General features: G+C 58.8%; 114 protein-coding genes, 1 tRNA gene and 1 pseudogene (2 of these 116 cut by a window edge). 37 read left to right on the top strand and 79 right to left on the bottom strand.

Features of this window, described 5'->3' with window-relative positions; genetic code table 11:
* Window positions 1-16, bottom strand: partial view of an FAD-dependent monooxygenase gene (locus HW450_RS03070; RefSeq protein WP_182387313.1) — the beginning only. Its footprint begins 1,121 nt before the window's first position; the window shows 16 of its 1,137 coding nt (coding positions 1-16); it begins with the start codon at window positions 14-16; the stop codon falls past the left edge of the window.
* Between the two features lie 145 nt (window positions 17-161).
* On the opposite strand from HW450_RS03070, the gene HW450_RS03075 reads away from it, so the two are divergent.
* The gene (locus tag HW450_RS03075; RefSeq protein WP_182386125.1) at window positions 162-1,472 is read left to right on the top strand and encodes an ISL3 family transposase; all 1,311 of its coding nucleotides are present in this window, start codon (window positions 162-164) and stop codon (window positions 1,470-1,472) included.
* On the opposite strand, the gene HW450_RS03080 is transcribed toward HW450_RS03075, so the two are convergent.
* The 15 genes from HW450_RS03080 to HW450_RS03150 form a co-directional block, all read right to left on the bottom strand.
* Window positions 1,459-1,983, bottom strand: coding sequence for an FAD-dependent monooxygenase (locus tag HW450_RS03080; protein WP_182386551.1), 525 nt, complete (start codon window positions 1,981-1,983; stop codon window positions 1,459-1,461). The two genes, HW450_RS03075 and HW450_RS03080, sit on opposite strands and share 14 nt — an antisense overlap.
* Window positions 1,984-1,992: 9 nt before the next feature.
* Window positions 1,993-3,387 carry an MFS transporter gene (locus HW450_RS03085; protein WP_182386552.1) on the bottom strand — a complete coding sequence of 465 codons (1,395 nt, stop codon included), beginning with the start codon at window positions 3,385-3,387 and terminating at the stop codon, window positions 1,993-1,995.
* A 190-nt stretch (window positions 3,388-3,577) separates the two neighbouring features.
* Complete coding sequence (locus HW450_RS03090) at window positions 3,578-4,426, bottom strand: alpha/beta fold hydrolase (protein WP_182386553.1); 849 nt, start codon at window positions 4,424-4,426, stop codon at window positions 3,578-3,580.
* Between the two features lie 99 nt (window positions 4,427-4,525).
* Window positions 4,526-5,224 (bottom strand): putative quinol monooxygenase, encoded by a 699-nt coding sequence (locus tag HW450_RS03095; protein WP_182386554.1) that lies wholly within the window; start codon window positions 5,222-5,224, stop codon window positions 4,526-4,528.
* Window positions 5,221-6,261, bottom strand: coding sequence for a VOC family protein (locus HW450_RS03100; protein ID WP_182386555.1), 1,041 nt, complete (start codon window positions 6,259-6,261; stop codon window positions 5,221-5,223). Before HW450_RS03100 ends, HW450_RS03095 begins: the two co-directional genes overlap by 4 nt.
* Before the next feature lie 16 nt (window positions 6,262-6,277).
* A complete protein-coding gene (locus HW450_RS03105) occupies window positions 6,278-6,811 on the bottom strand; it encodes an aromatic-ring-hydroxylating dioxygenase subunit beta (protein WP_182386556.1) in 534 nt (177 codons plus the stop codon).
* Between the two features lie 14 nt (window positions 6,812-6,825).
* Entirely contained in the window at window positions 6,826-8,175 is a 1,350-nt protein-coding gene (locus HW450_RS03110; RefSeq protein WP_182386557.1) for an aromatic ring-hydroxylating oxygenase subunit alpha, read from the bottom strand.
* 785 nt (window positions 8,176-8,960) lie between these two features.
* Complete coding sequence (locus HW450_RS03115; protein ID WP_182386558.1) at window positions 8,961-9,377, bottom strand: PaaI family thioesterase; 417 nt, start codon at window positions 9,375-9,377, stop codon at window positions 8,961-8,963.
* Window positions 9,374-9,694 (bottom strand): hypothetical protein, encoded by a 321-nt coding sequence (locus HW450_RS03120; protein WP_182386559.1) that lies wholly within the window; start codon window positions 9,692-9,694, stop codon window positions 9,374-9,376. Before HW450_RS03120 ends, HW450_RS03115 begins: the two co-directional genes overlap by 4 nt.
* On the bottom strand, window positions 9,694-11,286 hold the full coding sequence (locus HW450_RS03125) for an acyl-CoA synthetase (protein WP_182386560.1): 1,593 nt from the start codon (window positions 11,284-11,286) through the stop codon (window positions 9,694-9,696). The genes HW450_RS03120 and HW450_RS03125 overlap by 1 nt, the downstream gene beginning before the upstream one ends.
* Window positions 11,283-12,107: an SDR family NAD(P)-dependent oxidoreductase gene (locus HW450_RS03130; protein WP_182386561.1), complete on the bottom strand. Its 825-nt coding sequence runs from the start codon at window positions 12,105-12,107 to the stop codon at window positions 11,283-11,285. The genes HW450_RS03125 and HW450_RS03130 overlap by 4 nt, the downstream gene beginning before the upstream one ends.
* Before the next feature lie 12 nt (window positions 12,108-12,119).
* The gene (locus HW450_RS03135) at window positions 12,120-12,680 is read right to left on the bottom strand and encodes an aromatic-ring-hydroxylating dioxygenase subunit beta (RefSeq protein WP_182386562.1); all 561 of its coding nucleotides are present in this window, start codon (window positions 12,678-12,680) and stop codon (window positions 12,120-12,122) included.
* 37 nt (window positions 12,681-12,717) lie between these two features.
* Window positions 12,718-13,926 (bottom strand): NAD(P)/FAD-dependent oxidoreductase, encoded by a 1,209-nt coding sequence (locus HW450_RS03140; RefSeq protein WP_182386563.1) that lies wholly within the window; start codon window positions 13,924-13,926, stop codon window positions 12,718-12,720.
* Window positions 13,919-14,269, bottom strand: coding sequence for a non-heme iron oxygenase ferredoxin subunit (locus HW450_RS03145; RefSeq protein ID WP_182386564.1), 351 nt, complete (start codon window positions 14,267-14,269; stop codon window positions 13,919-13,921). Before HW450_RS03145 ends, HW450_RS03140 begins: the two co-directional genes overlap by 8 nt.
* A 26-nt stretch (window positions 14,270-14,295) precedes the next feature.
* Complete coding sequence (locus HW450_RS03150; protein ID WP_182386565.1) at window positions 14,296-15,630, bottom strand: aromatic ring-hydroxylating dioxygenase subunit alpha; 1,335 nt, start codon at window positions 15,628-15,630, stop codon at window positions 14,296-14,298.
* A 324-nt stretch (window positions 15,631-15,954) separates the two neighbouring features.
* On the opposite strand from HW450_RS03150, the gene HW450_RS03155 reads away from it, so the two are divergent.
* The gene (locus HW450_RS03155; protein WP_182386566.1) at window positions 15,955-16,749 is read left to right on the top strand and encodes an IclR family transcriptional regulator; all 795 of its coding nucleotides are present in this window, start codon (window positions 15,955-15,957) and stop codon (window positions 16,747-16,749) included.
* A 29-nt stretch (window positions 16,750-16,778) separates the two neighbouring features.
* On the opposite strand, the gene dmpG is transcribed toward HW450_RS03155, so the two are convergent.
* The 4 genes from dmpG to HW450_RS03175 are packed head-to-tail and all read right to left on the bottom strand — an operon-like array spanning window position 16,779 to window position 20,460.
* Window positions 16,779-17,783: a 4-hydroxy-2-oxovalerate aldolase gene (dmpG, locus tag HW450_RS03160; protein ID WP_182386567.1), complete on the bottom strand. Its 1,005-nt coding sequence runs from the start codon at window positions 17,781-17,783 to the stop codon at window positions 16,779-16,781.
* A gap of 1 nt (window position 17,784) precedes the next feature.
* Window positions 17,785-18,708, bottom strand: coding sequence for an acetaldehyde dehydrogenase (acetylating) (locus HW450_RS03165; protein WP_182386568.1), 924 nt, complete (start codon window positions 18,706-18,708; stop codon window positions 17,785-17,787).
* A 23-nt stretch (window positions 18,709-18,731) separates the two neighbouring features.
* Window positions 18,732-19,508 carry a 2-keto-4-pentenoate hydratase gene (locus HW450_RS03170; protein WP_182386569.1) on the bottom strand — a complete coding sequence of 259 codons (777 nt, stop codon included), beginning with the start codon at window positions 19,506-19,508 and terminating at the stop codon, window positions 18,732-18,734.
* A 16-nt stretch (window positions 19,509-19,524) separates the two neighbouring features.
* On the bottom strand, window positions 19,525-20,460 hold the full coding sequence (locus tag HW450_RS03175; protein WP_182386570.1) for a 3-carboxyethylcatechol 2,3-dioxygenase: 936 nt from the start codon (window positions 20,458-20,460) through the stop codon (window positions 19,525-19,527).
* 153 nt (window positions 20,461-20,613) lie between these two features.
* On the opposite strand from HW450_RS03175, the gene pth reads away from it, so the two are divergent.
* Window positions 20,614-21,189: an aminoacyl-tRNA hydrolase gene (gene pth, locus HW450_RS03180; protein ID WP_182386571.1), complete on the top strand. Its 576-nt coding sequence runs from the start codon at window positions 20,614-20,616 to the stop codon at window positions 21,187-21,189.
* 347 nt (window positions 21,190-21,536) lie between these two features.
* Here the strand turns inward: pth and HW450_RS03185 are convergent, their stop codons facing one another.
* Complete coding sequence (locus HW450_RS03185; RefSeq protein WP_182386572.1) at window positions 21,537-22,988, bottom strand: glyceraldehyde-3-phosphate dehydrogenase; 1,452 nt, start codon at window positions 22,986-22,988, stop codon at window positions 21,537-21,539.
* A gap of 45 nt (window positions 22,989-23,033) precedes the next feature.
* Window positions 23,034-24,050 (bottom strand): nitronate monooxygenase, encoded by a 1,017-nt coding sequence (locus HW450_RS03190; protein WP_182386573.1) that lies wholly within the window; start codon window positions 24,048-24,050, stop codon window positions 23,034-23,036.
* Window positions 24,051-24,070: 20 nt separating this feature from the next.
* Here HW450_RS03190 and HW450_RS03195 point away from each other — a divergent pair, with 20 nt between their 5' ends.
* Together HW450_RS03195 and HW450_RS03200 are read left to right on the top strand one after the other, a co-directional pair.
* Window positions 24,071-25,705: a peptide chain release factor 3 gene (locus HW450_RS03195; RefSeq protein WP_182386574.1), complete on the top strand. Its 1,635-nt coding sequence runs from the start codon at window positions 24,071-24,073 to the stop codon at window positions 25,703-25,705.
* A 175-nt stretch (window positions 25,706-25,880) separates the two neighbouring features.
* Entirely contained in the window at window positions 25,881-26,348 is a 468-nt protein-coding gene (locus HW450_RS03200; RefSeq protein ID WP_182386575.1) for a hypothetical protein, read from the top strand.
* A 77-nt stretch (window positions 26,349-26,425) separates the two neighbouring features.
* Here the strand turns inward: HW450_RS03200 and HW450_RS03205 are convergent, their stop codons facing one another.
* Genes HW450_RS03205 through HW450_RS03215 form a run of 3 tightly spaced genes read right to left on the bottom strand, consistent with a single transcriptional unit; the run spans window position 26,426 to window position 28,470 of the window.
* Window positions 26,426-27,076 carry a hypothetical protein gene (locus HW450_RS03205; protein ID WP_182386576.1) on the bottom strand — a complete coding sequence of 217 codons (651 nt, stop codon included), beginning with the start codon at window positions 27,074-27,076 and terminating at the stop codon, window positions 26,426-26,428.
* 15 nt (window positions 27,077-27,091) lie between these two features.
* On the bottom strand, window positions 27,092-28,132 hold the full coding sequence (locus HW450_RS03210; protein ID WP_182386577.1) for a DUF1648 domain-containing protein: 1,041 nt from the start codon (window positions 28,130-28,132) through the stop codon (window positions 27,092-27,094).
* Window positions 28,129-28,470, bottom strand: a complete 342-nt coding sequence (locus HW450_RS03215; RefSeq protein WP_182386578.1) for a GntR family transcriptional regulator — start codon at window positions 28,468-28,470, stop codon at window positions 28,129-28,131. Before HW450_RS03215 ends, HW450_RS03210 begins: the two co-directional genes overlap by 4 nt.
* A gap of 85 nt (window positions 28,471-28,555) precedes the next feature.
* On the opposite strand from HW450_RS03215, the gene HW450_RS03220 reads away from it, so the two are divergent.
* Window positions 28,556-29,155: a TetR/AcrR family transcriptional regulator gene (locus HW450_RS03220; protein ID WP_182386579.1), complete on the top strand. Its 600-nt coding sequence runs from the start codon at window positions 28,556-28,558 to the stop codon at window positions 29,153-29,155.
* Window positions 29,152-30,234 carry a DUF6882 domain-containing protein gene (locus HW450_RS03225; protein WP_182386580.1) on the top strand — a complete coding sequence of 361 codons (1,083 nt, stop codon included), beginning with the start codon at window positions 29,152-29,154 and terminating at the stop codon, window positions 30,232-30,234. Before HW450_RS03220 ends, HW450_RS03225 begins: the two co-directional genes overlap by 4 nt.
* A gap of 22 nt (window positions 30,235-30,256) precedes the next feature.
* Here the strand turns inward: HW450_RS03225 and HW450_RS03230 are convergent, their stop codons facing one another.
* The 4 genes from HW450_RS03230 to HW450_RS03245 all read right to left on the bottom strand — a co-directional run bounded on the left by HW450_RS03230 (window position 30,257) and on the right by HW450_RS03245 (window position 34,492).
* Window positions 30,257-31,291: an enoyl-CoA hydratase/isomerase family protein gene (locus tag HW450_RS03230; protein WP_182386581.1), complete on the bottom strand. Its 1,035-nt coding sequence runs from the start codon at window positions 31,289-31,291 to the stop codon at window positions 30,257-30,259.
* Between the two features lie 267 nt (window positions 31,292-31,558).
* Window positions 31,559-32,407: a polyphosphate kinase 2 gene (gene ppk2 / locus HW450_RS03235; RefSeq protein WP_182386582.1), complete on the bottom strand. Its 849-nt coding sequence runs from the start codon at window positions 32,405-32,407 to the stop codon at window positions 31,559-31,561.
* Between the two features lie 38 nt (window positions 32,408-32,445).
* The gene (locus tag HW450_RS03240; protein ID WP_182386583.1) at window positions 32,446-32,772 is read right to left on the bottom strand and encodes a putative quinol monooxygenase; all 327 of its coding nucleotides are present in this window, start codon (window positions 32,770-32,772) and stop codon (window positions 32,446-32,448) included.
* Between the two features lie 10 nt (window positions 32,773-32,782).
* Window positions 32,783-34,492, bottom strand: a complete 1,710-nt coding sequence (locus tag HW450_RS03245) for an alpha/beta hydrolase (RefSeq protein ID WP_182386584.1) — start codon at window positions 34,490-34,492, stop codon at window positions 32,783-32,785.
* A 144-nt stretch (window positions 34,493-34,636) separates the two neighbouring features.
* On the opposite strand from HW450_RS03245, the gene HW450_RS03250 reads away from it, so the two are divergent.
* A complete protein-coding gene (locus tag HW450_RS03250) occupies window positions 34,637-35,155 on the top strand; it encodes an Ltp family lipoprotein (RefSeq protein ID WP_182386585.1) in 519 nt (172 codons plus the stop codon).
* Between the two features lie 4 nt (window positions 35,156-35,159).
* On the opposite strand, the gene HW450_RS03255 is transcribed toward HW450_RS03250, so the two are convergent.
* From HW450_RS03255 to rsmI, 8 genes and pseudogenes are all read right to left on the bottom strand, one after another.
* Entirely contained in the window at window positions 35,160-36,953 is a 1,794-nt protein-coding gene (locus HW450_RS03255) for an ABC-F family ATP-binding cassette domain-containing protein (RefSeq protein WP_182386586.1), read from the bottom strand.
* Between the two features lie 14 nt (window positions 36,954-36,967).
* Window positions 36,968-37,867, bottom strand: coding sequence for a 4-(cytidine 5'-diphospho)-2-C-methyl-D-erythritol kinase (locus tag HW450_RS03260; protein WP_182386587.1), 900 nt, complete (start codon window positions 37,865-37,867; stop codon window positions 36,968-36,970).
* A complete protein-coding gene (gene rsmA, locus HW450_RS03265) occupies window positions 37,864-38,751 on the bottom strand; it encodes a 16S rRNA (adenine(1518)-N(6)/adenine(1519)-N(6))-dimethyltransferase RsmA (protein ID WP_182386588.1) in 888 nt (295 codons plus the stop codon). The genes HW450_RS03260 and rsmA overlap by 4 nt, the downstream gene beginning before the upstream one ends.
* Before the next feature lie 23 nt (window positions 38,752-38,774).
* Window positions 38,775-39,917: a resuscitation-promoting factor gene (locus HW450_RS03270; RefSeq protein ID WP_232843363.1), complete on the bottom strand. Its 1,143-nt coding sequence runs from the start codon at window positions 39,915-39,917 to the stop codon at window positions 38,775-38,777.
* A 219-nt stretch (window positions 39,918-40,136) separates the two neighbouring features.
* Entirely contained in the window at window positions 40,137-40,976 is an 840-nt protein-coding gene (locus HW450_RS03275) for a TatD family hydrolase (RefSeq protein ID WP_182386589.1), read from the bottom strand.
* A gap of 198 nt (window positions 40,977-41,174) precedes the next feature.
* A pseudogene (gene metG, locus HW450_RS03280) lies at window positions 41,175-43,028 on the bottom strand (methionine--tRNA ligase); the annotation flags it as partial.
* A gap of 33 nt (window positions 43,029-43,061) precedes the next feature.
* Window positions 43,062-44,837, bottom strand: coding sequence for a BCCT family transporter (locus tag HW450_RS03285; RefSeq protein WP_182386591.1), 1,776 nt, complete (start codon window positions 44,835-44,837; stop codon window positions 43,062-43,064).
* A 173-nt stretch (window positions 44,838-45,010) separates the two neighbouring features.
* Window positions 45,011-45,865, bottom strand: a complete 855-nt coding sequence (rsmI, locus tag HW450_RS03290) for a 16S rRNA (cytidine(1402)-2'-O)-methyltransferase (RefSeq protein ID WP_182386592.1) — start codon at window positions 45,863-45,865, stop codon at window positions 45,011-45,013.
* 58 nt (window positions 45,866-45,923) lie between these two features.
* On the opposite strand from rsmI, the gene HW450_RS03295 reads away from it, so the two are divergent.
* Window positions 45,924-47,483 carry a dolichyl-phosphate-mannose--protein mannosyltransferase gene (locus HW450_RS03295; RefSeq protein WP_407926294.1) on the top strand — a complete coding sequence of 520 codons (1,560 nt, stop codon included), beginning with the start codon at window positions 45,924-45,926 and terminating at the stop codon, window positions 47,481-47,483.
* 6 nt (window positions 47,484-47,489) lie between these two features.
* Here the strand turns inward: HW450_RS03295 and HW450_RS03300 are convergent, their stop codons facing one another.
* From HW450_RS03300 to HW450_RS03325, 6 genes are all read right to left on the bottom strand, one after another.
* Entirely contained in the window at window positions 47,490-48,203 is a 714-nt protein-coding gene (locus HW450_RS03300) for a zf-HC2 domain-containing protein (protein WP_182386594.1), read from the bottom strand.
* A complete protein-coding gene (locus HW450_RS03305; protein ID WP_182386595.1) occupies window positions 48,203-48,604 on the bottom strand; it encodes a DoxX family protein in 402 nt (133 codons plus the stop codon). The genes HW450_RS03300 and HW450_RS03305 overlap by 1 nt, the downstream gene beginning before the upstream one ends.
* A gap of 33 nt (window positions 48,605-48,637) precedes the next feature.
* Window positions 48,638-49,699, bottom strand: coding sequence for a divisome protein SepX/GlpR (sepX, locus tag HW450_RS03310; protein ID WP_182386596.1), 1,062 nt, complete (start codon window positions 49,697-49,699; stop codon window positions 48,638-48,640).
* 115 nt (window positions 49,700-49,814) lie between these two features.
* The gene (locus tag HW450_RS03315) at window positions 49,815-50,507 is read right to left on the bottom strand and encodes a GNAT family N-acetyltransferase (RefSeq protein WP_182386597.1); all 693 of its coding nucleotides are present in this window, start codon (window positions 50,505-50,507) and stop codon (window positions 49,815-49,817) included.
* Window positions 50,507-51,787 (bottom strand): molybdotransferase-like divisome protein Glp, encoded by a 1,281-nt coding sequence (gene glp, locus HW450_RS03320; RefSeq protein ID WP_182386598.1) that lies wholly within the window; start codon window positions 51,785-51,787, stop codon window positions 50,507-50,509. The genes HW450_RS03315 and glp overlap by 1 nt, the downstream gene beginning before the upstream one ends.
* A gap of 29 nt (window positions 51,788-51,816) precedes the next feature.
* A complete protein-coding gene (locus HW450_RS03325; protein WP_182386599.1) occupies window positions 51,817-52,722 on the bottom strand; it encodes a UTP--glucose-1-phosphate uridylyltransferase in 906 nt (301 codons plus the stop codon).
* Window positions 52,723-52,796: 74 nt separating this feature from the next.
* Between HW450_RS03325 and HW450_RS03330 the strand changes: the two genes are divergently transcribed.
* From HW450_RS03330 to mscL, 3 genes are all read left to right on the top strand, one after another.
* Window positions 52,797-53,381: a 5-formyltetrahydrofolate cyclo-ligase gene (locus tag HW450_RS03330; RefSeq protein WP_182386600.1), complete on the top strand. Its 585-nt coding sequence runs from the start codon at window positions 52,797-52,799 to the stop codon at window positions 53,379-53,381.
* Window positions 53,382-53,405: 24 nt separating this feature from the next.
* A complete protein-coding gene (locus tag HW450_RS03335) occupies window positions 53,406-54,035 on the top strand; it encodes an SAF domain-containing protein (protein ID WP_182386601.1) in 630 nt (209 codons plus the stop codon).
* A gap of 143 nt (window positions 54,036-54,178) precedes the next feature.
* Window positions 54,179-54,583 carry a large conductance mechanosensitive channel protein MscL gene (mscL, locus tag HW450_RS03340; protein ID WP_182386602.1) on the top strand — a complete coding sequence of 135 codons (405 nt, stop codon included), beginning with the start codon at window positions 54,179-54,181 and terminating at the stop codon, window positions 54,581-54,583.
* Between the two features lie 113 nt (window positions 54,584-54,696).
* On the opposite strand, the gene HW450_RS03345 is transcribed toward mscL, so the two are convergent.
* The 7 genes from HW450_RS03345 to HW450_RS03375 form a co-directional block, all read right to left on the bottom strand.
* Window positions 54,697-54,840, bottom strand: coding sequence for a hypothetical protein (locus HW450_RS03345; protein ID WP_182386603.1), 144 nt, complete (start codon window positions 54,838-54,840; stop codon window positions 54,697-54,699).
* A 94-nt stretch (window positions 54,841-54,934) separates the two neighbouring features.
* The gene (locus HW450_RS03350; RefSeq protein ID WP_182387317.1) at window positions 54,935-55,513 is read right to left on the bottom strand and encodes a MogA/MoaB family molybdenum cofactor biosynthesis protein; all 579 of its coding nucleotides are present in this window, start codon (window positions 55,511-55,513) and stop codon (window positions 54,935-54,937) included.
* 145 nt (window positions 55,514-55,658) lie between these two features.
* The gene (locus tag HW450_RS03355; RefSeq protein ID WP_182386604.1) at window positions 55,659-56,915 is read right to left on the bottom strand and encodes a S1C family serine protease; all 1,257 of its coding nucleotides are present in this window, start codon (window positions 56,913-56,915) and stop codon (window positions 55,659-55,661) included.
* Between the two features lie 180 nt (window positions 56,916-57,095).
* The gene (locus HW450_RS03360) at window positions 57,096-58,544 is read right to left on the bottom strand and encodes a sensor histidine kinase (protein WP_232843312.1); all 1,449 of its coding nucleotides are present in this window, start codon (window positions 58,542-58,544) and stop codon (window positions 57,096-57,098) included.
* Window positions 58,545-58,563: 19 nt separating this feature from the next.
* Window positions 58,564-59,259 carry a response regulator transcription factor gene (locus tag HW450_RS03365; protein WP_182386605.1) on the bottom strand — a complete coding sequence of 232 codons (696 nt, stop codon included), beginning with the start codon at window positions 59,257-59,259 and terminating at the stop codon, window positions 58,564-58,566.
* A gap of 186 nt (window positions 59,260-59,445) precedes the next feature.
* Window positions 59,446-59,619, bottom strand: a complete 174-nt coding sequence (rpmF, locus tag HW450_RS03370; RefSeq protein ID WP_156192858.1) for a 50S ribosomal protein L32 — start codon at window positions 59,617-59,619, stop codon at window positions 59,446-59,448.
* Between the two features lie 18 nt (window positions 59,620-59,637).
* Entirely contained in the window at window positions 59,638-59,904 is a 267-nt protein-coding gene (locus HW450_RS03375) for a type B 50S ribosomal protein L31 (protein ID WP_182386606.1), read from the bottom strand.
* Window positions 59,905-60,324: 420 nt separating this feature from the next.
* Here HW450_RS03375 and rpmB point away from each other — a divergent pair, with 420 nt between their 5' ends.
* The 7 genes from rpmB (at window position 60,325) to HW450_RS03410 (ending at window position 64,805) form a co-directional block, all read left to right on the top strand.
* Window positions 60,325-60,561 (top strand): 50S ribosomal protein L28, encoded by a 237-nt coding sequence (gene rpmB, locus HW450_RS03380; RefSeq protein ID WP_182386607.1) that lies wholly within the window; start codon window positions 60,325-60,327, stop codon window positions 60,559-60,561.
* A 3-nt stretch (window positions 60,562-60,564) separates the two neighbouring features.
* Window positions 60,565-60,729, top strand: coding sequence for a 50S ribosomal protein L33 (gene rpmG / locus HW450_RS03385; RefSeq protein ID WP_156192867.1), 165 nt, complete (start codon window positions 60,565-60,567; stop codon window positions 60,727-60,729).
* Window positions 60,730-60,732: 3 nt separating this feature from the next.
* Window positions 60,733-61,038, top strand: a complete 306-nt coding sequence (rpsN, locus tag HW450_RS03390) for a 30S ribosomal protein S14 (protein ID WP_182386608.1) — start codon at window positions 60,733-60,735, stop codon at window positions 61,036-61,038.
* An 18-nt stretch (window positions 61,039-61,056) separates the two neighbouring features.
* Complete coding sequence (gene rpsR / locus HW450_RS03395; protein WP_047239834.1) at window positions 61,057-61,305, top strand: 30S ribosomal protein S18; 249 nt, start codon at window positions 61,057-61,059, stop codon at window positions 61,303-61,305.
* A gap of 489 nt (window positions 61,306-61,794) precedes the next feature.
* Window positions 61,795-62,565: an electron transfer flavoprotein subunit beta/FixA family protein gene (locus tag HW450_RS03400; protein ID WP_182386609.1), complete on the top strand. Its 771-nt coding sequence runs from the start codon at window positions 61,795-61,797 to the stop codon at window positions 62,563-62,565.
* A 9-nt stretch (window positions 62,566-62,574) separates the two neighbouring features.
* Window positions 62,575-63,495, top strand: coding sequence for an electron transfer flavoprotein subunit alpha/FixB family protein (locus HW450_RS03405; RefSeq protein ID WP_182386610.1), 921 nt, complete (start codon window positions 62,575-62,577; stop codon window positions 63,493-63,495).
* Window positions 63,496-63,518: 23 nt separating this feature from the next.
* Window positions 63,519-64,805, top strand: a complete 1,287-nt coding sequence (locus HW450_RS03410; RefSeq protein WP_232843313.1) for a cytochrome b/b6 domain-containing protein — start codon at window positions 63,519-63,521, stop codon at window positions 64,803-64,805.
* 13 nt (window positions 64,806-64,818) lie between these two features.
* Here the strand turns inward: HW450_RS03410 and HW450_RS03415 are convergent, their stop codons facing one another.
* Entirely contained in the window at window positions 64,819-65,361 is a 543-nt protein-coding gene (locus tag HW450_RS03415; RefSeq protein ID WP_182386612.1) for a helix-turn-helix domain-containing protein, read from the bottom strand.
* A gap of 72 nt (window positions 65,362-65,433) precedes the next feature.
* Between HW450_RS03415 and HW450_RS03420 the strand changes: the two genes are divergently transcribed.
* On the top strand, window positions 65,434-65,946 hold the full coding sequence (locus tag HW450_RS03420; RefSeq protein ID WP_182386613.1) for a YbaK/EbsC family protein: 513 nt from the start codon (window positions 65,434-65,436) through the stop codon (window positions 65,944-65,946).
* 6 nt (window positions 65,947-65,952) lie between these two features.
* Here the strand turns inward: HW450_RS03420 and HW450_RS03425 are convergent, their stop codons facing one another.
* From HW450_RS03425 to HW450_RS03490, 14 genes are all read right to left on the bottom strand, one after another.
* Window positions 65,953-66,732, bottom strand: coding sequence for a thioesterase family protein (locus tag HW450_RS03425; protein WP_182386614.1), 780 nt, complete (start codon window positions 66,730-66,732; stop codon window positions 65,953-65,955).
* Window positions 66,733-66,742: 10 nt separating this feature from the next.
* On the bottom strand, window positions 66,743-67,486 hold the full coding sequence (locus HW450_RS03430; RefSeq protein ID WP_182386615.1) for a 3-hydroxybutyrate dehydrogenase: 744 nt from the start codon (window positions 67,484-67,486) through the stop codon (window positions 66,743-66,745).
* Between the two features lie 19 nt (window positions 67,487-67,505).
* Window positions 67,506-68,906 carry a GntP family permease gene (locus HW450_RS13030; RefSeq protein WP_182386616.1) on the bottom strand — a complete coding sequence of 467 codons (1,401 nt, stop codon included), beginning with the start codon at window positions 68,904-68,906 and terminating at the stop codon, window positions 67,506-67,508.
* A 23-nt stretch (window positions 68,907-68,929) separates the two neighbouring features.
* Complete coding sequence (locus HW450_RS03440) at window positions 68,930-69,697, bottom strand: enoyl-CoA hydratase-related protein (RefSeq protein WP_182386617.1); 768 nt, start codon at window positions 69,695-69,697, stop codon at window positions 68,930-68,932.
* Window positions 69,698-69,786: 89 nt separating this feature from the next.
* Complete coding sequence (locus HW450_RS03445; RefSeq protein ID WP_182386618.1) at window positions 69,787-70,440, bottom strand: CoA transferase subunit B; 654 nt, start codon at window positions 70,438-70,440, stop codon at window positions 69,787-69,789.
* Window positions 70,440-71,135, bottom strand: coding sequence for a CoA transferase subunit A (locus HW450_RS03450; RefSeq protein ID WP_182386619.1), 696 nt, complete (start codon window positions 71,133-71,135; stop codon window positions 70,440-70,442). The genes HW450_RS03445 and HW450_RS03450 overlap by 1 nt, the downstream gene beginning before the upstream one ends.
* Window positions 71,135-72,829, bottom strand: a complete 1,695-nt coding sequence (locus HW450_RS03455; RefSeq protein WP_182386620.1) for an AMP-binding protein — start codon at window positions 72,827-72,829, stop codon at window positions 71,135-71,137. The genes HW450_RS03450 and HW450_RS03455 overlap by 1 nt, the downstream gene beginning before the upstream one ends.
* Before the next feature lie 5 nt (window positions 72,830-72,834).
* A complete protein-coding gene (locus tag HW450_RS03460) occupies window positions 72,835-73,665 on the bottom strand; it encodes an HpcH/HpaI aldolase/citrate lyase family protein (protein ID WP_182386621.1) in 831 nt (276 codons plus the stop codon).
* The gene (locus HW450_RS03465; protein ID WP_182386622.1) at window positions 73,662-74,144 is read right to left on the bottom strand and encodes a MaoC family dehydratase; all 483 of its coding nucleotides are present in this window, start codon (window positions 74,142-74,144) and stop codon (window positions 73,662-73,664) included. Before HW450_RS03465 ends, HW450_RS03460 begins: the two co-directional genes overlap by 4 nt.
* 2 nt (window positions 74,145-74,146) lie before the next feature.
* Window positions 74,147-75,304 (bottom strand): acyl-CoA dehydrogenase family protein, encoded by a 1,158-nt coding sequence (locus HW450_RS03470; protein WP_182386623.1) that lies wholly within the window; start codon window positions 75,302-75,304, stop codon window positions 74,147-74,149.
* 4 nt (window positions 75,305-75,308) lie between these two features.
* Window positions 75,309-77,330: an acetyl/propionyl/methylcrotonyl-CoA carboxylase subunit alpha gene (locus HW450_RS03475; RefSeq protein ID WP_182386624.1), complete on the bottom strand. Its 2,022-nt coding sequence runs from the start codon at window positions 77,328-77,330 to the stop codon at window positions 75,309-75,311.
* A gap of 11 nt (window positions 77,331-77,341) precedes the next feature.
* Complete coding sequence (locus HW450_RS03480) at window positions 77,342-78,916, bottom strand: carboxyl transferase domain-containing protein (protein ID WP_182386625.1); 1,575 nt, start codon at window positions 78,914-78,916, stop codon at window positions 77,342-77,344.
* Window positions 78,917-79,146: 230 nt separating this feature from the next.
* The gene (locus tag HW450_RS03485; protein WP_232843314.1) at window positions 79,147-79,737 is read right to left on the bottom strand and encodes a TetR/AcrR family transcriptional regulator; all 591 of its coding nucleotides are present in this window, start codon (window positions 79,735-79,737) and stop codon (window positions 79,147-79,149) included.
* Complete coding sequence (locus tag HW450_RS03490) at window positions 79,724-80,563, bottom strand: HpcH/HpaI aldolase/citrate lyase family protein (protein ID WP_182386627.1); 840 nt, start codon at window positions 80,561-80,563, stop codon at window positions 79,724-79,726. The genes HW450_RS03485 and HW450_RS03490 overlap by 14 nt, the downstream gene beginning before the upstream one ends.
* Before the next feature lie 162 nt (window positions 80,564-80,725).
* Here HW450_RS03490 and HW450_RS03495 point away from each other — a divergent pair, with 162 nt between their 5' ends.
* From HW450_RS03495 to HW450_RS13215, 3 genes are read left to right on the top strand one after another with little or no spacing between them, the layout of a single operon-like run.
* Window positions 80,726-80,911, top strand: a complete 186-nt coding sequence (locus tag HW450_RS03495) for a hypothetical protein (protein WP_182386628.1) — start codon at window positions 80,726-80,728, stop codon at window positions 80,909-80,911.
* Window positions 80,912-82,540: an FAD-dependent oxidoreductase gene (locus HW450_RS03500; protein WP_182386629.1), complete on the top strand. Its 1,629-nt coding sequence runs from the start codon at window positions 80,912-80,914 to the stop codon at window positions 82,538-82,540. It abuts the gene before it with no gap.
* Window positions 82,541-82,572: 32 nt separating this feature from the next.
* Window positions 82,573-82,995: an RDD family protein gene (locus tag HW450_RS13215; protein ID WP_182386630.1), complete on the top strand. Its 423-nt coding sequence runs from the start codon at window positions 82,573-82,575 to the stop codon at window positions 82,993-82,995.
* A 157-nt stretch (window positions 82,996-83,152) separates the two neighbouring features.
* Here HW450_RS13215 and purH read toward each other — a convergent pair whose 3' ends face one another.
* Genes purH through HW450_RS03520 form a run of 3 tightly spaced genes read right to left on the bottom strand, consistent with a single transcriptional unit; the run spans window position 83,153 to window position 86,762 of the window.
* A complete protein-coding gene (purH, locus tag HW450_RS03510; RefSeq protein WP_182386631.1) occupies window positions 83,153-84,685 on the bottom strand; it encodes a bifunctional phosphoribosylaminoimidazolecarboxamide formyltransferase/IMP cyclohydrolase in 1,533 nt (510 codons plus the stop codon).
* Window positions 84,686-84,733: 48 nt separating this feature from the next.
* Entirely contained in the window at window positions 84,734-85,303 is a 570-nt protein-coding gene (gene purN / locus HW450_RS03515; RefSeq protein WP_182386632.1) for a phosphoribosylglycinamide formyltransferase, read from the bottom strand.
* Window positions 85,293-86,762 (bottom strand): cell division protein PerM, encoded by a 1,470-nt coding sequence (locus HW450_RS03520; RefSeq protein ID WP_182386633.1) that lies wholly within the window; start codon window positions 86,760-86,762, stop codon window positions 85,293-85,295. Before HW450_RS03520 ends, purN begins: the two co-directional genes overlap by 11 nt.
* A gap of 292 nt (window positions 86,763-87,054) precedes the next feature.
* Here HW450_RS03520 and HW450_RS03525 point away from each other — a divergent pair, with 292 nt between their 5' ends.
* A complete protein-coding gene (locus HW450_RS03525; protein ID WP_182386634.1) occupies window positions 87,055-87,777 on the top strand; it encodes a M23 family metallopeptidase in 723 nt (240 codons plus the stop codon).
* Window positions 87,778-87,855: 78 nt separating this feature from the next.
* On the opposite strand, the gene HW450_RS03530 is transcribed toward HW450_RS03525, so the two are convergent.
* A complete protein-coding gene (locus HW450_RS03530) occupies window positions 87,856-90,246 on the bottom strand; it encodes a UvrD-helicase domain-containing protein (protein WP_182386635.1) in 2,391 nt (796 codons plus the stop codon).
* Window positions 90,247-90,298: 52 nt separating this feature from the next.
* On the opposite strand from HW450_RS03530, the gene HW450_RS03535 reads away from it, so the two are divergent.
* The 3 genes from HW450_RS03535 to HW450_RS03545 all read left to right on the top strand — a co-directional run bounded on the left by HW450_RS03535 (window position 90,299) and on the right by HW450_RS03545 (window position 93,248).
* Entirely contained in the window at window positions 90,299-90,595 is a 297-nt protein-coding gene (locus HW450_RS03535; RefSeq protein WP_182386636.1) for a chorismate mutase, read from the top strand.
* Between the two features lie 73 nt (window positions 90,596-90,668).
* A complete protein-coding gene (gene pgi, locus HW450_RS03540; RefSeq protein ID WP_182386637.1) occupies window positions 90,669-92,303 on the top strand; it encodes a glucose-6-phosphate isomerase in 1,635 nt (544 codons plus the stop codon).
* A 345-nt stretch (window positions 92,304-92,648) separates the two neighbouring features.
* Entirely contained in the window at window positions 92,649-93,248 is a 600-nt protein-coding gene (locus HW450_RS03545) for a DedA family protein (RefSeq protein ID WP_182386638.1), read from the top strand.
* A gap of 44 nt (window positions 93,249-93,292) precedes the next feature.
* On the opposite strand, the gene HW450_RS03550 is transcribed toward HW450_RS03545, so the two are convergent.
* Window positions 93,293-93,706 carry a YccF domain-containing protein gene (locus HW450_RS03550; RefSeq protein ID WP_182386639.1) on the bottom strand — a complete coding sequence of 138 codons (414 nt, stop codon included), beginning with the start codon at window positions 93,704-93,706 and terminating at the stop codon, window positions 93,293-93,295.
* Between the two features lie 38 nt (window positions 93,707-93,744).
* Here HW450_RS03550 and HW450_RS03555 point away from each other — a divergent pair, with 38 nt between their 5' ends.
* Window positions 93,745-94,281 carry a DUF1707 SHOCT-like domain-containing protein gene (locus tag HW450_RS03555; protein WP_182386640.1) on the top strand — a complete coding sequence of 179 codons (537 nt, stop codon included), beginning with the start codon at window positions 93,745-93,747 and terminating at the stop codon, window positions 94,279-94,281.
* On the opposite strand, the gene HW450_RS03560 is transcribed toward HW450_RS03555, so the two are convergent.
* A complete protein-coding gene (locus HW450_RS03560; RefSeq protein WP_182386641.1) occupies window positions 94,270-95,076 on the bottom strand; it encodes an Fpg/Nei family DNA glycosylase in 807 nt (268 codons plus the stop codon). The two genes, HW450_RS03555 and HW450_RS03560, sit on opposite strands and share 12 nt — an antisense overlap.
* Window positions 95,076-99,821 (bottom strand): ATP-dependent helicase, encoded by a 4,746-nt coding sequence (locus HW450_RS03565; RefSeq protein ID WP_182386642.1) that lies wholly within the window; start codon window positions 99,819-99,821, stop codon window positions 95,076-95,078. The genes HW450_RS03560 and HW450_RS03565 overlap by 1 nt, the downstream gene beginning before the upstream one ends.
* Before the next feature lie 34 nt (window positions 99,822-99,855).
* Here HW450_RS03565 and HW450_RS03570 point away from each other — a divergent pair, with 34 nt between their 5' ends.
* A complete protein-coding gene (locus HW450_RS03570) occupies window positions 99,856-100,614 on the top strand; it encodes a 3'(2'),5'-bisphosphate nucleotidase CysQ (protein WP_182386643.1) in 759 nt (252 codons plus the stop codon).
* Between the two features lie 38 nt (window positions 100,615-100,652).
* Here the strand turns inward: HW450_RS03570 and HW450_RS03575 are convergent, their stop codons facing one another.
* Window positions 100,653-102,056: a DUF222 domain-containing protein gene (locus HW450_RS03575; protein WP_182386644.1), complete on the bottom strand. Its 1,404-nt coding sequence runs from the start codon at window positions 102,054-102,056 to the stop codon at window positions 100,653-100,655.
* A gap of 160 nt (window positions 102,057-102,216) precedes the next feature.
* Here HW450_RS03575 and HW450_RS03580 point away from each other — a divergent pair, with 160 nt between their 5' ends.
* Genes HW450_RS03580 through HW450_RS03590 form a run of 3 tightly spaced genes read left to right on the top strand, consistent with a single transcriptional unit; the run spans window position 102,217 to window position 103,768 of the window.
* Window positions 102,217-103,014 (top strand): thymidylate synthase, encoded by a 798-nt coding sequence (locus tag HW450_RS03580; protein WP_182386645.1) that lies wholly within the window; start codon window positions 102,217-102,219, stop codon window positions 103,012-103,014.
* 56 nt (window positions 103,015-103,070) lie between these two features.
* On the top strand, window positions 103,071-103,517 hold the full coding sequence (locus tag HW450_RS03585) for a dihydrofolate reductase (RefSeq protein ID WP_232843366.1): 447 nt from the start codon (window positions 103,071-103,073) through the stop codon (window positions 103,515-103,517).
* Window positions 103,518-103,519: 2 nt separating this feature from the next.
* On the top strand, window positions 103,520-103,768 hold the full coding sequence (locus HW450_RS03590; protein WP_182386647.1) for a glutaredoxin domain-containing protein: 249 nt from the start codon (window positions 103,520-103,522) through the stop codon (window positions 103,766-103,768).
* Here the strand turns inward: HW450_RS03590 and cobF are convergent.
* Together cobF and HW450_RS03600 are read right to left on the bottom strand one after the other, a co-directional pair.
* Window positions 103,758-104,474: a precorrin-6A synthase (deacetylating) gene (gene cobF, locus HW450_RS03595; RefSeq protein ID WP_182386648.1), complete on the bottom strand. Its 717-nt coding sequence runs from the start codon at window positions 104,472-104,474 to the stop codon at window positions 103,758-103,760. The genes HW450_RS03590 and cobF overlap by 11 nt on opposite strands.
* 64 nt (window positions 104,475-104,538) lie before the next feature.
* Window positions 104,539-104,814, bottom strand: a complete 276-nt coding sequence (locus HW450_RS03600) for a hypothetical protein (RefSeq protein ID WP_182386649.1) — start codon at window positions 104,812-104,814, stop codon at window positions 104,539-104,541.
* A 169-nt stretch (window positions 104,815-104,983) separates the two neighbouring features.
* Between HW450_RS03600 and HW450_RS03605 the strand changes: the two genes are divergently transcribed.
* A tRNA-Arg gene (locus tag HW450_RS03605) sits at window positions 104,984-105,056 on the top strand.
* Between the two features lie 852 nt (window positions 105,057-105,908).
* Here the strand turns inward: HW450_RS03605 and HW450_RS13035 are convergent.
* A complete protein-coding gene (locus HW450_RS13035) occupies window positions 105,909-106,247 on the bottom strand; it encodes a hypothetical protein (protein WP_232843315.1) in 339 nt (112 codons plus the stop codon).
* On the bottom strand, window positions 106,244-106,918 hold the full coding sequence (locus tag HW450_RS13040) for a hypothetical protein (protein ID WP_232843316.1): 675 nt from the start codon (window positions 106,916-106,918) through the stop codon (window positions 106,244-106,246). Before HW450_RS13040 ends, HW450_RS13035 begins: the two co-directional genes overlap by 4 nt.
* Before the next feature lie 315 nt (window positions 106,919-107,233).
* On the opposite strand from HW450_RS13040, the gene HW450_RS03615 reads away from it, so the two are divergent.
* The gene (locus HW450_RS03615; protein WP_220463903.1) at window positions 107,234-107,587 is read left to right on the top strand and encodes a helix-turn-helix domain-containing protein; all 354 of its coding nucleotides are present in this window, start codon (window positions 107,234-107,236) and stop codon (window positions 107,585-107,587) included.
* Between the two features lie 400 nt (window positions 107,588-107,987).
* Here the strand turns inward: HW450_RS03615 and HW450_RS03620 are convergent, their stop codons facing one another.
* Window positions 107,988-108,170, bottom strand: coding sequence for a hypothetical protein (locus HW450_RS03620; protein ID WP_182386651.1), 183 nt, complete (start codon window positions 108,168-108,170; stop codon window positions 107,988-107,990).
* A 298-nt stretch (window positions 108,171-108,468) separates the two neighbouring features.
* On the opposite strand from HW450_RS03620, the gene HW450_RS03625 reads away from it, so the two are divergent.
* The 3 genes from HW450_RS03625 to HW450_RS03635 all read left to right on the top strand — a co-directional run bounded on the left by HW450_RS03625 (window position 108,469) and on the right by HW450_RS03635 (window position 110,906).
* The gene (locus HW450_RS03625; RefSeq protein WP_182386652.1) at window positions 108,469-108,822 is read left to right on the top strand and encodes a helix-turn-helix domain-containing protein; all 354 of its coding nucleotides are present in this window, start codon (window positions 108,469-108,471) and stop codon (window positions 108,820-108,822) included.
* A gap of 72 nt (window positions 108,823-108,894) precedes the next feature.
* On the top strand, window positions 108,895-109,803 hold the full coding sequence (locus HW450_RS03630; RefSeq protein WP_182386653.1) for a site-specific integrase: 909 nt from the start codon (window positions 108,895-108,897) through the stop codon (window positions 109,801-109,803).
* A gap of 236 nt (window positions 109,804-110,039) precedes the next feature.
* Window positions 110,040-110,906: a DUF4352 domain-containing protein gene (locus HW450_RS03635; RefSeq protein WP_182386654.1), complete on the top strand. Its 867-nt coding sequence runs from the start codon at window positions 110,040-110,042 to the stop codon at window positions 110,904-110,906.
* A 19-nt stretch (window positions 110,907-110,925) separates the two neighbouring features.
* On the opposite strand, the gene HW450_RS03640 is transcribed toward HW450_RS03635, so the two are convergent.
* A protein-coding gene (locus HW450_RS03640; protein WP_182386655.1) for a class I SAM-dependent methyltransferase crosses the window boundary here: on the bottom strand, window positions 110,926-112,270 show its 3' portion. It continues 167 nt past the right edge of the window; only the last 1,345 of its 1,512 coding nucleotides appear in the window; the start codon falls outside the window, past its right edge — the gene reads right to left on this strand; it ends in the stop codon at window positions 110,926-110,928.

Raw genomic sequence — 112,270 nt, forward strand, 5'->3', positions numbered from 1 at the left:
CAAACTGCGCCCCGATCCATTTGCGAGTAAAAGGGCTCTTCCGGTTTCAGAGTGCGTAGCTGACCATGGGGTGGGGTTCGGGGTGGCACAACATATAGGGGTCCTGGCCGGTACAAGATGAGAGTTGCGAAGTTTCCATCCAACCGAACCAGGACCCTACTGTGCAGCCTACTACTGGCAACCTCGTCGCCGACACCATCTGCCGCACCGCAGAAATCGGCCTCACGATCACCGGAGCCGCCGACGCCGGAAACATCACCATCATCGACGCCACCCCGGTGGCCGTGAACCACACCTGCCCGGACTGCGGGCACCCCGGGAAGCTGAGGGATCACACCCTGCGCCGGCTCGTTGATCTTCCCGTCGTCGGGTTCCCCACCCGCCTGGACGTCCGCGTCCCCCGCTTTCTGTGCACAGAGCCCTTCTGCTCTAGGAAGATCTTCCAGGCATCCCTGGCCTGCGCGGATGACGGATCCAAGCTCACCCACCGAGTCACCCGCTGGATCCTCCAGCGCCTCGCCATTGACCGGATGAGTGTGTCTGCCACCGCCAAAGTACTCGGTATCGGCTGGGACCTGGTCAACCAGGTCGCACTCGATGCCTGCCGCCAGCTCGTCTACGACGACCCGCACCACCTCGACGGCGTGCGCATCCTCGGAGTCGATGAGCACGTCTGGAAACACACCCGAGGTCAGCCCTCGAACCTGGTGACCATCCTCGTGGACCTCACCCCACTGGTCGACGGCCGCGGGCCCGCCCGACTACTGGACATGCGACCGGGGCGGTCCGCGGACGTGCTGCGCGGGTGGCTGCAGGAACGCGACCCCGGCTTCCGTCGCCAAGTGCAGGTGGTGACCATGGACGGCTTCACCGGTTATGCCACCGCAGTCGAAGAGCAACTACCACAGGCAAATAAAGTCATGGACCCTTTCCATGTGGTGCATCTGGCGGCTGACAAACTCACCGGGTGCCGGCAACGACTCCAACGAGAGACCACCGGACGCCGCGGACGCAAAGATGATCCGCTGTATAAGTACCGTCGCACCCTGTTGACCAGGACGAACTACCTCACCGAGCGGCAGAAACAACGCCTGGACATGCTGTGGGCCACCGACGATGACTACGTGGCACTCGAGGTCACCTGGATGTTCTACCAGGACCTGATCACAGCATACGGGCACCCGCAGAAATCAGAAGGCAAGAAGTTGATGGAACGGATCATCACCACCCTGCGCAAAGGCTTGCCGAAAGGTCTGGAGGAGCTGGCTCAACTCGGGAGAACCCTGTGGCGTCGGCGGGAAGATGTGCTCGCCTACTTCGATATCGGGGCGTCCAACGGGCCGGTCGAGGCCATCAACGGCAGGCTCGAGCACCTACGGGGGATCGCCCTGGGATTCCGAAACCTCAACCACTACATCTTGCGGTGCCTGATCCACTCCGGACAACTACAGGACAAGATCAACGCACTCTAAAACCGGAAGAGCCAGTAAAAGACCGACCACCTTCGCAGCCCACAACAAACCGACCAACCAAGTCTTCTTTCGTACCATCTGCACGCTGACTCGTGACGACTACGCTATCTTCCTCTTCCCGGATCCCCACCAGTTCTGTCCCGAAAGTCAGACTCACGCTGTCAAAGCGGTCCAAGTTTTTCATCAACTGCTCGTCGATAAGCGGCTGCAAAAAGCCCAGCTTGCGTGGCCACCCGAGTGGGGTACCTTTCGGGTCGTTAGCCATAATGACATCGCCATGTCCGTTGACCAGTCTCATCTTGTGGTTCGGGACCACAAAGGGTTCAATGCTATCTACAACGTCGATGCTTTGGAATGTACGCATCGATTCATCATCGAGGCCGACGCCCCGTGGATAGTCAATGAGAGTATCTCGCTGTTCAATCACTCGGGTAGCTACGCCGAATTTCCCCAGCAAGTTGGCAAGCACCAACCCCGTCGGACCGGCTCCGATGATGATGACGTCGTACATGGTTAGCCCCTAGGCCTTAAACACGGAGGTCTCTTCGAAGCGCTCCGCATGAGTTTCAGTATGTGCGGTTTCCTTGGAGAAGTAGATGGCCAAGGAGCTGATGACGAAGAGGACAGAACCATAAATCACGATTGGAGTGAGTCCGGATTCTGCAGAGACCAGGCGATTTGCCACCAGCGGTGCCGTACCTGCACCGAGGATAGAACCGAGCTGGAAGGTCATTCCGGAGCCGGTGTAGCGGTGAGCTGCATCAAACTTCTCAGATAGGAATGCACCGATCGGGCCGTACTGTGCTGGCTGAACTACGCACACCATCAAGATCATTCCGATCCAAATGAGCAGTGGCTTGCCGGTTTCAATCAGACTCGTGACACCCCACAGCCCTGCGATCGAGACCATGCCACCAGCGATCATCACTCGACGACGTCCATACACGTCCGACAACGCCGCGATCGCCGGCATCACAAAAATCGCGATGATGGAGCCGATGGTGACCATCATTAGGCCATCTGCGCGGTCAATCGGATTCTCCGTCCCCGCAGTTGACTTTACGATGTAAGGAACCATAAAGGTGCCCTGGAGTCCCTGCATGAACAGACCAGCCATCGCAGCCAACGAACCCAAGACAATCTCGGTAGGAGAATCCTTGAGCATCTTCATCAGCGGGACACCAGTTTGCACATTGCCTTGTTTGCGTGCCTGCTCGAACTCAGGGGACTCACTGACCTGGGAGCGCAGGTACAGGCCGAACACTACAATTCCCGCGGAGAGTAGGAACGGAACACGCCAGCCCCAGTCAGTAACAAAGTACGAGCTAGGATCTGCAAAGCTATCTCCAGAAATGTTTGAGAATAACGCCAACGTGAGCGTGGACAGCACCGCACCGGCAGGGCCACCAGCGATAGCGAAGGACGCACCTAATCCCTTGCTTTCCCGCTTGGAATGTTCCATCGCCATAAGCGTTGCGCCTGCCCACTCACCGCCAACAGCAACGCCTTGAACCGTGCGTAGCACCACCAGAATGATCGGTGCTGCGACACCAATGTGGTTTGCTGAGGGCAGGAGGCCGATACAGACCGAAACGATGCCCATGGTCAGCAGAGTGACAATTAGGACGTTCTTACGCCCATATTTATCGCCAAAGTGACCGAATGCCATGGAACCGATTGGTCGGGAGATGTACCCAATGAGGAGAATGATGAAGGATAGCGTGGTTCCCATTGCTGGGCTGAGGTTGCCGAAGAACAACGAGGGAAAGACCAGTCCGGCGGCTGCTGCGTACAGCAAGAAGTCGTAGTATTCCACGGCGCTGCCGAGAAAGCTCGAAAGTTGAGCTTTCCGACGCAACGTCGGATCCTTGCTTTCCGCAACCGGTTCCTGGCTATGAGTCAAAGTATTAGTCATCGGGACCTTACTCTCTATGCGATGTGACTTAACATACAGCGGTTCCTAAAGAGTAAGACAGAACACATCTTTAATTGCAGTGGTGTTCCGTTCCCCGAAACACACCACCATTGACCTGCGAAAACATTGGGATTCCTGGCCAATAAAAATGGGGCCACGCCCGCTGGCGCAGCCCCATATTCTTGTGCGATTACATGTGGCGTTCGAGCCACTTCCCTACCACTTCATTGAATTCTTCTGCTCGCTCCACCTGAGACCAGTGGCCACATTGCGAGAAAATGTGTGCATCAGCGTGTGGCACAACGTTGAGGATGTCCCAGGTACGAGACACTGGGATCACGCGATCCTGTACGCCGTGGATAAGCAAGACGGGGATGTCGAGCTTGGCCAAGACGTCGAAGTCGAGAGGCAGTTCGTTGCGGTCGCGGTCACGAGCAGCGACCACTTCCTTGAGCCGATCCGACGCGGTGTCATTGAGCGCGGATTCGTAGCGCAGCTGCACCAACTCGTCGGAAATCAGGTCATGATCGACAACGAACAGCTCCAGGGTATCCCGGATGCCTTCCGGGGTGAGGTTCGGGTTTGAGTGCCCCTTCAGTGCCCCGGTGAGCTTTGCGCCACCGGTACCCATGGAGACGATGCCCAGCAGGCGATCCGGGTAGTCAATAGCAAATTGGAAGGCCAGCCAGCCGCCGAGGGAGTTGCCAACGATCCAGGTCTTTTCGATGCCCAGCGCGTCCAAAACGCGCACTGCGTGGCGAACCCACTCTTTAATACCGTACTTGGTCCCTTCTGCGACAACGGTCTGGCCGTAGCCGACGGAGTCAATCGCAATGCAGCGACCATAGTTTGCTAGTTCAGGGAGGTTGAGCCACCAGTTGGCAGCAGCGGTGACGCCAGTACCAGAGCCGTGGAGGAACAGGATAGGTGCACCCTCGCCCAGCTCGTGGTAGTGCGTGATTTCACCTTCAGCGGTTTCCAGCCATTTGTCTTCCAAATCGAAGAAGTCATCGGTGCGGTAATCAGGGATCTGAGCCATTTTTCTTCCTCACTTCACTGTCACTTAGCAGATCGTTGTTGCCATTGTTCCCCCTTCAAAGAAACAACGGGGGAATGCGTTCCACCTGACGGAACACTGTCAGCGTGCTCCCCAGCGCACAGTCTCCGCATAACGCTCGGGTTCACGTGGCAGGAACATTCCGTAGTGAAGTTCAAAGGCTTGCTGACGGTAAAACTCTCGTGACGGTTCTCCCCGAAGCATCGGCGCAGGTTGACGACCGGAATCACCACGTAGCTCGACGCTGCGCATCCTTCCCTGCCAATGGAGATCGTAGATCCGCTGATCGGACCATAACTCGAGCAGCATGAGGTGGTCAGGAAGCTCGATATTCTCGTACCAGGCGTAGTGGATGCAACCGGGTTCACGTCGCGTTTCTGCGATTTCTCGCGCCGTCAGCTCCCGCATCAGCTCATTGGGCTGGTAAGCACCTTGAATGACGATGGATACCGGCCCGGCGGCGGGCCACATGATGGGCCCAGGTTCGGTCGTCGCATCGGTGGGCGTCCAGCACCCGTCGGCGAGCTGATATGAAGACTGACGGTAGATCTCCACGTCTCCATCTGTGAAGATTTGGGATAGCGCTGGGAATTGCCCGCTTCGCTCCAGAAGCGCAGCCATGCCTTTCTCGTCGTCACACAGCATGGCCAGCGCGTATGCTTCTTCACCTGCTGCGAGGCTCCGGTAAACCTCACACTGCGCTACCGCTTCGCGAGCAGCAGTGATTTCAGTCAGGAGGGCGTCGTCAAGCTGTGCAAACCTGGCGGTGAGGCGTATCACGCCTGCTCCTCAAAGTCGATGACCCAGTCTGGGGCTTGATATTCCGGCTCGGCTGGGCGACGACGCACCACGCCTTCCACCAAGTACCCACCGAGGGCGTCGAACAGGTCGAAATATCCAAATTCCGCTGCTTCGCCACGCAGTGTCGAGCCCATGCACAGTGGGTGTCCCGCGGCAGTCATGTCATCCACCACTCGCTGCCATTGCGCATCATCCTTGGTCATCCAGCTGAAAATGTGGTGGATTCCGGGGCCACGGATATCAAAGAATTCGCGGTTGTAGTGGCTTGGACCGTGATTGCACTGGATGATCTCGAAGCCAAAGTCGCCGGCAAAGCCCTGAGCCGTGAAGTAGCCGTGGTCGACCTTCTCGCCACGGTATTGTGGCGCGTCCAACCTGCCGAAACCGGTTTCCCACGTCTTCATCTCAAAGCGCTGGATTCCGAAAATCGCCCGGTAGTCATCTAGGGTCGCCAATACATCGTGTACGAGGACTCCGAAGTGGTACATGCCCTGCGTCGGCAGCGGCGATGGCGCCCCCTGATCGCTGATCGGCTGCTGCACCTTGGTCACCATTTCCACATAGAAGCCACCGAGGCGCTCTCGGGTGTCGTAGAAGGAGCGCTGCTCGCCGCCGACGGTGGAGCGGTAGGCACAAGGCACGCTTAACGACGCAAAATGCTCCTCAATCCCATCGCCTTCCGCAGCGACCTGAATGAAGCAAATGCCTTCCCGCTTGGTGCGCAGGTGCTCCATGAAGGGGGATTCGCCAGACACTGGCTGGATGAGTTCAAAGGTGAGGGCCCGTGCCGGTTCACCACCTGGCCCTTCCTCCCCTTCCCGAGGAACCGTGGACCCGACGGCACTGCGCCACGTTCCTGGCGTAGTGATATTGCGACGTCCGTTTGTTTCCCCGTCAGTGGGCGCGTTGTCTGCGAACTCCCACTTGGTGATGCCGTAGATTCGCTCGTACTCTTTCACTGTGGCGTCCAGGTCGTACACCACGACGCCAATGCGATTGAGATGTGTGGTCTTCATACGTTACTCCTGTTCGTTAGTAGAAAAGGCTGAGATTCTTCACCAGGATCGTCGCCATGTCGAAGCGGATTTCGCGCTCCAGCACCTGGAACCCGAATGGGGCGTCCGGGTTGGCGACGATGATATCGCGACGCTCGCCGGCGATGGTGTCCTGGCTGCGCTCGCCTCGGGAGCGGTAGATCAGAAAATTGGAGCGGACATTGTAATTGCCGTCCTCGCGGGCATCGATGCGCACGTTGGAAATCATGTGCCGTGAGCGTGACGGCGGTTCCTCTGCCCATGCCATGTGGGTTTGCAGCCGGAATACCCGCTGCTTCAAAAATGCCAGGTTTTCCTCGAAGTACACGGACGTGCCCTTCGGGTAGAACTCTTCTTTGCGCTCACGGGCGACGCGATTCTCACGCACTGGGGCCCAATAGTAGATGTCAGGGTGCATGCACGTGAGCCAGTCATCCCAGCGCATGTTGTCGACGAGCTCGGCTTCGTCGTAAAGGAAGCGTGTGATTGCGCGTTCGGTCTCCGCGTCAACTCGCAGCGTTGTGGTGTCCATGCCCTCAGTTCTCCTTACTTTTCCGTGTTCTCCGACATGACCGCGCTGAAATCAGCGGTCTCCACCTCCGGGCGTCCGCCTCTCATCTCTTTTAGCTCCTCCCAGGAATGTCCCTCCATCAGGTCTCGGTAGAAGCCATACATATTGAGGGCTGCGTTGTCGGAATAGACGTGTGCAGTGGACCCTCCCGGGTAGCCGTCGTCGTCCTGAACTACTGGCACGCCACGCATGTTGTAGGTGAAACCCGTTTGACGGGACTTCGCACCGCGGAGAATGCGCTGCATCTCCTCCCAGTTTTCAGCATCGTCCTGTTCAAACATGCCGCCCGGAGAGAAGGTACGCATCACGTCGACACGGATTGCTTCCTTAACTTCCTCCGGAGCATCCTTAGGCACGAACGCCCACGACCAGATCTCCATCTCGTGTGGCCCGCGTGGGTGTGTCACGCGGAAGGTGTAGTTGCCCAGCAACATGAAGTTCGGGAACACGTTCATGTGGCCACGCACCTCACGGAACTCGCCGAGGCGTTGCTCAATGGAGTCGCGCACCGTGTTTTCCCATTCAATCAGCGCAGGGGCCGTGTTAGGGATTTCCTTGCCTCGGGCGCCGAAGAATGCGCCACCGTGACCATACGGGCTGAAGAATTGACGTCCCGTCGGGATCTTTTCGCGTCCCTTCTTACGGTCGAAGGTATCGGACCCGGACGACAGCGCTTCCACTGCGGACACGTGGCTAATCTCAGAGTGCTGCATGTCAGAGGTTGGCTGTTCAACATTGAATTTCCAGTTTGCGGGAAGAACCCACTTGTGAACAGCGATGGCTTCCATGCCACCCTCGTAGCGGTCCACATAACCATCTAGGTAGTATTTGGCGTTTCCGAGGTATTCCTCCAGAGGCGGGATGGTCTCGTCCCAGGAGCCGAAAATGAATCCCTTGTAATTTTCAATCCGAGGAACCTGAATGGCGCTGAGCTTGGATTTATCGATCCCCTGCGGGTACGCGGTCTCCTCATGCGGGATGTTGATCAGTTTGCCTTCTAGGTCGTAGGCCCAACCGTGGAAGGAACACATGAAGCCCTTCGCCACTCCTCGGTCAGCTCGACAAATGCGCATGCCCCGGTGGCGACACTGGTTGAGGAACGCTTTGACCTCACCGGACTTCTGGCGAACCACGATCACTGGGTCTTCGCCAATGTAGGTCTGAATGTAGCTTCCTCGCTTGGGCAACATGGTTTCGTGGGCTAAGAAGACCCAGGTACGTTGCCACACTTGATCGAGTTCTTGGGCGTAGATGTCATCGTCAACGAAAATGCGTCCGGAGACGTAGCCGCCTACTGGATCAATCAATTCTGAAATCTTACTCACATTACCCTCCTAATGCGGTTATGCCGATCGTTGAAAGTAAATGTAGCCCCGCTCACAGCAAAGTTGGGAGCGGTGTTCCACAGACTGGAACACAATGGGGTGAATGTGATTGCTGCACCCAAAAAGGGCTAAGGGACAAAATGTGTGTCTGAATTCCACAGTAAAGCCAGGTCAGGGCATCTAAACAGGTGCTGTATATTGTTTCAGGCCTGATAAACCCACAAATCTTGTTCCATACCGCCAGTGATACCGCACCTGCACTAACAGGTGCGGTCACCTAACTCCGGTAACCAAAAACCGACCCCGATGCCCCGTCTGCCTGGGACAAAAGCAAAAACAACGGCACCACCAGGTGACGCTTCGGCCACCAAAACCAAAGCTGATCACACACACGCAGCAACCTTCCGGGCCTTCCATGCTTATGTTGTCAGCTCAACCGCAATGACCGACACTGCAGGCTCGTGAGGTATCTCCCGAAGGAGTCTGAACCGCAGGTTCGCACCCTTGTGCTGCTTAACTCCGCAAAACCCGGGAAGCGTTCCCCGGGTCTCGGTGATCTTTTAGGCTTCACACCTGCTATTTCACTGATTTCGGCCCGAGCCCCGGGGAACGCTTCCCGGGCTTTAGTAAGAAACTTCAGGGGCCGTGATCAACGCCCCCAGAAGTGAAGTAACAACCGACAACACGCCGACCGGACACACATTTTGCTCCCTTAACCAACCAAAAACAACAAAACCGCCGCCTCCCCAGGACACTGGAGATAGGCGACGGTGAACCTTACGGAATTACTTCTTAGGCGCCGGAACCGTATAGGTGGTGACCACCTTAGCTAGAATCGACTCGTCAACGGAAGAAATCACGCTGGTATCGGTGACGATCACGCTACGCCCTGCACGCACAATCGTGGACACTGCGATCGCGTCGCCTTCCTTCTTGTTCGAGACGACGTTCACCGAGCTGGCAACAGCTAACGGGAATACCCCGGGTTCCACCTGCTGCATCGCCAGCCACGTGCCGGAAATATCAGCAAGCCCAAACAACGCTGGAGCGGAGAACATTCCCGCTGGTTGGGATACCTCCTTTGACAACGGCATCCCGACCCGGACTTCCTCCTTAGACCCGGAGATCGGGTACAGCCCGAGCGTAATAGCTACGTCATCGACGCGGGAGTAGAAATCGTCCCACTGCTCTTTGAAATTCACTTGAGCTCCATTTCATCCATGTTCTTAGGCTGATTAACTACCCAATCCGGCTCTGCCACCATGAGTGATACATCATTGCCGTCGCGAAGCTGCACGTCCAAGACATAGCGCATACCGGCCTTTTCACACTGTGCGATGGCGCTGAGGTCCCCCTCAGGAACCGCAACAACCACGCGGCGGCAAGCCTTATTGGTGGTGAAAATCTCGCGGATTTCTGCGGTCATTTCATCGATGGATCCAAAAACCAGTTCCACGTCATCTTTCCCGTACGGGTAGGTATGGCGCAGTGGTGAATCTTGAATGAGAATATGGTTCATTACTGCTCCTCTTGCTCACGCACGAATTGACGCACGGCAATTTTGTCGATTTTACCTGCGGAGTTACGTGGAATTTCCTCAACCACGTAGAGCTGCTTCGGCAGCTTGTAGCGAGCCAGGTGGCGCTCGCAGTGGTTACGCACATCCTCGAGGTTCACTTCAGCGTCACGGTCCGGCTGGATAACCGCAACCACGATTTCACCCCACTTGTCGTCACGGCGTCCCACGACGGCGTTACCGCGAACACCATCCAGCTCTGCAATGACGCGCTCCACCTCAGCTGGGTACACATTTTCGCCACCCGTAATGATGAGGTCCTTGAGTCGATCCACAATGTAGTAGTAGCCATCCTCATCGCGGTGGCCAAGGTCACCCGAGTGGAACCAGCCGGCGGTGTACGCCTTCTGGGTTACTTCTGGGTTGTTCCAGTAGCCTGTCGCTACGTTTGGCCCACGCACCCACAGTTCGCCGGTCCGGCCTGCTTCCTTCACTTCCTCACCGGTATCCGGATCCATGAGGCGAATCTCGGTGTACGGCATAGGGATGCCACAGGAGCCGATCTTCTTCTCTGTCATCTCTGGCGGCAAATAAGTAGCGAACGGAGCTGTCTCCGTCAGCCCCCATGCCTGCTGTACAGCAATCCCCTTCTCCAGGTAACGGCGAATGAGGATAGGCGGCACCGGCGCACCAGCACAGATAGTGGCGCGCATAGAGTCGAGCTTCGCGTCAGCAAAATTCGGATGCGCATAGAGTGCTTCAAGCTGAGCAGGAACCATGAATGTGGAACCCACCTGGTGGTTTTCAATATCGCTCAGTACCTGTGCCGGGTCGAAACCGCGGTGGATAAGAACCGTGTTTCCCCGAGACAGTGCCTTAATAGCGAAGGAGTTCAGTGCTCCCACGTGGAACAATGGGGCCGCCACCAGGGTGACGTCGCCAGGGCGGGAATCCACCATGGTGTCCACGTTGACGGAGTTCCACCACAGATTGCCGAAAGTGAGCTGTGCTCCCTTTGGCAGGCCGGTGGTGCCAGAAGTAAACAGCAGCAATGCCAGGTCAGTCATCACCATTGGGCGAGGTCGCACTGCCTGTTCTGGTGCTTCCGGCATGGTGGAGGTCTGATTCCAGTACAGTGGCACACGGCCGTCGGGTTCTGCTATGGGATCGTCGTCAACCACGATCACGTGGTGGCGCTCGATGCCGTAGATGTGCTTCGCCTGGTTCAGGTATGGCCCTTCCACCACCACGCTGTGCGGTGTTCCCTGCATCAATAGCTGCGAAACTTCTGGGGCGCTGAGGCGGAAGTTAAATGGCATGAAGGTGGCGCCCACTCGCCACGCCCCCAGCATGGCGAAAATGAAGGATTTCGAGTTCATGCCCAAGTAAGCGATGCGATCGCCCTGACGAACGCCAGACTCTTCAAAGTAGTGAGCCCATTTGCGCACGACCTTCTCAAGATCACCGTAGGTGAACTGCTCATCACCATAGATGATGGCCACACGGTCCGGCTGGTACGTAGCGTGGCGTACCAGCTGGGCGCATGGGTTGACGTCGATCGTTTCAGCACGATGCTCTACACCAGTGATAATCACAGGTCATCTCCTCCTGCTGCCTGGGCGAAGCCCCGGGCACTAATGCCACCATCGACGTTGATGATGGCGCCGGTGATGTTGCCGCCTTCTGCGTCGTCGGCAAGCATCAGATATGGTCCGGTGAAACTTGATGGATCTGTGGAAATGTCGTGCAGTGGGATGTACGGGTTTCTTCCCTCATCACGGCGACGTTCCAGAGTGTCCTTGAAGCTGCGGTTTTCCATTCCGATGGCGGCTGGGCCCCGCAGGTCCGTCTTCATACCACCAACGGCAACCCCGTTGACACGCACTTTTGGTGCGAGTTCATAGGCAAATTCCAACATGAGGCCACGGTCAGCGAACTTGCTGGCGGTGTAAATCGGGCCACCACCCGCGGCGTAGAACGCTGCGTTTGACAGTGTCATAATGATCGAGCCGCGTGTTTTCACCAGTTCGCGCCAGGTCGCCTCGACGGTAAGCAGGTATCCCTTGACGTTGATGGAGAAAATCTCGTCGAACATCTGGCCCAGCTCGTGGCCGTTATGACGCGTGACGGAACGGTTGTAGTCCCAGATACCGGCGTTCGGGATGACGGTATCTATTCCGCCAAACTTTTCCACCGTAGCCGCTACTGCTGCAGCGAGTGCATCTGAGTCACGGACATCCGCACCGACACCGAGGACGCGGTCAGCGTCGAAATCACTGATGGATTGCTGTGCGCGTGCTTCGTCGATGTCAACCGAGACTACATTCGCTCCGGCGTCGTAGAACCGACGTGCGAGTGCAGCCCCGAGGCCGGAACCGGCCCCGGTGATAAATACAGTTTTGTTCTGCAAGGACATCTGGTGACCGCCTTAGAAGAACGTGGAGATGTTCTTAGATGGCAGGACGTTGATGTCCAGCAGGATGCGTCGATCGAACACCTTGTAGCCTTCGTCGGTGACACGCAGCAGGTCAGTGCGGGTGCCAGCGAAGATATCGCGCTCGCGTTCCAAGCGGGTACGCCAGACGAGGAAGTTGGTACGCGCTTCAATCACCTCAGTGCCTTCGGCGTCAGTAGCGTGGTGCGCCTGCAGGTTGGTGATCAGGTGGCGGGTGCGGGACGGTGGGTCCTCAGCCCAAGCCATGCCGGAGTCGAAACGACGGATGCGCCACGCCAACGAGTCATAGGTCTCGTCATAGAACGCTGCTTCTTCAGGCCCAGCGATGCTGAGTGCCTGTTGACGGCGCAGCCGGTTGGTGCGGGTAGGAGCCCAGTAGTACAGGTCCTTATCAAACTTTTCCAGCCAGTCAACGTACCGGCCGTCGTCGAGCAGATCCGCTTCTTCAAAGTAGAAGCTTTGCAGGTCGTAGTACGTCTCAGCGCTGACCCGATCGCCTAGTGTGACGTCTTCACGTCGGAGAAAGTCAGTCATCTTCAATCATCCCTTATGTATGTCAGTGGTATGCGGCCTAACGAGCCAACTTCTTCAGATTCACCGCGGGATCAGCAAGCGCCTCGGGGTCCACCACAACCTTGCGATCAATCAGGCGTCGGGCTGCGCGTACCGCCATTCCCTTGTCGTACGCGGTGCAACCAACGATGGTGCTGTCCGGTGCAACGCGGAACACCACTTGTGGTTGTCCTTCTTCATCTGGACGAATCACGGTCTCGCCTTCGGCAGTCATTGAGCCGACGCCTTCCACGTGCACGCCATAGCGGTCTGTCCAGAACCAGGATGCGCCGTGCTCTGGTAGCTCTTGCCCGCAGATATCAGCGGCAGCGGTTTGCGCGTCGAAGATTGCGGACTCCCAGTGCTCGTGGCGTCGTTCCAGGGTGCCGTCGGCATTGCGCACGCGAGCGCAGTCACCTACCGCCCAGATCCCGTCAGCGGTGGTGCGCTGAGCATGATCGACCAGAACGCCACCGTCGCATTCCAGTTCTGCGGACTTGGCCAGGTTTTCTTCTGGGATGATGCCCACTGCAACCAGGACTACGTCTGCAGTCACGGTGTCTTTGCCATCGATGTCGATGACGAAGGTGGCGCCTTCTCGACGGATGCCCGTCGTAAAGCCGGCCACGGTCTCAACGCCGTGCGCTGCGTGCAGCGCATGCAGACGCTCGGCAATTTCCTTACCGACGGCTGGTACCAGCGCTACTGGAACAGGATCGATGAGGGTGACTTCAGCGCCCAACTCTCGGGCACTCGACGCAACTTCGGCACCAATCAGACCAGCGCCGATGATGGCCAAACGAGTGCCTTTGCCCAGGGCCTTCTTCAGACGCTGCGCATCTTCAGTGGTACGAAGCACGAATAGATCTGGGTCATCAAAGCCCGGAGCTGGCAGCGGCCGTGGTAGCCCACCGGTAGCCAGCACGAGTTTGTCAAAAGAGTGGGTCCCACCGCCGTCGAGAACGAGCTCGCGTTCCTCCGGCTTGATCCGATCCACCTTTGCCTTGACCAGGGTGACCTTGTTTTCCTCATACCAGCTACGCGGAGCGAGCAGAAGTTGTTCGGCGTTCTTGGAGCCCTGCAGGATTTCCTTTGACAGTGGCGGACGATCGTAGGGGTAACCGAGTGGATCGATGATGGTCACGGCACCTTCGAAGCCACGGTTGCGCAGTTCCGCAGCCACGGTGTACCCGCCGATACCGCCACCTACGATGGTGACATTACTCATCGGTGGCCTCCGCCGGAGTGCCTGGGTAGAGCCACACTTCATCGTCACGAATCTCAACCTTGTGGGTGTTGGTGTCCTCGGATGCTGGCATGCACAGGACCTTGCCGGTCTTCAGGCAGAAACGACCGGAGTGCATCGGGCACTCAACTTCGTTTCCTTCGATCCAGCCGTCTGCCAGTGACGCATCTGCGTGGGTGCAGATGTCATCGAGCGCGTAGTATTCGTCTTCATCGGTGCGGAAGACTGCGATGCCTACTGGGTGGCCAGACGTCTCTGGAGAAACAACGATTGCTTCCTCCTGCTCGATGTCGTCGACCTGGGCTACTTTGACGGGATTGCTCATGGGTATGCTCCTATGTTCGGTGTCGGTTACTGATCGGTGTTTTCATGCCATGCTGGCGTGGACATCAGCTCACGCCACCTGCGGTAGAGGCCACGACCTGCTGCATCGGAGTACAGCTCGGAGGTGGTTCCTGGGTAGTCTTCGCGCTGTTGCTCAGTACCCATACCCATCTGGTAGTTGAGCGCGGTGTTGCCGACCATGAACGCGTGTGCGTTGGCCTGGCATTCAGACCAGTTTTCTCCGTCGTCCTGCTCGAAGATGCCGGACGGGCCAAAAGTGCGGAGGTTGTAGAGGCGCTGAGCGCGACGTACTTCCTCGGGCATGGACTTATCCAGGACGGTCCAGGACCACACTTCCATCTTGTTCGGGCCCTTTGGGTGCCAGACGCGGATGGAACCATTCACCGGAAGGTAGGAGAAGTTAGGGAACACCGTGGCGTGACCGTTGGTCAGCGGTCCCATGACTTGCTCTGGAGACAGGCGCTCACGGAGGAAGTCGTAGTCGTAGTATTCGTGTACTGGTTGGGCGTCGAAGCGGTTCTTCGGGTGGACTGGGAAGCCAGCACCATTGCCGCGTTCGTCGGTGTATTGGCGTCCGGTACGCTGCGCGATTTCTTTCTTTGGTCCCTTGCCCGTTGGAGACATCACCATCAGCGCGGATGCATGGGACATGTTGACGTGGTACCAGTCGGTTGCGAACTGTTCAGCTGCGAGCTTCCAGTTGCCTTCCAAAACCCATTTGGTCACGCCCCCGACAACGGTGGTGCCTTCTGGATCACGGTCCATGAAGGCATCGATGTACCACTTCATCTCTCCGAGCGCGTCTTCCAGCGGTTCGGCGTCTTTGTCCCAGTTGGCAAAGATGAGGCCCTTGTAGCTTTCGACACGTGGTGCGGTCACCAGGCCCCAGTCCGCGAGATTGAAGTCGGACGAGTAGGACTCCTGCGCTGGTACGTTGACGAGGTTGCCATCGAGGTCGTAGGACCAACCGTGGTAGGTACAGGTGAAGTTTTTGGTGGATCCCATGTCTGCACGGCAGACGCGGGCGCCACGGTGACGGCAGTTGTTCAGCAGAACGCGGATTTCGCGCTTCTTGTTCATAGAAGCGATGACTGGGTCTTCGCCCATGTAGGTCTGGAAGAAGTCGCCTGGCTTCTTGAACTGATCCTCGTGCGCGATGAACAGCCAGCTGCGGGCGAAGATGCGACGCATTTCCTGGTTGTAGACCTTCTCGTCAGAGAAGATACGTCGATCGATTAGGCCACCTTCTGGGTTGACCATGCCGGTGACGTCAAGGTTCTCCTCCAAGCCTTCCGGCCTGGTGAGCCCTGCCCGAGGCATGGGGTTGTCAGGGGTGCACATAGTTCCTCCTTGATTACTACGGGGAATCCCATTTGAGATCCACCGACCATTCAGGACTTTTTGTAATCCGGTTCACAATTGGGTGATGGCATTACTTTGCTCCCGATGTGAGTCAAATTAAAACTGCCGTTCCGCCTAGCGGAACGATTGATATGAGCGCTTACCCCCGCTGGCGATAATGAAACACATCTCAGCTAGCCAGGTCCTCGGTTTTCCCAAGTGAATCAATGACTGCCACCCCCGGGGTTAGTCACAACGCTTGCGAACTTTTTGGGAATCGCCCACCGAGTACGATGTAAGAAAAAATGAAAAGAGGTTCCTCCCGTGGCTACTGCGCCAGACACCCGCAGCGCCGTCGATAAGGCGTTCAGTTTGCTGCGTTGCTTCAGCCCCAATGACGCGTCCGGCGTCGGCGTGAGTGAACTCGCTCGCCGTGCTGAGCTATCCAAATCCACTGCTCACCGGCTGCTCGCAATGCTCGTGGCCAATGGCGCGGTGGAACGAGCTGACGATGTGTACCGACTCGGCCCGCTCTGCTTCGAACTGACTCAGCAGTCGGTCAGCGAGTCCGCCGAAATGATCAGTGAAGTACTCACTCCTCACCTGGCTGCACTGTTTGAGCAGACTAGGCACACGGTTCAGTTGGGGTATTTGGAAGGCACTGAGGTGGTGTACGTGAACAAGCTGTTCTCGGCCCAGCGCGTATCCTCCCCTTCCCGCATCGGCGGGCGCGCCCCTGCGGTGTGCACGGGAATTGGTAAGGCCCTGCTCGCGTGGGACGAGACCCGACTCGAGTCCGCACTGCAACGTGGTCTTCCGAAATGGACGCCCTACACCATCACTGACCCTGAGGAACTGCGCCAGGAGCTGGAACAGGTTCGTCTCGAGGGCTTCGCATACGACAGGCAAGAAATCGCACTCGGCCTGTCCTGCATCGCCGCTCCAATTTTCGGCCGAAATAACCAGGCAGTAGCAGCGATGTCCATTTCGGGGCACGCCGCGCAGTTTAAACCCGACGTTTTTGCCAATGCTTTACGACGCACCTGTGCCGCCGCAAGCAAGTCCCTCCTGAATTTCCAGCGCCAACAGGAACGAAAAAAACCGCTAGCCAGCACGTAATCCACGCTGGCTAGCGGCCAAGCCAAGGCTTAGGCGTTCTTCAGGGCCACAGCAACATCAATAATCATGTCTTCCTGACCGCCCACGTAACCACGGCGGCCAACTTCCCGCAAGATATCAGCGGTAGGTACGCCGTAGCGCTCCGACGCCCGCTCGGCGTGGAGCAGGAAGGAGTTGTAGACGCCCATTTGACCTTGGACGATCGAACCGCGGTCCATCGCTGGCAGGCGAGGCACCATAGGCTTAAGAACGTCCTCCGCCGCGGACAGGATCTTCGGGATATCCACGCCGGTCTCAATCCCCAGGCGGTCAAAGGCAGTCGCGAGCACTTCCGTCGGAGAGTTACCTGCACCAGCGCCCAGGCCTGCGAGGGAACCGTCGATCTGCTGTGCACCGGCACGGACCGCAAGAACAGAGTTGGCAACACCGAAGGACAGGTTCTGGTGACCGTGATAACCAACCTGAGCTTCGTCGCCAATCTCGTCCAGGATAGCCTTCACGCGGTCGCTGGCCTCTTCCATGATGAGCGCACCAGCGGAGTCAACCACGTACACGCACTGGCAGCCAGCGTCCACCATGATCCTGGCCTGCTTAGCTAGGCCGGCAGGATCCAGGCGGTGAGACAACATGAGGAAACCACCGGTTTCCATGCCAAGGTCACGGGCAGCCTGGAAGTGCTTGATGGAGACATCTGCTTCCGTGCAGTGCGTCGCCACACGGACCATCCCAGCGCCACGCGCATGCGCTTCCTTCAGATCGGCCACAGTGCCGAGGCCCGGCAACAACAACACCGCAATCTTTGCCTGCTTCGCCTCATCCACGGCTGCGGACACCAAATCCAGCTCGTTGGTCTTGGAGAAACCGTAGTTGAAAGAAGAACCACCCAGGCCATCGCCGTGCGTGACTTCGATGAGTTGAATTCCGGCGTCGTCAAGCGCGCGTACGACGGCGCGCACCTGCTCCTCTGTGTACTGGTGACGCACTGCGTGGGAACCATCGCGGAGAGTGGTGTCATTGATACGAATCTTGGTCATGTTACTTTCCTTCCCCACGCAGCACATCAACCATGCGGTCGGCGGTCGCCACCGCAGCGGCGGTAATGATATCGAGGTTTCCGGCATAATCCGGCAGGTAATCGGCAGCTCCAGCGACCTCCAGCAAGACGGTCACCCGGCCCCACCCCTGCCAATCTTCGCGAGCCTCATCAAACTGCGGCTCGGCAGTAAGACGGTACCCAGGAACGTAAGCCTGCACCGTTTCCACCATGTGCTCGATGGATTGGCGAATCTGATCCCGCAGCTCACCCGGGGCCGCGGCCTCCGGAGGCAACGCACAGTACACGGTGTTGCGCATCATCATCGGCGGCTCAACCGGATTCAGGATCAAGATCGCCTTGGCCTTCTTCGCACCGCCGACCTGTTCCAACGCTGCCGCAGTGGTCTGCATGAACTCGTCAATATTGGCACGCGTACCAGGGCCGGCAGAACGAGACGAAATAGACGCCACGATCTCGGCGTACTCGACCGGAATGACGCGAGAGACTGCAGCAACAATCGGGGTGGTTGCCTGACCGCCACAAGTAATCATGTTGACGTTATCTACGTCCTGCAGCTCATCCAGGTTCACCGCTGGGCAGAAGTATGGGCCCACCGCTGCCGGGGTAAGGTCGATCGCCCGAATGCCCGCCTCACGGTAGAGGGGCGCATTAGCCTGATGAGCATACGCGGAGGTCGCTTCGAACACCAGGTCAGGCTTAACATCCTGTTCCAGCATCCATTCCACGCCGCCTGCCGACGCCTGGACACCCAAATCTTCGGCTCGCTTCAAACCATCCGACGTAGGATCTACACCGATCATGTAAATCGGCTCAACGTTCTTGGAATTCTTCTGCAGCTTCATCAGCAGGTCAGTACCAATGTTTCCTGGCCCGACGATAGCCGCTTTTAGCTTTTCTGCCATCTTCTCCCCTTATTCTTTTTTAATTAGCTAAACGAAACGCTCAGTTGGCCGTAGCGACCAAAATCGACATCAACGGTGGAGCCAGGAATCACCGGTGCTGCGGCACAGAAGCTTCCGGTGAGCACAATGTCGCCGGCCTTCAGTCCAACTCCTTGCTCCCCCAATGTCTGGGCGAGCCACACGAGAGGCTCAACCGGGTGTCCCATTACAGCGGAACCTTCGCCCGTGCCCGCAACCTCACCATCAATGGTCATGGTTGCTGGTACCGACGGCAGATCATCAAAAACAATCTCTTCAGCAACGTTGCCCAAGACGATCGCAGCGCAGGATGCGTTGTCAGCAACGGTATCCACAAGCTTGATGTCCCAATCGCGGACGCGAGAGTCAATGATTTCCACAGCCAGGAACGTCTCCCCGATCGCCTCACGCACCTCATCCATAGTGGCGGTGGCCGGCAGGTCACGGTTCAGGACGAAACCCAACTCAGGCTCGACCTTTGGAGAAATAAACTGAGAAGCGTCGATAACGTCACCGGACCGGAATACCTGCTTCTCGGTAAAGAAACCAAAATCTGGCGAATCGACCCCCAGCTGCTGTTGCATCGCGAGGGACGTCAACCCAATTTTGCGGCCAGCGATCTTCTCGCCTGCAGCAACCAGCATTTCCTCCTGAATCTGCTGAATACGGTATGCGCCGGACAGATCCAAACCAGGCAGAGTCTCTCGAGGTGGAGTGATTGGCTGCTTGGTCGTGTACGCCTCAGCGAGTTCCTTCGCAACTGCCTCGTAGTTTACGTTCATCAAAAAGCTTCTTCCTTTAACTAGCGGTCATAATGCCGAAACCAGCGATGTATTCCTTGATCGGCTCATAGAACTGGTAATCCACCGCATACTCAGGATGTGCAGCAGCCAACGCAGAGAACGCCGCCACCCAGGTGCGGACCTCGTGGGAGGAATGACCAGCAAGCTTGTCCATCTCATCAGCCTGGTACTGGTCAAAGAGTTCTGGCGTACCTGACGCGCAGACCTTCATAAACTCCTTGTCCCACTCCGGATTCAGATCCTGAATATCAGCCTGACCGGCAGCGAACGCCTTAGCCGTGTTGATCACGCGTTCTTGGCGCGCGTTGCGGGCTTCCGGAGTTGGGTTCCGGCCGTCGAGAAGCAATGCCCGCTGTTCCTCGTTCGCGGTCACCCACTGTGGCACCGGCGGGTCGTGGCTCAGTCCACCGGAAGCAATAAGAAGAATCTTCTCATCGCGGTCTTTCAGGAACTCACCGATCGCCTCTCCCATCAAGCGGACGCGCTGCATCGGCACAAACGGACGGGCCAATCCGTTGACATACACCGGGACGGTCTTGCGGGCAGCAATGTCACCAAAGACAATTTCCGCAGGTTGAACCGCACCGTGATCGACTTCCATCTTGCGAGAAATTGCAATATCAATTCCTTTATCGATCACAAACTGAGCCATCTCTTCAGCGAGCTCGGTAGGAACATCGAGCTCACCTTCCTGAGAATTGTAATCACCCACGCTGCGAGCTTTGTACCCAATGCAGTACGGCGGCATCAAATCATAGAAGAACCCGTTGTAATGATCCGGAGCGAACGTCACAATCAGATCAGGATCAAAATCACGCGCAAAATCCTTCGCGGATTTCAGCGCAGCGCGCAAACTCTGCTCAGCATCCTTCGGAAGCTCATTGATCCCAAGAAGCGGGCTGTGTGACATGGCCAGCAAAGCAATCGGCATGGTAAGTCAAGCTCCTTAAACTCTCGGTATTTGTGTATCGAAAGTCTAAAATGCCGCAAAACACAATCCACGTCCCTGTTCCACTGTTCGGAACAGACAGTCGGAGTAAACACCCTCAGCCCACCCCTCAACAGATGTGCCACAATAGAGAACATGTCTGAACCATTCCTCATCGTCGGCCTTGGCAACCCCGGAGCCAGGTACGAAACCACCCGGCACAATGTGGGATTCATGGCCATCGATGAGATCGCCGAAGATCACATGGGCTCATTCAACGTCCACAAAAAATCAAACGCGGACATCTTAGAAACCCGGATTGCCAACACCAAGGTGGTCCTCGCCAAGCCACGTACTTTTATGAACCTCTCCGGTGGCCCGATCCGAGCACTGTGCGACTTCTTTAAAATCCCACCCACCCATGTCATCGTCATCCACGACGAGCTAGACCTGGACTTCGGCACGGTGCGTCTCAAGCAAGGCGGTGGCGAAAACGGACACAACGGCCTGCGGTCCACTAGCCAAACACTTGGAACCAAGGATTACTACCGCATCCGCATCGGTATCGGCCGCCCGCCCGGACGACAAGATCCTGCTTCCTACGTGCTCAAACCATTCAGTGTGCAAGAGGCCGCTGATCTAGGAGCCATCTGCGCGGACGCGGCCGAGGGCGCCGAGTTGATCGTTACCCAGGGACTGGCCGCGGCACAGAATCGTATTCACAGCAAATAAGCGCAACATCGGGTAAAGGCACACACTTTTTTACTTAACCCCACAAAACCCGGGAAGCATTCCCCGGGTGTCGGTGATTTTTTAAGCTTCACACCTGCTATTTCACTGATTTCGGCCCAAGACCCGGGAAATGCTTCCCGGGTCTTAGCAAAAAGCTTCGGGGCCGTGGCCGTAGACCCAGGGGTGCAGTAACAACACAAAGCGCTCGGCCGGACACACTAACCCTAAAAGCCCGCCAGACGGAAGGGGATCCGTGTGGCGGGCTTAGTTACGTGCTGAATTTCCAGCTCCATCTGGCCAAAACTTACCCCTGTTTTGGTCAAACAGAACCAGAAATTCAACCGATATTAAACCTCAGTCAGCTCGAGGCGGTGTGGGCGAACCTTTGGTCGTGCGCCGGCGATTTCTTCGACGATACGGATGACCTGGTTGGAGTAGCCAAACTCGTTGTCGTACCAGACGTACAGCACGAGCTGCTTACCCTTGGCGATGGTGGCCAGGCCATCGACGATGCCGGCGTGGGTGGAGCCCACGAAGTCGGTGGAGACGACCTCTGGGGACTTGATGTAGTCGATCTGCTGACGCAGGACGGAGGTCAGGGATACCTGGCGGAGATAGTCGTTGACTTCGTCGACGGTGACATCGGACTTCATGTTCAGGTTGAGCACTGCCATGGAGACGTCTGGGGTCGGAACGCGGATGGCGTTACCGGTGAGCTTGCCTTCGAATTCTGGCAGAGCCTTGGATACGGCCTTGGCTGCACCGGTTTCGGTGAGGACCATGTTCAGGGTGGCTGCGCGACCACGGCGGGCGCCCTTGTGGAAGTTGTCGATCAGGTTCTGGTCATTGGTGAAGGAGTGGACAGTTTCCACGTGACCGAACTCGACGCCCCACTTGTCATTGACCACCTTAAGCACTGGGGTGATGGCGTTGGTGGTGCAGGATGCGGCAGACAGGACGCGATCCTCTGGAGTGATGTCCTTCTGGTTGATGCCGTACACGATGTTTTTAATGTCGCCCTTGCCTGGTGCGGTGAGCAGTACCTTGGCAACACCCTTGGACTTCAGGTGCTGCTCGAGGCCTTCGCGGTCGCGCCAGCGGCCGGTGTTGTCGACGACGATGGCGTCGTTGATGCCGTATTCGGTGTAGTCAACGGTGGCCGGGTCGGAGGAGTAAATAACCTGAATCGGTGCGCCGTTTGCCCAGATGATGTTCTTGTCGTGGTCGACGGTGATGGAGCCTTCAAAGGCGCCGTGGACAGAGTCGCGGCGCAGCAGGGAGGCGCGCTTGACCAGGTCTTGGTCGCCGTTCTTGCGGACGACGATCGCGCGGAGGCGTGGGCCGTTGTACATTGCCTGGCGGGCCAGCAAAATGCGGGCGAGCAGGCGACCGATGCGGCCGAAGCCGTAGAGCACAACGTCGGTTTGTGGGGTTTCGTCGGCATTACCGATGACGTCGGCAAGCTCACGCTCGAGGAATGCGCGCAGGTCACCACCTTCTGCTTCGAACTTGGTGGCCAGTGCGCCGAGGTCGATGGAAGCGGTGCCGAGGTTCATGTCCACGAGCTGCTCCAGGATTGGCAGGGTCTGGGACAGTGGCAGTTCCTGCTCGGTGATGCGGCGAGCGTAGCGGTGAGACTTGATGATGTCGATCTCGGTCGCGGTAACCAGCAGACGGCCGAAGATCGAGACGACAACGTTGTGCTCACGACGCAGCTTGCCGATCAGCGGGATCATCTTCTCGGCGAGCTCCACGCGCTCGTTCCAGTCAGCTTGAGAAATCGGGGTCTGCTCCGACATGTGGTCCTCCACGGGTGATGGTTTAGTTGACATACATATTCGAATTTACCGGGTTTTGCTTTGGTTGTCTGGCAACCCCTCAGTCAGGGCGGAAACGATTTCCGCTACGGATCCCATAAAAGCATGTTTTACCTGCGTACCTGCCCATGCAGCGACGTAATTTGTGTCCGAGGTAACGCTCCGAACGGGCTTCATTAAAGTGTTCACATGGGGGTAGATGGCGGGGGCATCGAGGTGGTCGCGCATGAATTGTGTTTCGATGCCACGCGCCCACCGGCCGGAGAATGCGCGCGTGAGGGCGGTTTTTCCGCCACGGGCGACCTGCTCGCGGTGGAGCTTTGCGGTGCCTGCTTCGTCAGCAAGCAGGAAGGCGGTGCCACACGCGGCAGCCACGGCGCCGGCGTCAAGTGCGGCCCGGACGGCGGTTGCGGTGGTCAGGCCGCCGGCAGCAAGCACGGGCTTATCGACGTCCACTGCCCCGAGCAACTCAAGCAGCGATCGCTGATCCGGTTCTTCAGCTACTGTGAGCGTCGAACGGTGTCCGCCGGCCTCAGGGCCTTGCAAAATCAGGGCATCGGCGCCTCGGGTTACCGCTTCCCTTGCGTCTTGCGGGTTTGTCACTGTCATCCATACTTCGATTCCGCGCTCGTGGAGCCGTTCTACTTCTGCCACGGTGAAGAGTCCAAAAGTGCAGCTGACCACGCTGGGGCGTAGTTCGCACACCACGTCCAGTTTCGCCGCAAACCCGTCGGTAGGGTCGGCTGCTGCGTAGTCCGGCACCTGTGCGTCATGCTCGGCAAACACCTGTGCAAGCGCGTCGGCGTAGCGGTCTACTGGGCTGAGGTCCGTCACTGGGGCCTGCGGATAAAACAGGTTTACCCCATAGCGATCGCAGGTCACAGCAGTCATCTTCTCTCGCAGCTTTTCCGGGGTGAGGTACCCGGCCGCGAGGAACCCGAATCCGCCTGCGGCGGCGATGGCGTCGACAAGCGCGGGCGTGGACGGTCCCCCAGCCATGGGAGCTGCAACGATGGGCACTGACAGTTGGGATAGGACAGTCATGCCAGCTATTCTTATACGTCATGAGCTCCATTGCCACCGAGGCGTCACGCCGCCGCACATTCGCCGTCATTGCCCACCCCGACGCTGGTAAGTCCACGCTGACGGAGGCGTTGGCGCTACACGCGCACGTCATTTCCGAGGCGGGCGCCGTGCACAGCAAGGCGGGCCGCAAGTCCACCGTTTCGGACTGGATGGACATGGAAAAAGAGCGTGGCATCTCCATCGGTTCCTCCGCGCTGCAGTTCGAATATGCGCCCGAGGGCCACGAGGGCGAACCATACATGATTAACCTGGTGGACACCCCGGGTCACGCGGACTTTTCCGAGGACACTTACCGCGTGCTCACCGCCGTCGACGCCGCAGTCATGCTTGTCGACGCCTCCAAAGGCCTGGAGCCCCAGACGCTGAAGCTGTTCAAGGTGTGTAAATCCCGTGGCCTGCCGATTGTGACCGTGATCAACAAGTGGGACCGCCCGGGCCGCTCCCCGCTCGAGCTCGTGGATGAGATCGTCAACGAGATCCAGCTGCAACCCACCCCGATGTACTGGCCCGTAGGTGAGGCCGGTGACTTCCGTGGCCTCGCGCGGATCACCGAAGACGGCGAAGTGGACGAGTACATTCACTTCCTGCGCACCGCAGGTGGTTCGACCATCGCGCCGGAAGAACACTACACCCCGGACGAGGCCGCCACGCGTGAGGGCGATGCCTGGGATACCTGCGTGGAAGAGGTCGAACTGATGACGATGGACGGCGCTGTCCATGACCAGGAACTCTTCGAATCCTGCACCACTTCCCCAACGATCTTTGCCTCCGCGATGCTGAACTTTGGCGTGCACCAGATCCTGGACACGCTGTGTGCCCTGGCTCCTTCTCCGCGGGGCCGAGAGTCCGATCCTGTCGCTATCGAAAAAGCGACCGGTACCTTTGATGCGGCCCGAGAGATCGACGACTCCTTCTCCGGCGTCGTATTCAAGGTGCAGGCCGGCATGGACAAGAACCACCGCGACTCCCTAGCCTTCATGCGCATCGTCTCCGGCGAATTCGACCGCGGCATGCAGGTCACCCACGCCCAGTCGGGTCGCTCTTTCTCCACCAAATACGCCCTCACCGTGTTCGGCCGCACCCGCTCCACCGTGGAGACCGCCTACCCTGGCGACATCGTCGGCCTGGTCAACGCCGGATCGCTTGCCCCTGGCGACACCATCTACGAGGGCAACAAAGTTCAATTCCCACCGATGCCACAGTTCGCGCCGGAGCACTTCCGCACCTTGCGCGCCAAGTCGCTGGGCAAGTACAAGCAGTTCCGTAAGGCTCTCGACCAGCTCGCCGCCGAAGGCGTGGTCCAGATCCTGCGCAACGACGCCCGTGGCGATGCCAACCCAGTCATGGCAGCCGTCGGCCCGATGCAGTTCGAAGTCATGCAGGCCCGCATGGAAAACGAATACAACGTCGAAACCGAAACCGACCCAATTCCGTACTCCGTCGCGCGTCGCACCGACGCCGAATCCGCCCCTGAGCTAGGCCGTCAGCGAGGCGTGGAAATCTTCACCCGCACCGACGGAGAGCTCATCGCCCTCTTCGGTGACAAATGGAAGCTCGCGTTCATCGAGAAGGAGCATCCGGAGCTCACCATGGAGCCATTGGTAGCTGATTAACCGCTGTCGAATTTCTGGTTCGGTTTGGCCACGACGGGGGTGTTTTCCTGCCAGATCGACCCAGAAATTCGACCTCCTAAGTTAAAGTATCTAGTTTTCACGAAGCTTCATTGATAGCATCACTGTATGCTTTTTTTCCTAACCTAAAGGGCTATTTTCGGCGGGGAGTGCCACAATGAAGCGTTCGACCTGGTTCGTTGGAGCGAGTGCAGCAATCGCACTAGTGGTGGTAGCAGGGTTTGTCGATGTCAGCCTGCGACAATCGCCTTTCGAAACCGCGATCTCGAGGTCCGATCACATCGTGCTGTCGGAGGTTTCCAAGAAGAAGATCGATAAGGCGTATGTCATCTGCCCATACGCTGAACAGGAATCCTTCACCAAGCTCGGCTTCCGCGAGAAGGACATCTACTCGATCCGCAACAACTCCCAGGCCTGGGAGACTCACTCCGGACTCGCGGTGAAGTACGAAGGCGGCGACACGGATGTTGTCTATTTTAATCCGACCGAAGTCGACGCGTGCCCAGGAAAACCAGCAGGTAACCCGCCGGAGGTCGATCCCAACGCGACCATCCGCGTCGATGAAGTAACCAAGAAATTCGCCAACCCAGACAGCGAAGCGACAGTGAAAGTGCTGCGCTATTAGGCAGGCCGAATTTCTGGCTCGATCTGACCAAAAATCACCTCCGCTGTGGCTAATCAGAACCACAAATTCGCCAGCAGCTAAAGATGCAGCAGACCCATAGCGACCAGGATCGCCGACACGAGATACCCGGCGATCGGGGTAAGCGTTTTGGTGTTGCTCCGCGCCCACTCAAATCCCCTGCCTGCAGGGCTGTTCGGGTAGGCACGAACGAAGCCCACGAGGATCGCGGTGATAAAGGGCAGGCTCAGCGCCAGGGTGGCGTAGAGAACCAACGCGGTGTAACGGAATCCGAGGCTGAAGCCACCTGCGCTGAGGTAGGCAAGACCTGCGAAGAAGGGGACTGAGGTGGCGGATTGGATGACGCCGAGGGTGAATCCCATCCCAGCGGTGCGCCAGGACGGCGTTTGCAGGGGCCGCATGATGCGATTCACCAGGGCGGTGTTATCGCCGCCGCGGAAGGTCATGACAGCCCCCAGCACGCCGACGGCAATCAGGATGGCACCAAACCACGGTGATTCCAGGGCGCCGCGGATTCCTTTGATCCGGTCGAAGACCACCAGGGTCGGCACTGACAGCAGGAACACGCCCAGCCAATCGCCACCGACGAGGAGCGCCGCGATGCGTCGATAAGGCGCGCGCGGGGGCAGTAGCACACCGATCGTCACGATCACGCCGATGAGTAGGACGTTGATCGAGTCCATCAGCGCGAAGCTGACCGCATGCCACATGAAGCCTCCTAGGTTTTACAAAAACACTAGCAGCAGCGGCGCGAAGCTCACGAGCAGCACGGTGACGAGGTAGATTGTGCCGAGCGGGTGCGCGAAGTTGAAGGACACGCCCACGCCATCGCGCTTATCGACGATCCGTGCCGGGTCATCCTTATTCACATAAAACATCCCGGCCTTGTAATAGCTGTCTGAGCGGAAGGACCTGCTGTATTCCCGGGGATAGCGGGCGCGGGCTTTATCCATGGCATGCATGATATAGGCGATGAGGCCGATGGTGCCACCGATACTCCCCACCAGCGTCAGCGTGACGGCAACCCCCATGAGCCCTGACCAGTCGGGAATCACCATCGCCAGCTGCGCCAGGCTCAGACCCGCAGCTAATGCAAACTCGAACCATCCCAACGCCGTGGCCGAAGCCGAAACCGCTGCCCCCGTTGCGGCCATGCCTCCGGGGCTGGTGTCAGTTCGGGCGTAGATCGGCACAACCAGAAACGGTGCCATGCATCCCAAGAGCAACAGCCACACCACCAGGTTAAGAATGCTCATGGCAAACACGGAGCCCACCGATTTGTCGGACCACGCATCGGGTTGCATGGATCCGTCAAAGTGCGTTGCGAAGGTCGCTGGGATGTCGGGCCAGCGCGTGGCGACATAGGCGACTGTGAGCAGGATGATCGCCAGGGCAAGCCAGTAGCCAAGGAGATTCACGGGCGGAACGGTGATGATGTTGTCGCCATCACCAGTGAGCGATCCGCTCAGGACTTCGCCTTCAATGCGATGTGGCTGGATGCGGCGTCGAGAAGCCAGCCAGCACCATCCTAAGACGGGGATCGCCACCAGCCCGATGGGCACGGCGAAAGCAGGAAGCGTCACAGTCAGCACAAAAACGAAAAGTGCAGCCAGGATGCAGCTGAAATTGAAGCGGCGAAACTCCGGAGCGCGGTCGAAGTCGAAGGGAACACGATATCCGAAGGCAGTTCCGTGGGGAGCAAGCCGGGTATAGAGCATCCCGGAACAACAAACGAGGGCGTTCGACAGAGCCAGCAGAATTGTCATCTCGCGTGCTCCTGTTCTAGTTGCGCAAGGCAGGACCGGATCTCTGCAGCGCTAAACCCCTGGTCGAGCAAAATCCCCAGCTGCTGCACAAGCAGGTCAATGCTGTTTACCGCGACGAAGGTGCCCTGGCGGCCACGCGTTACGACGATCCCCTGTTCCTGAAGCAGGTCGTAGGATTGTTTAACTGTCGCAGGGTTAATCCCAAAATCAGCAGCCACCGAGCGGACAGAGCCTAACTTCGAGCCACGTTTCAGGCGCCCCGCGGTGATCTCGCACACTATCGAATCGCGAAGCTGCAGGTAAAGGGGCGCAGGATTCTCAGTATTGAGTGAAACCATCCCACATCCTTTCTGTATCAGATTATATGATACAGAAGTTAGTGTTAGATTTCTTGGGGTAAGTAGTCAATCGAATGGACACCACGTGCTGACGCATCGCGAGAAAAAGAAAGCTGCCACCAAAACAGCCCTAGCCACCGCTGCCGCAGAGATCGCACTCTCAGAAGGCATCGCCGCAGCTACCGTTGCGAAAATCTGCCAAACGGCTCATGTTTCGGTCCGCACCTTTCACAATTACTTCTCTTCCCGGGACGAGGCCCTGCACTTCTTCAGCACCGAAGCGATCGATGAGTTCTGCCAGATCATTGTAACCACTTCCCCGGGCGCTGACCTCCTCGCCACTATTGAGCAGGTCACGCTGCAGGTACTCCACCAGGATGCGCAAAGGTCCCAGAGCTTGCGAGGAATCATCGCCCTCACCGGACCAAACTTCTCCCCCACTGGAATTGACCTCAACCGGCTGAGTGCGAGCGTCGTCAGCAGCTACCACAGGTTGCACCCGGAGCTAACCACAAACACAATCGAGTGGGTGGTCATTGTCACCGCCCAAGCACTGGCGGGTAGCCTCGTCCGCTTCTTCCATGGCAGTGCCAATGACACAATTGGGCGCACCCCGGAAGAGTGTGTGACCAACTGCATGAGGGTGCTCCGCCACGGTTTCCAGCTACCAGAAAGCAAATCATGAATTTTCACGCCCCCACCACCGTTTCCGAGGTCGCTGCCGACGGACTCGTACGGCAACGCTGGGTCGATTCCCTGATTCCGCAGCTCATCGGCCCAGTGGTCGCCACCGAGGTGTCCCATACCTCCGACCACGATGCTGAGGTGCGTTTCGGGCGTCAGCACGGCCCGGACCTCACATTCCCTGCTACCCGCGTCGCGAATGTGACTGAGGATGGGTGGCAGTGGGCGTCGTTAAGCATGCAGGAAGCCGCCGAGCGGTTCAACCTGCCTGAGCTGTGGGGCAGCGTCGGCGAAGAACACCCTGACTTTATCGGTGCTGCCCGCACGCTCCACGGCGGCATGCCGATCCTGCGCGCCACCATGCCAGGCGGCGACACCGCCATCCTCGCCGTATGGCTCACCCTGCCGCCCCACGGCCCAGAGACACCACTGCTCACCGCAGCTGGGCTGAGCGGCCGCCCCGTCGACGCCTACCTCGCCACCAACCCCACCGAAGCTATCCTGCGTGACGGCGCCCTCTACGACCTGCCCGGCAACATGCTTCTCGACGACATCCGCGCCGACGCCTGGCACCTCTCCGCCGAGCACCAGCTGCTTTACGACGCCCTTGTCCCCCACCCCGGCACGTACCTCGACCTAGCCACCGGGTGTGCTCATCTGACCACCACCCGCGGGCCGCTGTCCGCTAACGCAACCGTTGTCGCCACCGTCACCGACGACCAATGGACCTGGAGCTGGGCAGACCCCCACCTCGTCCGCACCCCACACGCTCATGCAGGGCAGCAACTCCTCGAGTTTGGGCAGCACCAGCTCCTCCCTGCCCTGTGCACCCCCACCCTCCCCGTGAAGTGCGCACAGCAGTGGAACCTGGACATCGTGGTCAAGCCCATCTTGCGCAGCTGGACCCACGCCTTCATCCCCATCACAGCCGACACCTACGCGGTGACGCTGCTGAGCCACCCCGAGCTGCAACTGCCACCGCTCACCCCAGAGGTGCGCGCTGCCGTCCTCGCACAAAACGTGCCCGCCCCGCTATCTGCGGAACGAGCACAACAGTTCTACGACGCCGCCAGGAGCTAGCTGCTGTAGCTAGCTCCCATGGCTAGCTCAGCACCGAACGGAACTGGATCGGATCCACATCGCTCGGTTTATCCGGAACGAACGTCGGATTCCGATCTTTATCCACGAGCACAGCACGCACACCTTCCACAAAGTTTGGCTGGCGGCGCAGCACGGAACCGATCGCATACTCATTGTGCAGGCCCTTTTCTACTGAGTCTGCTTCTTCGTTCGCGGTGTACAGCTCCACGGTAGCGACCATAGAGGCCGGGTTACCTGCACTCAGCAGATCCCATACCAGGTCCACGAACTCCTTATCCGCCTTACCCAAAGCTTCTTCAATGTCAGCCCACGTATCGTGGCCAAAGCACTCTTCGATCACCGCGAGATTGGCCTTGAGGAAGGACTCCTCTTCCAGATCAGCGGCATACTTTTCTAGTGCCTCGTCCAGCGACTCCGCGATCAGCATTTCAGTGAACTGCTGCATGTCCTCGTGCGGCACATAATGCGTCGCCAGACCCGTGTACAGCATGTCCGCGGCTGTAAGGCGGTAGCCGGTCACACCGGCAAACTTCGCGACCTCCGGCAGCGGACGCCCCTCCTGGCTCTCCACATGGGTGCTCATCCACGAAACTCCCACGTCAGGGACAAAGCCAATGGCCACTTCCGGCATCGCAGCGAACGCCTTCTCAGAAATCACGCGGTGGCTGCCGTGAGCACTCACTCCCAAACCACCGCCCATCACCACACCATCGATAATCGCGACATACGGCTTAGGAAAGTTCGCGATCATCGCGTTCATGGTGTACTCAGCCTGCAGGAACTGATCCCCGAATTCGTGATTGCCTTCCACCGCCTTTTCCCGCACCACTTTGATGTCGCCGCCCGCGCAGAACCCTTTCTCCGAGTTCGAAGTGATGATGACGCGATGCACCTCCGGGTCATCGCGCCACTCCTCCAGCTGCTCAGTGATAATGCGGACCATCTCTGGATCCAGCGCATTCAAGGCCTTCGGACGATTAAGGGTCAAGACGCCGGTTGAGGCGCGGGTTTCAGTCAAAACTTCAGGTGTAGTCATACCCACGAGTGTGCCAGATTTTCGTGGTTCGAGTATCGGAAATCAACGTGTTTATTGCTGCTTCAACTTGCTGGCTGCGAACCAGCGACTACCCGATAGGGATTTGTTGTGCGTGGCAAATCCCTTCCCCTTCCTGACGCAAAAACCGAGGAGAATAGCTGGCCAAGGCGTAGGGATTAGGATCCGGAAAACAAATGGCTATCAGCACTCGCAGGTATGAAAAAGCGCGGAAGGCGTACCCCTCCGCCTTCCGCGCTCTATCAGGACTTATTTGGACTTCTTCTTGTCCTTCTTAGCCACTTTCTTTACTTCCAGTTTTTCAGCGACATCGGGGACGTAGCGGAAATCGGAACGTGGCGGGCGCACGTAGTCATTGACGGACGCTGGGCGCTCTGGGATCTCCGGCATCGGGCGCTCGATCTTCTCGTAAGGGATGGTCGAGAGCAGGTGGCTGATGACGTTGATGCGGGAGCGCTTTTTGTCTTCGGATTCCACGGTGTACCACGGCGCGGACGGGATGTCGGTGTGAATGAACATCTCGTCCTTGGCGCGGGAGTATTCCTCCCACTTGGTGATGGACTGCAGGTCCATGGGGGAAAGCTTCCAGCGACGCAGCGGATCATTGCGGCGGGACTTGAAGCGCTTGACCTGCTCTTCATCGGAGACGGAGAACCAGTACTTGCGCAGTAGGATGCCGTCTTCCACCAGGAGACGCTCGAAGATCGGCGCTTGGTGGAGGAAGCGACGGTATTCCTGGGAGGTGCAGAATCCCATGACGCGTTCGACGCCACCGCGGTTGTACCAGGAGCGGTCGAAGATAACGATTTCGCCCTTGGTTGGCAGCTTTTCCACATAGCGCTGGAAGTACCACTGGCCCTGTTCACGGGAGTTCGGTGCCGGCAGCGCTTCGATGCGGCAGGTGCGCGGGTTCAGGTACTGGGTGATGCGCTTGATAGCGGACCCCTTACCTGCGGCGTCGCGGCCTTCCATGATGATGACCACGCGGGCGCCGGTCTCGACGACCCATTGCTGCATATCGACGAGTTCAGCCTGGAGCCGCTTGAGCTCGGCTTCGTAGGCTTCTTTGGATAGCTTTGGTAGTTTGTTCTTTCCCATATCTATCAGCCTACTTCCCCAGTTGCTTTAACCCTTAATTATCCTTCTACTTTGAATTCCGCCATCTCGTCCCATTCAGTCTTGCCTGGGATGAGGGTGTTGATGATGGTTGGGGTTTCCACCAGCAGCTTCGGCATATCGACGCACGCCTGCTTGAAGTGCTCAGAAGAAACGTGCGCCTCGGCGGCATCATCCTTGAAGCCTTCGACGAGGATGAACACGTCTGGCTCGTCAGTGGATTTGTACCACTCGAAGAACAGGCAGCCGTCCTCAGCGCGGGTTGCGTTGGTGAAGGCGGCGACTTCCTCACGGAACGTGTCGACGAACTCGGGGCGGACTTTGTATTTGACGTTGATGAGAATCATGGGAACCAGCCTAGTAAACTACCAACGCCTCGCGCAGGGGCTCCAGGTCACCCTCATATCCCGTGATAGCAGCGAGCCCATCGAGCACTTCCGAACCGTAGTTGTGGCCGTAGTAGGTGGGCACGCTCACCGAGTTCGCCATGTCCAAGGTCACCTGCCAGAACGTCACCACTGGCTGCCAGCTCATGCTAGGGTGCCGGCCAATCCCCGGCGATTCCCGCAACCAGTCGGGCTGCTCAAACAGCAGATTTGGCGACCACCAGACGATCGGATCCGTGGCGTGCTGGATATAGAGGATACGCGGGCGATTCCAGGGGGCGGCGTCGTGAAGCATGCGCCCAATCTGCTGCGAGTTTTCCGCAAACCGCACCGTGGTACCGCCGCCATACTCCGGCGCGACTTCGCGGGTGCCGGGGTCGCGGCGCAGGCTTATCGACGCCCACAGCTCATTCGAGTTCGGCGGCCCTACCCACAACACGCCATCGAGCTGGCGGGTGATATCGCGCACCCCGTCGAAAGCTCCCTCCCCTTGGGTGGTTCCCAGCGATTCACCGAAGAGGTACAGCTCGGGGCGCTGCTCTGCTGGCAGGCTATCGCGCCAAGCAACAATCGCAGAGACCAGCGCCTTGCCGGATTCATGGACTTGAGTTTTGGAGGAAATGAACTGCACCGGGGATGGCAGGTTTGAATATTGCATGGCCACTACAGCGGTATCTCCGCCATACAGCAGCTCGAAGGATTGCGCGGCCGTCGGATTTACCCAGCCGGTACCCGTGGTCCCCGCGATCAAAACGGCTTTCCGTTCGTGCGCGTGGGTCCGGCGCAGGTCAGCAAGCAGCCGGGTTGTCTGCTCCGAGGGATCCTCAGCTCCGCGCAACCCCGCATACATCCGAATTGGTTCCTTGGCAGGCTGACCGGTCACCCGCTCAATGTCGGCCTTGCTGGGCCCCATCGTGACAAAGCGAGAGCCCTGCGCGCCCAGGTCATCCCACCTATTGAAGGAATATTCGGAGCCGGACTTCAACGGGTCACTTGGGCGTTGTGCATCAGGGTCAGGAGAAGCATTCGTCACCGCAGCTCCCGACTCAAACACCCGAATGACGGTCCCGGGAATCACCGAGTCCACCAGCCACAGCCCGAGACTCAGGGCAACGAAACCGGCAATGATGGAATGGGCAGCTGCGGTCCAGTGGTCCGGGGCGATACGGGCTACAAAGCGCCCCAACTGCAACAACGCGTGGACAATGAGCAAGACGAGCGCCCACAGTCCTAACCCAATGGGAACGATTCCGAGGGCTTTCCACCCCAACTGCTGGGGCATGCCCATATATTCGTGTAGTTCACGTTGCCAGCGAATCGCTGACACAGAGATGTAGCTCGCCCACACCAAAACTAGGGCGAGCAGGACCAGTTCCAACCGAACCCTAGCTTTTTCAGAAAGAGCTGCCCATTCTTTGAATGCCGCCCATTCCTCCTCTAGGGCGAATGCTTTGAGGAATTTATGGCCGAACACCGCAGCTACTTCCCTACCCCAGTTCCGCCAGTTCCAGCGCAAAAACACCCCGAGCCCGTAGCCCGATGCAGCTGAAAAACCGCTGGCCACTGCTTGGAACAGCCAGCTTCGTGGCAGCAGCGATGGGGTCGCAGCCACGGCGAACATGATGCCACCGAGGATCAAACCCCAGGAGTTGAGGCGTCCAGGTTTGAAAAAACCACCCATGGCTCCCCAGTGTAATCCGGCTGCAACTTCAGCAAATTGGAACAGGTGTTCTCTTTTCCCGCAGTTATGTCCGGCAGCCCAGCTAACGTTCACTTTATTCACAGCATTAGCAGTTCCACTGCACAGATTTCTAAGGAGCTTTCCATGACTTACCCATCCCCTCAGCAGCAACCGGTTCGCAAGAAGGCCGGCTGCCTCACCTGGGGAGCAATCGTGGCTGGAGTCGTCATTTTTGTTGGTTCTTGCTCCGCGCTGATGAGCAGTACCAATGACTTTTCGAGCACGGCGCCTGCTTCACATTCGGTCGCGTCTCAGCCAGCGCCACTACTGCTTGAGGCATCGGACATGCCACAGGTCACCAAGGAACAAAAATCCGCGCTGCGCAAAGCCGAAACCTATTCAACGATGATGCACATGTCCAAGCAGGGAATCTATGACCAGCTCACCAGCCAGTACGGTGAAAAGTTCTCACCGGAAGCCGCCCAGTATGCGATAGAGAACCTACAGGCCGACTACTACAGCAACGCGTTGGAGAAAGCGAAGTCCTATCAAGACAGGATGGCCATGTCACCGGACGCGATCTATGACCAGCTGGTCTCCGAGTACGGTGAGCAATTCACGCCCGAGGAGGCCCAATACGCGGTGGACAACTTGGAGCCTTAGCCGGCTATTCCAGCTCTTCGCCGAGCTCCATCCACTGCATTTCCAGCTCCTCCAGCTGGGAGTTCAACTCTGTGAACTCAGTGTTGAGGTTGGTCAGAGCTTCGGTATCCACGGCTTCCGCAGCTGCTGCCATCTTGTCATTTACGGTGGCTACGGACGCACGAAGTTTATCCATCTTGCGTTCCAGGGTGTTCATCTCTTTGACGATGCGCCGGTGCGTCGCCGCGTCTACCTTGGGTTCTTCGCGAACCGTATCAGTCTTCTCCCCCAGGTCAATCACCCCGCCTTGGGATGCTGCCAGGGCGGATCGGCGCGATAGGTACTCTTCGATGCCACCGGGCAGGTTGGTGAGTTTCCCGTCGCCAAACAACGCCCAGGTGGAATCACAAATACGCTCGATCAGGTAACGATCGTGAGAAATGACCACCAGGGTGCCGGGCCAGGAGTCCAGCAGGGACTCCAGCTCTTGCAGCGTATCGATGTCCAGGTCATTGGTGGGCTCGTCCAGCAGCAGCACATTCGGCTCAGCCATAAGCACGCGGGTGAGCTGCAGGCGGCGGCGCTCGCCACCGGAGAGGTCTCCCACTGGGGTGCGCTGGCGCTTCGCGGAGAACCCGAGTCGTTCTGCCAGCTGGGAGGCAGACAGTTCCTTCTTGCCGAATTGCACGTACGTCGCTACCTGCTCGACGGCGTCGAGCAGCCGCAGGGATGGATCCAAGTCATCGAGTTCCTGACGTAGCCACCCCAGTGCGACGGTCTTGCCCTCAATGCGACGTCCGGTGGTGAGCGGGTGCTCGCCCGCCAGCGTGCGCAGCAGGGTGGTTTTGCCGGACCCGTTGACGCCGACGAGGCCGATGCGTTCGCCCGGCGCGAGTCGCCACGTAAGGTCTTCCACCAGCACGCGGCCGTCCAGGGTGGATACTGTAGCGTCCTCTAGCTCGATGACGACCTTGCCCTGGCGTTTCTTGGAAAAGGCCATCAGCTCAACGCTGTCACGTGGGGCCGGCACGTCTGCGATGAGAGCTTCGGCTGCTTCGATGCGGTAGCGCGGTTTGGAGGTGCGGGCGGGTGCGCCGCGGCGCAGCCACGCCAGTTCCTTGCGGGCCAGGTTTTGGCGACGCTGCTCGATGGCGTCGGCTTGACGAGCGCGTTCGGCGCGGGCGAAGGTCCAATCGTTGTAGCCACCTTCGTAGGTGTCGACAACGCCGTCGTGGACTTCCCACGTGCGAGTGGCGACAGTGTCAAGGAACCAGCGGTCGTGGGTAACCACCACGATGGCCATCTTGGTCTTGAGCAAGTAGGAGGCGAGCCATTGGACGCCTTCCACGTCGAGGTGGTTGGTGGGCTCGTCGAGCACGATCAGGTCAAGATCCTGCACCAGCGCAGCCGCCAGATTCGTGCGACGGCGCTCCCCACCCGAGAGCTCCCCTACCGGCGTATCGAGCCCCAGGTCAGCAATCCCCAGGCCACCCAGCACCTCACGCACCTTCGGGTTCGACGCCCACTCGAAGGTCTGCAGACCGAGGGGCTGCAGGACCACCTGCCCTACCGTCGCTGCCGGGTCGAGCTCTGCACGCTGCGTAACGACGGCCATCCTCAGTTGCGAATTGTGCGACACGCGCCCCTCATCCGGCGGTTCAATCCCGGTGAGGACTTCTAGCAGTGTCGTTTTGCCGCCACCGTTGAGGCCCACAACGCCGATGCGGTCCCCGGTCTGGATCCCGAGCGAGACGCCATCGAGGAGGGTTTTCAGTCCGAAGGACTTGGTGACATTTTCAAGATTGATCAGGTTTGCCATGGTAAGAGGTCATTCTAGTCCACGTGTGCGCCGGCAGCGGGCCCCTGGGCCACTGTGGTCGCGGTGGCCACCCCAGCATCCAGCACATAGTCCGCTACTTCGGCGGCGTGTTCCGCTGACTCGCACAAGAAAGCCACAGTGGGCCCAGAGCCTGACACGATTCCGCGCAGAGCTCCGGCCTGTTCACCTGAGTGAATAGTTTTGCGTAGCGCAGGCATGAGTGACAGCGCCGGCGCCTGCAGATCGTTAGCCAGGTGGGGTGCTACCTGCTTTGGGTCGCCCGTGAGCAGTGCCGCGGCCAACTCATTACTGCCAGTAGCGCGGGGCATGTCGGGTTTCGCATCCCGCATGGCGTCCAGGGTGTGAAACACCTTCGGCGTCGATAAGCCAGCGCTATTGAAGGCAAGCGCCCAATGGTAGCTACCCCGTGAGAGCACCGGCACCAGGTTCTCCCCACGGCCCGTCCCTAGCATTGTGCCGCCGAGCAGGGTGAACGGAACGTCGGAGCCGAGCTGTGCAGCAATGTCCAGCAGTTCGGCCTCCTCAAGGCCGGCATATGTGTTCATTGCGCGCAGGGCCGCCGCCGCGTCCGCCGATCCGCCAGCCATCCCACCGGCGGTAGGGATCCCCTTGTGCAGGTGCACGTCGACGGCCGGGAGCTGTGCGCGGGTCGCCATCAGGTCGATAGCCCGCCACACCAAATTATCCGGAGTGGTCGGCACCGATGCCGCTCCTAAGCCCGTAACGTTGAACGACTGCACGGTGCCTGGATCCCCAGCCACTGGGGTGATCTCCAGGCGGTCCTTGAGCGACAGCGACTGAAACACCGTTTCCAGCTCGTGGTACCCGTCCTCGCGGGCATCGCCGACACCTAAGTACAGGTTGACTTTCGAGTGTGCGTAGGCGGTGATCATTGGGTGACTCCGGCAAGCCGAACGAAGTCCGCGACGCCTAGTTTCTCGCCGCGTTCGCTGGGAGCGATACCCGCCGCGACCAGCGCTGCCTCGGCCTGCGCACCACCTCCGAAGTGACCGCTCAGCGCCGCCCGGAGGGTCTTGCGGCGTTGCGCAAACGCGGCGTCGATCAGCGGAAACACTTTCGCGCGAGTCTCATCATTGAGGGGCCACGGCTCATCGCCCGCTGCGAAACGATCGATGCGCACCAAACCGGACTCGATCTTCGGCGCAGGCCAGAACACATTTCTACCGATGGATCCTGCGCGGCGAACCTCACCGTAGAACGCGGCCTTCACACTCGGCACACCGTAAATCTTTGATCCAGGGGTCGCAGCTAACCTGTCCGCCACCTCGGCCTGCACCATCACCAACACGCGGGTGATGGACGGAAATTCGGCGAGCAGGTGCAGTAGCACGGGAACAGAAACGTTGTAGGGCAGGTTTGCGACCAGCGCCGTCGGCATCGGTGCACCCGCAGCCTCGAAATCTCCAGTACTGACCTGGAGCGCATCTTTCAGAATGATCCGCAGGTTGTCCGCATAATCGGGGGCTCGCCACGCCACGGTGTGCGGCAGCTCCCCGGCCAGGCGTGGATCGATCTCCACCGCGGTCACATCTTTGACGGTGTCAAGGAGTGCGAGAGTGAGCGAGCCCAAGCCCGGGCCTACCTCCACCACGTGGTCGTGCTCGCTGACATCCGCAGCGGCGACAATCATCCGAACCGTGTTGGGATCGTGCACAAAATTCTGGCCCAGCTTCTTGGTCGGGGTGACATCGAGTTTTTCAGCAAGTTGCCGAATTTCCACCGGACCTAACAGCTGAGCCAAAGCGCGTGATTCCATGCTTTAAGAATCTACCGCAGGTGCTATCGAAGTCCCAGCTTCGCGGTACATGCCGGCCAAGCGCCCCAGCCTTGGGCTGCCTGAACCTTTTGAGCCACAGCAATTTGCTGCTCTCGGGTAGCCAGGTATGCGGCCGGCGCGTATTCGCCACCGCCGAACCCGAGCCAGGTGGAAGGGGTGAACTGCAAACCGCCGGAGAAGCCGTTACCAGTGTTGATCGACCAGTTACCGGTGGCTTCACATTGTGCGAGTGCGTCCCAAACAGATCCTTCAGCCACAGCAGGGACGGCTGGTTTTTCCTTGGTGCCTCGCTTGATGGTGGCAGGGGTGGCTGGCGCGAGCTCCTTCTCCTTCACCACGGTCTCGCCCACCACGGCACCGTTTTCCTTGCGGATCTGCTTAGTCACATCCCGCTTACCTGGCACAGCTGGGGTGAGCTCTTCTTCCTTACCCTGCTCCAACTCGGGGTCATCAACGTAGGTAGGTTCTGCTTCGAACTCCTCCACCGCGGAGACCTCATCGAGGTCAACCTTAGTCACGCTGATCTCAGTGTCGTTGGTGACACGGGTGTCCAGAGCTGGGAATACTTTGTCATCGCCATCGACTGCGATGCCCTGCGCCTTGAGGACGTCGGCGATGGTGTCCGCAGCGATCTGCGTGTAGGTGACTTTACCGGCGTTGTCCAGCTTCACAATCTTTGGCGTCACCACGTCCACGGTGAATCCGTCGAGCGGGATCTTCTGATCTGCGGGGACAGAGATTTTGTCCGCTGCCTTGACCCCACCGACTTCGGCCATGAGCTCTTCGACGGTCAGCGCGGTGGAAGTCACCTTCACCGGCTTCCCGTCGATCACCACGGCCACCTGCTTAGCGGAGCGGACGGTAATCCGCTCGCCATCGTTCAACATTGTGGTCGGGCTGGGCGCTACCACATCCTGGGCTTGCACGCTGACGCCAGCCTGCTCCAGAGCCCCAGCGACGTCGTTAGAGAAGGTCGTGAGAGTGATTTCCTCGCCATTGACATCCAAAACGATGTCCTTTTTCATCCCCACGGCTGAGACACCACCGACGAGCAGGGTCGCCAGCATGCCGCCGGTCGCGATACGCAGCGGGACAGAATGAGCCGAGTTCAGGCGGTTGATCCGGGACTTTTGATGTACACCCACGGTGTCAATCACTCACATTCGCTTGAAGGACTTACAGTGCGCGACCGGACGAAGAATAACAATCCGGCCCCATTCTTTGTCACGGTACGGTAACAACCCGCTGAAGTCCAGCACTTTTTCGTTGCTTCTTAAATCACGCGAGTGTTAGTTCAGCTCGAAATATAACAATTCACAACTCAATTAACACGCGACCTCGCGATTTAAAAACCTGTGATGTTGCTAATAATCCAGCCCGTAGACCCGATCAAAGGTCACATTAACCGCAGCTACCACATCGCGCGGATCCTCCCCGCGAGCCTCAGCAAGGCACAACGCGGTGTGGCCGACGAACGCTGGCTCATTGCGGCCACCACGGTACGGCTCCGGAGTCATATAAGGAGCGTCAGTTTCTATGAGGAACTGCCCCTGCGGTGCCAGTCGCGCAACCTCACGCAGTTCGTCGTTGCGCTTAAAAGTGAGGTTTCCGGCGAAACTCAACACGTACCCGCGCTCCAGCGCCTCTTTCGCAACGTCAAGTGGCGAGGAAAAACAATGCAGGATGGTCTCTTTTGGTGCGGGTGCATCCTCTAGCACGCGAAGCAACTCCTGATCAGCCTCACGGTTGTGGATCATCAGCGCCTTTCCTGAAGACACAGCAAGGTCAATGTGCCAGCGCAGCGCTTCCTCTTGCGCATCGAGCGGCGCGCAGGTATCGGATTTATCGATCCAGTAGGTGTCCAGGCCGGTCTCGCCAATCGCGACGCACCGCGGGTCAGCAGCCATGTCGGTGAGCTGCTGCTTGACGACGTCATTCAGCTCTAACGCACGGGTCGGATGGATCGCACAGGCCGCATACACCCGTTCATGGTTCCGGGCCGCCTCCAGGGCGAGCTCGGCTTCTTTGATGCCATCTCCAACGGTGCAGATTTTATCGACACCGGCAGCAACAGCGCGGTCAACAAGCTCCCTCACTTCCTCTTCGGTGGTGGCGCCACACGACGCGAGGTGCGTGTGCGCATCCACTAGGCCAGGGAGAAAGTCGGCAGGTTCAGGCTTCGGTCGAGGTTTCTTCTTAGACACGGCTCCCCATCCTAGCCGTACTTTCCATCGCCCACAGTCTGCTGCTCTCGTCCCTATAACGCGAAAACCCGGGAAGCATTTCCCGGGTTTCGGCCAGTTTAGTGGCTTCAGATATGCTTTTTCTCTGTTTTTCCTCCGAGATCCGGGAAATGCTTCCCGGGTTTTATGCCTCGGAGCCAGTGGAGCTGGTAAAAGCTGCTACTGCACCACTGGCGCCCACTCGGGGCCGGTCTCCCCTAGCTCAGGATCCAGCTTCGCAATCAGTGGCTTGGGCTTCGCCAGCGCCGTGCCCGGCTCGACGGGTACGCGCTGCCACACAGCCTGTTGATTACCGTAATCACCCATGATGACCGGGTAAGTCTTCCCCTCGGCCGGCAGATTCACACCAACTGGGTTTACCGGCATATCATCCTGAACTTCGACAATCGATGGCGTCGCCGCCCACACCCCTTCGCGTCCAAGGGTTTCGTGTACTGCCTGCGCAATGTGTGGCAGGTACGGGGTGAGCAGCGTGTTGCAATCGGACACGACCTGTAGGGCGGTGTGCAACACCGTGGCCAGGCGCTCCCGCTGGGATTCGTCCTTCGCCAGCTTCCACGGCTCCATTTCCGCGATGTAAGCGTTGGCCTCACCCACCACGTGCATAGCGTGGGTGATACCTACCTTGAACTTGTTCTTCTCCAAGGCCTCCCCGACGACGTCAAAGGCGTTCGCGGCGAGATCAAGGATTCGCTGGTCAGCGTCGGTAAGCGAGCCTGGCGTTGGCACTTCACCGAAGTTCTTATGTGCCATGGAGACGGTGCGGTTGACCAGGTTGCCCCAGCCGTTTGCGAGCTCGTTGTTCACGCGGCGGACGAACTCGTCCCAGGTGAAGTCGGTGTCGTTGTTTTCTGGGCCGGCAACAGCGATGAAGTAGCGCAGCGGATCCGGACCAAATTCGCGAAGGAAGTCCTTGACGTAAATGACCACGCCTTTGGAAGAGGAGAACTTGGAGCCGGACATGGTGAGGTACTCGGAGGAGACGACCTCGGTGGGAAGCTGCAGCTCACCAAGGGAGCCTGCGGTGCCTTCACGGGTGCCCAGGCCTCGGTAGCCGAGCAACTCGGCTGGCCAGATCTGGGAGTGGAACGTGATGTTGTCCTTGCCCATGAAGTAGTAGGACTGTGCGCTTTCAGAGGTCCACCAGTCGCGCCACGCCTCGGGACGGCCCACGCGGTGTGCCCATTCGATGGAGGCAGACAGGTAGCCGACGACAGCGTCGAACCACACGTACAGCTTCTTGGCGTTGTTGTCCTGCCAGCCGTCCAGTGGGATCGGCACGCCCCAGTCGATGTCGCGGGACATGGCGCGCGGACGCAGGTCTTCCAACAAGTTCAGGGAGAACTTGAGCACATTCGGGCGCCAGTCCTTGCGCCCCTTCAACCATTTCTCCAGTGCGCCAGCCAGCGCAGGGAGGTCGAGCAGGAAGTGTTCGGTCTCCACAAACTGCGGGGTTTCGCCGTTGATTTTGGATACCGGATCGATAAGGTCGGCTGGATCCAGCTGGTTGCCGCAGTTATCGCACTGGTCGCCACGGGCACCACTCGCGCCACAGATCGGGCAGGTGCCCTCGATGTAGCGGTCCGGCAGGGTGCGACCGGTGGAAGGACTGATGGCGCCCATCGTGACCTGCTTAATCATGTAGCCGTTATCGTGCAGGCCCCGGAATAGCTCCTGTACGACGGCGTAGTGGTTGCGGGTGGTGGTACGCGTAAAAAGGTCGTAGGTCAGTCCAAGCCCCGCCAGGTCCTCCACGATCTGCCGGTTGTAGCGGTCCGCGAGCTCTTGGACAGTCACGCCTTCCTTTTCCGCTTGCACTAGCAGCGGAGTGCCGTGTTCGTCCGTGCCTGAGATCATCAGCACGTCTGCGCCACGCATTCGCTGGAAGCGGGCGAAAACGTCAGAAGGAACACCGAAACCCGCCACATGTCCGATGTGACGGGGTCCGTTGGCATACGGCCAGGCAACAGCTACGAGCACAGACTTTGTCATGCTCACTACCTTACTAAGCTCCTGGCGGAATGCTGTATTTAGGGGCGCACAGCCTTAACGACGTCCTTTGATTGCCTTCTTGTTTTGCAGGCGTTGCCGTTTGCGTCGTTCCATCTCGGCGTGGATCCGGTGCTCGCGGGCAAGGCGTCGCTGGAACTTGGCGTGTGCCTTCGCCTCGAGGTACAGCGGATCCTCGGATAGGCCTTTCACCACCGCGAACATCAAAGCGACGAGAACAATGAGGAATGGGCTAGCGACCACGATAGTGATGCTCTGCAGGTTGCTGAGCGAGTCTTCGCCACCTGCCAGCAGCATGGTCAGGCCGATGACTGCAGTCAACACGCCCCACACGCCAGTGATCCATGGTCGTGCCTCCAGGCGGCCGTTCTGGCTCATTGAGCCCATCACGGTAGATGCAGAGTCAGCGGAGGTGATGAAGAACACTGCCAGCAAAATCATTGCCACAGCGCCTGCGATTTGACCGCCTGGCAGCTGGTGCAGCAGATCGAAGAGCTGACGCTTCGAGTCGCCTTCGCCCCACACCGATTGGCCCGCACGCTCGAAGGTCACGGCTGCGCCACCGAAGATTGCGAACCACACGACGGTGACGGCGGAAGGGATGAGCAGCACACCAATCACGAACTCGCGGATAGTGCGTCCGCGGGAGATACGTGCGATGAACATGCCCACGAATGGGCTCCAGGACATCCACCACACCCAGTAGAAGATTGTCCAGCTACTGAGCCATTTCCCTGCGGTACCATCAGCGGTTTCACCAGTGCGCGCCGCCATCTCAAAGAAGCTAGACAGGTAGTTGCCAATGCTGCCCGGGATGAGGTTGAGAATGGCTACCGTTGGGCCGAACACGAAGACAAAGATCGCGAGCAAAACGGCCAACACCATGTTCGTATTGGACAGATATTGAATTCCGCGGCCGACGCCAGACATGGCAGAAATCAGGAAGGCCAGGGTCAGGATGAGGACGATGGTGACCACCGTTTTATCGCTCGGGTCTTTCACGAACCCGCTGGCGGACAGCCCTGCAGCGATCTGAGTAGCACCGATACCGAGGGAACATGCGGTACCAAACAAGGTGGCAATAATGGCCAAGATGTCGATGATCTTACCGATGGGCCCCTCAGCACCATGCTTGCCAATCAGTGGAATGAACGCGGAGCTCAGCAGCTGCTTGTGCCCCATCCGGAAGGTGGCGTACGCCAGAGACAGCCCCACGACGGCGTAAAGCGCCCACGGGTGCAACGTCCAGTGGAAGAGCGTAGTGGCAAAAGCGGTGCCCACTTCATGCTTCTCGTGTCCCGGCACGCCGTTGCGGTAGAAGGTCAATGGCTCGGTCACACCGAAGAACATCAGGCCGATACCCATACCTGCGGCGAACATCATCGCAATCCAGGACGGGGTGGAGAATTCGGGAGCTTCGTCGTCTCTACCGAGTTTGATATTGCCGAACTTCGACAGCGCGATGGCGACAACGAATGCGACAAAAATCGTTCCGAACAGAACAAACGCCCAGCCAAAGTTGGTCACCACAAAGCTCAGGCCCGTGGAAGCAAACTCAGCAAGGTTGTCTGGGAACAGCAAGCCCCAAGCGATGGCAAGGACAGCAAAGACAGCCGCCACGATGGTCACTGGCCAGTTAATGCCTGCAGATTCATCCTCAAAGGCGTAGTCAATGTTGCGATCCAACACGGACTCGTCATAGTTATCGCCACGGTCAATCATCTCCGCGAGAACGGCCGTGGCTGAGGCTTCCTGTGCGACAGGCTCAGAATGTTCGACGACTTTAACGTCTTCATTTTCGTCAAGGGTCATGACTTCCAGCTTCAGCGTGTCACTGGGGCAATCTCAAGCTGATACGCCACCAAAACACAGGAAGCGACCCCGCCTACACCGCATTGTTACCCTTTCGTGACATGCAATGCCACTGGTCAAAGCGGATAAGCACGGGGTAATTATTACATAACTACAACAATTAGCTAACAGCGTTAACTTTTTCCGGTTTTCTGCGACACTACTGCGTCGTAGATCTCTTTCTTCGACACGCCATAGCTAGCGGCTAAATCGGCAGCCACCGCCTTCACTCGCTCCCCCGCGTGTACCCGTTCGATAGCCACAGCAACCACAGCTTCCAAATCCACCACGACGTCGGAAGCGCCCTCAATAACGACCGAAATCTCCCCTTTCACACCATCGGCAGCCCACTTCGCAAGCTCTGGAAGTGTCCCGCGGCGCACTTCTTCAAACATCTTCGTCAGCTCCCGGCACACCGCCGCCCGACGCGAGCCACCGAGCACCTCCGCGGCGTCGGCAAGCGTGTCAGCGATGCGATGCGGGGATTCGAAAAAGCACACGGCGCGCTGCTCTGCTTTGAGGGATTCGAGCCAGGCGCGGCGCGCGCCATGTTTACGCGGGGCGAAGCCGTCGAAGGCGAACCGTCCGACGGGCAGACCTGACAACGCCAACGCGGTGGGGACAGCAGAAGGGCCGGGGAAGCAGGTCACGGCGACGTCGGCATCGTGAGCGGCCTCGACGAGCGGGAAACCGGGATCGGAGACGGAGGGCATGCCAGCGTCGGTGACAACGAGCACGGATCCGTGGCGAGCGGCGTCGATGAGCTGCGTGACTCGGCCTTGCTCGTTGTGGTCAAAGTTGGACACTACTTGGCCACGGATCTCCACCCCGAGCGCCGCGGCGAGGTTGCGGGTGCGCCGGGTGTCCTCCGCAGCGATCACATCAGCGTGCTCGAGGGCATGTCGCAGTCGAGGCGAGGCGTCATACGGATTTCCTAAGGGCGTGGCTGCGATGATGATGCCGCGGGGCAGGTCTCCAAGTGGTTCCATAACTGTTAAGCATTGCACAAACTTCGTGACTATTACTTAATATGAATCCGTGACCCACATCGCTGCTACACCTAACATCGCTGCTCCCCCGCCGAAGTTGCCGGTTGCGGAGCCGAGACGCATTCAGCTGTCCACCGTGGACGCTGTGGTCTTTGGTGTCATTGGCGTGCTCGCTGCGATTTCTCGATTCATTGGGCTGTCGGGGGCCACTGACCAGGGCACACCGGTGTTCGATGAGAAGCACTATGTGCCCCAAGCCTGGGATATTGTCACTTCCTCCACTAATCCGATCCTCGGGGGCATCGAGTCAAACCCTGCCTACGGTTTGGTGGTACACCCGCCACTGGCAAAGCAGATCATCGCCATTGGCGAGCAGCTCTTTGGGTACACCCCGCTCGGCTGGCGGGTGATGACGGCACTGTTTTCCACCCTGACGGTACTGCTCATCGTCGCGATCGCGCGTCGCTTAAGCCACTCGCCGACAGTCGCCGCCTGGGCGGGCCTTCTCGCCCTGAGCGATGGTGTGCTTCTGGTGGCGGGGCGCTTCGGGATGCTCGATATTTTCCTCACCCTATTCGTGGTGCTGGCGGCCTACTGCTTGATTCGCGACCACCAGCAGCTACGGGAACGCTTTTATCGCGCGTACCTAGCGGGTCTGGTTCACCAGAGCGATCTGGGCCCTCGGTGCGGGTTCCGCTGGTGGCGCTTTGCCGCAGGAGTGGCCCTGGGGCTGGCGTTATCCGTCAAGTGGTCGGGCCTGTATTACATGGCATTTTTTGGTGTCATGACGGTGCTGCTGGATTACTGGGTGCGGCACCAATACCGCATCAAACGCCCATTTCTCGGGGCTGTGTGGCGCGATAGCATTCCTTCCTTCGCTAGCATTGTCCTGCTTCCGATAGCGCTCTATGCGTGGTCCTGGCGCGCGTGGTTTGCCAACGAGACTTCCGTGTACCGGCATGCAAAAGAAATCGGGACGTTTTCAGAGGACAAATGGTATTTCAACCTGCCCGACGCACTGGCTAACTGGTGCTACTACCACGACACAGTGTTGAAGTTTCACGCCTCACTGACCAGCTCTGGCGGTCATTCCCATCCGTGGGATTCTAAGCCGTGGTCGTGGCTGGTGGCGGCGCGCCCCGTGCTGTACTACTCCCAAACCGGCCTGACGTGCTCGGGCGATGCAGCTTGCCGACGCATGATCTACCTCTTCGGCATCCCGACGATTTGGTGGCTTACTGTCCCAGTGGTGCTGTGGGCGATTTGGTGCTTGATCGTGAGGAAGGATCGCCGGTTCGTGGTGCCACTGGTCGGGTTCGCGGCCGGGTTCATTCCCTGGATCCTGGCGTATGACCGCCAGATGTACTTCTTCTACGCCATCCCATTGGTGCCGTTTACCATCGTGATGATCGCGCTTACCCTGGGGCTCATTGCCAACTCCACCACCCTGGTGCAGGTTCCCGGACGGCACACCCCACTACAGCTCGGCAAAGCCGTCGTGCTTGGTTATCTGGCTCTCGTCGTCATATCCTTCGTATACTTCAGCCCCATTTTCTATGGCATTCAGATCACTGATGATCACTTCCATTCCATGATGTGGCTGCGCAGCTGGAAGTAATACTTCTTACAGATCAGTTTGCGGTGTGGCCGTGACGGATCGGACCATCCGGTCCACTGTCCCTGTTCGCAGCGTTGTCAGCCACGCGAGCAGCACCAGCACCGCTGTGGCAAACATCAACGCAATCCCCCACACATCACCAGCCGTGGCGAACCCCAGAACGAGGTCGCGCACCCCGAAGCCCAAGGAGAAGGTGAAGAGCGCCCCGAAGACCGGGAACAACCCCGCGGCGGATTGCAGCCGCCACGCGGCGAAAAAGAGACCAAAAGCCATGGCCATGCGGAAGGCGGCAGCGTCGAAAAGCAGCCCGGCTAGGAGCGGGTCATCCGTCGCGATCAGCGTGCCGGCGGGAAGCCCACTGACGGGCAGCGCCGCGACGTTGGTGAGCAGCATGACGGCCCAAGCCACGTAGATGAGTCCGAACACCACCAGCAGTACCCGAGCTATGGCCTCGGCAAGCGCGAATCGGGTGGCTTGCTTGCGCCGCACTGGTTCCACACCGGCCAGGATCATTGCCGTGAGATCTGGCGGGGTTTCTGTCTCTATGTCGGATGCATCTTGGAACGCCATCATGCGGTTCAGCGCTGTGATGCGTTCGTAATATGCTTGGCAATCCGGGCAACCGGACAGGTGAGCGTCGACAATGTCGTCATCGAAGGGGCTGTCCTCGCCATCAACGCGCGCGGAGAGCGCAGCCCGCACCTGGTCGCACGTTAACATCAGGACAACGCCCCATCGATGCTCGCACGGCCAGAACCAAACACGACAATAACCAGCAATGCCACCACCAACACCGCTGTGTACTCAATACCGTTGCTGCTCACAAAAATTCCATTTTCAAGGTGCACGAAATACAGCGCCGCAGCAACCAGCAACGCCAAGGCGCCGGCAACGAGGGTAGTCAATAGGCCGATCACCAGCAGCGCTCCCCCGACTAACTCCACACTCCCCACCAGATATGCGGACAGCTTCGGCTGGGGAATCCCGAAGGCGCTGAACTGGCCTGTGGTTTCCACCATGCCGGTAATGAAGAATTTATCCCACCCATGGGCAATAAACACAAACCCTAACACTGCGCGCAACAGCAACAGGGTGAGATCACGAACTACCGGTTTATCCATGGTCAATAGATTAATGCGAAGGGTGCGCTGGGATTAGCTCACCCGGCGTGGCTCAGGGGTAGAATCGTGATCCTGCTCTGGCGCGAAATGCGCGGTGGTTTCTGGAAGGTAGGCGAAATCTGGGCTTTCATCATCCAGTTCCAGCACTACTGCACCCGGGCGACGCAACCGAGGCGGAAGCCCCAGTTCCACGCCTTCCGCGGAGCGAACCCCCAGGCGAGCCCGGCGCATATGCCGAATCCGGCGGGCACGCAGCTGATGTTCCTGCTGCACCTGCTGCCGCAGCACATAGAGGTAAAACGCGGTGAGCGCCAGGACGACGGCCGGAGCGATCCAGACCCAGCCACCGACGACAGCCGACACGATGACGCTGAGCACCAACACGCTGACCAGACCAATGAGGGTCCGCTGCCGACGCTGGAAGCGGTTGGCGGTGGCCAGGGCGTCTGCTTCTGGATCGTATCCGCCACGGCCGCGTCGTTTAGCTGCGAATTCCAGGTCGGCTTCGCTCAGTTCCTCGTCGTTGCCACCGTCTTCTACGTCGTAGTTCGCAGACTCCAGCTCGTCGACAGGCTCGTAGGTAGCATCGTCGTGCAGGTAGTCCGCTGGGGAGAGGTAGGCCTCGTCATAGTCGTAGTACTCGCCCTCGTCATCGAGGTAGTCCTCGTCGTAGCTGTCCTCTTCCAGCTCAGATTCTGCAGGCTCTGGGGCTGGCAGCTCGGCCACGACGGAGCCCTCAACAACGTCCATGTTGTCCACACGTTCGGCGGTTTTGTTTCGGCCGAAACGTCCGAAGGCCTGGCCGATGCGATCGCTGAGGTGACCGGTTCGTTCATCCTCGTCATCGATGAGCACGTCATCAACCTCAACCAGCTCCATGTCTTCGTCGTCCAGGTCGGACGCATGGACATCTTTCGAGGACAAGCGCGGTTTCCGGCGCTGCAGGGAGACCTCGTCGCCCCCTGAGTGAATGACGCGGGTTTCTTCGAACGCCTCATTAGTGTGGCGAATCGGCTTCCGGCCACGCAAGGCAATCGGGGCCAGCACAAACAGCCATACCACCACGATCAGAACGATGGGAAGAGTTCCGGACACGCGGGAGCACCTTTGCCTTTCACTAGGGGTCAACTTGTCGAGCTATACCCCAAAACGTTATCCATCCCAGGCACGCCGCTCCGAGTGCCACGCCGCGCCGCTGGATAAAAAGTAGCTAACGAAGCACCCCAACGCTACGCAGCCTATCGACGGCATTTTTCTCATAATCATCTGCCACTAGCGCCATCAGGATGTGATCTTGCCATGCGCCGTTGACGTGCAGGTTGCGTCGTAGCACCCCTTCTTCTCGGTACCCGTTATCGGCGAGCACTTTTCCCGACGCCGGATTGCTCGGCAAATACGTTGCGGTGACGCGGTGCAGGCCCACCCGGGTAAAAGCGAGATCGGTTCCCAGCGCCACAGCGGTTTTGGCTACGCCGCGCCCCGTCACTGCAGCATCGACCCAGTATCCAATCCAGCAGTCGGAAACGATCCCATGTTGGATGTTGCCCAAGGTGAGCTGCCCTGCGAACATGCCGTCGAGTTCGATCACGAGCGGAATGATCGTCCCGCTGGAAGCCGCTAACCGCAGGTGGTCAAACATTGCTGACCAGGCCGCGGGGCCGTGCGCTTCTTCCGAAGTTCCGACCACGGTCGGCTCTACCGGCTCCAGAAATTCTTGGTTGGCTACGCGCAGCTCACGCCACCGGTTCTGGTCTTTCTTAACCAAGGGGCGAAGCTGAACCCGCGCGCCATCGGCTAGGTGCACCGCTTCGGTGAGTTCTGGCCAACCGGGGTGGATACGGTGCCGCGGAGCCTGCGGCCCCCACTGCTTTATGCGTGGTAAACCAAAAACTTGCGCGACCATCAGCTACCTTGGCCGAGGAAAAGCACGTCTACGACATCGCCCGGGCGGACTTCGCCCACTGGTTCCGGAATCCTAATCAACGCATTAGCTTCGGACATGCCTGCGAGCAGATGCGCAGGGGCGCCGGTAGCGCCACTGAGCCCTTCGACCAGGTAGTCCTGGGTGTCCGCATCGCGCATCAACCGGGCGCGCACATAGCCACGACGGCCTTCCTTGGACGCGATGGGGCCAAGTGCGCGGGAACGCACGTGACGGCGTCGCGTGGAATTCTTCCCCAATGCCGCCCGGATACTCGGACGAACAAAAATCTCGAAGCTCACCAGCGCAGACACTGGGTTGCTGGGGAGCAGGAATGTGGGGATACGAGCATCGCCGAGTAGTCCGAATCCTTGCACAGAACCTGGGTGCATCGCCACGCGGCTAATGTCCACCTCTCCCAGTTCTTTCAGCAGGTCGCGGGCCCGTTTGGAGGCCGCCCCGCCAACAGCACCGGAGATGACGAGCATCTCGCTGCGCATCAGCTGTCCCTCGATGATCTCGCGGAGGCGGCGGGGCTCCCCCGCCGCGACACCCACACGGTGCACTTCTGCGCCAGCCTCCCGAGCAGCAGCTGCCAGTGCGTAGGAGTTCACATCGTAGACCTGGCCGAGCCCCGGATCGCGGTCAATATCGACGAGTTCGGCACCGATGGAAAGAATCGAAACTCGTGGTCGCGGATACACCAGCACCTTGTTACGCCCCACAGCTGCCAGCAGGCCGATGTGTGCCGCCCCGAGGATGGAGCCCGGGGTGACAGCGACGTCACCCGGCTGAATATCATCGCCGACGCGACGGACGAACTCACCAGACTTGACGGGGCGGTGTGCGATTACGCGTTTGGTGCCCCGGTCGGACCATTCGAGAGGGAGGACGGCGTCGGCAAGCGTCGGCAATGGTGCACCGGTGTGCACCCGGACGGCTTGCTTCGGCTGCAAACGTAACGGGCGCTGGGACCCAGCGGCTACCTCGCCGACGACGGGCAGCGATTTCTCATTGACTGCCACGGGCTGTGGCTGGTCACCGTCAACAACGCGTCCTTTCAGGGCCCTGGCCCCTCCCACGTCCACGGCGCGAACAGCGTAGCCATCGATCGCAGCCTGCGGGAAACCGGGCAACGCGCGGGTAGCTTGCACCTCTTCCGCGCACATAAGCCCCAAGGCTTCTGCGATAGCGATGCGGACAGGGCTAGGTGTGATCACCGAGTCGGTGACCATGGCCAATTGCTGTTCTACTGAGCGCACGCGCGTGGGTTCCTTTCGGACGAAAGAGGCTAACTCTCTTGGAGAAGTTCCGTAATGTAGCGCTTCAACCCCTTGCCGTAGACCGGATGCTTCAGTCCGAAATCTACGCAAGCACGGATGTAACCACCTGGGTTGCCTAGGTCATGGCGGGTGCCCTGGTGTACCAAAATATGCACGGGGTGGCCGGCCTCGATGAGGAGCTCGATGGCGTCGGTAAGCTGCAGTTCACCGCCCTTGCCTGGGGTGATCTTGCGGAGTGCGTCGAAAATTGCGCGATCCAGCAGGTAGCGTCCCGTGGCAACGAAGTTCGACGGCGCGTCATCGGCGTCCGGCTTCTCCACCATCCCGCGCACCTTTTTCACGCAGTCGGTGTCGGAATCCTCGATATCAAACACGCCGTAGTTGGAGACCTCTTCGCGGGGAACTTCCACCGCGCACAGCACGCTGCCACCGAACTTGGCACGCACCTCGGCCATTTTTTCCATCGCACCCATGGGCAGCACCAGGTCGTCGGGAAGCATGACGGCGAGGACGTCTTCATCGTCATCCAGCACAGACTCGGCCAGGCCCACAGCATGGCCCAAGCCCAGCGGACGCTCCTGTTCTACAGCAACGGCGTTGATCAGCTCCGGCGCGCGACGCACCTTTGCCAACTGTTCTTCCTTCCCGCGCTCGCTGAGGGTTTCCTCGAGCTCAGGATATGGATCGAAATGAGCGAGCACTCCCTGTTTCTTCGGGGCAGTAATGATCGCGAGCTTCGAAGCACCCAGGTTTGCGGCTTCCTCCGCAATCATCTCGATGCCCGGAGTATCCACCACTGGCAGCAGCTCTTTAGGAACGGTTTTGGTGGCAGGAAGGAAACGGGTGCCCATACCCGCTGCAGGGACAATCACCGTCTTTACTGCATGCTTGTGCTCATGGATCGGATGGTTCATAACCCCAAAGGATACCTGGCACCGCACTGTTATCCGGGAGCAACCCGGCCAAACATTCCGCTAGTGTGGCGGGTATGACAATCGCCACGGAAAAAACCGAGCTACGTCGCAGGCTTTTCGACGTCCGTCGCTCGCTCACTCCGGACTCCCTGGCATCCTTTAATGCTGCCCTCCACTCCCGCATAGCAGAGTTTCTCACCCAGCACGGCTACACGTCAGTCGCAGCATACATGCCGACTCGGACAGAACCGGGCGGGGAAGATTTGGTTTCGTTTCTGTTGTCGATTGGGGTGTCTGTGATTATCCCAGTGGCGCATGAGGACTTTTCCATGTCGTGGCATGAAGTCACCCCGCACACCACGTTCCGAAAAGGTGCCTTTGGTATCTCCGAACCCGTCGGCACCCCACTCCCAGGTTCACCATTGAAGCAGGTAGACGTAATTTTTGTACCCGCCTTAGCGATCGACTCTGCCGGATATCGCCTCGGGAAAGGCGGCGGATACTACGACCGAGCATTAGACGTCGTGGCACAACCAGTGACCGCAGCCCTGGTGTTTTCCCACGAGCTGCTGCCCCATGTTCCGCGGGAGCCACACGACGCCCCCACCGACGTCATCATCACCCCCGAAAAAACTTTGGTCACCGACGGAACCTTTTAGCCAGGTTGGCGAGTCTAACTTAATATGGACTCTTTTATTTCCCGCATCCCGTTATCGCTGCGTCACCCGAGTTGGCGGCGCTCCATGTTTATCAGACGTCTCCTTGCCGCCGTTTTGCTTATGTTTGGGTTGGTTTTGGCGATCTCCGAACAGCTACGAGACTCGCACCAGTATGTAGTTGCTAACTCAACACTCACCCCAGGTGCGATCATCACCGAAGCTGACCTCACGGTTCGTACCTTCCAGCAGCCTCTAGGGCTTACTTCCCCGGTACTCTCCCCCGCTGACGCGGTAGGGAAAGTCATAGCCAGACCGCTACAGCCGGGGGATTTCCTGCAGGAAAAGGACATGCTCGGCCCTGAACTGGCCACAGCTCTAGGCTCCACTGCCTCCGCGATGGTTCCTATTACGCTCGCCGATCCCGCCGCGGCTCAACTTGCAGTTCCTGGCGCACGGGTATCGGTGGTTAGTGCTGGGCAAGAACAAAGTTCTCCTATGGTCATCGCCGAGGGTGCCACAGTAGTGTTCGGCACCGCGAAAGCAACAGACAGTACCGATCCGGGCACCGTACTCCTCGCTTTGAACACGGAGGAAGCACAACATGTTGCAGCGGCATCGCTCCGCCTACCGATAACAATTGTCTTAAAACCGTAACTTAGCTCACCAAGCATGTCGTTTTAACGACAATCTAACATTACTTTGTGTGGCTTTTGCTGACATAAACATAGAACTGTTCGCTAAGGTGTTGTCCGAGAAGTTAACTCCACTCCATCTAACAAAAACTAGGAGCACATTTCATGCTTAAGGGCTTCAAAGACTTTCTGATGCGCGGCAACGTCGTCGACCTCGCGGTCGCCGTCGTTATCGGTAGCGCCTTCACCGCAATTGTAACCGCTTTCACCAACAACCTCATCAACCCACTGATCGCAGCCGTCGGTGGCGCTGAGGTTGGCGGCCTCGGCTTCCACGTCATCGCTGGCAACCCAGCCACCTTCGTTGACTTCGGTGCCGTCATCACCGCAGCCCTGAACTTCCTGATCATCGCAGCCGTTGTCTACTTCATCCTGGTTGCTCCAATGAACAAGCTCAAGGAAATCCAGGCAGCACGCAAGGGTGTTAAGGAGGACGAAGAAACCCCAGCTTCCGTCGAAGCGGAGCTGCTCGAGGAAATCCGCGACCTGCTCAAGGCTCGCAACGTTTAACCCACAGGATTTAGCGTACGGATGGGATGTGTATAGCGCGAAAGATCCCATCCGTACGCTAAATTTCACTTCTGAACCGACGAAAGACCCCTGCGAAGGGGTCTTTTGCTATGTCAGAAGTGGGGCGGGCGCTGTTCCTTCCAGAAGTCCTCATCGAATTCCCCGGATTCAGACTCTTCGTCATCGTTGTCATCCAAGATGACTACAAAGTCATCGCTGTGGCGCGGGTCTGTGACGTCCGCGGGTTCCTGGAACATCGCGCTTCCAGCGGGGCTGTCCCAAGAGCGGTCTATTTCGGGTGCATCCGAAGGGCGTACGGCTCGTCGCCTTTGGCGTGGTCGGTCACTCATGTTACTCAACGGACGCCGTCTGCAGCTGGTCGATCACAAAGTGGACGAGTGGCCCCAGGGTCGCCATACCGTCTCGGACTGCGGCGCGAGATGCCGCCAAATTCACTACCACCGTGGAACCGGAGACACCCGCGATTCCGCGGGACGTTCCCGCATCAATGGCGCCACATGCCAGGCCGGAGTCGCGCAGTGCCTGCGAAATTCCCGGAAGCAGCTGGTCTAATACCGCGCGAGTGGCGTCGGGTGTCTTATCGCGTGGCCCTACTCCCACACCGCCGACAGTGAGGACCAAGTCCACTCCCCCGACGACCGCGGTTTCGATGGCTTTGCGAATCGCAGATTTTTTCGCCTTGACCCCAACCACGGCATCGACGGTGAAGCCGTCTTCGGCAAGCAGCTCCGTGATGAGGCGGTCAGCATCCGACCCCGTCGATAGGGTGTGATCTGACACGAGGACCACCAGAGCACGCCTCGTTGCACGGGCCCGCAGTTCCTCGTTTTCAGTCGCGATGAGGAATTCTGGGTCGGGCTCAGCAAGGCCATCGAGCAGAGCCGAATCTCGCCCTGACTCGAGGATCATGTCGCGCTCGCGCAGGTCATCGTGGAACTCGCTGGAAGGTATCGAGCTTGGCATTTTCTCCATGTCTTTCAAAAGGTGTGAGCTACTTCTTACTAGGAAGAATAGACCTAGTGCAGCGGAAAAGATACCGGTATGGCGAAAACCGTTACTCCTGTGGCAGCGTCAGCTTGACTTCGCGGGTCTGCCGCGAATCCGGTTCGGACACCTGCAGAGTGATTGTCTCGCCAAATTCACGCGAACGAACTGCAGCGATCAGTGCATCGGCAGTATCGATCGTTCGATCGTTCACCTTAGTGATGAGGTCGCCTTGCACAATGCCCGCCTTAGCGGCCGGACCATCTGGTTCAACACCAGCGACCAGTGCACCGCGGTACTTCGAGTTTTGCGACACCTTGACACCAATCATCGGTTGCTTGACTTCACCGGTCTTCACCAGCTGATCAGCAATCCGCTTGGCTTGGTTTGCTGGGATAGCGAATCCAAGGCCAATCGAACCTGACTTAGCGCCCGGCCCTTCACTCAAGGTTGCGATCACCGAGTTCATCCCCACCAGGTTTCCTTGCATGTCGACGAGTGGGCCACCGGAGTTACCGGGGTTGATCGCGGCGTCGGTCTGAATGGCGTCGATAAGCGAGCTTTCTCCTCCGTTGCCACCTGACGCACGCACCGGCCGGTTGAGCGCGGAGACAATTCCCGATGTCACGGTAGCCGACAGCCCCAACGGTGACCCGACAGCCACCACCTCTTGGCCGACGGCAACATCGTTGGAATTACCAAATTTCAATGTCGGAAGCCCGCTAACGTCGCGAATCTTGATCACAGCGATGTCGGTACTGCCGTCACGAGCAATGAGATCGGCGGGGTGGACGGAGCCGTCGTTGAGAGAAACCTCGATGAGACCTCCTGAAGAAGCGTCCTCAACCACGTGGTTGTTCGTCAGCACCAACCCATCGGACGAAATGATCGACCCAGAGCCCTCCCCAGACCCATTGCGTGCTGAAACCTGAATCGAGACCACAGCAGGAAGCACACGGTTCGCAACCTCTTCCACGGAACCCGGCTGCGCGGCCCCTTCGCGCTTCGCTGGAGCTTGTTCCAGTGAGTTGTACACCGTGCCCGTCGAGCCCGTCTCATTGAGAGCCACTGCGGTCACAACGCCAGTGCCTACCGACGCCACAAGCATCAACGCAAGGGCAGCTCCAAGCCCCACCTTCCGCTTTTCTTTAGGAGCAGGAGCGATCGTCGATGGAATTGGCTCCACCGGGCCTGCGTCCTGTTCCCACTGACTGTAGGTGGGAGCAGAGACCGGTTGCTGAGGATGCTGGGCACCGAGTCCTGCGTAAGGATTATTCGAAGAAGATGGGGTGTTCGCGCTGGAACCGAACCCGGAGTTTTCGTTCATGTGAGTTATTCAACCCCTCTGCTCTGACGATGCTCTGTGTCCAGGACAGGCAGTCCCTGAACACTTCCTGTACGTTCTCTGAATGACTTTACCGCCTGTTAAATGCCATGACAGGGCGAAATGTTCCCGGAGAAAAATAACAAGTACGGCAAGGTTTCCCATACCGGACGCTTTCGCCTGTTACGGCTTGATGGTGTCATTCGCTTTGCCTTGCTCCGGGGTTCGGCCGCCAGGCAAGGTAATCTGCATCAAGGTACCGCCGTCATCAGAATCCAGCACCTCAATAGTGCCATGATGGCGCTCAATAACCTGTTTCACGATCGCTAGCCCCAAGCCCGAGCCGGGCATGGAACGGGCTTGAACGGAACGGTAGAAGCGCTCGAAGACTTTTTCCCGCTCATCCTTAGGAATACCGGGACCGGAGTCCGCGATGGAAATATGGATCGCATGATCACTGATCGGCTTCATTGACAGCCGTACCACGCCGTTTGGAGGCGACCATTTCGCAGCATTGTCCATGAGGTTCACGGTGGCCCGGCCGAGGGCGAAGGAGTCGCCGTTGAGGTACCACTCCGCCTGATCAAATGTGAATTCCACGTCTGGGCGGCGACGACGCACACGTTCCAGCGAGTTCATCATGGTCTCTTCCAGATCCACAAGCTCCAGCTCCCCTTGCTTAGCATCTTCTCGTGCCAGGTCAACCAGGTCACCGATCAATGTGGACAGTTCATCGATCTGCGCCACCACATCATTTTCTAGATCTTCGAGATCACTCGGAGAGAAGGTGGAGGTTGGTGACTTGCTCACCATCATGAGCAGCTCAATGTTGGTACGCAAGGACGTCAGCGGGGTTTTTAGCTCATGGCCAGCGTCCGCGACGAGCTCTGTTTGTCGGCGCCTGGAAGCTTCCAGAGATGCCAACATTTCATTGAAGCTGCGCGTGAGCTGCGCCAGCTCATCGCGCCCATTAACCTCGATCGGTTCGAGGGAATCGGTGGCGGTCACACGTTCAACGGCGCGTTGTAGACGGGCCACAGGCCGAAGTCCGGTGGTGGACACCACCATGCCGGCTGCGATGGCGAGCAAAGTACCGAGCCCAGCGATAATCAGCAGCACCATCCCCAGCGAGCTCACCAACATGTAAGTGGGACCCAGGTTCTGGGAAATCACCACGCTAGCCCCATCGGGGTTATTCATGGCTAGGACACGTTCGTCGCCCTGGTTGCGCAGCGTCTGTGGTACTTCGCCACGAACGACGTCGCCTTCAACGACCAGCGTAATGTCATCACCGATCCCCCGGGCTGCTCCCTTAGGGAAGAACTGAATCTGAATGTCAGGGTTGTAGGCCTTAAAGATCGCGAGTTCTTGCTCAATATGGCTATTGAACGATGGGTCTTCGGAGCGATCCAAAACCGATTGGGCTACTTTGGCTAGCTCTTCGTCAACTGCACGGTTCAGTGACGTTGACACGCTCCAATACGCCACAATCGTCATTACAGAAACGGCAGCTGCCACCATCACCGCCGTGACAATGGCGAGTTGCCAGCGCAGCGGGGCTTTGCTCCAAGAACTACTCTGCCAGTTATTATCACCGGCCTGCGAGACATCCTCGGAGGTTGGGTTTTTCAAAATCACAGGTTTGTCTTGTCTACTGCGCGTTCTCACGGAGTACGTAGCCAACGCCCCGTGCGGTGTGGATCAGGCGTGGCTCGCCGTCCGCTTCGGTCTTACGGCGCAGGTATCCGATGTACACCTCGAGGGCGTTGCCGGACGTCGGGAAGTCATAGCCCCACACTTCCTCTAGGATGATCGCGCGGCTGAGCACGCGTCGTGGGTTAGCAAGCAGTAGCTCCAGGAGTGCGAATTCCGTGCGGGTCAGGCTGATCTGGCGTTCCCCTCGGTACACCTCGCGGGTTTCGGTGTTGAGGCGAAGGTCCTCAAAGACCAGTTCCGCCTTTTCTTCTTGGACGTTCTTGGCCTCGTTGTAGGAACGACGAAGAAGGGAGCGTACGCGGGCCAGCAGATCTTCCAGGGCAAACGGCTTGGGGAGGTAATCGTCGGCACCGGCGTCAAGGCCTGCCACGCGGTCGGACACGCCGTCACGGGCGGTAAGAACCAAGATTGGTCGATTGTCGCCACCGCTACGCAGCTTGCGGCACACTTCCAAGCCGTCCAGAATCGGCATCATTACGTCCAGGATGACCAGGTCTGGCTGTTCCTTATGGATCAGTTCCAGCGCTGCGGCACCGTTGTCGGCCAGCAAGACCTCATACCCATTGAAGGTGAGGGACCTACGAAGCGATTCGCGGACGGCCTGCTCGTCATCAACAACAAGAAGTTTCATTCTTTACTCTTACGCCTGACTACAAGGGTTGCGATTCCACAACCAGGATGAGCACCGACTTCTCCCTTAAGGAAGTCACCGGGGTTTCTAAATGATTCTATTGTATAGGTATAAGTGAAAGCCGATCCAATCCTGATATCAACATCAGAATTGGACCGGCTTAATGGGTCTAGGCGCAGTAAGTGCTTAGAACTGCTCGACGTCTACGAGACCGAGCTGAGCTGCCTTGACCAGGCGGCGAGGAATCTGTACCTCGCGGCCGTCAATCTTGACGGTCTGGAGGGCGACATTGTCAGCCTTCCACTGGGAACGACGTGCGTGGGTGTTAGCACGCGACATACGACGCTTTGGAACTGCCATGTTGTTTTCCCTCCTTCTTTACTTGTTCTTCTTACGGCGAGCGAGTGCGCCGTAACGCTGGTTGAACTTCTCGACACGGCCGGCGGTGTCCATGACACGCTGTGCGCCGGTCCAGAATGGGTGGGACTCAGAGGTAACGTCAACCACGATCAGTGGGTACTCGTTGCCGTCTTCCCATTCGACGGTGCGGTCGGACTTAGCGGTGGACTTGGTCAGGAACTTGAAACCAGTACCTGCGTCCTGGAACACCACTGGGTGGTAATCCGGGTGGATATCCTTCTTCATATAGTTTCCCTCAGGATTGAACTTCAGGTCGCTTCTGCACGCGCTATGCGCCGATCGTGCCTGAGTTGGGATTGACAAGATAACGCTGACTGCATAGCCAGCACCGCAAAAACTATACACGCCCGGACGGCGCAGAAGAAATCGCCATGGCTTATCGACGGCCATCCCACCCAATCCCCTAACGCTAACGCGAACCCGGCTCCGCGACAGTAGATAGGTATTGTGAAGGATGTGACGTCGTGAAGCATGCCCCACTAGGCGATTAGGTTTTTCGGCCTGCAACCGGTAAGGTTTTCCCTTGCTGTTGTCGAAATATTCGTTTTCGCCCTCCTCAGCTGACATCGATGTGCCCCTGACCAGCAGGTTAGGCGCGGCACCTTTCGTCTAGTTAGAGCGTGGGCGGCTAGGAGAAAGAAAGTTATGTCGGCTATTTGCCAGGTAACGGGACGGAAGCCAGGTTTTGGCAAGTCCGTGTCCCACTCACACCGACGCACCTCTCGCCGTTGGAACCCTAACGTGCAGCGTCGTAAGTTCTTTGTGCCTTCTTTGGGCCGCACCATCACCCTGACCGTGTCCACCAAGGGTCTGAAGGTCATCGACCGCGACGGCATCGAGTCCGTCGTTGCTCAGATCCGCGCACGTGGGGAGAAGATCTAACCCATGGCACGTAACGATATCCGTCCAATCATCAAGCTGAAGTCTACGGCTGGCACCGGTTACACCTACGTCACCCGTAAGAACAAGCGCAACAACCCGGACCGTATGACCATGAAGAAGTACGATCCGATCGTCCGCAAGCACGTCGAATTCCGCGAGGAGCGATAATCTATGGCTAAGAAGTCTAAGATCGCCAAGAACGAGCAGCGCAAGGAAATCGTCGCCCGCTACGCGGAGCGTCGCGCTGAGCTCAAGGCTATTATCAAGAACCCTAACTCCACTGACGAAGAGCGTCTCGACGCTCAGTTCGAACTGAACCGTCAGCCACGTAACGCCTCCCCAGTTCGCGTCCGCAACCGCGACGCTGCTGACGGCCGTCCACGCGGCTTCCTTCGTAAGTTCGGCCTGTCCCGTGTTCGCGTTCGCGAAATGGCTCACCGCGGTGAGCTGCCGGGCGTCCGTAAGTCCAGCTGGTAATAGGGAGATTTGCTTAAAATGAAGCGCACCAACATGAAGAAGGCGCGGATCGAGCAGTCCCGCCGCCCAAAGAAGAACCCACTCAAGGCTGCAGGCGTTGAGAAGGTCGATTACAAGGACATCAACACCCTTCGCCTTTTCATCTCTGACCGCCACAAGATCCGCTCTCGTCGCGTCACGGGCCTGACCCCACAGCAGCAGCGCCAGGTTGCTACCGCCGTGAAGAACGCACGCGAGATGGCTCTCCTGCCGTTCACCAGCCGTTAAGTCGACTGAGTTTACGCAAAAAACGCTCTGCCGCAGGTTACGGCCCGCGGCTAATCGATAACACAGCGAGCTTGTGCCGCTGACAATCGTGACACGGCACAGGTTCCAAAAACCCTCACCTTCGGGTGAGGGTTTTTGGTTTCCAACGGAATTTAGCGTACCGATGGGATTTTTCGGGCAAAAATCATCCCATCCGTACGCTCGATTTTCTCCACAACAAGGCACCCCTGCTGCCTTGCCCCTTGAGTGCGAGTCCTGGAATTTGAGACTCGGAGTAAAAGTGCCCTAGATTCACCGAAATGACGGTTTTCATCTCCCACTCTCGAAAAACAGGTCTCGAATTTCTACGCGACCCCCGCCAGAACCACGCCACCCGACTCCACTAATTCCCGCAAAACGTTGCCTAGATCACATAAAATGCACTAAGTTAGTTAATGACCGTTAACTGAAATCTCCCGCATGGTCCCTTACCTGCGGAAAGGATGCATTATGCGAATCGCAGTCTTGGCGAAAGAAGTCCCGGATACCTACGGTGACCGCAACATTACGCTCGAAACTGGCCTCGTTGACCGTGACGGCGCTGAGAATGTCCTCGATGAGATCTGCGAGCGCGCCGTCGAGGCCGCCCTTGCCCTCAAAGGTGACGGCGACGAGGTACACCTCCTTGCGATGGCGCCTGCCACGGCAGAAAAGAGCATCCGCAAGGGACTTGCTATGGGAGCTGACGAGGCCGTCCTCATCACCGATGAGGAACTGAGGGGCGCGGATCTATCTCTCACCGCGGAGGTGCTGGCTAGGGCCGTCGAGAAGCAAGGCTATGACCTCGTTATTGCTGGCAACCTGTCCACCGACGGCAACGCTGGTGTGCTCCCCACTATGATTTCTGAGCACCTTAATTGGCCGCACCTCACGCAGCTCACGCAACTGCAGGTTGACGGAAAGGTGCAAGGCACTCGCTCGGCGGAGGAGGGGGACTTCCAAATGGAAGCTGATTTGCCGGCGGTGGTGTCTATCACGGAGTCTTTCCCGGACCCCCGGTACCCGAACTTCAAGGGGATCATGGCAGCGAAGAAAAAGCAGATTACTAAGCTCACCTGCGCTGATATTGGGGTGGATCCACTTGATTTCTCCCATCCGCGGTTGATTATGACGGAGGCGTCACAGCGTCCTCCTCGCAAGGCAGGTGTCAAAATCACCGACGACGGTACCGCTGCCGCGCAGCTCGCCGATTTCCTGGCCGCCAACTCCCTCATCAAATAAGGAGCCACCATGTCTACTCTCGCCATCATCGATACCGACTTGGGTGGCGCCATCGCCCCCACCGCTGCGGAACTCCTGGGGGCGGCCGCGCAGCTCAGCGAACCAATCGCGCTCGTGGCCGGCGACCCCGGAAACCTCGCCGAACTCGGCGCCGACCGTATCGCCACCACCACCGCTGAGCAGCTTATCGACGCCGCAGTGCACATCTACAAAGAGCACTCACCGGAAGCCATCCTGGTGTCTCACTCAGTAGCTGGCCGTGACATTGCCGCTCGCCTGGCGGTCCGATTGAAGCTTGCGCTGGCAACAGACGCCATTGGCATCTCCCGCGATGAAGAAGGCATCATCATGCAGCACTCCGTTTTCGGTGGCGGATTCACCGTGACTTCCGCCCCAACATTTGGCTGCCCGGTGGTGACGCTCCGCAAGGGGGCTGTCGCAGAACGCGCAGCCGAAGGCGCAGGCTCCCCACTCGAGGTGACTCCAGAACAAAGCGAGCGACGCCTAGCCACCGTCGTGAGCAGCTCCCCGGCTGAGGTGAACACCGGTCGGCCGGCGTTGGTGGGTGCCAAGCGGGTGGTCTCCGGTGGGCGCGGATTCGGTTCCAAGGAAGGTTTCGAACTCGCCGGCCAACTGGCCGACTCCCTGGGGGCTGCTCTGGGAGCCTCCCGCGCAGCCGTCGACGCAGGCTACATCGAGCACAGCGCCCAGGTTGGACAAACCGGCGTGTCCATCTCCCCGGACCTGTACATCGCCCTCGGTATTTCCGGCGCGATCCAGCACCTGGCGGGTATGCAAACCTCCAAGAATATCGTGGCGATCAACAAGGATCCCGAGGCTCCGATCTTCGAGATCGCGGACTTCGGCATCGTCGGTGACGTCTTCGAGATCGTCCCGAAGCTCATCGAAGAAATCGAGGCCCGCAAATGAGTGCCCCCACTTTAAGAAGGGGCTTGCCCCGTATTCCGGGCGGCGACCCCTGGCCTCCTGAGGGCATGCACACTCCCCCGGCCCCGCCAAAACCAGCTGCACCAGCCCCAGAGCTCCCCACTAAGCAGCAGGCGTTACGACGCGGTCTTCCCCGCATTCCTGGTGGTGAGCAGTGGCCAGAAATCGAGTTCGCTGACCTGGCGATAGCCGAGGAACCAGCCACCGCCGCTCCGGAACCCCCGGCAGCAGCTGCAGCGCCCGTTCAATACACCGACATCACGCTACGCCGCGGCCTCCCACGCATCCCAGGTGGGGCGCCGTGGCCAGAAGTGGCAACAGCGCAAGTCGAATCGGCTCCAGGGCCGGAGGATTCTCCGGTGGTGGAGGCGCCAAGCCCGGTCGTCGAAAAGCCAGCGGCAGAAAAGCCTGCGGAGCCTCGTCGGGAGCGCCCGGCGTGGTTCGCTAAGGCTATCGGCGCCGGAGTGGGGCTGATGGTTCTGCTCGCGGTGGCAATCCTTGCTGCCCGTGCTGTTGTGGCTGGCGCAGCCGCAGATTTCATCGCGAGGTACCCCGGTGTGGCGCCAACTCCGGACAACACCCCTGTGGGATTGCCAGCGTGGCTCGGCTGGTCGCACTTTTTCAACTTCTTCCTCATGACGTTGATTATTCGGACGGGCCTGCAGATTCGTGGCGAGCGCAAACCTCCGGCGTATTTCACGTCGAAGTCGGGCAAGAAGGTATCGCTGACCATCTGGTTCCACACCAGCATGGACCTGCTGTGGCTACTCAACGGCGTTGTCTTTCTCGTGCTGTTGTTCGCGACCGGGCAGTGGATGCGCATCGTCCCGACAAGCGTTGATGTTTTCCCGAACATGGCATCCGCGGCCCTGCAGTACCTCGCTATGGACTGGCCGGCTGAAAATGGTTGGATCCACTACAACGCGCTGCAACAGGTGGCCTACTTTGTCACCGTGTTCGTGGCCGCCCCGCTCGCCGCAGCGACGGGCTTCCGTATGAGCAACTGGTGGCCGAACGCCTGGACATTCTTCCCGGTGGAGGTTGCCCGCAAGATCCACTTCCCCACCATGGTGTACTTCGTGCTCTTCATCGTCGGCCACGTATTCCTGGTATTCGCGACGGGCATGAAGAAGAACCTGGGGCACATATTCGCTGCCTCCCCGGATGGCGGCTGGCTTGGTGTCGGGTTATTCCTGGTATCTCTGCTGGTGACCGCGGGCGCAGTATTCGCTGCAAAACCACTGGTGCTCGCACAACTTGCCAGACCGTTCGGTGAGGTAACCAACCGGTAACAGTCTTTCGCTTCTACCGGGCGGAGCTTAACAGCACCAACATTGAGGCAGCTTGTTGCTCCGTCTGGTAACTATGCGGTTGTTGCCCATCGAAACTGACGTAATCACCAACCGACAACTTATGGTTCTGCGCGGAGGTGCGCACCAACACCTCACCACTGAGAACAAAGAATGACTCCACAGTACCGGCTGAATGAGGCACCCCAGAGAACGTGGTGTGTGGCGGGAGAGCGAACACCCACACCTCAGGGCCACCAGGCAACGGGATTCGATGAATCAGATGGTGGTGCGGTGCATCATCAGGAAAATCTCGGGCCGGAACATAGGTGTCCTGGCCTACGTCGTTACGCTCAATGAGGTCGCCCAACGGTACCCCGAGCGTGACTGCCAAAGAATCGAGCGTACTCACCGTCGGATTGCCGGTCCCAGATTCCAGTTGTGACAGGGTCGCTTTGCTCACCCCAGCACGGCGCGCTAGATCAGTCGCACTCATACCTCGCTGGCCGCGCAACCGCTTCACCGCAGCACCGATGCTCGCCGCTAATTCATTGGCCATAGTCTCCACACCCCTCCAAAAAGTTCGCTATAGTAAACCTGTAGCCTATTTTATCGAACTGGAGTGGTTATCATGCTCGAACTCACCCCTTACGGCGCTCAGACCGTCGACCCTTCAGAACACTACCCCACCAGCGTGTGCGAGCTCCTCACACGACTCAACGCTCGCGTCCAGCTCATCGATCCGAACTTCTCGGATACCGCTGAGTTCGCCGAACGCTACCACGTTCCACTAGAGCGCTGCCTCAATGCGCTGCTAGTGGAAACCAAAATCGAGGGCGAACGGCAACCACGCCTCGTTATGGTCCCTGCTCACCGCCGCATCGGGAACTCAGGGCTAAAAAGGGCACTGGGAGGAAAGTCCTCCTTCATGCCGGCTGACCGCGCGCTCGAAGTAACCGGCATGCAGCAAGGCGCAGTGACCCCAATCGGATTACCACCCGAAATCCCCATTGCCCTCGACAGCCAAGCACTGACCGAGAGCAGCTACATCATCGGCGGACAAGACCGCAGCCTAAAAATCGAGGTACCGAAAGAATCCTTGCAAGCACTCGCCGACATCGACTACCAGGGGCTCTACAGCTGACCCCACCTACATCTTCCTAAGAGTCAGCGACTGTTCCGCGCGCCCCACCGGGCCGTGAATGTCATGCAGCGTTGATGCAGTCAGCCCGATGCCGTGGGCACCCCAAGACACCGCGGTATCCAGACCCGTCCACTCCCCCGCAGGCTGCCGGAACAAGTGGATGGTCAAATCCACATTCGGGAAGGCCCACTCTTTGGGCGACTGCCGCGGATTGATGCCGTTGGCCGGGTCAACACGATTGATAAACTCCGCGATTGCGATAGGGGTATCGCCGTCGACAAGCGTATTTGGCGACGTCAGCCACGTCGCACCGCGCCCAGCACGCTTCTCGACGGCCTGTCGCGCCACCACCTGCGCAATGTAGCCACCGCCCCAGTCCTGACTAAACGGCCGCTCCGGGCACTCCTCCGGCGCCGGCAAAGCCTCGTACTCTACGCCCGCCACATCAGCAGTATCAGACGGCATGAGGTACCAGGCGCGCGCGATAATCACCGGCCGATCCCCAATCGTCGCCACCGCTTCAACCAGCTCAATCGTGCGACCAGGACGTTTTACCTCCACCTCGATGGAGACTTCCTGGAACGGCAACCGACCAAGAATATCGAAGGAAATCCGGCTCAGTTCGAGCTTCCCACCATCATGCTGAACGCGGTGTTGCTCAATCACATGCGTCATCAAACCCGCAAGCGACGCAAAATGGTAATCCTCCGTGGACCACGCACCTTCGGCATGGATCGTCGGGGCGTACGTGTCGCCGCTGATACGGGTGAAAAATGAGTTAGTCATAGGTTGCCTCCTAGTTAGCTGTCCAGCCGCCATCCATGGTGAAGGAACTACCCGTCACCATTTGAGCATTGTCAGAAACAAGCCATAACGCCATGTCTGCCACTTCTGCCGGATCGACGAGCCGTTTAATTGCAGCTTCTTTCAGCATAATGTCGCTGACCACCCGTTCTTCCGGAATCCCGTGAACTTTGGCCTGGTCCGCGATCTGTTTTTCAACTAGCGGAGTGCGGACATATCCGGGATTAATACAGTTAGATGTCACCCCATGTTCCGCGCCTTCCAGAGCAACAACCTTAGATAGCCCTTCTAGACCATGTTTTGCTGCAACGTATGCCGACTTAAACGGACTGGCTATTAGGCCATGCACGGATGAGATGTTGAGAATCCGACCGTAACCCCGCTCATACATTTTCGGCAACGCAGCCTTTATTAAGAGAAACGGAGACTCCAACATCAGTCTTTGAATCAGACGCCACTCGTCCACTGGAAAATCTTGAATGGGGTGCACCCGCTGAATACCTGCGCAGTTGACCAAAATATCGACGTCTAGCGAAATATTATCCAACGCGTCGGTGTCTGCCAGATCAATAACCCACGGTTCACCACTAATCTCAGCGGCTATGTCCTGGGTCGCCCTGCTGTCAAGATCGGCCACAATCACGTTGGCACCCACAGCTGCGAACCTACGTGAAATCGCAGCCCCGATTCCGGATGCACCACCAGTCACAAGTGCGGTTTTACCTGCTAGTTGCATTGTTTAAAACTCCTTTTCTCTAGAAAGAACCGGTGACCGACACCAGTGCGGTCAAGCTGAGCACGACGATAATAGGAATCGCCATAGTCACGACACCGATGTCTTTATACCCTTGCTTGTGATTGAGTCCACACACGATTAGCAGAGTCACAACAGCACCAGAGTGTGGCAGCGTATCCAATCCACCGGCTGCCATTGCTGTTAATCGGTGCATCAGCTCCAGGCTGGTGCCGTCTTCAACTGCCCGAGCTTTGAGCTGCTCACCTAGTGCGTTAAGAGCAATCGTCATGCCACCTGAGGAAGAACCAGTAATGCCCGCGGTGACCGATGTAGAGACGATCGAAGTCAGCAAAGAATTAAGGCCTAGGTTGAACACCCCATCACGGATAACGGCGAATGCAGCTACTGAAGCGACAACGGCGCCGTAACCCACCTCGGAAGCAGTACTGAAAATTGGAAGCAAGGACTGCTTAGTTCCATCGTGGACAGCTTCCGCTACCGTGTCGAGGCGGTTGCGATTCAAGATAGCGAGCAACAAAATTGCCAGAACGATGCCGACCAAAACTGCCCACAGTCCAGCACGGGTTTCCAGTGCGATGCCACCATATTTCTTCTCGGAAAGATACTCCCAGTTCATCGCAGGGAAAATATACAGTGTACAGATGAAGTTGACTGCAACCACTGTGATGAGTGGCAGAAACGGAACTAGTTTTCCTTGGTCAGACACGGCCACACTGACGAACTTTTCTTGAACTGCCTCCGGGTTGTCTCCCGCAAGATAGAAACCTTCTCCTTTCGCAACCGACTGTTTTTTCCGAAACTCCAGCCAAGCCAAACCCAAACCGAAAATCCCCGCTGCGCCGAGCAAACCTACTCCGGGAGCTGCGTAAGGCCCCGTTCCGAAGAACTGGCCGGGAATGATGTTCTGAACTTGCGGTGACCCAGGAATCGCCGTCATGGTGAAGGTGAAGATACCCAGCGCAATAGTCCCGGGAATAAGGCGTCGCGGAATATCTGCTTGCTTGAACATTTCTCTCGCGATTGGGAAAACCACGAATGCTACGACGAACAAACTAATGCCACCGTAGGTCATAAGCGCCGAAGTAATCACTGTCGCGGCGATAGCGCTACGCTTGCCAACCAAGCCCGTCACCGTTTGTGCAATGCTGCACGCGTAGCCCGTGGCGGTCATTGTCACACCAAAAATTGCGCCAACCAGGAAGATTGGGAAATAGCTCTTGACGAAGTTTGCCATCGCCGGCATAAAGATCTCCGTATAAGCCGCGAGGATCGGTTCCCGCGAAAATAGGAGGCAAACAATTGCTGCAATGGGGCCAGCCAAAATAACTGGCATTCCCCGGTATGCAAGCACAATAAGAAGTGCAAGCGATACGATGATTCCGATAATGGATAGCGCCATAATGACTCACCCCTTCTAGCTCGTTATTTGTTTGTAAATTTCGGCACTCGCTTTTGTTGAAACGCCCGCATTCCTTCTTTTTGATCAGTTGTGGCGAAGAGTGAATGGAAACTGCGACGTTCAAAAAGCAGCCCCTGCGAGAGAGTTGATTCGAAACTCGCGTTGATCGCTTCTTTCGCCATCAGAGCAGCCGAGAGTGGCATTTCTGCAATCTTTTTTGCTAACTCAAGTGCCTCTGCTTCCAGCTGTTCATCTGGTACTACGCGGGAAACGAGGTCTGCTTGCTCCGCTTCTTTCGCGGTTAGCAGTCTCCCACTAAGACACATATCCATCGCCTTATATTTCCCGATCGCCCGCGTGAGCCGTTGTGTGCCACCCATTCCAGGAATAATTCCCAACTTGATTTCAGGCTGCCCAAACCGGGCAGACTCTCCCGCAACAATGATGTCGCAGGCAAGAGCGAGCTCGCATCCACCACCGAGGGCATACCCTCGCACGGCCGCGATCATAGGTTTTCTCACTTGCAGCACCTGCTGCCCAAACTGAAAGAGATCCTCTGAAAAAGCTTCGACTGACGTTTTCTCTGCCATTTCGCTAATGTCTCCGCCAGCGGAAAAAGCTTGTGGATGCCCTTGAATCAGAATCGTTCCGATTTTCGGTTCTTGATCAAACTCCTCGCACGCACGAAGAATCTCCCTTAGCGTTTCTTGATCTAGGCAATTTAAGCTCTCTGGGTCATTGAGCTGTATAACCCCTACCCGCCCTTTACTGGAAAGTAGTATTTTCGACATTCTTTTCACTCCCTTTTGTTAGTAAAAACAGCCAGCATCGCATTTCAATTCATGCTGTTGCTGGCTGCTTCTCTGATCTGGAGACCTCCTCACACCGGGTTAGAATCTTCAAGCTCGACGATGTACGCGGCTTCGGTGTTCTTTTCGATGTCCATGAGGGTGACATCTGGGGCGAGGCGACGGAGGACGAGGTGGTCGTCGGCGACGTCGAAGAGTCCGAGGTCAGTGATGATGCGCTGTACAACCCGGACGCCCGTGAGCGGGAGGGAGCATTCGCGCACGAGTTTCGGGGTGCCGCTCTTGGAGACATGCTCCGTGATGACGACAACTCGTGGGGTTCCCGCGACGAGGTCCATGGCGCCGCCCATGCCTTTGACCATTTTTCCTGGGATCATCCAGTTGGCCAGGTCTCCATTCTGGGATACTTCCATTGCTCCCAGGACGGCCATTTTCACTTTGCCACCGCGGATCATCCCAAAGCTGGTTGCAGAATCAAATGTTGCCGCGCCCGGGATCAGGGTGACAGTTTGTTTCCCGGCATTGATAATGTCGGCGTCCTCTTCCCCCTCAAAAGGGAATGGTCCCATACCGAGGATGCCGTTTTCGCTCTGCAACACCACTTTCACCCCCGGTGGCAGATGGTTGGCAACCATCGTGGGGATACCGATCCCGAGGTTGACGTAGTCGCCGTCGTTAAGTTCGCTGGCGGCTAAAGCCGCCATTTCGTCTCGTGTCCACGGCATTATCGGCTCCTCACTGTTCGTTGTTCGATCTGTTTCTCCAGGTCGGTGGTAACCAAGTAGTCGATGTGGACGCCTGGGGTGTGGATGTGGTCGGGGTCGATTTCACCGACAGATAGTAGCTGCTCCACCTCTGCGATGGAGACCACGCCAGATTCAGCGCACAGCGGATTGAAGTTGCGGGCCGTGCGCCGGTAGATCAGGTTTCCGGCCTCGTCGCCTTGGTAGGCGTGGACGAGGGCGACGTCGGCAACGATGCCTCGCTCCATCACGTACTCCCGGCCGTCAAAAGTCGCGGTCGGCTTGCCTTCCGCAACCAGCGTGCCGACGCCCGTGGCTGTGTAAAACGCCGGAATACCTGCGCCCCCTGCTCTAAGTCGCTCAGCGAGCGTGCCCTGCGGGTTGAATTCCACCTCCAGTTCGCCGGCCAGGAATTGACGTGCGAACTCTTTGTTCTCCCCCACGTAGGAGGAAAGCACCTTGCGGACTTGGTTGTTTTCCAGCAGGAGGCCGAGGCCCTTGCCATCGACACCCATGTTGTTGGACACCACGGTGAGATCGCGCCGTCCTACGTCACGCAGTGCTTCGATGAGGAGGAAGGGGACGCCACAGAGGCCAAAGCCCCCGACGGCGATGGTCATGCCGTCTTTGACCAGCTCCCCGACGAGGTCGCGGACGGAGGAACGAATTTTATCCATTAGACCCACCCCAATACACGTGGCGCCATCTCGCGCAGCTCGACTTTGCGGACTTTGCCGGACACGGTCATCGGATAGGAATCGACGATGTGGACGTATTTCGGGATCTTGTGGCGAGAGAGCTTGCCTTGTGCAAATTCGGCAACGTCTGAAACGGTGAGGTCTTCTACCCCGTCGCGCAGGATGATCCACGCCATGATCTCTTCGCCGTACTTGTCGTCTGGGACACCGATGACCTGCGCTTCAACCACATCTGGGTGGGTGAAGAGGAATTCTTCGATCTCACGAGGGTAGATGTTTTCGCCACCGCGGATCAGCATATCCTTGAGCCGGCCGGTCACCATCAGGTAGCCGTCCTCGTCAAGGGTGCCGAGGTCACCCGAGCGCATCCAGCCATCGTCACTGATTGCCTCTGCGGTTTTTTCTGGGTGCTCCCAGTAGCCTTGCATCACGGAATAGCCGCGGACGTAGATTTCGCCCTGGGTGCCGACGGGGACGGTCTCACCAGTTTTTTCATCCACGAGCTTGCATTCGATGTGTGGCATGATCTGCCCCACCGTGTTCACACGCTTTTCCAGCGGCGCGTCCGAGCGCGTCTGGAAGGACACCGGAGAGGTTTCGGTCATGCCGTAGCAGATAGAGATTTCCTGCATGTTGAACTTGTCCATGACTTCGCGCATAGTCTTGGACGGGCAGGAGGTGCCGGACATGATGCCGGTGCGCAGGGTACCCAGGCCATATGGGGAGCCGTATTCTTCATGGTCGTGGGCCTCATCGAGTTCCTTGATGAACATCGTCGGCACACCATACAGCGAGGTTGCCTTCGCAGCCTGCACCGCCATGAGGGTTTCGCGTGGCTTGAACGAGGGGGCCGGCACGATGAGGCATCCGCCGTGGCTGAAGATCCCAATGGTGGCCATGACCATGCCGAAGCAGTGGAAGAACGGCACGGGCGCACACACGCGGTCCTCTTCGGTGTAGTTCAGCATCTCACCGACGAAAAAGCCATTATTCAAGATGTTGCGGTGAGACAGGGTGGCGCCTTTGGGAAAGCCCGTGGTGCCCGAGGTGAACTGGATGTTGATCGGGTCGGTGTTCTTGACCTCAGCAACGTATTCGGACAGGTCATCGATCTCGCCGTGCATCGCGTCGTACCAGTCGGAGGACCCGAAGTAGATCACTTCTTGAAGTTTGGATCCGCGCTGCTTGCGAGCTTCGTTGAGCATGGTGCGGTACTCGGAGTCCTTGAAGCGACGCGCCGCGAACACCAGTTTCACGCCTGCTTTTTCCAGCACGTAGTTGAGTTCAGATTGGCGGTAGGCCGGGTTGATGTTGACAAGCACCAGGCCGAGATGGTGGCACGTCCACTGCACCACCAGCCATTCCCAGCGGTTGGTCGACCAGATGCCGACGCGATCGCCTTTGCGGTAGCCGGCGCGAATTAGGGCGCTGGCCAGGCGGAGTACGCGGTTGTAGAAGCGTTCGTAGGTAAACGATACGTCTGCGTAAACGTCGACGATGCAGTCGCGGGACGGGTATTTTTCCACCATCTGACGCAGAATCTGGCCGAGGGTTTCTTCGCGTAGTGGGGCTGCACCTTGGTCGACGCCTGCCCCGATCACGTGGGACATGAGCTGGCCGTTATCATCCACGACGATGGATCCGTAAGAAGTTGACTGAGTCTTGAGGGTCATGGTGGTTAACTTTCTGCGTGTGCTCGGCTAAGGATTGCTTGTGCTTGTCGGAACAGGGGTTCGTCGACCATCTGTCCTTCGAATCGGAACGCGCCGCGGTGCTGCTGGGCTTCCTTAAGCAGGCGGGTCGCCCAATCGAGTTGTTCTGGGGTGGGCTGGTAGGCAGCCCGGATCGCGTCGACCTGGGAGGGGTGGATACACACGGTGGCGGCGTAGCCAAGCGCCGCTGCGTCCTCAGCTTCGGTAGAAAGGCCCTCGGTGTTGGGGATGTCGACGAAAACGGAGTCGAGGGCGGCCTTACCGAATGCGGCGGCGGCGAGTTGGACGCGCGCACGGGCATGCTTTGCGACGTCCCGGTAGCTGCCATCCTTGTGCCGCGAGGCGGTACCGGAAAGGCCAGCTACCAGGTCTTCTGCTCCCCAGAACATCGCCACTACCCCATTGGTGGCGGCAACTTCATCGGCTCGCAGGACCCCGAGTGGGGTTTCAATGAGGGCGATGATGTGGGCGTCGGCAAGCACGGCGCTGACGGCCTGGATGTCCTGCGCACCTTCCGCCTTTGACACCATCACCTGGCGGAAGTTTGTTTTTGACACGCAGGCGAGGTCGAGGGCGCCGTCGGTGCTGCTCGGCGGGTTGATGCGCACGATCACCCGAGAAGGGTCGAGCTCGCAGGATTCGATGGCCCGGCGCGCCTCCTCGCGGTTATGCGGCTGGCAGCCGTCTTCGAGGTCGAGAATGACCATGTCAGCGCGATCAATTGCTTTGGCGAATCTGTCGGGGCGGTCAGCCGGGGTGAAGAGAATGGCAGGGCCGGCGGGGGTCCAGGTACTCATGACTTACCCTCCGGATCGCACTGGACCAAGGTTTTTCTAACTGCCTTACAGACGATATCGCCGTGTTGGTTCCGCCCGATGTGCTCGAGTTCCACGATGCCTTGGCCGGGGCGGGACTTGGATAGTCGCTTGGCAGTGCACACCGTTTCGGCATAGAGGGTGTCGCCGTGGAACATCGGCTTCGGGAAGGAGATTTCCTCGAACCCGAGGTTGGCGACGATGGTGCCGAGGGTGAGTTGTCCCACGGACAGGCCCACCACGGTCGAGAGTGTCCACATGGAGTTCACCAGGCGCTCACCACCGAATCCTGGTTGTTGGGAGGACCAGTGTGCGTCGAGATGCAGTGGCTGCGTGTTCATGGTGAGGGTAGTGAACACCACGTCATCGGCTTCCGTGACGGTGCGGCCCGGGCGGTGCAGGTAGCGGGCGCCTTTCTCGTATTCTTCGAACCACAGTCCGCGCTGAACGATATCGGCCATGGTCACAGTCCCAACTCGCGTGCGATCAGCATGAGCTGAACTTCGGTGGTGCCTTCGCCGATCTCCAGGATCTTGGAATCGCGGTAGTGGCGGGCGACGCGGTATTCGTTCATGAAGCCGTAGCCGCCGTGGATCTGGGTGGCGTCGCGGGCGTTGTCCATCGCTGCCTCGGAGGACACCATCTTGGCGATGTACGCTTCCTTGCGGAAGTCCAGGCCCTTGGCCATGCGGGCGGCGGCTGCCATCCAGGCCAGACGCGCGGTGTGGGCACGAGCTTCCATTCGGGCGATCTTGAAGGAGATGGCCTGGTATTCGGAGATTGCGCGGCCCATGGAGGTGCGTTCCTTGGCGTACTTGACGGATTCGTCCACGCAGCCCTGTGCCGCGCCGGTAGCCAGTGCCGCGATGGCAACGCGCCCCTCGGCCAGGATAGAGAGGAAGTTTGCGAAGCCCCGGCCGCGCTCGCCGAGCAGGTTATCCTGCGGGACGCGGCAGTCCGTGAAGGTCAGCGGGTGGGTGTCGGAGGCATTCCAACCGACCTTGTCGTAGGAGGGTTCCGCAACGAAGCCAGGGGTGTCAGTGGGCACGATGATGGTGGAGATTTCCTTCTTGCCGTCCTTCTCACCGGTCACGGCGGTGACGGTGTTGAGGGAGGTAATCGACGTGCCGGAGTTGGTGATGAACTGCTTGGAGCCGTTAATCACAAAGTCGGAGCCATCTTCGACGGCGGTGGTGCGGGTGGCTCCGGCGTCGGACCCCGCGCCTGGCTCGGTGAGCCCGAATCCTGCGAGCTTGGTGCCAGCGGTGAGCTCGGGAAGCCACTTGTCCTTTTGGGCGTCATTACCGAAGTGGAAGATCGGCATGGCACCCAGGCCGACGCCGGCTTCCAGGGTGATGGCTACGGACTGATCCACCCGAGCCAGCTCTTCCAGGGCGATGCCGAAAGAGAGGTAGTCTCCGCCCATGCCGCCGACTTCTTCTGGGAAGGGCAGGCCAAACAGGCCCATCTCGGCCATGCCGGAGACAACTTCATACGGGAAGGTGTGATCTTTGTCGTGCTGGTAGGACACGGGCTCGACTACTTCGTTGGCGAACTCGCGCACAACGGTCTGCAGCTCGCGGTACTCTTCTGGCAGGTCAGCGATGTTGATGTCAGTCATTGTTCTAGTCCTTTTCTGGGTTAACGGTGGCAAGTAGTTTTCCGGCCGGAACCTGTTCTCCCGGCTGGGCGTGGAATGTGACGGTGCCGTCGACGGCAGCCTTAAGGGTGTGTTCCATCTTCATGGCCTCCACCACTAGGACCGCGTCCCCGGCTTGGACTGGTGCTCCCTCGGCCACGGAGTGCGCGATGACGGTGCCGGGCATAGGCGAGGTGAGGTTGGTGTCGCCGTCGGAGGCATCGTCGCCGGCAGAGCGGACCACTTCGGTACGACGCAACTCGTAGGTGCCGCTGGGGCCGGCGAGCACGAGGTGCCCGAAGTCCGGTGCCATCTCCTTGACAGACCACTGGGCAGAGACACCATTGATTGTGACGCGCCAGAGCTGCCCCACCGGATGGATGGTGGCGGAGACGGTGGCGGGCTGCCTGTCATCCGTGTCGGTGGTGTTTCCCGCGATGTGATCATGGACGGTAACTTCGGCTCCAGTCGGCGATCCGACTATGGTGACCAGGGTGTTTTCCGCACCGTGGGCGAAGCGGATCTGTTGTGCGGCAGTGCGCCCGGCGCGCCAGGCATCAGGGGTGGCCCATGCGGACACCGGCCCGCTTGGCCAGCGCTGTGCGAGCCACATCATGGCTGCTGCGACGAGGGCGTCGTCGGTGATGGTGGTGGGTTGATAGCCGTCGGTGACACGGTCGAGCAACCCAGTGTCCAGGTCACCGGCCACCACCTCCGGCACCTTCATCAGGTAACGGCAGAAATCGGTATTGACGGTGATACCGGCGACGGTGGTGTCTGCTAGCGCCTTGTCTAACCGGGCAAGGGCTTCGGCGCGATCTGCCCCGTGCACGATTACCTTCATCAGCATTGGGTCATAGAGCGAGGAGATGTCGGAGCCGTCCGCAATACCGGAATCAACGCGGACACCGGCGCCGGAAGGCTCGGTCACTTTCACCACTCGCCCGCCCGTTGGTAAGAATCCCTGCGCGGGGTCTTCGGCGTAGATGCGGGCTTCGATGGCGTGGCCGGTCAGCTGGATATCGTTCTGGGAAACGGGCAGCTCCTCGCCGCGGGCAACTGCTAGCTGCAGCGCCACGAGGTCCTGGCCGGTGACTTGCTCAGTCACGGGGTGTTCGACCTGCAGTCGGGTGTTCATTTCCATGAAGTAGAACTTGTCCGGCTGCTTCGACGGCACGATGAACTCCACGGTTCCGGCCCCGACATAGCCTACGGATCGGGCGGCATCGCATGCGGCTTGGCCGATCGCGGCGCGGGTATCGGCGTCGAGAAGCGGGCTCGGCGCCTCCTCAATCACCTTCTGGTGGCGACGCTGCAGCGAGCACTCGCGCTCCCCCAGGTGGATCACGTTGCCGTGGGAATCGGCCATGACCTGCACTTCGATATGGCGTGGGGTGTCCACGAAGTGCTCGAGGAAGAGGGTGTCGTCACCGAAAGCGCCCGCCGCTTCACGACGCGCAGTGGTGAGAGCCTCGGCCAACTCTTCGATTCGATCCACCCGGTGCATGCCCTTGCCCCCGCCACCAGCGGATGGCTTGATGAGAACAGGAAAGCCGATGCCGGGGGCGGCAGCGAGGATCTCCTCGTCGGTGAGTCCGGGGCGGGAGATGCCGGGGACAGTGGGGACGTTGCGGGCTTCCACCGCTGCGCGGGCGGAAATCTTGTCCCCCATCGCTTCAATCGCTGCTGCGGGTGGGCCGATAAACACGATGCCGTGATCCGCACACGCCTGAGCAAACTCAGCGTTCTCGGAGAGGAACCCGTAGCCTGGGTGGATCGCCTGGGCGCCGGACCGCTTAGCGGCGTCGATGATTTTGTCGATCACCAGGTAGGATTCGCGTGCTGGGGAGGCGCCGATGTGGATGGCGATGTCAGCGTCGCGCACGTGTGGGGCGTCGGCGTCAGCATCGGAGTAAACGGCAACGGAGGTCACGCCCTGCTGTTTCAGGGTCCGGATGACGCGACAGGCAATTTCGCCGCGGTTGGCAACAAGTACGGTATCGATCATGGCAGTTTCTCCTACATCCGGAAGACACCGAAGCTGGTGTCGGGTAGCGGGGCACCGGCGGCGGTATCGAGGGCAAGGCCCAGCACACGCCTGGTGTCAGCAGGGTCAATGACGCCGTCGTCCCATAGCCGGGCCGTTGAGTAATACGGGTCGGATTCGCGCTCGAACTTCTCGCGGATCGGCTTTTCGAACTCTTCTTGTTCTTCCGCCGACCAGGTGCCTCCTTGACGTTCGATCTGGTTGCGACGGACGGTGGACATGGTCATGGCGGCTTGCGGGCCACCCATCACGGAGATCCGGGCGTTGGGCCACATCCAGAGGAAGCGGGGACTGTAGGCGCGGCCACACATGGAGTAGTTTCCGGCACCAAAAGCGCCACCGATTACCACGGTGAATTTGGGTACCCGCGCCGTAGCGACGGCATTAACCATCTTCGCCCCGTGCTTGGCGATACCCCCGGCCTCATACTCGCGGCCAACCATGAAGCCGGTGGTGTTTTGGAGGAAGATCAGCGGAATCCCGCGTTGATCGCACAGCTCGATGAAATGAGCTCCTTTGAGCGCGGACTCCCCCATCAAGATGCCGTTGTTAGCGATGATGCCCACGCGGTGACCGTAGATGCGAGCGAACGCGGTGACGAGGGTGGTGCCGTACTCGGACTTGAATTCTTGGTAGTCGCCACCGTCCGCGAGGATTTCGATGACCTCGTGGACGTCGTAGGGCACCTTCGCGTCGACGGGCACCACGTCATAGAGGTCGGTTTGCGGGCGAATCGGGTCCTTCGGCGCTGCCACATCCCATTCGGGGGCCTTGTCCTGCGGGAAGGTGTCCACGATCTTGCGAACCCGGTGAAGTGCATCAGCGTCATCGAGTGCGAGGTGGTCGGTCACACCGGAAGTCTTGGAATGCAGGTCACCGCCGCCGAGATCCTCTGGGGTGACGTCCTCGCCGGTAGCTGCCTTCACCAGGGGCGGGCCGGCCAGGAAGATGGTGCCTTGTTCTCTCACAATCACGGCCTCGTCTGACATGGCCGGCACGTAGGCACCACCGGCGGTGCACGAGCCCAGCACCGCTGCGATTTGTGGGATTCCTGCTGCGGACATGCGGGCTTGGTTGAAGAAGATGCGGCCAAAGTGGTCGCGATCCGGGAACACCTCGTCTTGGTTAAGCAACATCGCTCCGCCGGAATCTACCAGGTAGATGCAGGGAAGCCGGTTTTCTGCGGCGATTTCCTGGGCGCGCAGGTGCTTCTTCACCGTCATGGGGTAATAGGTGCCGCCGGAGACCGTGGCATCATTGGCCACGATCATGCAGCGGCGCCCCTGGACCAGGCCGATCCCGGCGACGGCGCCCGCTGCGGCGACCTTGCCGTCGTACATGCCGTGCGCTGCTAGCGGGGCTACTTCGAGGAAGGGACTGCCTGGGTCCAGGAGTTCCTGGATGCGTTGCCTCGGTAGGAGCTTTCCGCGGCTGACGTGGCGCTCGCGGGCACGCTCGGAACCACCTTCGGCGGCAGTGTGTACCAGGCGTCGCAGCTCAGATACGAGTTCTTCATGTCGCTGACGATTCGTTTGTGGTGCTGTCATGGGCTCGCTTCCAAGTTTCAGTTAATGACGATTAACTTGAAAGCGAGACTACTTAGTTTTTGTGACCCCGAACACTATTTGCAGGTTGTTAATTTTGCGTTGCTTTTCTTAGCAAGCATGCATGCAACCGCAAAATAACGGCACGCTGGCACTTTCCTCGCACAGCCAAATGTTACCCAGATCACCCCTTGCAAATACCCCCTCCAGGGCTGGTTGACATAGCACCCGACCTAGGCCAACAACGCCTCCACTGCCATTTCTCGTGACTGCTCCCGCACGGCTTCCTCCCCCGCCCAGTGAATAACGTGACGCACCGAGTTAATCAGACCCGCAGCCAGCTGCACCCGCAATCGGGCGGTGGGACGATCCAGATCGGGCCGACACGCCTGAAGCGCATCCGTCCACAGCCCCAAATAGGTCAGCTGCAAGGACCGCACCTTGGTAAAGGCTTCATCACCCAAACTGTGAATCTCTCGAGACTGCACTCGAATGATGTCCGGTTCCGTGGAGGCAAATTCGGCATGGCGGTCCACCAGCGACCACAACAGTTCCCTCGGCTCCTGAGAGCCGGACGCCTGATGCTCCGCGATCGTGGCACGCGCCCCATCCACCAGCCGGATCGAGATATCCACCAGCATCATCTCAAGCAGCTCATCCTTGCTAGCGAAGTGGCGCAACACCCCCGGCCCGGAAATGCCCACCTCAGCACCCACGTCCGCCAGTCGGGTGGAATGGAACCCCCGACGCGCCATGATGCGCGCCGCGGCCGCTAACAAATCGGCGCGTCGCTTGAGTTTTGCTTGCTCTCTAGATGTTGCCACGAGCAACAACCCGCTTTGCCTGCGAGATCAGCGGCGCGTCGATCATCTCACCATCCAGTTTGAATGCTCCCGGGTTATTCTTCGCTTCAGCCACCACACGACGCGCCCACTCGAGCTGCTCAGGCGCTGGCGCGAAGGCTCGACGCGCCACGTCCACTTGCAGGGGATGAATGCACGCAAAACCAATGAAACCCGAACGTGCCGCATCGGCAGCCTCCAGGAACAGCCCTTCGTCGTCCCGAAAATCAGCATGCACCGCATCGATGACAAACTTGCCATGCGCGGCAGCGTGAATCTGCATAAGAGCTCGAGTGAGGAGCATTGGAGCACGATACGGTCCGGGACGAGTGTCTGGGGCTCCCTCGTCGATAAGCAGGCGCGAATGCGTGCCACCCAGCAGCACCGTCAGGTCCTCCGCACCCCAGAACATGCCCACGACGTCAGGGTGCGCGGCAAGCTCAGGCAGCTTCACGACGGCCTGTGGCGTCTCCACCATGGCGATGAGCTGCAATCCCGCCAGCTCGGCCGGGATCTCCGCCCCCACTTTAGGGACCATGACCAGGCGGTAGTTGGTGGTTCGGACGAACTCGACGTCGGAGTGGAAGTGGGGCGAATCTGGGCCCACGATACGGACGATGGTGCGCTCAGAGGGCAGGCCACAGTTTCGGATGTTGGCGTATGCCACCTCGCGGTCAACATCCCCTGCGCCGTCCTCAAGATCGAGGATCACCATGTCCGCCTTTGCCGCAGCCTTAGGGATGATTTCTGCGCGACCGGCTGGGGCAAAAAGGATGGCAGGACCTGCGATAAGGTGGTCGTAGTGCATGGCAAACTCCTAAGTTAAGCGCGGTTAACTACAAAGCATACCGCGGGGAATTCATTACCCCCGCTATGGCAAACGGGAATAGACTCTGGCCACTTTAGCGTTCTCCTAATTGAACCTGGTGGGGAGACCACCCCACTGCTTACCTTTCCAAAGGAGCCCATCATGTGCCGTGCCGTAGAATGCACCCAATGCCATAAGACCACCTGGACCGGCTGTGGCAACCATGTCGACCAGGTCATGGCCGGCATAGCGCCTGCTAAGCGCTGCAAGTGCAACCCACAGACCACCGCCGAGGCTCGCGCTGCGAAACCAGCCGGCCTGCTAGCACGACTGTTCGGAGGAAAATAAATGGCCCGCACCATCATTGTTGGCGGCGTCGCCGGTGGCATGTCCACCGCCACCCGCCTGCGCCGTAACGACGAAGCCCGCGACATCACCGTATTCGAACGCTCGGGTTATGTCTCCTTCGCTAACTGTGGCCTCCCCTACCACCTCGGCGGTGTCATCGAGAGTCGCGACGCCCTGCTTTTGCAAACCCCGCACTCCCTCGGCGAGCGCTTCAATATTGACGTGCGGGTGCGCCACGAGGTCCTCGCCATCGACACCACGGCCCAGACAGTGCTGGTCCGCGACCTAGCCACCGGCACCGACTCCACCGAGTCCTACGACGATCTGGTGCTGGCCCCCGGCGCCCAGCCTTTCACGCCACCGATCCCGGGCATCGAGCGAGCTGCCGGGCTGCGGACCGTAGAGGACCTGGACCACATCAAAGAACTCGTATCCGGGGACGTCAAGACCGCCGTAGTGATCGGTGGCGGGTTCATCGGCGTTGAGGTCGCGGAGAACCTGCAACACCGAGGCCTCGCTGTCACCCTGATCGAAGCCGCACCACAGATCATGGCGCCCTTCGACCCAGAGATCGCCATCCTGCTGCAGCGTCGCCTCCAGGACGGTGGCATCGACGTGCGCACCAACGCTATGGTCACTGCCATTTCCGAGACCACTGTTACCGCTAATGACGAGAACTTCCCCGCCGACGTGGTCATCGCTGCCATCGGCGTCCGCCCAGACGCTGCGTTCATTTCTGACGCTGGCATTACGACGGCGAAGTCCGGCCACATCCTCGTGGACGAGCACGGTCGCACCAACGTTCCGAACATCTACGCACTCGGTGACGCTGTGATGAAGCGCGACTTCCTCGATGGCTCCGACAATCCGCTGCCACTGGCGCAGAACGCCAACCGCCACGGTCGTGTCATCGCTGACGTGATCACCGGGCGTTCGGTAACCACGAAGCCGGTGTACGGCACTTCCATCATCGGCGCGTTCGGGTTCGCCATCGCGGGTACGGGTTGGAATGAGAAGCGACTCAAGGCCGCTGGCCGCGAGTACCGTGCGATCCACACCCACCCGGTGAACCACGCTGGCTACTACCCCGGCGCGAAGCAGATGACCATCAAGTTGCTGGTAGACCCCGCAACGGATCAGATCCTCGGGGCCCAGGCTGCGGGCGAGCAGGGCGTGGACAAGCGCATCGACGTGATCCTGACCGCCATGGCCGGCGGGCTCACTGCCTCCGACCTCGCTGACCTCGAGTTGGCCTATGCACCGCAGTTCGGCATGGCGAAGGATCCGGTCGCCCTCATCGGCATGGTCAACGACAACATCGTTGCAGGTGAGCGAACGATCCAGTGGCACGAGCTCACTTCCTCCACAATGCCGCTTATCGACGTCCGTACACCTGGCGAGTTCGAGTCCGAGCCAATCCCCGGTGCCGTCAATATCCCGGTCGATGATCTGCGCTCCCGGATTGAGGAAGTCCGCGCCCTGGCTAATGGCGGCCCGGTCGTCGTCCACTGCCGGGTGGGCCTGCGTGGGCACATCGCTGTCCGCACGCTAGCGGGTCTGGGTGTGGAGGCCATCAACCTCGACGGTGGCTACCTGACCTGGGAAGCGGGCATCGCTTCGCAGGGGTAGTTGAACATTCTTGTCATTGCTATCGTGACTGCATGACTGCCACCAGAACGTCTCGATTCTTCGCCCTGATTGTCGATTCCATTTTGTGTGCAGTTGTGTGGAACCTAATTCTTCACGTGGTGCCCCTGCCCGAGCGTGCTTTCACCACTCCCACTCCGGTCGGGGGCGCTGTGCTCGGGTTATACAAAATCATCTGCGAGCTCAGCGCCGGACGGAGCCTGGGCCAAAGGTTCTTCAGCATCGCACCCGATTACAGCTCCCGAGCTTGGTGGCGACCGCTGCTGCGCAATAGCTGGTGCTTGATTCCTTTCGCAGGATGGCTGATGTGGCCCGCAACCTGGGCGGGATCTTTTAATTCCTTCCAGTTAATCATTGGACTGAGCTTGATCTTTTCCCGCTCCAAGAAGCACCTAGGAGATCTTGTATCAGGTTGCCACATGGTGATGAAGTGGTAGATCAAATGGACAGTCGTTGTGCCCTGTGCCCAGATGCAACCAGGAGATCTTTCACCAGCCCAAAAGGATAAGGTTCGGTTAGCTATACAAGACGGGGTGGCCCGAAATGCAACACATTTCGGACCACCCCGTCGTTTAGAGAGATCGCGATCTACAACTAGTGCGAGAAGTGGCGCACTCCGGTGAGGTACATGGTGACGCCTGCCTTTTCAGCAGCTTCGATAACCTCGGCGTCACGGATGGAGCCGCCCGGCTGCACGACAGCCTTGACGCCTGCGTTAATCAGCACTTCGAGGCCGTCGGCGAATGGGAAGAATGCATCAGATGCGGCGTAGGATCCGCGGGCGCGCTCCTGGCCGTCGGCAAGCGTGTTGGCGCGCTCGACGGCGAGCTTGGCGGAGTCCACACGATTGACCTGCCCCATGCCGACGCCCACTGCCGCATTGTCCTTGGTCAGGATGATGGCGTTGGACTTGACGGCGCGAACGGAGCGCCAAGCGAATTCCAGCTCGGCCAATTCAGCCTCGGACAGCGGGGTGCCGGAGACGAGCTGCCAGTTTTCGGTCTTATCTCCCTCTGCCTGGTAGAGGTCTGGTTCCTGGGTAAGGACGCCGCCGGAGATGAACTTCTTCTCCTCGGTCGGGGCCTCGTACTCGGCGACAAGGATGCGGATGTTCTTCTTGGTAGCCAGGACTTCGACGGCGCCTTCTTCGTAGGATGGCGCGAGGATGACCTCGGTGAAGATGTCCTTGACCTGGTTCGCCATCTCGACGGTGACTTCGCGGTTGACAGCGATTACACCGCCGTACGCGGACACTGGGTCGCATGCGTGAGCCTTGAGGTGGGCGTCGGCGATGGATACCTCGGATACCGCCACGCCACAAGGGTTAGCGTGCTTTATGATCGCAACGCAAGGGCGCTTGTGGTCCCAGGCGGCACGCCAGGCAGCCTCGGCGTCCTGGTAGTTGTTGTAGGACATTTCCTTGCCGTGCAGCTGTTTTGCGTTAGCCAAGCCCTTGGTGCCGATGCGGGTAACGGTAGCGGACTGGTGAGAGTTTTCGCCGTAGCGCAGCGTGGAGGTGACGTCCGCATCGGAAAGCTGGGAGACGAACCACTCGGACACCGCGGTGTCGTAGGAAGCGGTGTGCAGGAAGGCGTCGCGGGCCAGCTCACGACGCTCTTGCAAGGTGAAGCCCCCCTTGCCCAGGGCGTCAACGACGGATCCGTAGCGAGCAGGATCGACGACGATCGCGACGGATGGGTGGTTCTTTGCAGCCGCGCGAACCATGGAAGGGCCTCCGATGTCGATCTGCTCCACGCAGCTGTCGAAGTCTGCGCCAGAAGCAACAGTTTCACGGAAGGGGTAGAGGTTCACCACCACCAGCTGGAAGGCTGCGATGCCGAGCTTGGACAGCTGATTCAGGTGGTCTTCCTTGCGGGTATCGGCGAGGATACCTGCGTGAACTCGGGGGTGGAGGGTCTTCACGCGGCCTTCGAGGCACTCAGGGAAATCAGTGAGCTGCTCAACCGGGGTGACGGGGATGCCCAGGTCTGCGATTTTCGCAGCGGTGGAGCCCGTGGAGACGATCTCAACACCCGCCTCATTCAGTACTCGTGCGAGGTCCTCAAGTCCGGTCTTGTCATAGACGGACACGAGAGCGCGCTTAATATCCTTACGATCTTCAGTCATGAAACTGCGGGCCCTTTCCCAAGTGCATAAGTTTGGACGCCTTAGATACTATTGCGCGACGCATGGATTCGACGAATTCAGCACCCGCACAATGAGTTGCCGCTCCACCACTTTGATCCGCTCGTGCAAAGTTTCCTCGGTGTCCCCATCTTCTACCGGCACGGCTGCTTGCGCAATGATCCGCCCCGTATCTACACCCTCGTCAACGAGGTGCACCGTAGAACCGGTCACGCGGACGCCGTACTCGAGTGCGTCCCGCACCGCATGAGCGCCTTTGAATGAAGGCAGCAGCGCGGGGTGAGTGTTGATAATCCGGCCACCGTATTCTGCCAAGACCGGCTCCCCCAGGATCCGCATGAAGCCCGCGGAGACCACGACATCCGGATTCAGTCGCGCGATTGCGTCGCGCAGGGCACAGTTCCAGTGTTCGCGGTCGTCGTATTCCTTATATATAACAGCCACAGCAGCCACACCTGTAGCTTCTGCAACGTCGAAAGCTCGGCAGGGACGATCCGCAATCAGGCCCACCACCTGGTAGCGTTCGCCCGCACCAGCAATGATGGCCTCAGCCAAGGACCCCGTCCCAGAAGCCAGAATGACTACTCGTTTACTTGTCATCGCCAGCCTCTTCTTCGGTATCTTCAGCGCCCTCGGCAACGTCTTCCCCAGCGTCATCCTCCGGCAAGGAAGCCTCTTCGGCAGAGTTTTCGGCAGAGTCCTCCACACTGCCTTCCTCAGGAGCCTCCTCAGATTCATTAGCTGCGGTGTCGTCGTCAGCGCTGGTTTCTTCGGAGGGCTCGATTGCGGGCGCATCGTCGTCGTCAAGCGCCTGCGGCTGCTTTTCCCTACCCCGCAGGATGGCACCCACGCTGGCGATGATGAGCCCGGCACCCCACAGCCATACCGGCGCAGAAAGCAGCCCCAGCCACCACAGCGGCCCAACGACACCGTATCCTCCAAGCTCGCCGATGGTGAGCGCGAGCAAGACCGCCGCGAACAGTACGCTCCATAGGCCCGCCAGGCCGACGTCACGGAAGGGGCGAGCTGCGACGCCTAGGTGGCGGTACAGCACGATTGCCGCCACCACGAGCGGAATCAGGAGGAACACCCAGGCGAAGCTCCAGACCGAGCCGGGCACGGCCCCCAGGATCGGCAGTGGTGGCAGAGGCACCAGGTAGATACCGAAGAGACTGATCACCCCGTCAGCCACCAGGAATTCGCCACCCAGCAGCACGAATGCAATGCCGATGAGCAGATTAGGCAGATACAGGACGCTCAACGCGGTGAGACCGGCCACGGAGCCGGGCTGCTGCAGCGAGGTGTAGATCTCCCCGACCGTTCCCGCATGCGCCCCGAGCAGCCCCACCAGCATCACGAGGGACGCCCCCAGCAAACCAGCCCAGAATTTCATTGCGAGAAGTGCGGTATCAAACAGACCAGAATCAGGAACGTAGCGCCTCTCCAGCGCCCGCCAGAGCCGTGGCCCCATGCCAATGAGGAGGGCAACCAGGTGGATCAGCATTGTCCTTCCAAGGGCGAGAGCGACGTTCGGTATCCCCACCGGCAGCACGGTCGCCGCGTCAGCAAGCATCGCCAGCGCGGTGAGGGTCAGCAGCACCGGCACACCTACGATGCAGGCAGCTAACACGTATAAATCTGCGAGAGAAACCCGCTCCTTCACCACCGAGTACACCCGCCACGCAATGATTCCTATCACTCCTAGCGCGGGGAGTAATGGCACGAAGCCAAGGTCGGCGGTGTCGCTCGCCACGGGGGCACCTGTGGAGATGAGCCAGAGTTGCGCGATGCTAGCAGGCAGTGCCACGAAGCTCGAGTTCGTCATGAGTAGCCCCGCCAGCGCTAGCACAATCAACGCGGAGACAATTATCACATTCGCGATGAGTGCGAGTGGCAAGAATTCCCGAACGCGGGCCGCGTTGGAGTCACGCTCAGGTACGGACGGCGTCGCAGACGCAGCGCTCCGAGCACGCTTTTCGACGTCTTTAGCTGCAGAATCGCGTTTCCTACCGCGCAACTTTCGCGACGGACGCGCTTGTGGGCTTGTGTTTTTACTCATCACCACCACTGTGCCACGCGCAGGCCTTGAGGTGAGACAAGGCGCGTCTGAAGAATCTAAAATTTGCCCTTTCTTGGATTTTCCTGAGATATTACTAAGGAGTTTGATTCAACACGGTAACGGTCAACCCTCAACCAGACATCTAGACTTTCCCGATTAATTCCGGATAACTTTTCGGAAATCGATTAGATTCACTTGCCTTGGTTGTAACGAACCGCTATCGTAATCTCTCGTTAGGTAACGAGATGGTCACAAAACCTACAAGTTGTAGGTAACGATGGAAGAAGGCTACATGCACAAGGATGCAATGCGAGCTGGCGCCGGTCGCCACCGCAAGCAGAGCGTTTCGCCGACGACCAAAGGTCGCGTCGCCCTCGTAGCAGTCGCAACAGGCGCTGCTTCTACCGCAGGTGCTGGCGGAGTCGCCGTCGCTCAGGCCACCAGTCCTGAGGTGCAGGTACAGCCACAGATCACCCTCGCAGCAGACGCGGCACCCGCCATCTCCAGCGAGACCCCTCAGATCCTCGCCATCTCCGAATTCAAGCCAATGGCCAACCTGAATGAACAGATCTCCAAGGCCATTCAGTACAACCAAGAGCGCATCGCAGCCGATCTTGCGGCTCGCGCCCCAAAGACCGCAAAGCCAGCCGAGGGCGCCTTCACCTCTGGTTTCGGCCCACGCTGGGGCACCATCCACACCGGAATTGACATCGCCAACGCTATCGGCACCCCAATCTACGCAGTAGAAGACGGCGTCGTGATCGATGCCGGCCCAGCTTCCGGCTACGGCAACTGGATCCGGATCCGCCACGCAGACGGCGCCGTTTCCCTGTACGGCCACATGGAGACCCTCGACGTTACCGTCGGCCAAGAAGTCACCGCAGGCCAGAAGATTGCAGGCATGGGCAGCCGCGGCTTCTCCACCGGCTCCCACCTGCACTTCGAGATCCATCCAGACGGCAACACCCCAGTGGATCCTGTGCCTTGGCTCGCAGCCCGTGGCATCAACGTCTAGTTACTCCACCCCCGAAATCGAGCGTACGGATGGTACTTTTCTTGCCTCAAACATCCCATCCGTACGCTAAATTCCGCGTTACAACTTCTCCATCGGCACGCCACCAATGAGCATGAGCCGCACCGTCCCGGCAGAGCCAAAGTCGATGGTCACTGTGGCGCGCGGTCCGGTGCCGGACACAGCCTGCACCTTGCCTAATCCGTACTTCTCGTGATTGACCCGATCCCCCACGGCGAGCTGCAGGTTCTTGTTGAGCGACCGCTTCGGTGCGGGTGGCACGCTGGAGCGCCGAACTGGGGCCGAAGGAGCGGGAGCCCCCCACGACGGTGCACCCCAGCCACCTCCAGATGGTTCAACACGTTTCCAATCGATGAGGTCGGAAGGGATCTCCCCGAGGAACCGCGATGCCGGGTTTGTCAGCGGGTTCCCCCAGGAGCTGCGCAGCATCGCGCGGGTGAGGTACAGGCGCTGCCGGGCACGGGTAATCCCAACGTACGCTAAACGACGCTCCTCCGCCAGCTCCTTAGGGTCTCCCAACGCCCGCAGGTGTGGGAATTGTCCGTCCTCCCAACCCGTTACGAACACCACCGGGAATTCCAGGCCCTTGGCGGTGTGCAACGTCATCAGCGTCACCACGCCTTGATCGTTGTCTGGAATCTGATCAGAGTCCGCTACCAGGGACACGCGCTCCAAAAAGGCCTGCAGCGATCCCGGCAGTGGTTCTCCTTCCACCGGCTCATAGTCCTCGAACGCGAGCAGGTTGGCGGCTTCCGAAGAGAATTCCCGTGCAATGGAGACCAACTCGTTGAGGTTGTCCAGGCGCGCCCCGTCCTGGGGGTCGTTCGACGCCTCCAGGGTGGCCTTGTATCCGGTGGCGTCGAGCACCGCGGACACAATGGCACCTAGGTTCGGCATGCCCGTACTCTCGTCCACCGTGTTCCGGGCGTCCGCACGAAGCGACTCCATCAGCTCATTAAACTGCGCAACCGCGTTGCGACCGCGCCCACCCAGCAGGTTGACCTCCCCCGCCGCGGCGTCGATAAGCGCCTGGTCAAAGGAGATGCCGTGCTGCTGCGCGTGCACGCCGATGAATGCGAGCGCGCGATCGCCGATTCCTCGGCGTGGGGTGTTGATGATACGACGCAGGGACATTTCGTCACCGGGGTTGTCTAACACGCGCAAGTACGCGACGATATCGCGGATCTCTTTGCGTTCGTAGAAGCGGGTGCCTCCCACCACCTTGTAGGGGATGCCGGTGCGCATGAACACGTCTTCCAGCGCGCGCGATGCGTTGTTCGTGCGGTACATGACCGCGATATCGCCGAAATTAAGACCGTTATCTACCAGGCGATCAATCTCATTGGCCACGAAGCGGGCCTCATCGTGCTCGTTGTCGGCAACGTACCCAGTGATGGGTTCGCCCTCGCCCAACGCGGTCCACAGCTTCTTCTCACGACGGTTCTCATTCTGCGCAATCACCGCGTTCGCAGCAGACAGAATCGTCTGGGTCGAACGGTAGTTCTGCTCCAGTACGATGGTGCGGGCTTCTGGGTAGTCCTTCTCGAACTCCTCGATATTACGGATCGTCGCCCCGCGGAACGCGTAAATGGACTGGTCTGCATCGCCTACCACCGCAAGTTCTGCAGGCGGGACCGCATGTGGGTCATCCGAGGGGCGCCCTACCAACGTGGAGACCAGCACGTATTGGGCGTGGTTGGTGTCCTGGTACTCGTCGATGAGGACGTGGCGGAACCGACGGCGGTAATGTTCTGCGATGTCGGGGTGCGACTTAAGCAGGAACACCACTTCCCCGATCAAGTCATCAAAATCAACGGCGTTGGAGCCGCGGAGGCGGCGCTGGTACTCGTCGTAGACTCGCGCCACGGTCGTGGCATAGGGCTCGCCGCCCGCCAGGTTCATCGCCTCGGAGGGGCCGACCAGCTCATTTTTGTGATTCGAGATCGCAGCAGCTAAACCACGGGCCGTGAACCGCTTCGCGTCCAGCTCGAAATCCTTGGCAATCATCGTCAAGAGACGCTTGGAATCGTCACTGTCGTAGATCGTGAAATTGGTGTTCAGGCCGTCGATAAGCGCGGCCTGCTGGCGCAATATCCGCACGCAGGTGGAGTGGAAGGTGGACACCCACATCCGCTCCGCCGCTGGGCCAACCAGACCACTGACGCGTTCGCGCATTTCCGCGGCGGCCTTGTTGGTGAAGGTGATGGCCAGGATCTGACCTGGATGCACCCCTTGTTGCATCAGGTAGGCGATTCGTCGGGTCAGCACCGCCGTTTTACCCGACCCCGCACCCGCCACAATCAACAGCGGTACCCCCCGATGCTCCACCGCGGCCCGCTGCTGCGGATTGAGACCGTCCAGCAAATCCCCCGCCGATCCAAACGCATCTGCGCTGCTCACCTGTGGTCTACGTCCCCCGAATGGGCTGGCATTTCCGAAGCTGCTATCCATAATGCTTAATAGCCTACTGGGGCGGTCGGACAAGGTGGCACAATGGATATCCATGAGTGAAGAATTTGATATCCGCATGCCGTCAGGCACCGACGACCCACTTTCCGACGCCGAAATCCAGAAGTACCGCGAGGAAATCAACCGCCTCGACGGAGTCATCCTCGACGCAGTGAAGCGTCGCACCGAGGTGTCCCAAGCGATCGGCCGCACTCGAATGGGGTCCGGGGGTACGCGACTAGTCCACACCCGTGAGGTGGCGATTATCAACAAGTTCCGCGACGAAATTGGCGAAGAAGGACCAGCTCTCGCCGCTATCCTGCTCCGAATGGGGCGGGGAAAGCTCGGTTAGCAGCGGGATTCGGTGGGCGGCACTAATGTGGAGTGAAGTTACATAACCGCAACTTTTGGGAGCTAACAGCGCCATGGATATCACGACCACCACACAGTGGAACGAACTTGCAACGCAGTTTGAGGCATTCAAAGACAGCAACCTCCGCGAGCTTTTCGACGCCGACCCGCAGCGCGCCAGCAAGCTGACGTTCGACGCCGCTGGCCTGCACGTCGACCTGTCCAAGAACCTCGTGGACTCCACTGTGATCGATCGCCTCGTTGCTGTCGCTGAAGCCGCCGATCTGAAGGGTCGCACCGAAGCGATGTTCACCGGTGAGCACATCAACAACACCGAAGATCGTGCCGTCCTCCACACCGCGCTGCGCATGCCTGCCGAAGACTCCCTCGAAGTTGACGGCCAGGATGTGGCGGCTGACGTCCACGAGGTCCTCGGTCGCATGCGCGACTTCGCTCGTGCGCTGCGCTCCGGCGAATGGCAGGGCCACACTGGCCACACCATCAAAACCATCGTGAACATCGGCATCGGCGGCTCCGACCTTGGCCCAGCGATGGCCGCCAAGGCGCTGCGCCACTACGCGGTCGCTGGCATCACCGCCAAGTTCGTTTCCAACGTCGACCCAGCGGACATGGTCGCCACCCTCGACGAGCTAGACCCCGAATCCACACTGTTCATCGTCGCCTCCAAGACCTTCACCACACAGGAAACGCTCGCCAACGCGCATGCCGCTAAGCGCTGGCTTCTCGACGCCTTCGACGGCGATCAAGCTGCCATTGCCAAGCACTTCGTCGCTGTATCCACCAACGCGGAGAAGGTGGCCGAGTTCGGCATCGATACCAAGAACATGTTCGGCTTCTGGGACTGGGTAGGTGGACGCTACTCCGTGGACTCCGCCATCGGCCTGTCCCTCATGGCCGTCATCGGCCCACTGGACTTCATGCGCTTCCTCGAAGGCTTCCACGCCATGGACCAGCACTTCCGCACCACCCCATTTGCCTCCAACGTGCCAGTGCTCATGGCCATGCTGGGCGTCTGGTACTCCGAGTTCTATGGTGCGGAAACCCACGCCGTACTGCCTTACTCCGAGGACCTGTCCCGCTTCCCTGCCTACCTGCAGCAGCTGACCATGGAATCCAACGGCAAGTCGGTGCGTCGTGATGGTACCGCGGTCTCCACCGGCACCGGTGAAATCTACTGGGGCGAGCCAGGCACCAACGGCCAGCATGCCTTCTTCCAGCTCATGCACCAGGGCACCCGCATTGTCCCAGCCGATTTCATCGGCTTCGCGCGTCCGAAGGAAGACCTGCCAACTGCCACCGGTGACGGATCCATGCACGACCTGCTGATGTCCAACTTCTTCGCTCAGACCAAGGTATTGGCCTTCGGCAAGACGGCTGCTGAGATCGCAGCGGAAGGAGTCCCCGCCGAACTGGTAAACCACAAGGTCATGCCAGGCAACCGCCCAACCACCACCATTTTGGCGGAAGAGCTCACCCCAGCTGTCCTCGGCGCACTGATCGCCCTGTACGAACACATCACCTTTGTCCAGGGCGTCATCTACGACGTGAATTCCTTTGACCAGTGGGGCGTGGAACTAGGCAAGAAGCAAGCCGGAGATCTACTCCCAGCCGTGACCGGTGCCGCTGAGGCCAACTCCGGAGATTCCTCCACCGACGAGCTGATCAGCTGGTACCGCGCACAGAAGTAACGCTTTTACTCATCCCGACTCTGCACCCCATACGGTTGCTGGGTCGGGTTTTTCTTGTCTGGCATGGTTGTGACGATGTTACTTTGACGATGACTCCAGGTTGTAGGTAATTTTCATTAACCCGACCTGTAAACATCGACAATTCATTATCATCAAACCGGAAATATCCCACCAGCCATACTCACCCAGTCAACGTTACGGGTCTTATCTTGGCTAGCCTGATAGGATACCCGTGACTGAACTGCGAAATTTTCCCACCAGACTCTTCTTGGGCCGGAAAAAAGAACTGTTAAGAAAAGGACCAAAGCCATTCTTTCCTCAATCGTTGACTGGGTAGTTTCCCTTATGTCCACGCTGGGCGCTCCGGGCGTCGGCGTGGCGATCCTGTTGGAGAACTTGTTCCCACCGATCCCCTCTGAGGTCGTTCTGCCATTGGCGGGCTTCACTGCTGCCCAGGGCAAGATGAATGTGTACGTGGCGTTCGTGTTTGCCACGGTTGGTTCTGTGCTGGGTGCCTACATCCTGTATGGGATTGGGGCGGCTGTGGGTGCGGAGCGGCTTCGCCGGATTGCTGACTGGATGTGGCTGGTCACTCGTGAGGACGTGAATAAGGCACTGGAATGGTTCGATCGATACGGCACGTGGTCGATTTTGATTGGCCGTTTGATTCCGGGTGTACGGTCCCTGATTTCGATTCCGGCTGGTATTCACCGGATGAACCTCTTCCAGTTCGGTATCTACACCACGATTGGTTCTGCGGTGTGGAATGCGATTTTGGTGGCCTTGGGTTACTGGTTGGGCGATCGGTACACGGTGGTCGCTGATGTGATCGATAAGTATTCCACCGTGGTGTATGTGATCGTCGGTATTGCGCTGATCTGGTTGTTTGTTTTCATGGTGCGGCGTGATCTCAAGTCCAAGCGCGCGGCTGAGGAACAGGCGTAACAGGAAAAAGGGACCGGAAGGTCCCTTTTTTTGTTGCTCGGGGGCTACATCTTCACCATCGGCTCATATCCGAAGGGGATGTTGTTGGATGAGACGATCGTCTTGCCGAACGGGAAGCAGGTCACAGGAATCATCTTGATGTTTGCCCAGGCCAAGGGGATGCCGATGATGGTGACGGCTTGTGCTGCTGCGGTGGTGACATGGCCGATGGCGAGCCACAGCCCCGCGACGAGGAACCAGATGATGTTGGACAATGCGCCGAGTGCATTTGCGCCACGGGACGGCTGCACGACGGTGCGTCCAAACGGCCACAGCACGTAGTTTGCGATGCGGAAGCTCGCCACGCCGGCTGGAATCGTGACGATAAAGGCGCAGGCGATGACGCCAGCTACGAAGTAGCTCAGTGCCAGCCAAATGCCACCGGTGATGACCCAAACAATATTAAGAATCGTCTTCATAACCCCAGCCTAGGCGATCGTCGACTAGGATGTGGCCCATGAGCACTGACGGTATTCGCCTCTCGGATAATGAGCGCATGGTGGCGCTGCAAGCCCTGGGAACCCACTATGCGGAGGGGCGAATCAGCAGTTCGGAGTTTAACGAGCGTACGACGAAGGTTGCGGAAGCACAGACGTACAGCGCCTTGACTCCCTTGTTCGGTGATCTTCCAGGTGGTGTGCCGTTTACTCTGGGGAGTGCGGGTCTGACCCCGAATGTTCCGGCAGTGCAGTCCGAGGATCCAGGCCTGCTGGAGTTGAAGCAGCTGAAGTCGCGCGGCAAGCTCATTCAGCAGTTGGATTTGGCTTTCACGGTTGTCGGCATGATCGTGTTTTTCCTCGGGATGTATTTGGGCTGGGGTTATTTCTGGCTGGCTTTGGTAGCTTCCGGTGGCGCGATGATGCTCAGTCGCGCCCTGTTGCAATATGACGAAACTGATGAAAAGACCTTCGAGTCGTTGCAGAAAAAGGAAGCGAAGGAGAAGAAGCAGCGACTGTTGGAGGCAGAAAAACGAATGCGGGAGCTAGGTCAGTAGCTGGCAGCTTGGGCACCACCATATGATGCGTTCAAGTTCGTCTGGACTCGATTGCAGCGTGCTTTTACGAATTGGTGTGCCACAGCGTCGACAAGGGCGCCCGTGCCTGCCGAAGACGTAGCTGTTTTCCCCGGCGCGTCTGACGCCTGTGGTCACGCGGATGGGCGAGTTGCGGTTTGCCCACATGATCCGCCTGGTGATGTCGAGGATGCGGGGCACGTCCACTGCTGCGACGGGGGTTGCGGGGTGGACTCCTGCGAGGAAGCAGATTTCTGCCCGGTATTCGTTGCCCACTCCTGCCAGGTTTTTCTGGTCTAATAGTGCGGATCCGATGGGTCGGTTGGGGGTTTCGAGGATTCTGCGGAGGGCTTCGCCCCGCCCGTAGCTGTCCCAGTCGGGGTACAGCACGTCGGGGCCGAGATATCCCATCCGGTCGGAATACTGCTCAATCGGAAATACCTCTACGAGGCCAAGGTCGAAGCCGACAATCTCGATAGGGGCGGGCGAATCATCCAGGACCAGCACGACGCGAGCTTTGTGCCCGGGTTTGCGCCACTTCTCACCCTGCAAATGAACTGACCAGGTTCCTTCCATTTTGAGGTGGGTGTGCAGCACCTTTCCGCCGCTAAACTGCATGAATAGGTGTTTGCCGTAGGGCCAGACGCGGCTTACGCGCTGGCCGTCGAATTTCTCCAACGCGACGCTGGGCACCCGCAGCGATGTTGCGAGGACGTCGCGTCCCCTCATGAATTGCAGGCGCTTGGATAGTTGGTAGACGGAATCACCTTCGGGCATTAGCGTCGCCTCCCGAAGGGGTTGCCGAAGGACATGGGTGGTTCTTCCTCGTCGTCGAAAGAAAGGTCGGCGAGGGTACGTGGCTTTGGCACCGCACGCTTAACGACGCCCACCCCACCAATCTTCAGTCCTTTCGGCACTACCACTCCCCCGGCTTCTTTAAGCGCTGTCAAGTATTCGGAGTCGAAGACTGCTGTCCCGTTAATTTTCTCCACCACGATCCGGTTCATCCTACCTTCTGCTACGAGCGAGCTCAGTGCAGCGACCAGGCGTTGCGCCAGCTCGGGAGGAGTTTCGGGGAGGCCATCGAAGTAGAGGTTCATCGTGGCGCCACCGCGGCTGAGGTGTGCGAGCAACAGGCCGTCGATAAGCACGACGAGCGCACCGGCGGACCTGCTGGGCCGCAGGTTCGACTCAGGCCACGGCAACGCCGCGCCGTAAGGGTTGGCGGGGTCCGTTGCTGCTAGAACGTACACGTCGGGGTCGCTGGCGCCTGATGGCCATCCGCCGAGGTCGGCGCTGTCAGCGAGGCCACGCAGCCTATCGACGATCGCTGGCGTGGAGAACTGTGCCGCGCCAAGCCCCTCGATGAGGTAGCCACGCAGCGCTTTGCCGTTTTCCTCGAACCGCGACAGCACCTTGTATGCCAAGGCGAATCCGCCGAGCACATCCTCGGCAACGATGGAGCCGCGGGTGACCACGCCGTAGCGATCCAGCCAGGCTTCGCCGTGTGCTACCGAGCGGGCTGTGGCATCGGTCGATGGTGTGACCGCGAGGCTCCAGCGCCCCAGCATGTCTGGTGGGGTGCCCTGCGACGCCGATTGAGCGAAGGAGGTGCGTCCCATGCGTAATCGGCTGCGGGTGGGTCGGCGACGTGCCCGGTGGGCGGTTCCTTTCGCGGTAGTGCCGGCGAGGCGAGCTCTTAAGGCCGCGAAGCTATCGGGGGTAGCCAGTCCGGCGTCGACAAGTGCCCACAGCGCGGCGCGTAGCTCCTCGGTTGGTACGTCGAGTTGTTCGAGGAGGTCGGTGAAGTAGAAGCCGCCTCCCCTACCCAGCACTTCAAGTACCTGCTCCTGCAGCGGCGACAGCGCCCCGTCGTGGCGCTCCGGAGCGAGCTCGGCGGCGTAGTCGGCAGGCAGCAGCATGATCCACGGATCTTTTGCACCGGCCGTCCCCGCCCCCACGATCCGCACCTCACCCGTGGCGGTGAGCTCATCGAGCAGGGCGGGACTGTAGTTCGCCACCCGGCCGGGCAGCACTAGTGATTCCCAGGCGCTCGCAGGCAGTCGCACCCCGGCGAGCTGTTCAATTACCTGAAACACACCATCGGCACCGCCCAACTGCGGTTGCTTCCCGACGGCCGACACCCCCAACCAATCTGGCAAGAACCGCCCGAACGTTGTGGCCGATACCGGTTCGGCTTCTGCGCGGGCGCGCGCCAGGCTCAGCTTTCGGATCCGTTTAAGCACGTCCGCCCCGCAATATTCGGTGCCCTCGACGCCAGTCCGGAACTGCCCTTCCACCACTGTTTTGTCCGATACGGCAGCCTGGATCGCCGCGTACGCGGTGGAGTGGCCGAGTCCGAAGGCGTCGGCAAGCTCGGCAACGGTAAAAGGTCCGCGACTGCGCGCGAAGCGGTTCGTGAGCTGTGCCAGTGCGTCTGTGATCACGGTGGTTTGCGCGGAGACTCCCGCTGGCACGGGGATGCCGAGGGCGTCACGGAGTAGCGGGGCGTCCAGGGTTTGAGCTAAGTGTTCTTCCCCGGCGATCCGCACCAGCATCACCCGGTGGCTCAGCTGCGTGAGAGCAACATCAAGCGGGATATCCGTCCACGCCGCGAGCTGACTGGTCGGGATTGGACCGATGATACGCAGCGTGTCCGCGAGTTCTTCGGCGTTGCGGGCGCGCCGTTCCGGAGTGATCCGTTGCAGCTGGGCATGTACCTCCGCGATGACGTCCTGGTCCAGGAGCTCGCGCAGCTGAACGGTGCCGAGGAGTTTCGCCAACAGACTCGGATCCAGCGCGAGGGCCGCTGCCCGCTTCTCGGCCAGTGGCGAATCGCCCTCGTACATGAAGGCGCCGGTGTAGTTGAACAGCAAACTGGAGGCGAACGGGCTGGGCTGATCGACGGTCACCTCCGCAATCCTGATGCTCCGCAGGCCTAGCTCTTTCTGAATATCCTGCAGCGATGGGAGATCGTAGACATCCTGGAGACACTCGCGCACCGTTTCCAGGATGATCGGGAAGCTGGGGTATTTGCGAGCCACATCGAGCAATTGGGCGGCGCGTTGGCGCTGTTGCCACAACGGAGCTCGTTTGCCGGGGTTTCGTCGTGGTAGTAACAGCCCGCGGGCGGCGCACTCTCGGAATCGTGAGGCGAACAGCGCCGAATTGCCAACCTCCTCGGTGACGATTTCCCGGATGTCTTCTGGATCAAAGGTGAACAGGTCCGCGCTCGGTTCCGTATCGGATTCGGGGAGCCTGAGGACAATGCCGTCGTCACCGGCCACCGCCTGCGCATCCATCCCGGTGATTTCCGCGACGCGGGCACCCACCGCGAGTGCCCACGCAGCATTAACTCCTTTGCCGAACGGTGAGTGCAGCACGATACGCCAATCCCCCAGCTCGTCCCGAAACCGCTCCAGGAGCAACGTCTTTTCATCGGGGACAATCCCCGTGGCTTCCTCCTGTTCGTTCAGAAACGCAATGAGGTTGCTGTGGGCGCGTTCGTCTAGTCCGAGACCTGCGGCGGTTTCTGGGTTGGCGTGGACGTGGCGTCGGAAAGCGCCGAGTGCCCGGCCCAGTTCCGCGGGGCGGCCTGCCCCGTCTCCGGTCCAGAACGGAAGCCTGCCGGTGTGGCCTGGGGCCGGGCTCACCAGCACCTGGTCGCGGGTGATGTCTTCAATGCGCCAACTCGTGGCGCCGAGGGTAAACACGTCACCGACGCGGGACTCGTAGACCATTTCCTCGTCCAGCTCACCGACCCGGCGGGGAGTTCCCTCTGATCCCACGAGGAAGACCCCAAACATGCCGCGGTCCGGGATGGTGCCACCGCTGGTCACGGCGACACGTTGGGAACCCGGCCTGCCCTGCAGCGTTCCGGTGGCGCGGTCGAACACTACGCGGGGCTTGAGCTCAGCAAAATCAGTGGACGGATATACGCCGGAGGCCAGGTCGATCACAGCATCGAATACATCCCGCGCGAGATCCCGATAAGGGTAAGCCCGGCAGACCTGGTCATACCAGGCATCCACCGGGAGGTCCGCCACCGACGCTGCCGCAATAGTATGCTGCAACAGCACGTCCAACGGATTTTGTGGAATGCGCAGCTCTTCGATGAGCCCAGCGCGCATGCGCTGCACCGTCACAGCAGATTGCACCAGGTCGGAGCGATGCTTCGGATAGAAGCTGCCCTGCGATACGGCGCCCACTGCGTGCCCGGCGCGCCCCACACGCTGCAGCCCAGAAGCCACCGATGGTGGTGCTTCCACCTGCACCACCAGGTCCACGGCCCCCATGTCGATTCCCAATTCGAGTGAAGAGGTAGCCACCACGCACTTAAGCTCACCGGCTTTCAGCGCAGCTTCCGTGGTGGCACGCTCTTCCTTGGAAACCGAACCGTGATGCGCCCGCGCTATCACTGGTGGTGCTTGACCTGCAGTATCGGCCGCCACCATTACCTGTGCTGGTGGGCGCCTCAGCTCGGGTGACAACGATGCCGGGTTGTATTCCAGCGCGTACAGTTCGTTGAGCCGGGAGGTCAGCCGTTCGGCGGTGCGTCGCGAATTGACGAACACCAGCGTGGACTGCGCCGCCATGATCTCCTGGTAGAGCTCCTGCTCAATGAAAGGCCAAATGGATTTTTGCTGTGGCAACGCTGATTCTTGCGCTGGCGTGGGACCCCCGAAGCCATGTGGATCATCGAGCACCGCTTCCCCGATCGGGGACCCTTGATCCGGAGTGGGCAAGTCAGAGAGGTCATCGACCGGTACGTGCACATCAAGCTGCCACTGCTTGGGTTGTTCGGGAGCCACCAGCGCCACGGTCCGATCCCCGCCGAGGAATGCGGCGACGCGTTCGAGTGGGCGGACCGTTGCCGACAACCCGATGCGTTGGAACTCGCCTGCCAGCCCCGCGAGGCGTTCCAGGCTGAGTGCCAGGTGGGTGCCACGTTTCGTCCCGGCCATCGCGTGGATTTCATCGATGATCACGGTATCCACTTCATCCAGGATGCTTCTCGCCTTGGACGTCAGCATCAAGTACAGGGATTCTGGGGTGGTGATCAGAATGTCTGGTGGCTGGCGAAGCTGGCGGTTTCGTTCGCTAGCGGGAGTATCACCGGAGCGCACCCCTACAGTGACCTCTGGTTCTGGGATTCCCAGGCGGGCTGCGACCCTCGCAATCCCCAGCAGCGGGGCCCGGAGATTGTTTTCTACATCCACGCCCAGGGCTTTGAGCGGGGAGATATACAGCACTTTGACTTTGCCGCCCTTTTTGGTTGGGGCAAGTGGGGCGTCGATAAGCGCGGGCAATGCGGGCTGTTGGGGGCTTTCCACCAGCATGTTGATTGCCCACAGGAACGCGGCGAGGGTTTTACCGGAGCCGGTTGGGGCGACGACGAGGGCGTGATCGCCACGGGAAATCCGCTCCCAGGCCTGCTCCTGAACAGCTGTTGGAGCTGCGAAAACATCCTCAAACCAGGTGGCCACGTGGAGGCGGAAACGACTGAGGATGTGTGCTGTCATGCTTCTATGTAACCAAACAACTACCATGAAACGTATGACTGCTTCGATTGATGACGCACGCCTCACGTACCGCCTTGCTTTGGGCACCGGCGAAATCCTGAAAGGTGTCCGTGGCGTTGGCTTGCTGCGGGACCGCGGCCTTGGCGACGCCGGCGATGAACTCTCTCAAAACTGGCTCGCGCGCGTGTTGGCGCAGCACCGCCCTGACGACGGCGTTCTCTCCGAGGAAGCCGCCGACGACCAGTCCCGTCTGAGCAAGGAACGCGTCTGGATCATTGACCCGCTGGATGGCACCAAGGAGTTCGCAGGTGGCCGCCAGGACTGGGCAGTGCACATTGCACTCGTGGAAAATGGCATCCCGATTCACGCCGCCGTTGGCTTGCCAGACTTGGGGGTTGTTTTCACCTCCGCCGAGTCCAAGGCTGTCGAGGGCCCCCTGTCTCGTAAGTTTGTGGTGTCGCGTAACCGCGCGCCAAAGGTAGCCCAGCACATCGCGGACAACATGGGGTCCGAACTGGTGCCCATGGGTTCCGCTGGCGCGAAGGCAATGCATGTGCTGCTTGGCGACGCCGACGCCTACATCCACGCCGGTGGCCAGTACGAATGGGACTCTGCTGCGCCAGTGGGCGTAGCTAAGGCTGCTGGCCTGCACTGCTCCCGCTTGAACGGTAACAACCTGACGTACAACAACAAGGACACCTACATGCCAGATCTGCTCATCTGCCGTCCTGAGCTGGCGGATGAGATTATTGAGCATGCAAACTCCTACCTGGAGTCGCACGGTTCCTACTAGAGTTTCCGAGCTGCCAGCCCTTCGTGTGTTGTTACACACTAGGCCACGTCCTTCCCACATTTCGGGCACCGCAGGATAGTAAACGGTGGTGTTTCTTCGGGCTCTTGCATGCCGAACCGCAGCATTTGTCCGGGATTAAACCAGGTCATGGGGTTGAAGTTCGCTTGCGGTCTTCGCTCCGGATCGATGTGTTTTGGTGGTATCCATAACATCTGCCCCGTGGTGGTGCAGACGGTCCACCACTTAGTGTCTTTTGTCTGGGTGTCGTCGATGTTGCGATGGGTATTGTGCCCGGCAAGCTGGAAGTTTTTCCCTTCGGACAGGCCCCCAAACCGCCATGCGCGGACATGGTGAATCTCGCAGAGCGCCGCGGGCAGGCTGGACCCTGGGGTCATGTCTCCACCTTGGGCGGCGACGAGACCAAGGTAGGCGTAGACGTCTGCAGCCCGCTTGGTTCGGCCTAATTCAATGAGATTGCCGGTCCCCTCCTCCAGGATGGCGAGGAAGGCGTTGCGGTCTGCGCCTAGGCGAATAAGGTCCGGAATTGAAAGTAAGGTTCCCACATCCGTCGGTACGACGCCTGCTGCCTTTTGGAGCTGTTCCAGGGTCATGGTGGCGACAACGGTGCTGCAACCTCGCGTCGGAGGCATCGGCCCATTCCTGTGCAGGGCATACTTCAGAGCTGCGACCAAGGCATCGTGGTTGCGCTGCGCCTGGGTCCGCACATCGTTTTCTTTCTCCCCGTCCGGCAACAGGTCTCCAGCGCCGGCATAGTCCGCGAACAGCCGATCAAGCAGTGCCTTGAGCTCAGGGGTCACTTCACCCGAGAGCTTCGCGTTGAGATCAGCGCCTTGCGCGGAGATGGTGACGCGTCGGCGGCGCTGGCGCTGGGCATCCTGTGGTTCGGAGTCAGCATTCAGGCCCTGCAAAATCTTGATTCCCGCTTTGCGGAGGTCCTCAGGAGCTAAGCTTCGCGCCATCTCGGCCATCCTGGATTCGATGTAGGCGAAAGATTCGGCGGGGGTACCTTCCGGAGCCTGTTCGAGCACTCGTGCGATCTCCATTGCCGAAGCGACCCCAAATGCTGCGTCGTTAAGCCCGGCCGCTGTGCAAGGCATCCGCGCAGGCCTCCCCTCCGGACGATCGACGGACGGAAATTCAGGAAACAGCTCCTCCCCCAACCGGCATGCGTCTTTGAGCTCACCTCGGGTGAATTTGTTTTTGTGCATACGGGCATTAAAACTGGCCCGTGACTTGGGGTGGAAGGCGTCGGCAAGCTGCAGCTGCTTCACCAGCTTCACTGTAAGCAGCTCGGTGAGCCGCTCCATATTGCGAGCCACAGCCAACAGGGAGTCGAGTTCCGTGCCCGTCACCAAGGCGTTGTCGAGCATCTCACAGACCTGACGCTGCCCCAGCAACGCTTGCTCCATGAGTTCGCTCATATGCTCGAATCTGTTCATGACCCGAACCTTATCCACCACACCGGACACGATACCCCCATTTATTCGAACACCGCAGGTCACATGGCACAAAAATCACCCCCACATTGCAAGACCACCGCACACGCCGAAAGCGTTAGACATGGCCTGTATCCTAAAAAGCATGATCTCCACCCCGTATGAAGACCTGCTGGCAAAGATCCTGCGTGACGGTTCCAAGAAGGAAGACCGCACTGGCACGGGCACTACCAGCTTGTTTGCTCAGCAAATCCGCTTCGATTTACAGGACAGCTTCCCGCTCATCACCACCAAGAAGGTGTACTGGAAGGGCGTCGTGGGCGAGTTGCTGTGGTTTTTGCAGGGCTCGTCGAACGTTAAGTGGCTGCAGGAGAACAACATCCACATTTGGGACGAGTGGGCTTCCCCTGAGGGCGAACTAGGCCCTATTTATGGCGTGCAGTGGCGCAGCTGGCCGACGCCGGACGGCCGCCACATCGACCAGATCAGTGGCGCGTTGGACATGCTCAAGACCAATCCCGACTCGCGCCGCAACATCGTCAGTGCCTGGAACGTTTCCGAGCTGCACAACATGGCGCTTCCCCCTTGCCACCTGCTGTTCCAGTTCTACGTGGCTGATGGCAAGCTTTCCTGCCAGCTGTACCAGCGCAGCGCGGACATGTTCCTCGGCGTGCCGTTCAATATCGCCAGCTACTCACTGCTCACGCACATGTTTGCGCAGCAGGCGGGCTTGGAGGTCGGCGAGTTCATCTGGACGGGCGGCGACTGCCACATCTACGATAACCATGTCGACCAGGTCAAAGAGCAGCTCAGCCGCGAGCCAAAGCCCTACCCGCAGCTCAAGCTGAATAAAGCCAAGGACCTGTTCAGCTACAACTTTGAGGACTGCCAGCTTGAGGGCTACGACCCGCACCCGACTATCAAGGCAGAGGTCGCGGTGTGACCTACCAAGCGATTTGGGCGCAGTCCCGCGATGGTGTGATCGGCGACGGCACGGACATGCCCTGGCACCTACCTGAGGACCTGAAACACTTCAAGGACACTACCCTCGGCCAGCCGGTACTCATGGGCCGCGCCACCTGGGAATCCATCCCGAAGAAGTTCCGCCCCCTGCCGGGCCGTGACAATTACGTCTTGTCCAGCCGAGAGGCGGGCACGTGGTCGGAAGGCGCGCAGGTGGTGACGGAGCTGCCGCTTATCGACGCCTGGATCATCGGAGGCGGCAAAGTCTACGCGGCTACTCTCCCTGCGGTTTCCCGAGCGGTAGTGACGGAGATCGATGTGGAGCTCGCGGGAATCCCCGGCGCGGTGCATGCCCCAGCCCTGGCAGGTTTCACCCTGGTTGCAGCGACGCCGTGGCACACCTCCGAGCAGGGACATCTCCTGGCTGACGAGGAGAAAACCCCGCTGAAATACCGCTTTCTTACTTACGAAAGGATTTCTTAACGATGGCTGATTTCAAGATTTACACCACCGAGTGGTGCCCGTTCTGCCAGAAGCTGGTCGCAGCTTTGGACGAGGCGAACATCCCCTACACCCGGATCGATGTGGAGGAGGACGCGGAGGCGGCCGCGTGGGTGGAGTCCGTCAATGGCGGCGACCGGATCGTACCGACGGTCGTGTACCCGGACAGTTCTCACGCAACGAACCCGCAGCCTAAGGTGGCCGTGCGGAAGTACACCCGCCTTACTTCCTAAGCAGGTAGATATCCATAATCCAGCCGTGCTTCTCTCGGAGTGCGGCTTTTTCTTGTGCCAAGTCCGCGCCGATGTCGGAGACGATCCCGTGCCGGAGGACTTGCTTGTCGCTGCCCACGTAGGCACCCCACCAGATTTCGGCCTCAGGCACGTGCATCCACGCCGCTCCCCCATCAAGCATCACGACGGTGTTGGACGTTGATCCTTCCCGTAACGCTCGGCCAGTGGTGATGCGGATGTCTTCGCCGATGCGGTTGAGCAGGATTCCGTGCGCTGCGGTCAGCGCTTGTACGGCGGTGATCCCGGGGCTCACGGAGACGGTGCACTCGAGCCCGAGGCCACGCATCCTTTCGATGATTCGCAGGGTCGAGTCGTAGAGTGACGGATCACCCCATACCAGGAACGCGATGGTGCCTTCGGCGGGCATGGCGTCGATAAGCAGCTGTGCGCGCGCCTGGTGCCACCTCTCCACCTCCGCTTTGTAGTCGTCGGGGTTGCGGTCGCGCTCCGGGTCGGTCACCGAAATGATCGGGGTGCCGGGCGCATGCTTCTCGACGATCTCCCGCCGCAACTCAAGCAGATCAGATTTCGCGTCGCCTTTATCCAGCGCTAACACCGCGCTCGCGGATTGCAGGGCTGCGATCCCCTGCAGCGTCATGTGATCCGGGTTTCCGGCACCAATACCGATAACTTCAATGTGTCGCATATGTTCTACTTTAGGAAAAAGAAAAGCGCCGCCCGGAGCTGGGTGGCGCGTAAATCATCGTGGCTTATTCTTCGTCTTCCGAGAAGATTTCAGCCATCTCCTCTGGGGAAAGACCGGTGTGGGACTGGTTGAACTGAGCGGAGAAGATCTGCTGCAGGTACAGCTCACACACAGCGGACAGCTGCTTAGCGTCGTACTTGTTCAGCAGCATCAGACGCTTCTTGGTGCCGTCTTCCTGCAGCTCCTCAACGGAAAGCACTGGAACGTCATTCTTGGTAACGATGCGAGCCAAGATGTCGCGACGGTTAACATCAGTAAAGGTTGGCTTGATCTCGGCCATTCTAAACACCCATTTCTTCTAAGTCGTGAGTACGTCTGACTACAGCCTATGCCTAAATGACTAGATTTCGCTGCAAAACCATTTATTCAGTCCCCCAAAAGTGTCCCCCCTCCCGGTGATTTGGTCTTCGGGTGCGGTGCGCTAAACTTTGTTGCGTTGCTTTGCAACGGCCCTTGTAGCTCAGTGGATAGAGCACGGCTCTCCTAAAGCCGGTGTCGGAGGTTCGATTCCTCTCAGGGGCGCTTTTGGGAAATTCGTAGTACTACCTGCGAAAATTCCTAAAACTAAGCGCCTAGCGTGATTACAAAGGGAAATCCCCGAAACATCTACAGTTTCGGGGATTTTTCATGTTGTTGTGGCGGCTCAAGTCACAATTTAAGGCTTCAAAACGTCGATTTTCGACACCTGACAACGACCTGTAGACCGCCAACCTGTGAAGGTTGAAACGGTCTGTCTAGGCGGCTTCACACTGCGGCGGAGCGTTGGCTTCTCTAATGTCTCCGAGGAACTCGTCTGAGAGTCGCCGGCCTCGTGGAGGTGTCGGAGGTTTTGGCTTCTCGTTGAAATTGACAACAAGCCTATGCAGGTAACGGCGAACAAGGCCCACGTTCACGCTGACACAACCGAGCGCAACAAAAACGGCGTTAGCAGTAAAACCTCTCACCATTCTTGTGGTCTGATCCGCAAGGCTCGCGTAACGACCGCCTTTCAGCAGGTCATTGCGGCTTTCGATGGTATTGCGACCACGGTAATAGATTGCAGCCCACCCAGACGTAGCCCAACGAGGCCCCTGCTGCGCGTATTTAGCTCCCATCTCGAAAGGAATGGACAGTGTACGCTGGCCCTTCAGCAACCCCTTTTAGCAGAGGCTTCGGTGGTAGGTCTGATTTCAACGCTTTCACGAGGCTGCATGGAGCGTCTGCAGGTACAGGAATACCTGGCACCTCGACAGTCGTGTAGCGACCGTAGGACGCGGCATTGTAGTAGACGACTGAACCATCCGGCTTCGTCGTCTTGAGACGCAGCCGGTAAGGGGCACGTGCGTCGATACGTGACTAAAAAAACCTATTCCGTGATAGTTCCAGCAGCGAAATCTATGCCCGCATTTTCAGATTCTTAGGCATGCATGCGAGGTACCAATGGCCGTCGATGAGCTCCGCGCCTTCATAGCTCAACTTCACACCCATAGAATCGACTCTTTGATCGCCCATCATCCTATAGCCGGCACGTCGCAGCGGCAAAGCCAGATTCTCTGGTTTTGAGTTCGGCAGATAAGCGCGGTCACCGATGAAATACCCCTTCGGGGGCTCGGCATCTTTGATGATGTGCGTGAGAGCATCGACGGCGCGTTTGCCGATGTTGTGGCCTGGCTTGTCGAGCGACATGCCAACAATCAGACTTGGCATGCCGTCATCGGTCGCAGGGAAAGTCATCGACGCGATAGTCGCCTCGTCGTACCGTTGTTCGCAGCCTTCAGCGGAGTACCGTCCACTGCAACAGAACCTTCCCAGCGGTCGAAATTCTCTTCACCAATCAGACGTGCAGCTGCCATGATGAGCCTCGAATTGAACAGCGTCAGTCGCTTCCTGCGCATCTCTATGAACTCTTTGTCACAAGACGCGACTGCTTCCGCGTACTCTTCTTTCGTCAAGCGTCTCTTGTAAGAGATTTCGGGATAGAGATCCATGAAACGCATGATGGAATGCCAGCTGAACCAGACCCTGTTGTACCAGCACTTACGCCCAACTTTGGACACGTAATCGTCACGATCACGAGATGGAAGCCCAAGATGTTTGAGAGCATTATCGGCGGCTCGGTCGGTGATGATTTGAGCAGCTTTTGTGAGGTGCATCGGCTGGTTATCAATTGCCAGCACCACCATAAGGATCAGCGTGGTACGGAGGGAAACAATGCGTGGCCGGCCACCTCGGGACGGGTCCTGACCATCTTCTTCAGCCCACAGTTCAAGCAGATCCATCACACCGGAATCATCTACGACATCGATGGCCGTCTTGAGTTTCGCTACGTCAACACGGTCGATGTACGCGAGTCCGACGTCTGCTGGTGTGCCGTCTGCACGGAGTGCTTGCCTATGGTGAAACACTGAAATTTCCCTCCTTCCTGTTTGTGAGTTGCTGAAATAGACCTACGCCTGACAGACGCGGCCTTGGGATCGGAGGTGGGTTATGCGGAAATGCGGGAAGTGTGAACTGGCTGGATCATTTTTATCGCCTTTCTGTGTCCGTGTAAGCTGCGGAGTTTCGTACTGTGACCCGCTATTGGTCGTTACATGAACCGCTATCTCCATTATGCTACCGTCCACACGGGAGAAATTCAATTTAATATCGAATTCTTTTTCGAAGTTAGGAATTCCAATTTGAATCGAGATTCCGGCCACTAGACTGAGTAGATGCCTGTTATGTCAGCACCTGTCGAGTTGTATCCCGAGTGGCCGAGACGTGAGTGCCGCCGAAATCAGGTTCACGAACGTGTTCGACTTGCAGCCCTTAAGCTGAAGGACTTCATCGACACCAGCACTGAGCTGGGAAGCATCAACAAGGTAGCCGACAAATGCAAGATGCCGCGAAGCACCGTCGGTGATTTTCTGGCAGGTAGGTGTTGGCCTTCCGCTCTGACAATCGCCCAGCTTGAAGTCGGCCTGAACATTGACCTCGGAGCCGGCGACACAGGTCTCCAGTACGAATTCACACTTGATGACCCGCCCACGATGGACGAGCTGTGTGACACGATCTTCGGAGACCTAGATAAATGACATGCTTTTATCGTCGTCGACACTGTGTCCTCTCTCGGGAAAAGTGTCACAAGATTCAGCGTTGAGGCAGGTCCAGCTACAAATCTTCTGGCCGGTACGTCGACAACAAAAGCCCCGTCACCCAGCTACAGGTGACGGGGGGATAAATGTTTGTACCTTATCTGCTTTGCAGACGCCACATCCACTTCCGGATCGCTACGTAGCCCGGGTACCACGGTTCATCAGGCTCGGAGAATTGTGCTCGATGCAGCAGCCGCGGCATCGTCATGATTTCCAGATACCTGCTCCATTCTTCACCTAGCTCTGGTACATCGTAAGGAAATTCGCTCAGGTCATTTGCTGTAATTCCGAAGCTGGCAATGAGTTTCTTGTCGTGCTCCCAGATCTTGATAGCAGTCTCCTACATCCACCGTGCAGCATCAATATAAGACTCAACGAGCTCACGATGATCAATGTCTTCGATACCCAAAAGGATCTCTGACGCCACCTCGTCGAAATCACGATTCTCGCGGTTCACCGTCTCAACGAACTTGTGATACTCCTCCGGAGCTTTGTCAGGATTTTCGACAAATTCGGTAATCACGAACACGGGTTTACCTGCGAGAACATCAACAACATTCTCCGTTGGGATACCGCGACACGGTATGTATTGCCGCCTTCTACATCCGATAATAAAGAGTCCTTCGACGTTGACTGGACCAGCCATTTTTCCTCCTTCAGTGTCAGGACACTCATCATGTACGGTGCGTATCCGCGCCGTCCAACCTTTTGGCCGTTGCATAACTCACGTTGATCCTCGACCTGCTCAAACGTGGTTTCAATCCAACACGAACACCCAGCCTCGCTGTACACTGTATGAACCACGTGGGCAGGAGGATGATATGGCAGGTGGCAGAAGACCAGCGAAGAATTTTGCAGCTGAGTACCCGGGTTGGCCGGACATCAAGGCTGCAGAAGTTGACGATGTCGATGACCGCCGGCTCCTGATTTTCGTCCACCGTCTCCGCGCAGCTGTACGCGATTTCGAGGATCGTGGATGGCTCACTTCACACCGCGACCTGGCTCGTCGTATCGGCACCGGACATGCAACGATTCTTCGCGTTTTGCGTGGTGACATGTGGCCTACGGCCGAGACGATTTCAAAGCTGGAGACTACGTTGGAGAGGGAGTTGTGGCCCCGACAGATTTCCGGTGCCCCAGACACCCGTCCCAACTCTCTGGACAGGTTCCTGTAACCGTATTGCCGTTAGACTGCATGGCCGGTAGCGTAAATATGGACCATTCAATGACCACAAGAAGCTCTCACCATGCTTGTCACCTCATACCGTCCTCGCGGAGTCCCCGATGACCAGTGGAACGCTGTCCGTGACATCGTGATCGAGGTTGGGAAAGTGTATCAGCACGCCCGCCCCGAGAAGCCTGTGCGCGGTTACATGCGTCCGATTGTTGGCCTTACGCTATTCTGCTGGTTGCAGGGTTACGATCTGAACCTTGAGACGGTGTTTGACTCCGGGTTAGTTGAGTATTTCGCCAACGAAAAATCTTCCGGCACCAAAGCATCTAAATCTTCGACACATGTCACTCTTCGCGATGTCGGTCGAGTCGTAAACTCGAACTGGGACGGGCACCGCGCTTACTCAACACCCCCTGCATCGAAGACCACGAAACCGTACACGGAGAAACAGCTGAGCCGTATTTACGACTGGTCGATCTCAGGCAACACTGCCACACAGACACGTGAGCGCAGTCTGATCTGGTCTCTTGGTCTTGGAGCGGGTCTGACCGCAGCTGAGATGTGCCAAGTCACGTGGGCAGACGTTTTTGTCGATGACGCAGGCGTCATTGTTCATGTAGCAGGTCGCGTGATCCCTGTTCTTGATCTGTATGCTGACCCGCTTCGAGAAAAACACGAGATCTCTGACGCTTTTGTTCTACGTCCTCGTGTGTCATCTCGCCGGCCTGATGATGTGGTCACGAGAACTCTCACCCGCTGCGAAGACTATAAGCTTCGTCCGTCTGTGCGTCAGATGCGGGTGACGTGGATCGTGGTTCGGCTACAAGCTGGGGTTCCTGATGCCTTGTTGTGTTCGGCTGCGGGGTTGCAGAGTCTCAAAAAGTACGAGGTGTACAGGCCGAAGTTGGAAGGCGATGCTGTGTTGAGGGCGCGCTCCTTGTCCCGCGAGAAGACGGAGTTCAAGGAACTACGTGCTGTGTAGCTCTTGAGCGGTCATTTCCTGAACCACACTCCCTTCTCAAATGTGACTCACTTCATACTGAAACCATGTTCCAGTTAGTTCCCAGCTCATCGACTATTTGACCACGTTTTTCAAGCTAAGCACTTGTCCATAGAAACAATTTTTCCCACTCAGCGGGATTATTTTCGTCCAGAATTACTGTATTGACCTCCTAGAATGGTTCATGAATTATCCATCTAGGAAGGAAAAGAGAACACATGTCTCGTTTCAGTCAGGATCCCAATCCATATGAGGATCCACAGCCGGAGAAGAAGCGCCGGTTGAAGAAGAACCGCGCACAGGAACCTCGCCAACGGGCTCCACGCGGCTTTGATCCACGCCAGCAGCAGGGTTACGACCCTCGCCAGCAACAACAAGGCTACGGCCCTCGTCAGCAGCAGGGTTACGATCCGCAGTATCAGCAGTACCAGCAGTACCCACCGCAGCAGATTGTCTATGAAAAGAAGAAGGGCATGCCTTGGTGGGCCAAGCTTCTCGTCGCTTTCGTAGTGCTCATTGGCATCCCACTTGCCATTTTCGCAGGATGCGCCGCACTGACAACCACTGCAATCGATGAGACTGCCAAAGACCTCGGCGGTGACAAGGCTGTGGCAGCAGACACGAATGCTCCAGCGCCTACTGAAAACGATGCAGGTATTCCGGAGTTCCAGTTAGGTCAGTCCGCAGTAATCAATGGCGTGACAGCTACCGTTCAAGATTTCACTCCACAGACAAACTTTGAAGGCAAGCCAGCTGTGTGTTCCAACGTGTCGTTCCAGAATGGAGCGGATCAGCCTTACAGCTTCGACTCCACAAACTTTAAGCTCAAGCAGCCTTCGGGGGTTACCCAGATGCCTGGCTACATTGGAGACCGTCCTAACGAGCTGAGCTACGGTGAGCTTGCGCCTGGCGGCAACGTTTCTGGCAAGGTTTGCTGGGATGTAGCTGAGGCAGCAGGTGAGATGGAGATTCAGCTGCAGTTTGACTGGCTCTTCTCTGATGGTCCTAAACTATCTGGAAGGCTACCCTCTAACCTGTATTTCCCTTTCCAAGCCCCTGTCCTTGTGACAGGGGTTTCCTTGTGACCGGCGCAGCTGTGACCTGTTAGAACAACATTCCTTCGTCAGCACCAGCTTCGTCAGGATAGAAGGATTCAGCCTTTGCAGGATCAAATGCAATGCCCGCTTCTGCTGCAATTTCCTGTGCTACGAGGTGAATCTCATCTCGGTCGCACGGCAGGTTGAACAGGTCGATTCGAGCTAAGAGCTTCTTGTTCAATGGTCGCTTGGAGTCCCAGAATACGAGAGACGAAATAAGTTTCTGACATTCGTGACTGCGAAGAATTGCCGTTGCCATCGCAGCCTCGGTTCCATCCTCGAAAGGCAGGAAGTAGCTGATGTCGTCGAGAACAACAGGCTTTCCTTCGATTGGTGCAATGAGCTGGAATTTTGCGTCCTTGTGCATGCCGGAACATGCGACCTTGAACGGTGCGAACGTGTACTCACCATGTCCAAATACGCTAAATCGTGGACGGTTCCGGTAGATCGAAGATTTCCTGCCGTCGAGTGCTTCAGCATGTTTCGTCAGGTACTCCCAGAGTTTCGGGGCGGTGTGTTCGAGGTGCTTGGTCTCTTCGCCAAAGTGCATCTGCGGAACGATGACCCATTTTGACAAGACAGTGTGTCGGCCACGGAAAATGTCGGTGCCCTTGAGTAGTGGGAACAGGTGCTTGTCCTCTACATCCACTGGCTCACCGTCTTTGGTGATAGGTGCAGGTGTGGCCTTGAGCTCGAATACCTTCGATGCGTCGTGCTTGAGTCCTGAGCGCCACTCGAAAGGACAAGTTCCATCCCCGGCCTTGGTGTCTACATAAGCGTCTACATCGGAGACGAGAACACCGTCAACTATTCCGAAACGGCGTACCGCTTCCGCAGTGTCATCGATGCTGGTGTAGATGTCTGCCACATAGGAGGCAGGAGTCTGTGGATCCACGACAGCCGTGAACCAACAAGCATCGACAGCAGCTCCAAAATGCTTTATGGCGTCAATTGGATAGATCGCCGACGAAGACAATGGAATGCCAACCTTGTGGGCTTGAACCAGTACGTTCCTCGCCACCTGCGTCTTGCACAGCATGCCAAGTGTGAACTTGTCTGAGCTGAGCTCATTGAGACATTTGAGGATAATGTACTCGCACACGTCGAAGTTTGAGCCACCGAGCATCGCGTCGATTCCTCGGACGCCCTTGAAATTCTCTTTCTTCGGCAGGTTCTCTGAGCCCATACGTTGGAGTTCGGACGCGGTTACCCACGGTGGATTACCAATGACGAAGACAGGTGTGTCATTCCATTCCAAACCGCGAAGATCAAAGGTGAAGATGTTCGTCTGGCGCACATTTGCGAACTGCTGTGCTTGTTTGACGTAGTCTTCGTTGATCTCTAGCCCGTAA

The sequence above is a fragment of the Corynebacterium hindlerae genome, assembly GCF_014117265.1.
Classification (GTDB): Bacteria; Actinomycetota; Actinomycetes; order Mycobacteriales; family Mycobacteriaceae; genus Corynebacterium; species Corynebacterium hindlerae.

Excerpts from the sequence above, each read along its gene's own strand:
- HW450_RS03615 (WP_220463903.1), top strand. The coding sequence starts at position 107,234 with ATGTCAGCACCTGTCGAGTTGTATCCCGAGTGGCCGAGACGTGAGTGC.
- HW450_RS03525 (WP_182386634.1), top strand. The coding sequence starts at position 87,055 with ATGCACAAGGATGCAATGCGAGCTGGCGCCGGTCGCCACCGCAAGCAG.
- HW450_RS03080 (WP_182386551.1), bottom strand. The coding sequence starts at position 1,983 with ATGTACGACGTCATCATCATCGGAGCCGGTCCGACGGGGTTGGTGCTT.
- HW450_RS03475 (WP_182386624.1), bottom strand. The coding sequence starts at position 77,330 with ATGATCGATACCGTACTTGTTGCCAACCGCGGCGAAATTGCCTGTCGC.
- HW450_RS03335 (WP_182386601.1), top strand. The coding sequence starts at position 53,406 with ATGGACTCTTTTATTTCCCGCATCCCGTTATCGCTGCGTCACCCGAGT.
- HW450_RS03175 (WP_182386570.1), bottom strand. The coding sequence starts at position 20,460 with ATGCCGATTGCTTTGCTGGCCATGTCACACAGCCCGCTTCTTGGGATC.
- rsmA (WP_182386588.1), bottom strand. The coding sequence starts at position 38,751 with ATGGAATCACGCGCTTTGGCTCAGCTGTTAGGTCCGGTGGAAATTCGG.
- HW450_RS03460 (WP_182386621.1), bottom strand. The coding sequence starts at position 73,665 with ATGAGTACCTGGACCCCCGCCGGCCCTGCCATTCTCTTCACCCCGGCT.
- dmpG (WP_182386567.1), bottom strand. The coding sequence starts at position 17,783 with ATGACCAAGATTCGTATCAATGACACCACTCTCCGCGATGGTTCCCAC.
- HW450_RS03105 (WP_182386556.1), bottom strand. The coding sequence starts at position 6,811 with ATGGACACCACAACGCTGCGAGTTGACGCGGAGACCGAACGCGCAATC.
- HW450_RS03210 (WP_182386577.1), bottom strand. The coding sequence starts at position 28,132 with ATGACAATTCTGCTGGCTCTGTCGAACGCCCTCGTTTGTTGTTCCGGG.
- HW450_RS03315 (WP_182386597.1), bottom strand. The coding sequence starts at position 50,507 with ATGGTCGCGCAAGTTTTTGGTTTACCACGCATAAAGCAGTGGGGGCCG.
- HW450_RS03560 (WP_182386641.1), bottom strand. The coding sequence starts at position 95,076 with ATGCCCGAAGGTGATTCCGTCTACCAACTATCCAAGCGCCTGCAATTC.
- HW450_RS03575 (WP_182386644.1), bottom strand. The coding sequence starts at position 102,056 with ATGAGCGAACTCATGGAGCAAGCGTTGCTGGGGCAGCGTCAGGTCTGT.
- HW450_RS03350 (WP_182387317.1), bottom strand. The coding sequence starts at position 55,513 with ATGATCCTCGAGTCAGGGCGAGATTCGGCTCTGCTCGATGGCCTTGCT.
- HW450_RS03550 (WP_182386639.1), bottom strand. The coding sequence starts at position 93,706 with ATGAAGACGATTCTTAATATTGTTTGGGTCATCACCGGTGGCATTTGG.
- HW450_RS03255 (WP_182386586.1), bottom strand. The coding sequence starts at position 36,953 with ATGGCAAACCTGATCAATCTTGAAAATGTCACCAAGTCCTTCGGACTG.
- HW450_RS03530 (WP_182386635.1), bottom strand. The coding sequence starts at position 90,246 with ATGGATAGCAGCTTCGGAAATGCCAGCCCATTCGGGGGACGTAGACCA.
- HW450_RS03200 (WP_182386575.1), top strand. The coding sequence starts at position 25,881 with ATGAAGCGTTCGACCTGGTTCGTTGGAGCGAGTGCAGCAATCGCACTA.
- HW450_RS03215 (WP_182386578.1), bottom strand. The coding sequence starts at position 28,470 with ATGGTTTCACTCAATACTGAGAATCCTGCGCCCCTTTACCTGCAGCTT.
- purN (WP_182386632.1), bottom strand. The coding sequence starts at position 85,303 with ATGACAAGTAAACGAGTAGTCATTCTGGCTTCTGGGACGGGGTCCTTG.
- pth (WP_182386571.1), top strand. The coding sequence starts at position 20,614 with ATGTCTGAACCATTCCTCATCGTCGGCCTTGGCAACCCCGGAGCCAGG.
- HW450_RS03135 (WP_182386562.1), bottom strand. The coding sequence starts at position 12,680 with ATGACTGACTTTCTCCGACGTGAAGACGTCACACTAGGCGATCGGGTC.
- HW450_RS03345 (WP_182386603.1), bottom strand. The coding sequence starts at position 54,840 with ATGTTCCAGGAACCCGCGGACGTCACAGACCCGCGCCACAGCGATGAC.
- HW450_RS03120 (WP_182386559.1), bottom strand. The coding sequence starts at position 9,694 with ATGAACCATATTCTCATTCAAGATTCACCACTGCGCCATACCTACCCG.
- HW450_RS03415 (WP_182386612.1), bottom strand. The coding sequence starts at position 65,361 with ATGGCCAATGAATTAGCGGCGAGCATCGGTGCTGCGGTGAAGCGGTTG.
- HW450_RS03405 (WP_182386610.1), top strand. The coding sequence starts at position 62,575 with ATGTCTACTCTCGCCATCATCGATACCGACTTGGGTGGCGCCATCGCC.
- HW450_RS03365 (WP_182386605.1), bottom strand. The coding sequence starts at position 59,259 with ATGAAACTTCTTGTTGTTGATGACGAGCAGGCCGTCCGCGAATCGCTT.
- rpsR (WP_047239834.1), top strand. The coding sequence starts at position 61,057 with ATGAAGCGCACCAACATGAAGAAGGCGCGGATCGAGCAGTCCCGCCGC.
- HW450_RS03445 (WP_182386618.1), bottom strand. The coding sequence starts at position 70,440 with ATGCCGTGGACACGAGACGAAATGGCGGCTTTAGCCGCCAGCGAACTT.
- HW450_RS03495 (WP_182386628.1), top strand. The coding sequence starts at position 80,726 with ATGTGCCGTGCCGTAGAATGCACCCAATGCCATAAGACCACCTGGACC.
- HW450_RS03590 (WP_182386647.1), top strand. The coding sequence starts at position 103,520 with ATGGCTGATTTCAAGATTTACACCACCGAGTGGTGCCCGTTCTGCCAG.
- HW450_RS03250 (WP_182386585.1), top strand. The coding sequence starts at position 34,637 with ATGACTTACCCATCCCCTCAGCAGCAACCGGTTCGCAAGAAGGCCGGC.
- mscL (WP_182386602.1), top strand. The coding sequence starts at position 54,179 with ATGCTTAAGGGCTTCAAAGACTTTCTGATGCGCGGCAACGTCGTCGAC.
- HW450_RS13035 (WP_232843315.1), bottom strand. The coding sequence starts at position 106,247 with ATGACTTTCCCTGCGACCGATGACGGCATGCCAAGTCTGATTGTTGGC.
- HW450_RS03205 (WP_182386576.1), bottom strand. The coding sequence starts at position 27,076 with ATGTGGCATGCGGTCAGCTTCGCGCTGATGGACTCGATCAACGTCCTA.
- HW450_RS03420 (WP_182386613.1), top strand. The coding sequence starts at position 65,434 with ATGCTCGAACTCACCCCTTACGGCGCTCAGACCGTCGACCCTTCAGAA.
- HW450_RS03090 (WP_182386553.1), bottom strand. The coding sequence starts at position 4,426 with ATGGCTCAGATCCCTGATTACCGCACCGATGACTTCTTCGATTTGGAA.
- HW450_RS03330 (WP_182386600.1), top strand. The coding sequence starts at position 52,797 with ATGACAATCGCCACGGAAAAAACCGAGCTACGTCGCAGGCTTTTCGAC.
- HW450_RS03305 (WP_182386595.1), bottom strand. The coding sequence starts at position 48,604 with ATGGATAAACCGGTAGTTCGTGATCTCACCCTGTTGCTGTTGCGCGCA.
- rpmF (WP_156192858.1), bottom strand. The coding sequence starts at position 59,619 with ATGGCAGTTCCAAAGCGTCGTATGTCGCGTGCTAACACCCACGCACGT.
- HW450_RS03470 (WP_182386623.1), bottom strand. The coding sequence starts at position 75,304 with ATGACTGACATCAACATCGCTGACCTGCCAGAAGAGTACCGCGAGCTG.
- HW450_RS03535 (WP_182386636.1), top strand. The coding sequence starts at position 90,299 with ATGAGTGAAGAATTTGATATCCGCATGCCGTCAGGCACCGACGACCCA.
- cobF (WP_182386648.1), bottom strand. The coding sequence starts at position 104,474 with ATGCGACACATTGAAGTTATCGGTATTGGTGCCGGAAACCCGGATCAC.
- HW450_RS03130 (WP_182386561.1), bottom strand. The coding sequence starts at position 12,107 with ATGTCCTTGCAGAACAAAACTGTATTTATCACCGGGGCCGGTTCCGGC.
- rpmG (WP_156192867.1), top strand. The coding sequence starts at position 60,565 with ATGGCACGTAACGATATCCGTCCAATCATCAAGCTGAAGTCTACGGCT.
- HW450_RS03185 (WP_182386572.1), bottom strand. The coding sequence starts at position 22,988 with ATGTCGGAGCAGACCCCGATTTCTCAAGCTGACTGGAACGAGCGCGTG.
- rsmI (WP_182386592.1), bottom strand. The coding sequence starts at position 45,865 with ATGGAACCACTTGGAGACCTGCCCCGCGGCATCATCATCGCAGCCACG.
- HW450_RS03245 (WP_182386584.1), bottom strand. The coding sequence starts at position 34,492 with ATGGGTGGTTTTTTCAAACCTGGACGCCTCAACTCCTGGGGTTTGATC.
- HW450_RS03140 (WP_182386563.1), bottom strand. The coding sequence starts at position 13,926 with ATGAGTAATGTCACCATCGTAGGTGGCGGTATCGGCGGGTACACCGTG.
- HW450_RS03625 (WP_182386652.1), top strand. The coding sequence starts at position 108,469 with ATGGCAGGTGGCAGAAGACCAGCGAAGAATTTTGCAGCTGAGTACCCG.
- HW450_RS03375 (WP_182386606.1), bottom strand. The coding sequence starts at position 59,904 with ATGAAGAAGGATATCCACCCGGATTACCACCCAGTGGTGTTCCAGGAC.
- rpmB (WP_182386607.1), top strand. The coding sequence starts at position 60,325 with ATGTCGGCTATTTGCCAGGTAACGGGACGGAAGCCAGGTTTTGGCAAG.
- HW450_RS03520 (WP_182386633.1), bottom strand. The coding sequence starts at position 86,762 with ATGAGTAAAAACACAAGCCCACAAGCGCGTCCGTCGCGAAAGTTGCGC.
- pgi (WP_182386637.1), top strand. The coding sequence starts at position 90,669 with ATGGATATCACGACCACCACACAGTGGAACGAACTTGCAACGCAGTTT.
- HW450_RS03450 (WP_182386619.1), bottom strand. The coding sequence starts at position 71,135 with ATGGATAAAATTCGTTCCTCCGTCCGCGACCTCGTCGGGGAGCTGGTC.
- HW450_RS03355 (WP_182386604.1), bottom strand. The coding sequence starts at position 56,915 with ATGAACGAAAACTCCGGGTTCGGTTCCAGCGCGAACACCCCATCTTCT.
- purH (WP_182386631.1), bottom strand. The coding sequence starts at position 84,685 with ATGACTGAAGATCGTAAGGATATTAAGCGCGCTCTCGTGTCCGTCTAT.
- HW450_RS03170 (WP_182386569.1), bottom strand. The coding sequence starts at position 19,508 with ATGAACGTAAACTACGAGGCAGTTGCGAAGGAACTCGCTGAGGCGTAC.
- HW450_RS13215 (WP_182386630.1), top strand. The coding sequence starts at position 82,573 with ATGACTGCCACCAGAACGTCTCGATTCTTCGCCCTGATTGTCGATTCC.
- HW450_RS03465 (WP_182386622.1), bottom strand. The coding sequence starts at position 74,144 with ATGGCCGATATCGTTCAGCGCGGACTGTGGTTCGAAGAATACGAGAAA.
- HW450_RS03165 (WP_182386568.1), bottom strand. The coding sequence starts at position 18,708 with ATGGCAGAAAAGCTAAAAGCGGCTATCGTCGGGCCAGGAAACATTGGT.
- HW450_RS03260 (WP_182386587.1), bottom strand. The coding sequence starts at position 37,867 with ATGATCACCGCCTACGCACACTCGAAAGTCAACCTGTACTTAGGTGTC.
- HW450_RS03500 (WP_182386629.1), top strand. The coding sequence starts at position 80,912 with ATGGCCCGCACCATCATTGTTGGCGGCGTCGCCGGTGGCATGTCCACC.
- HW450_RS03325 (WP_182386599.1), bottom strand. The coding sequence starts at position 52,722 with ATGAACCATCCGATCCATGAGCACAAGCATGCAGTAAAGACGGTGATT.
- HW450_RS03150 (WP_182386565.1), bottom strand. The coding sequence starts at position 15,630 with ATGTGCACCCCTGACAACCCCATGCCTCGGGCAGGGCTCACCAGGCCG.
- HW450_RS03565 (WP_182386642.1), bottom strand. The coding sequence starts at position 99,821 with ATGACAGCACACATCCTCAGTCGTTTCCGCCTCCACGTGGCCACCTGG.
- HW450_RS03570 (WP_182386643.1), top strand. The coding sequence starts at position 99,856 with ATGACTGCTTCGATTGATGACGCACGCCTCACGTACCGCCTTGCTTTG.
- HW450_RS03240 (WP_182386583.1), bottom strand. The coding sequence starts at position 32,772 with ATGATTCTCATCAACGTCAAATACAAAGTCCGCCCCGAGTTCGTCGAC.
- HW450_RS13030 (WP_182386616.1), bottom strand. The coding sequence starts at position 68,906 with ATGGCGCTATCCATTATCGGAATCATCGTATCGCTTGCACTTCTTATT.
- HW450_RS03100 (WP_182386555.1), bottom strand. The coding sequence starts at position 6,261 with ATGAAGACCACACATCTCAATCGCATTGGCGTCGTGGTGTACGACCTG.
- HW450_RS03230 (WP_182386581.1), bottom strand. The coding sequence starts at position 31,291 with ATGACTACACCTGAAGTTTTGACTGAAACCCGCGCCTCAACCGGCGTC.
- HW450_RS03085 (WP_182386552.1), bottom strand. The coding sequence starts at position 3,387 with ATGACTAATACTTTGACTCATAGCCAGGAACCGGTTGCGGAAAGCAAG.
- HW450_RS03440 (WP_182386617.1), bottom strand. The coding sequence starts at position 69,697 with ATGTCGAAAATACTACTTTCCAGTAAAGGGCGGGTAGGGGTTATACAG.
- HW450_RS03490 (WP_182386627.1), bottom strand. The coding sequence starts at position 80,563 with ATGCACTACGACCACCTTATCGCAGGTCCTGCCATCCTTTTTGCCCCA.
- HW450_RS03555 (WP_182386640.1), top strand. The coding sequence starts at position 93,745 with ATGAGCACTGACGGTATTCGCCTCTCGGATAATGAGCGCATGGTGGCG.
- HW450_RS03190 (WP_182386573.1), bottom strand. The coding sequence starts at position 24,050 with ATGACTGTCCTATCCCAACTGTCAGTGCCCATCGTTGCAGCTCCCATG.
- HW450_RS03430 (WP_182386615.1), bottom strand. The coding sequence starts at position 67,486 with ATGCAACTAGCAGGTAAAACCGCACTTGTGACTGGTGGTGCATCCGGA.
- HW450_RS03300 (WP_182386594.1), bottom strand. The coding sequence starts at position 48,203 with ATGTTAACGTGCGACCAGGTGCGGGCTGCGCTCTCCGCGCGCGTTGAT.
- HW450_RS03400 (WP_182386609.1), top strand. The coding sequence starts at position 61,795 with ATGCGAATCGCAGTCTTGGCGAAAGAAGTCCCGGATACCTACGGTGAC.
- HW450_RS03480 (WP_182386625.1), bottom strand. The coding sequence starts at position 78,916 with ATGACAGCACCACAAACGAATCGTCAGCGACATGAAGAACTCGTATCT.
- HW450_RS03630 (WP_182386653.1), top strand. The coding sequence starts at position 108,895 with ATGCTTGTCACCTCATACCGTCCTCGCGGAGTCCCCGATGACCAGTGG.
- HW450_RS03145 (WP_182386564.1), bottom strand. The coding sequence starts at position 14,269 with ATGAGCAATCCCGTCAAAGTAGCCCAGGTCGACGACATCGAGCAGGAG.
- HW450_RS03545 (WP_182386638.1), top strand. The coding sequence starts at position 92,649 with ATGTCCACGCTGGGCGCTCCGGGCGTCGGCGTGGCGATCCTGTTGGAG.
- HW450_RS03635 (WP_182386654.1), top strand. The coding sequence starts at position 110,040 with ATGTCTCGTTTCAGTCAGGATCCCAATCCATATGAGGATCCACAGCCG.
- ppk2 (WP_182386582.1), bottom strand. The coding sequence starts at position 32,407 with ATGGGAAAGAACAAACTACCAAAGCTATCCAAAGAAGCCTACGAAGCC.
- HW450_RS03425 (WP_182386614.1), bottom strand. The coding sequence starts at position 66,732 with ATGACTAACTCATTTTTCACCCGTATCAGCGGCGACACGTACGCCCCG.
- rpsN (WP_182386608.1), top strand. The coding sequence starts at position 60,733 with ATGGCTAAGAAGTCTAAGATCGCCAAGAACGAGCAGCGCAAGGAAATC.
- HW450_RS03580 (WP_182386645.1), top strand. The coding sequence starts at position 102,217 with ATGATCTCCACCCCGTATGAAGACCTGCTGGCAAAGATCCTGCGTGAC.
- HW450_RS03600 (WP_182386649.1), bottom strand. The coding sequence starts at position 104,814 with ATGGCCGAGATCAAGCCAACCTTTACTGATGTTAACCGTCGCGACATC.
- HW450_RS03585 (WP_232843366.1), top strand. The coding sequence starts at position 103,071 with ATGCCCTGGCACCTACCTGAGGACCTGAAACACTTCAAGGACACTACC.
- HW450_RS03225 (WP_182386580.1), top strand. The coding sequence starts at position 29,152 with ATGAATTTTCACGCCCCCACCACCGTTTCCGAGGTCGCTGCCGACGGA.
- HW450_RS03455 (WP_182386620.1), bottom strand. The coding sequence starts at position 72,829 with ATGACCCTCAAGACTCAGTCAACTTCTTACGGATCCATCGTCGTGGAT.
- HW450_RS03285 (WP_182386591.1), bottom strand. The coding sequence starts at position 44,837 with ATGACCCTTGACGAAAATGAAGACGTTAAAGTCGTCGAACATTCTGAG.
- HW450_RS03195 (WP_182386574.1), top strand. The coding sequence starts at position 24,071 with ATGAGCTCCATTGCCACCGAGGCGTCACGCCGCCGCACATTCGCCGTC.